This window comes from Ruegeria sp. CH8 (genome assembly GCF_056536985.1).
Genome location: NZ_JBQFQR010000014.1, coordinates 54,628 through 162,154 on the forward strand (window position 1 = coordinate 54,628; position 107,527 = coordinate 162,154).

Sequence of the window (107,527 nt, forward strand, 5' to 3'; positions counted from 1 at the left end):
CGCCGGATTTCCAGCAATGCTTGCAGATCTGTGCCAAGGATTGAAGCCGCCTGAGCAAGGCGATCCTGCACATTTGGGTCCAGTCTGGTCTGCTGGTCTCCGACCAAACTTGGCAGAAGACGAAAGGCTTCGGCACTCACCAGCGTTCCATAGGTTTGGAAGATCTCCGTGACACGAGTGAAACTTTGGATATCAACCCTTTCCAATTCGATGCCACGCTCGGACAAATGCTGCTGGGCCTTTTCGTACATAGCCCTGATTTCCGGGGTAAATCCCACCAGGGCGTCTTCCCTCAGGCACAGAATATGACGGCAGGCGTGCCCGGTTTCGTTGCAATCCGACAAAACGCGATCTACAGCGCAAATCTGACTGACGTTAAGAGCGAGTGTGCCTGGCGTATCCAGAGAAGGCGCCAGTGGTAAAATCCCGGCGCTTTCATAGCGGCCCATAGTTGGGCGAAACCCCACCAGGCCCTGACAGGCGGCCGGAATGCGCACGGAGCCGGAGGTATCTGTGCCCAATGCGATGTCGGCCAAGCCCAAGGCAATGGCTGACGCCGATCCGCTCGAGGACCCTCCAGGCACCATTGTGCTATCCAACGCATTCAGAGGGGTGCCGAAATGCGGATTAACTCCGAGCCCGGAGAAGGCGAACTCCGACATGTTCACATGGCCCAGAATGATCGCGCCCGCAGAACGGAGCCTGGCCACGATCGGGGCGTCATTGTCTGCTGGTTGAGGATCGATGGCCAAAGACCCCGCATGGCTTCGGAGCGCTTGCACGTCGATATTGGCCTTCACCGCAAGAAACTGGCCGTCCAACGGGCCAAGCAGTCTCCCTGCGGCCTGCCGCGCGGCGGCAGATCGGGCATCCTGCAACAGTCTATCTGGCGCAACGCTAAGGAATACCTCGCGCTGCGCGTCGAGGGAAGCCAGGAAGGCGCGCGCCCGTTGAAGGATATTCATGTCGTCAGGACCGGAGCCTTATAATAGGGCAGTTCTTCAACCCGTACGCTTTGCCGGTCTGCCTCATATTGCGCGCGCACGTGTTGCGCGATCTCTCCAAGAGTGGCGAACCAGACGTCACCCCTGTTCAAGATGGTTTCCATCCAATCTTCCACCTGCCGCCACCGCGCCAAACGCCCGGTCAGGAAGGGATGCCAGATGCCGATCCAGAAGCCACCTTCTTCGTATTGGGCTTCGAATTCCTCCCAAAATGGGGTCAGCCCGGCGCGTGGCCCGGCGACGGGCATCATGTAGCCAATCTCCTCAAAATGGGCGAATTGCGGCCAGTCGTCGGTCCCCCAATGCGATGGAAGTTCGACCAAAGTTCGCCCGCCGGATCGCATGAGATATGGCAAATCATCCGCCATCAGCGAACTGTCATAGTCGAATTCATGCTTGTTCAGCAGGTCGATGACGGCTTGCGTCACATTGTAAACCGGTGCGCGATAGCCTTTTGGCACATTGCCCAGAACCCGCTTTTGCGACTCCAGCGCGCGTTCGAACCAATAGGCTTGTTCAGACGCGCTGTGGTGTGTTGGGTCTTCGTGCAAATAGCCGTGATGGCCGATTTCATGACCATCTTTTAGAATGGCTTGCATAGCATCTGGATATTGCTCCACGACCCATCCGGGGGCGAAGAAGGACTGTTTCAGCCCGAAACGTCTGTAGGTTTCCAGAATCCGTGGGATGGCAACTGTCGGCCCGTAGCGCCCCATGGAGATCGGATAGAGGCGATCATGCCCATCGACCGGCCTTGCGATATGGATCAGGCTGTCCGCATCGATATCAAAGGTGATCGCACAGGCGCATCGCGCGCCGTTTGGCCAGATTATCTTCTTCTGCATGGTCTTGCTCCTCTGTCACAATTGCGGGGCATTGTTCGTCAGCCAATCGTCATACCAGCGCTGCAATGCGGATTTGACGGCGGCATAATCACTGGCGCTCAGCCTTTGATCCACGGCGCGCTGCATGCCGTCGGTGATGTTTTGAAGAATTATCTTTTCGTCGCCTTTTTGGGCCTCGCCGTGTGAAACGGCCAGTTGTCCGCCGGTGAAAACGCTCTGGATGTCCGTGGATTTTGCCGAGCTGACCAACAGCTCAACCGGATCAATGCCGGGGTCCAACCAGGGACCTTCAAGACGGTCCAGGCGCAGGATCACAAAGTCAGCGCGTTTGCCTACGGACAGGCTTCCGATGCTGTGATCCATTCCCATCAAACGCGCGCCACCCAAAGTGGCCATGTCGAAAACATCCTTCGCGGTCAGGCTAGGGTTTGCCCGATCACTTGACCAATAAAGGCTTTGCGCCAGACGCATTTCGGCGAACATATCGTCATCGCCTGCCAGACTGGTCCCATCCATCCCCAGTGCGAGGTTGATTCCCATCCGCTTCATCAATGGCGCGGGTGCGATGCCGGAACGCAGCCGCAAATTGGAGCTGGGATTGCAAACGATATGCGCTCGCACCTCGGCCACTCGCGCCAGATCTTTTTCGTCCGCCCAGACCATATGCGCCAAGGACAAGCCGTCAGTGAACAGGCCAGCTTTGCCCAATTCTGCGATGGCACCCTGAAAACTCCAGGCTGTAGCCGACAGGTGTTGCAGCCGAGACTCCTCGGCATGGGTGTGAATGCGCTGGCCGCTTTTGCGAACCTCCCTGGCAATGTCGCGAAGGATCTCTCGGCCCGTCCAATGCGGTGCCGTGGGGCCAAACCACACATCAGCGCATTCCGATGCCGCGTATTCGCCATGCATCCGGGACAGAAGCCGCACAAAGCTTTGCGGTGCAATACGTGTACGCGCAACGTGTTGGCGTTGCAGTTTGCATCGCAGAACCTCGGGCAAGGTGGTCAGAAACGACTGGCTTTGCCCATATGGATGCACAAGCTGGTTGTGCCATCTCTCGCCCGGCGCGATGGCACAGGACAGGCCAAGCCCATTATATACGGCGATTTTGTCCCTTATCGTCGCTTCGGCATTGGCCGCTGTCTGACCCGCGGTGCCAGCATCCACAACAGCCGTTACCCCATTCTTCAGCAAGCGCATTGCCGCGTATTCGGTGGCGAGGCGCGGCGCAATGTCGGCTGCGCCAGCGGAGGCGAAAATCCAAGGCTCTAACAGGTCATCCCGTATCCCTTGGTTGATCAGGTTCACCCCATAACAATGGTGATGAGCATTCACAAACCCGGGCAGGATCGCCGTGTTTTTGTCCGAGTGTACCCTTGCGCTGGGATAACGTGACTTCAATACGGCCAGAGGTGCTAAGCCACCTATTCTACCGTCTAGAACATAAATAGCGAAGTCGTTGTGACTGTGAAAAGCATCTTCGATGATCCAGCGGGCAGAAAATATGTCGCCGCCATCATCCGTCATGAACAACAAATTCCAGCGCGCTCGGCTTGCCTTCGTCCCCGTTGACTGGAGTGATATCTTGCGGGCAGGACGACATCACGGCGTAGACTGGCATCTCAGCTTTGAAGGTTATGCTATCCCCCGGCTTTGACACTGGCGCAGCCCAGGCAAGGCTGCCATCAGGGTGAACTGGTACGTTCATCCAAAGATTGAAGGGCGCTGGCACATGTGGTGCTTTTTTCCCGATAGCAAGCAAGGCCTGCCTCAAGTTGTCGGCGCAATTGTCGTGGTAATCAGTGACGCCCAATTGCTTGTACCGGTTGGCATCGCAAGCGGCGATCGTTGTGTCATGAACACCCGGCGATGTGTCTTGGGTCAGCGTCAGAAGAGGATTGCGCAGATTGCTGACCAACCTGTCACCGATCTTTGGGAAAACAGACAGAAGATCCGTATGCATATGCGGCATAGACAAATATTCATGCAGCTCCGCCGCATTGAACGCCCAGAAATCGCAGACTTGCCAGCCGGTCGGATTGGTGATGGTCAAAGTCTGCCCGGCTGTCAAACGTACTGCGACACCGCAACGTGCTGGCACTGTATACCGTACTGCTATGACCGGGACGCCGTCGGCAGAGACCGTGCTGTCCAGTGTTTGATTGAAACCATCGGGTTGGGAAGGGTCAAAACTTTGCATGCGCAAGAACTCCTGATTAGGGGTTCAGAAACGCATGTTTCTCGGCAATTTAGAAATGACAAAAATTCAAGCGACGGATTAGATCGTTGCGGACGCGCTAATCTTCAAAAAACCTTTGACCGACGGCGCTGTCGCGAAATTCATCTGCTTGGTCCAATAGCCATTCCCGGAACACACGAACGCGTGCACGATTGGCGTAAGTCTCCGGGCAGACGAGAAAATAGCTCTTGTTCTTCAATGCCGTGTCAAAGGGGGCGACCAGCATATTACGTTCCAGAAAACGCGCGGCGGCCAAAAGGCTGACCAGGGCCACACCATGACCATCGCTTGCCGTCAGCAAGCAGATATGTTCCTCGGAATAGGTGACATAGGGCTCGACATCACCAGTCTGCAAGCCAGCCGCGTCCATCCAGCGCCCCCAACTCGGATCCGCATCAGAAAACCCGCTCCATTGGTATTCGATCAGACGAGACTTTAGAAGATCTTCGGCGGAACTCAGTGACTTCGCCTTTTCCACGCTGCAAACAGGGGCCACCCAGTCATTCAAGACCCAAGCCACATTGCTGTCAGGATAATCGCCAAAGCCATACCGAATGGCCACATCCACATCGCTGGACTTGAAATCCACCAGCTGATCGCTTGACAGAACCCTTACCGAAATCTCCGGGTATTTCTCGTAAAAGCCTCGCAGCCGCGGGCTAAGCCAGTTGGCGGCAAAAGACCCGGTGGTTGAGATTGTCAATGTGCCCGCAAGGTCGTCTTCCTCCAGTGCGAGCGAGGCGGCTTCGATGTTCTTGAAGGCCTCAATGATGTGGGGCGCGTAGTTGGCCCCATCCTCCGTCAGTTTCAAGGCGCGGGTCAGCCGGTGAAACAGGGGCACCCCAAGTTGATCCTCCAGCGATTTAATCTGATGGGAAATGGCAGTCGGAGTGACGCATAGTTCATCGGCGGCATCCTTGAAACTCAGATGCCGGCAGGCTGCTTCGAAGGCCTGAATGCTTTTCAACGACGGTATCTTCGCCATGACGCGCGGCTTTGCTCTCCTTATGCGATGCTATTTCGTCGCTCCACTCTAACCCGATTGCCAGTTCACATGTGGGCAAAATTCTCAGCTGTGAGGTGAAAACATCTAATTTGAGAAGATAGGGCATTCTCTCTTGAATTTGCGTGAAAGTTGGGAGGTTGTCTTGGATCCATTTTTGAAAGTCACCGGCATCGACAAGTCGTTTGGCGCCGTTCGTGCATTGCACAACGTCAATCTGCTGGCCTCGAAGGGCGAGTGCATTGCGATTTTGGGCGAGAACGGAGCGGGGAAAACCTCGTTCGCAAGCGTTTTGATCGGTCTGTATCAGCCCGATAACGGCGAAATCAAACTGGGCGGAACACCTGTTTCGGTGACCAGCCCAGCAAAAGCTATTGAGCATGGGATCGGCATGATCCACCAGCATTTCAGCCTGGTCGGCGCAATGACTGCCGAAGAGAACATTCTGATCGGCTTGCCCAGCACAAAGAGGGGTGCCGAAGCGCGGGCGCGCATTCGGCAGCTTTGCAGCGACTTTGACTTTAACGTCGACTTCGACATCCGCGTCACGGAAATGCCTGTGGGCATGAAGCAAAGGGTGGAAATCCTTAAGGCGCTGTTTCGCGATGTATCGATCCTGATCCTAGATGAACCCACCAGCGTTCTTGCCCCGACCGAAGTCGCTCCGTTTCTCAAAGGGGTGCGCAAGCTGGTCGCCAACGGCTGCCTCGTCTTTTTCATCAGTCACAAGCTCGATGAAATCCGCGAAATTGCCGATCGCGTCATGATAATGCGCCATGGGCGTGTCGAGGGAGTTCTTCCGGTTGCAACCACGCCCATGGCCCAGATGTCAGCGCTTATGATGGGAGAAAAGTCGACCTACGAAACGGTCGAGACACCCAAGGCCCAAAAGGCGCGCAACGACACCAGCTCAGCACCGAACGCTCTGGTTGTATCTGATGTCTGCCTGATCGATCCAGGCGGCGCGGAAATCCTGCAGGATGTGTCCCTCTCCGTGAAGGCTGGCGAAATTCTCGGAATCGCTGGGATCGACGGCAATGGCCAGACGGAGTTGAGCGAGGTGATCACCGGCCTCAAAAGACAAACCAGCGGCGCCATCCACCTTAATGACACGGAGATATCAAGCGCCTCCATCGCTTCGCGCATTGCAGATGGGATAGGCTTTGTGCCCGAGGACCGCCATGCCGAAGGCTTGGTCCTGTCGCTCAGTGTCGAAGAAAATATGGCCTTTCGATCCATTGGCGAAGACAGGTTCATGTCTGGCGGTCTGATTTCCCGGCGCGCGATGCACGAGATCACGTGCGACGTGGTCGCGGCCTTTGACATTAGGCCCCCAGACCCGAAATTGAACGCCTCAGCTTTGTCCGGCGGCAATCAGCAAAAAATCGTTCTGGCCCGTGAAGTGGCCCGGGCGCGCAATCTCTTGGTCGTCGTACAGCCGACAAAAGGGCTTGATGTCGGCGCAACGGAATTTGTTCAGAACCAGATCCGTGCTGTCGCCCAAAGCGGCGTGGGCGTTCTCTATATCTCCACTGAACTTGAGCATGTGCTCGACATCTCTGACCGCGTCGCCGTGATGGCTTTTGGTCGGATCACGGGTGTTGTCGATCCAGAAAACACATCTCTTCAAGACATCGGGCTCTTGATGACCGCAGCGCCGGAGGAGGTACAATGAACAGATTCACCATGCAACGCCGTATTGCGATTGGATTACTTTTAGCGCTGAGCGTTGGCGGCGTGCTAATCCTGCTCGACGGGCACAACCCGTTTGAGGCCTATAAGATTCTGTTTCTGGAATCCTTCCTGAATTACTGGGGTTTCTCCAATACTTTGGTCAAAGCCTCGCCGATGCTTCTAGCCGGGCTGGCCGTGATCATTCCGGGTGACGATCATCTTGTATTTCTGGCTGCGCTTCACGCCATCGGGTTTCCAACTGGACCTTGTGGGGCGCAATGCGCGCGCTGCGGCCTATGCCGGTGTGGACCAGAAAAAGACCATCATTCGCGCCATGTTGATTGGCGGCAGCCTTGCCGGTTTGGCCGGCGCAATCGAGGTGATCGGGTTGAAGTACCGCCTGTTCCACCTGTTTAGCGATGGCTACGGCTATGACGGGATTGTCGTCGCCTTCCTTGCGGCTCTTAATCCAATTGTCGCGCCTTTGACCGCGCTGTTCCTTGCCGGGCTTTCTGCCGGCTCGGGAACGATGCAACGTGCCGTCGGGGTCGACAGTTCTGTCATCGAAGTGGTCGAGGGGCTCGTCGTGGTTTTTGTCGCTGCCGCCCTCGTGACACCGCGAACTAGGTCAAAATCCATTCTGAAACTCCTGGCAAAAAACCTGCGGCTGCGCCGCCAAACACAACGCCGAAAGAAAGAGGCATAAGCTATGATTGATCTTGTTTTTCTGGGCGACGTCCTTGCCGGAACCGCCCGATTGGGTACGCCAATTGCTTTTGCTGCCCTTGGCGGGGTGATCGCGGAACGTGGCGGGCTATACAACATCGGCCTCGAAGGTCAGATCCTCGCCGGAGCGCTTGGTGCCGCTGCCGGTTCTTTCGCAACGGGATCTGCCGTGATCGGGCTTGGATGCGGGATCGTTTGCGGCCTGATCTCTGGCCTGCTGCTTGGGTATATGTCGATCCGGCTGCGCATCAACCAGCTTGTTGGCGGTATCGCGCTCAACCTACTGCTGGCCGGACTCACAGCTTTTCTGTCCCGTCAGATATTCGGGGCTCAGGCCGGAGGGGCGCGGGTAGACGGGTTCTCGCAGATCAATATACCCTTCTTGTCAGATCTTCCCGTCGTTGGCCCGTCCCTTTTTTCCCAAGATCCGCTGTTCTACCTATTGATCGGATTGGCAATAGCAGCCTGGTTCTGGCTGGTGAAATCCCACAAGGGTCTGGACCTGCGCGCCGTTGGCGAAAACCCGAAGGCCGCGGACTTGGCCGGGGTTCCTGTCTTTCGCATGCAATATCTCGCAATAGTAGTCAGCGGTGCCCTCGCGGCGCTGGCCGGAGTGCATCTGGTTTTGTCGCAAGTCTATGTGTTTGCGGAAGGCATGAGCGCGGGCAAAGGCTTCATTGCGCTTGCGGCAATCATCTTAGGACGTTGGTCGCCCATCGGCGCGATCTGCGCGGCGCTTTTCTTCGGCTTCTGTGATGTGGTGCAATTCAAACTGCAATTCACCTCGCCAGAGATTCCCTATCAGCTCTTCCTGATCTTGCCTTACCTCGCATCGCTCATCGCACTCGTGGCCCTCAGCGCCAAGGCCAGCGCACCTGCAAGCGTCGGACTGCGCTACGACCGGGAGCATCGATAAACCTCAGCCGTGACGTGAGAAACCATCGTTTTTCACGTCGCGATCCTCCCGTCACCCTGACAACACATATCCAATATGGGAGAACAACAATGCAATTGAAGTCCAAACTATTGGCGGGGCTTGCGGCACTGATGCTGGCCGGGCCTGCGGCAGCTGACGGGATCGAGCGCGCTGCGATCGTTATGCCCGGATCGATTTCTGATAACGGCTGGAACCAAGCCGGGTTCGAAGGTCTCACTAAGGCAGGTGAAGCGCTCGGCTTTGAAGCCGCCTTTTCTGAAAGTGTGCATCAGCCGGAACAAATCGAAGTTCTGAGCGACTACGCACGCAGGGGATATGACCTTGTGATCGGTCACGGCGGAGAGTTCCAGGACGCAGTGGAACGTGTCGCTGCACGCTTCCCGGAAACCATGTTCATGGTGAACAACGGACTGGGCACAGAAGATAACATTGCCAACGCGGATTTCTATTTCAGCCAAATCGCTTATTTGATGGGCTACGTTGCAGGCTCCATGTCAGACACAGGCACCATCGGCATCATCGCGGCGCAGCAGTTCAAGTTCACGACCGACACGGTTGCTGGCTACGAAGCGGGGGCCAAAGCGGCCAATCCGGACGTGAGAGTTCTGGTTACCTGGACCGGCGACTGGGATGACATCGCCAAGGGCAAAGAAGCTGCTTTGAACCAAATTTCCCAAGGCGCCGATGTCGTCTGGCCGACAATGGACAGTGCGACGCTGGGCTCCATGCAGGCCGTTCAGGAAAAAGGTGTCTATGGCATCGGCATTTATCGTGATGCGATCAACGAATGGCCGGAAATCCTACAGTCCGCAATCTTGGATGTCCGAGGCAACATGCGGTCCTACCTGGAACTGGCAGCTACTGGAAAACTGGAAGGTGCACTCTATCGGGCGGATATGGGCAATGAATTGGCCATGCGGATCGGGTCGTTCCATACAGATATCCCGGTGGACGTTGTGGATGAAGTCAACAATCTGATCGACGCCATGAAGTCAGGCACTTTGGTTGTAAATCCACAATAACGCGTCCCCAATAATCGCTACTCCTTTTACTCTCGCCTCCAAGTCTGGGGGCATTTTTTTGTCAGAGAAATCAATGATTGAAGCCTTTCGCTTGTACAACGTGGGACTGTGTTTCCCCCGATTTCGTCGGAGTCGCTGTGCTTTCTATTGATGGTTTTTAGTTCTGCAATGTCCGAAAATAAACAACTCCAGGACTGCCTAAGATCCAACCATGCAAAACGCTCAATCAACATCGTCCTTGCAAAATCTGTGACCAGACATTCCTGCGCATCGCAGCATCGGTCGAACTGGGCTCAGAACGGACATTCGTGAGTTCAAAAAAATAGGCGGCTCCCGGGCGTCCGGTAAATCATCTTCTATGAATAACTTTATTTACGAAATTGGTTCGCCACTAATTTCATGCATCAGCTTCAGGCGAATGGCCCATGCGAAATCCGCATAAGTGTCGACAGAAACAACGAAACTGCCATGCCCACCGATCACAGCGTCTCTGAAATAGGCTTCCAGTTCAAAACTGTCATCAAGGATCGCAAGACCATTAATTGTGATACCCTGCTCCACGATAGCGTCGCGCACGTTCCGGGGATGCCGACCCTGGTTAGAGTGTTCATCCGACGTAATGTCGATCACCTTCCGTTTGCTTCGAAACGCATTGCGACGAAAAAGGATTCCACCATAGTCGATGGCATTGCCCATTGCTGTGCCAAAGCTGACGACCTGACGCGCTTGGCGTTCAATCGCCTCAGCAAATGCTGCTGCACTTTCCGCGTCATGAACTCTCCGCCATGGTACAATATCGAATTGCTGAAAAGTTGCACTCCACTGAACAAACGTGATGGCAATACCATTCCCACCAAGGTCCTCTATCGCCTGCACCACCAGCGGATCGCGAAAGGCCCGTGCATAACCTCCTATCTGGAGGTCAAATTCATCTCCTCGGATGCTAGATGATGCATCGGCCAGCAATACGAGCTCCAGTTCTACATCTGTCTCAGCATTGGCTGAAACAGTCATCACGACTGGCGCGAGAAGGAGAAAAAGCAGCCAAATCAAAATCATACCTCCGGAGGCTCGGTCGGGCATAGCTGTATTATTGGTTATTGAATGGTATCAGACTCGGCTGTCTTCGGCGAAGGTAATTCGTCCTCTTGCCAGCAACGCGCTCAAGCCGTCATCAATACCCAGCTCAGGCGATGCAACCAGATCGGGCCAAATCAAGCGTTGAGCATGCGTCTGTGTTTCGCTGAAGCTCTGGCGGAACATAGAACGTGAGTTGGAGGCTGGACACCTTCCCTATAAGCCAATGATAGATTTGCTGCAGCTCCAGCGCTCCGTCAAAGGTCAGCTTTGGGCCGGTGCAGCCTTTGGCGGCGGCGTATCAGAATGGCAGTTTTTGGGCCGTCCGTGCAAGGGAGAGTGGTGCGGGGGAATGGACTTTTACCACGGATATGGAAGAATTAGCCACGCAAGGAGCGTGCAATCGGATCGAAGACCAATGTTCTGATAGCACGACATGCTTCACGCCTGTCCCAAGCGGCGCTAGTCTCCGGTCATAGCAGCGCTGAAAGGAGCCACCAAATGTCCCTCTTATCTAAACTCTTCGGTGGCGGCGAAAAGTCGGAGCCGGAGCCGGTCTCTTACAGAGGGTTCGAAATCTTTCCGGACCTGATGCCCGAAGGTGGCAAATACCGCCTTTTGGCCCGTATAGAAAAGACCATCGATGGAGATCGCAAGACCCATACAGTGATCCGGGCGGATGTCTTTGAAACCCGGGATCAGGGCGAAAGCTTCAGCATCGCAAAGGCGAAACAGGTGATTGACGAGCAGGGCGAGCGCATTTTCGATTAAGTAAACAGCTATCCCAATGTTAGCGATACAATCGAGGGGTTTCCCGCAAAGTAGATATCCGTCCCGATTTGGCGAACGACCGCAATGCGGACAAATCGGACCTTCCCAACGTATTACTTTCGGACTAATTACGCTCCTTTAGAAAAGCGATAATTGCCCATCGTGTCGTCTGATCCGCAACCTTTAAGTCGTCACCGCTCGCCGCCATAGTATTTCCGGGAATTGCCATTTTCGGGTCGAACAGGAAGGCGTTGAGTGTGGCCGCATCCCAAACCCCATCTACAGATTTCATGGCCTCGGAATAGTTAAACCCTTCGACCCCAGCAATCGACCTTCCAAAGACGTTTGGAAACGGCGGCCCATTGCGAAATTCATTGCTGTCAAGGGAATGACAGACATCACACACATCCACTGCATCGCGCCTAGTCTGCGCGTCTATGGCGGACAGGTCTGCATCACTCGGTGGAGGCGGCGGTGTCCAGTTTGATGCGGCACGCAACAGTTCCGACAACTCTACATGATCGCGCTTTACGGCCAGGTGCAATTCGGGTTCACCAAACTTCGTGCGTGCATCCGGATCAACACCGTTGTCGAGAAGAATGCGTACCACATCTATTGCACCTGCGTGAGCGGCAGCATGCAGTGGTGTCCGTTGATCTCGCCCGCCAACAGCGGTTGGGTCCGCACCATGTGTCAGAAGTAGCTCAACGAAGTCTGTGTACTTGCGACCAGCAGCGACGCTCAGCGGCGTCCCCAGAGCGGAATCAGCATCGACGTTAGCTCCACGTTCGATCAGTATTCTCGCAGCTTCGAACTGTCCGGACATACTAGCAAAATGCAGAGGATGGGCTGCTCCAGCCTCATCAACAGGCGCCCCACCGTCCAACAATTCGACAAGTTTGTCGACGTCGCCGGAGCGTGCTGCATCCGCAACTTCTCCGGCGTCAGCTAGCGTGAATTGAGTACCAAGTGAAAATGTGAGGACCAGCCAAAGACAAAAGAACTTCATCAGCTTCTCCATTGGGCTAAAAATCTTGATCCCCGACATATTAGCATAATTCTGAGTCACATGGTTCATGACACCTATGGGTTCTGAGCGGTCATTTGTCAGATTTGAGATGGCGAGCGCTTTGCGGGACAAAGCCGCCGCTCGATGCTTTCAACCCAAAATTATGTTAACATTGCATGATTGGGAGGAGACGCCTGATGCTCAATTGCCCCATGCGAATAACAATCTTTGCCATGGTGTTCACTTTACCTTCGAACGGCATTGGTCAGGAACTTGATCCGCAAACCGCAGCTGGGAAAGCAATATACGAAGCTGAAACCCATAGAGTTGGCTGCAGACGATGCCACGCAGCTGATGGAACCGCTGTGGAAGAAGGCAAGTCCTTCATGGCGGAAAGGAGCATTCAAGGAAAATCCGCTGAGGAAATCAGGGTTGCGATTATGGCCTCACCAATGATGTGGACGATCAAACTTAAGGAAGAAGAACTAGTGCAGCTTGCAGCATACCTGAAGCATCTCGAAGCTGTGGCTAACCAGTAAGACCCGTCGAAGTAAAGGCTGAATAAACTCCGCAAACGTGGCTGAGAAATGGGAAGTATCCTGTTGTCCGCTTTGGGCTCAAAGCTGCCGTTCGGTGCACCGCTTGCAAGCATCAATTCTCAATTAGCCCGATAAAGGCGAATGGTGGGCGATCTTTGTCTCCATTTAGCGCAATCCAGTGATAGCAGGCTGGATTACGTCCTTTAGCCTCACAAAACGAACTGGCGGGCACCAGGCAGCGGCGGTCCTCGAAACTGCCTTTCCAAAGCCCGCTCGTGCGAACCATGTCATCGCGCGCGTTGTTCCACGCCGCAGGCTGGATGATTGCTCCGGTTTTCCTTGACTTCTTCGTAGTTCGAAATCCCCAACTCAGAGGCACCAGTTCACGCACACCGTCCTCTGCCTTTCTGACAACGGGGGCCATGTGCTTCGGGAGAATTGCGGGCAGGGGCTCCGCATTGCCAAGTTTGTTTCTCTCAGATGCCACGTCAAACAGTTGACGCATTGCATCGGCGGGAATTGTGTTTGAGTACAGGTTGCACATATGGCAAACGGTACGTGTTGGATTTAGTTTGAACAAGTGGGCGGTGTTCGCTAATTGTTCCCGGTAGCGAACTGGCCCAACCAAATCGGCTTCGACCTTCATAAAGAACTTGAAGCCCGCCCGATATCGGATTGGGAGGCGGCCCAGCGTACCTGGGCCAAATTCCAGGTTCTTAAACGCAAAAATCCGGTGGTATCCGCAACTGCAACGGACAATCGCGCACCTGCATTCTCGGTGGTGCATAGCAGCACCTCAGTATCACTGGGCGGCGAGCAAGGAATGGCTCAACAGACATTACATGCTGGCGTCCTAAATATTACCCGGGCGACCAGAGTAGGACTCTGAGATGCACTAAAACTGTTACTCGTGGGCCTCCGATTGCCGTTACTGTGCTTATACGCGATCACTCACACTTTCGCGGAACGTTCTCTATATCTCTGTGTGAGTCAAACCAGCTAAGGCACTGTAATTGCAAAAAGTCGATGGAATTCAAAATCCCCCGATGGCAACATCGTGAGAGTTCGAGTCTCTCCTTGGGCAACACCTCCGAAAATAACGTTCAGACGCGGTATGTTTACCTATTGCGTCGCAGGCTCAGCCAGATCAGAAACCCGATATAGGCAAAGACGCTAAGGTTCAGCAGGGTGTCGATGAAGTCGCCACTCATGTCCGGTCCTCACGCGCAAGGCTTTTGAACAGACAGATCACGAGGATCGGTACGATAAACACGAAGGCCATGGCCGACAGTGCGATGATTGACCGGACTAAGGAAATATCTCCCACCAGTATCATTGCTAAGCCCAACGCGCCTAGAATCACCCCCCAGACCGTCCGAACTCTGGGGGACGGATTATCGTCGCCGCCCGTTCCAATCATTGCCAGAGTGAACCCGGCACTGACGACGCTGGTTACGACAAACAGAAACGCAGCCAGAATTGTTGCAGTTTGTGTCAGGCCCCCAAGTGGGAACTTGGCAAGCAGGGCGAAGGTTGTTGCGTCCAGATTCTCGGCATTGACGGCGGAAAGGGCACCTTCCTGCCGCAGCGCATCAAAGAAACCCAACCCGCCAAAGATTCCGAACCACAGAATCGAGAACAGGGTCGGGGCGACGATGACACCGATCAGGAACTCTCGGATGGTACGCCCGCGCGAGATGCGTGCGATGAAGATGCCCACAAAGGGAGACCAGGCCAGCCACCAGATCATGTAATTCAGTGTCCAACCGTGAAACCAGTCGATGAGGATGTCGTCAAAAAACTCTGCTGTGGAAAATCCAGCTGGCAGAACACCAAACAGATACCGCCCGAAACCCGAGACAATGTCATTCATCAGAAAAGAGGTTGGGCCGAGGATCAGTAGATAAACCATCATCCCGACGGCTATCAGCATGGCGGCATTGGACAAAAGGGACATCCCTTCACCAAGGTCCCGCCGCAGGGGGATGATGAACGCAATGCAGAGTGCAGCAAACACGGGCATCGTCAGAACTCCGGGCGTTTCAACCCCGATCAGACCCGCCAGTCCGGTCTGTATCTGAAACACGCCCATCGCCATCGATCCCGCCAGACCCACGGCAATAGCAACAATAGACAGCAGATCGAACATCCACCCCATGGCCTTGATCCAGCGCGCTTCGCCCAGCGCCTCGGTCAGCGGGGCGCTCAGCAGCAAGGTGCGGTGTCGGCGATAGGCGAAATAGGCGATGACCAGCCCGACGATTGCGTAGATCGCCCAGGCATGGAAGCCCCAGTTCAGATAGGTAACGAACAGGCCGTAGCTGGCAGCCTCAGCGTCTGGGTTAAACTGGCGCAGAACTTCGAAATGGGTCAGAGGTTCGGCCACGCCATAGAAAAGCAACCCAACACCCATCCCGGCGGCGAATAGCATGGCGATCCAGCTGGGTGTAGAGAATTCGGGTTCAGCGTCATTCGGGCCAAGGCGGATGTCGCCAAAGCGTGACAAAGCAAGGTACAGCGCCACAAAAAGCAGGCCGCTGACCTCTAACATGATGAACCAGCCGCGGCTGCTGAACTGTGTTGCCACGGCTTCTGATGCAAGTCGTCCCAACCCCTGCGGGTCGGCGATACCCCAGGCCGCAATCGCTGCGCTTATCGCAAGGGCAATGACAAGCAATGGGCTGGGTGACGGGCGCTTCATCACGGATCCTTTTAGATGGTGTCGGCACAAATCCCTTTGCAGACTGACGGTTACCAGTGGTTGTGAAAGTTTGGTCAAGACTAATGGTCCACGTGCAAACATTCAAAAGAATTGTTGCGTCACCCGTCTACCGGCCTTCAACACAATGCGGATTTCCGGGTGATCTCTTCGAGATTCAGGGGGAAACTTTGAAAATAACCCTCAGATTTGCGACTTGGGGCGCTGTAGCCCGGACCGGGGGTTGACAAGTTGAGTGTCTGAATGAAACGTCGAAGATGTTGGGAGATTTTGGAATTTCAGACGCTTGAGCCTGTTGCATGACGGGCGCGCTTGGCGTACCGGCAGGGTCCCTGGGTGGGGCCGCCGGGCGGTTTCCCATCCACAAGAAGAATTGGGAGTTCTCAAAAATGAAAAACAGCAGCAAGCTCAGCCTCGGCGCGGTGGTTACCGCAGCCCTTATGGCTCCGGCAGCGTATGCAGAGGAATTCATCACCATCGGCACCGGTGGTGTGACCGGTGTGTACTATCCGACCGGTGGCGCGATCTGCCGTCTGGTCAACAAGGGCCGTAAAGAGCACGGTGTTCGCTGCTCGGTCGAGTCGACCGGCGGTTCCGTCTACAACATCAACACCATCCGCGAAGGCGAGCTGGAGTTCGGTGTGGCGCAGTCCGACTGGCAGTACCATGCGTTTAACGGTACCTCGAAATTCGAAGAGGCCGGCCCGTTCGAAAACCTGCGCGCGGTCTTCTCGGTACACCCCGAGCCGTTCACCGTTGTAGCCCGTGCCGATTCCGGCATCAGCAGCTTTGAGGACCTCAAAGGCAAGCGCGTGAACATCGGTAACCCCGGTTCCGGTCAGCGCGGCACCATGGACGTTGTTCTGGAAGCGATGGGCTGGACCATCGACGATTTCGAACTGGCGTCCGAGCTGAAAGCGGCTGAGCAGTCGGCGGCTCTGTGCGACAACCAGATCGATGCGATGATCTACACTGTGGGTCATCCGTCGGGTTCGATCCAGGAAGCTACCACCGCGTGTGATTCCGTTCTGGTCAACGTGACCGGTGACGCGATCAGCGGACTGATCGACGGCAACTCGTACTACCGTACCGCGACCATTCCGGGCGGCATGTATCGTGGGTCTGACGGCGACACCACCACCTTCGGTGTGGGCGCGACCTTTGTGACATCGGCGGACGTGTCGGAAGACGCGGTTTACGCGGTTGTCAGCTCGGTCTTCGAAAACTTCGACGACTTCAAAAAGCTGCACCCTGCGTTTGCGAACCTGAAACCCGAAGAGATGATCGCGGACGGCCTGTCGGCGCCGCTGCATCCGGGTGCCGAGAAGTACTACAAAGAAAAAGGCTGGCTGCAGTAAGCCGAACCTAAAGCAGGGTGCCTTCGGGCGCCCTGCCACCCAAGCCCGGTTTGAACGGGCGGTGAATAAGGCCAAAAAAGGCCGCCTGACGGGGAGACATCTTTATGAGTTCCGACACACATTCCAACCGACCGCTATCCGAAGAAGAGCTACAGGAGCTTGTAGCCTCCTCCGATGCGGGCGGGCGAAACCCGGTCGGTAATGTCGGGATTTTTCTGGCCGTAGTGGCCGCGCTCTGGTCAGTGTTTCAGGTGGTGCTGGCTTCGCCGGTCTCCAACGTTGTGCTGCCGGGCAGCGTCGTTAACAACTCGCGCCAGATCCATCTGGCCTTTGCGATGTTCCTGGCCTTTGCGGCGTATCCCGCGCTGAAATCTAGCCCTCGGAATTACATCCCCGTTCAGGACTGGATCATGGGTGCGCTTGGCGCCTTTGTGGCGCTGTACGGGTACTTCTTCTACGACAAGATCGTGAACGCGGGTGGTCTGGCAGACGATACCGACAAATGGGTCGCGCTGGGTGGTTTGCTGCTGCTGTTTGAGGCCGCGCGCCGGGCGCTTGGACCGGCCATGGCAATCATCGCGACGATTTTCCTTGCTTATGTCTTCTTCGGTGCGTCCGAATGGGTGCCCGAGGTGATCCGCTGGAAAGGCGCAAGCCTGAAAAAGGCCATGAGCCATATGTGGATCACGTCCGAGGGTGTGTTCGGCATCGCCCTGGGTGTTTCGACCAAATTCGTGTTCCTGTTCGTTCTGTTTGGGGCGTTGCTGGATAAGGCCGGGGCGGGGAACTACTTCATCAAGATGGCCTTTGGCGCTTTGGGTCACTTGCGGGGTGGCCCGGCCAAGGCGGCCGTTGTTGGCTCGGCGGCGACTGGTCTGATCTCAGGCTCGTCCATCGCCAACGTGGTGACCACCGGGACTTTCACTATTCCTCTGATGAAACGCGTCGGGTTCAGCAGTGAACAGGCGGGCTCGGTCGAGGTCGCCTCATCCGTGAACGGGCAGATCATGCCGCCGGTGATGGGTGCTGCGGCCTTCCTGATGGTCGAGTATGTGGGCATCTCTTACGTTGAGGTAATTACCCACGCCTTCCTGCCAGCCGCGATTTCCTACATCGCGCTGGTCTATATCGTGCACCTCGAAGCGGTGAAGCGGAATATGCCGACGCTGGGCAACCGCGAGGTTCATCTGGCGCGTACCGTTGTTGGGATGCTGTCTTTCTTCCTCGTGTTCGCAGGTCTGTGCTACGGCTCGCAATTCCCGGTCGAGGCGGTCACCAGCTGGGCGCCATCCTCTGCGGGCCTGATCCTGAGCCTGATCGTCTGTGCGGTTTACGTGGCGCTGCTGTATCTTGCCGCGCAGGTGCCGGATCTGGAACCTGATGACCCGAATGCCAAAGAGGTGGAACTGCCGGTTATCGCAGAGATCTACAAAGCGGGTCTGCATTACCTGCTGCCGATCATCGTTCTGGTCTACTTCCTGATGATCGAGCAGAAGTCGCCGGGTCTGTCGGCCTTCTGGGCAACGGCGCTGTTGTTCGTGATCCTGCTTACGCAAAAGCCGCTCAAGGCGCTGTTCCGTGGGCAGAGCAATCTGAATGACAACTTCATCGATGGTGTTGCCGACCTGTGGCAGGGCCTGATTGATGGTGCGCGCAACATGATCGGGATCGCTTTGGCCACGGCCACGGCGGGCGTGATCGTTGGTACCGTAACTCTGACCGGCGTCGGGCAGGTCATGGCCGATCTGGTCGAGTTCCTGTCGGGCGGAAACCTAATCCTGATGCTGGTCATGGTTGGCCTGCTCAGCCTGATCCTCGGCATGGGCCTGCCGACTACGGCGAACTATATCGTGGTCAGCTCGCTGATGGCCGGTGTGGTCGTCGAACTGGGCGCGCAGAGTGGGTTGATCGTGCCGTTGATCGCCGTGCACCTGTTCGTCTTCTACTTTGGGATCATGGCAGACGTGACGCCACCTGTCGGGCTGGCAAGTTTTGCTGCGGCGGCTGTGTCAGGCGGCGATGCGATCAAGACCGGTTTCACAGCGTTCTTCTACAGCCTGCGAACCGTCGCTCTGCCGTTTGTGTTCATCTTCAACACTGACCTGTTGTTGATCGATGTCACCTGGGTCGAGGGGATAATAGTTGCTATTTTCGCAACAATAGCAATCCTTGTCTTCACAGCAGGAACAATGGGTTATTTCGTAACCCATAGCCGTATCTATGAAAGCATCGCTCTGATCGCCGTTGCTTTCGCCTTGTTCCGACCGGACTACTTCATGGATCGCATCGCGCCGCCATACACGTCTGTTGAACCAGCAGCCTTTGTTGAGACCATTGGGCAAACGCCACCAGGTTCCGAGGTGCGTCTGGTTGTCAGCGGCCCGGATTTTGACACGCTCGAGATGACGGACACGACTGTCGTCGTGACCGTTGGTAATGAAGAGGGTGGCGAAGCGCGGGTTGATGCCATGGGTTTGTTGCTGTTGGAAGAGGACGGTCTGATCAAACTGGAAGAACCGATGTTCGGCACGCCTGTCGCGGATGAGCTGGATATGTTCGACTACTACGGCGACGATGCCGTGCGCTTGTCCTCGGTTAGCCTTCCATCCAGTCAGCCTCCCAAACAGCTGATCTACATCCCGGCAATGATCCTGCTGGGTCTGATCGCCTTCCTGCAACGCGGCCGTGCCGCCAGACAAGAAGAGGTGACCGCATGACAAACTCTGTTCTCTGCGCCGTCGATATCAGCAATGGCGATCTGGATGTGAACGTCCTGAAAACAGCGGCGGCTTTGGCCGATCAGGACAACGCCCAGCTGGATGTGGTAACCGTCCTGCCTGATTTTGGCGAAAGCTGGGTGTCAGGCTTCTTTCAGGCCGACTTTCACGAGAAAGCGTTGGAAGAGGCTCAGGTCAAACTGTCTGAATTGTGTATCTCGGCCCTTGGGGATGAGCGGAACGCCAAGATCCGCCACGTGGTCGCAACCGGGACGGCGTATCAGGAAATTCTGAAGACCGCCGAAAGTGCGGGCAGTGATCTGATCGTGATCGGCGCGCATAAGCCGGACCTCAAGGACTATCTGCTGGGGCCGAACGCGGCGCGGGTTGTGCGCCACTCGACCGTGTCGGTCTACGTCGTACGCTAGGGTCAGTACCCCGTCATCTCAAGGTATCCGCGCCCCTGGTGGCTACCGGAGACGATGACGGGGCCTTCCCAATACTCAAAGCTTGTGCCCATCCACGCGCCGGGGGTGATGGCCGAGACCTCGACGTCCAAATCTCGGTCCGGCAAGGTCACCTGCCATTGGATGGGCACGTCCCGGTCCGCTACGCGCGTAGTGTCCAGTGGTGTGAAGGAAACCGATCCATCCGGCAGGGCCGTCGCGGTTCCGTCCCGCGCGATCCATGTGGCCGCCGTGAAATCGCCGCGTCCGCCGCGCAGGCGGAAGGCCATCAGCTTTTCTCCGTTATCTAAGCTGAGCGAGAACCAATCCCAGCCGCTCTGATCTGACGCCAGTGGTTGCGAGGACCACTCGTGGTCTAGCCAGCCTTGACCGGTGACGGCAACATCGCCCTCGGGCAGGTGCAGCACGCCTTCGACCGTGTAGAAGGGCTGAGAATAATAATAGCTGGCTTGCCCATCCGCTGATTTGACCGAGTACCCGGCGTCTCCGTGAAAAACCAGCGGGCCTTCGGCGATCAGACTTAGGTCATAGCCAAACTCTGCACCGCTGGCCGAAAGAGTCACCGTGCTAGGGTCCGCTCCTCGCATTTGCCATTCGTCGATCCAGGCCTTGAAGGGGGAGGCAGTTACGCCGGCCTGACCGATCCCGCCGCGCGACAGACGTTCTGCGAAATAGTGCGATTCAGGCGTGGTTACGGCGGCGTGACCCATCCATAGTTGCGGGCTTTGCCAGCCTTCGGCCTCAAACGGTTTCAGCGCGGATCGAAATAGGGTCCATTGAATACCGTACTCGCGCCCATCCTCACCGATCAGGTTGGCCGTCAGGTACCACCATTCGATCCGAAAGCCGGGATGCGGGCCGTGGTCGCGGGGGAATTCAAACTGATATTCGGTTTGCGGGATTTCAAACCCGTCAGCCGAGCCACCAAGCCCGGCATAACCCTGCGCGCGCAGGGCGGAGGGGAGCAGCAGAAACAGAACACACAGGCAGGCTTTAACGTTCATTGGCAAAAACCCTCAGCAAATCAGCAGGCGGCAGACGCAACAGGCGCAACGCGGGCAGGGCGGCGGCGACAAAGGCGGCCAGCAGGGTCAGCGCGAAGAGATAGGCCCAATCTGAAGGGAACAGATACATCGGCAGCCGCCAGCCAAAGGCTTGCACGTTGATCACAGCCAGCAGAGCCCAGGCCAGAACTAAACCCAGTGGCAAAGCCAGTACGGCGGTCAGCGCGGCTAGCAGAACACTACGCAAAAGCTCCAGCTGCGCGAGTCGCGCTCGGGTCAGCCCCAGCGCCCAGACCGGCGCAATCTGCGGCAGGCGTTGGGTCCAAAGAGTCAGCAGGCTAGTCAGGATGGCGAACCCGGCGACGCCCAGCGTCAGGATGTTCAGCGCCGATGTTACAACAAAAGTCTTTTCAAAGATTGCCAGAGATTGTGCTTTCATCGCCGCCTGCTGCACGACGGCCTGACGGGGCAGGCCAAATTGGTCACGCAGAGCTTGTGCCAAATTGGTTGCGCGCTCAGGTGCAATACGGATACCAAACCGGCGATTGCCGGCCCCCGGCGCGATCTGGTCCAATTGAGGCATCGACACGATTGCCTGACCGGTTGGGTTTCCGTAATCCGAATAGACGCCCGCAATGGTCAGGGTATAATCCTCTCTGAGGGTCAGCGCGTCTCCGGGCCACAGGTTCGCACGACGAGCGATTTGTTCGTTGATCAGAACGGCCTTACCCGCGTGTAGGCGATCCCATACACCTTCCGACGACGCGATGATCGGCCAGTGATCGCGGTAGGTTTGGTGGTCCACGATCCCGTATAAAAAGAGCGGCCCCGTTTCATGTGCCAGTTCAACGCTGCGGATCGGCAGCACTGCGTCCACTTGCGGGCTCAGCCATCGCGCTATCTGCTGGCCTTGCTGGTTGTCGGCGGCGGTCACGTAAAGCTCAGAGGTCAGGCGCTGATCCAGCCAGCCGGTGAAGGTCAACCGAAAGCTGGACACCATTGTTCCGACGCCGATATTTGCCGCCAAGGCCAGCAGCAACGCCATTAGGGCCAGCGACAGGCCGGGCAGTTGTGCGCGCATGTCGGCCCAGACCCATTGCGCAATCGGCCCGCTTGCGCCGCGCTGGAAAGCTGAAAGGGCCAGCGATAGAAGATAGGGCAGGATCAGAGCGGCTCCGGTCAGGATGCCGCCCACCATAGCAAAGCCCGCAATCAGCCCGTCCACCGCATATCCGACAGCAAAGCCACCTGCGATCAGGATCACCCCGAACAGTGCGCTGGTGCGGTGCCCGGTTGCCGAGCCACGCCATGCCTGCAGGCCAGCCCCCGTCAGAAGAGGCATACGCGACAGGCGAAACAGGGCCTGACCGCTGGCCAGAAAAGTGCCAGCCAAGGCCATGGCCAGCCCAGCCAGAACCCATTGCGGCTGTAGGGTCATCTGCCCGTCGACCGGTGCACCGTACAGCCCGCGCAGGGTGGCGGCGACATCTGGCAGCAAGGCTCCGGCCAGAAAGAAGCCAAGGATCAGCCCCAATGTGCCGCCGATCAAGGCCAGCAAGGTCAGTTCAGCCATGATCATCCAGACCAGCCGCCGCATCGAAACTCCAAGCGCCCGCAAGGTGCGGATCATCGCCCGCCGCTGGGCAAAGGCCAGCCCGACGGTGCCGTGCACGATGAACAACCCAACCGCAAAGGACAGCAGGCCAAAGGCCGTCAGGTTCAGGTGAAAGCTGTCCGTCAACTGGGCCGTGTCCAGTCGGGACGAGGCCTCAATACGTTCCAGTTCTGGCGCGATGTCTGCCAGCCGAGGGATGCCGCGCGGCTGATCGGGGAGCACCAGCAGGCGCGAGATCTGGCCGGGTTTCTCCAGCAGCACCTCAGCCACGCCGATATCGGTAAGGATCAGGTCGGGCGGCACTGCCTCTGACTGCAAGATCGGGGGAAGGCTGTCTTGTGCTCTGAGCACCTCGGCCAGTTCGGGGGATACCAGCAGACGGCCGGGCGCGGTCAGCATGTCGGCCGGATCAGGGGGCGTTTGCGATTGTTCGATCTGCGTCACGGCGGGTAAGGCGGGGTAGGCCACCATATCGACGCCCATCACTTGCACCGTGCGCCCGTTCAGGCGCAGAGGCCCCTCGAGAACTGCCGCAACCTGCCACCCGGCGCGGCGCAGCGCGACGTAGCGCGCAATCGGGATCAGGCCGGAGGGGTTACGCAATTCGTCATGAAGCCCCAACGCAAGCTGATCACTGGCGCGCTGGTAGCTGGCGCGCGCCTCGGCGTTGATCGCCTGCACGGCGGACCACAATCCCGTGGCCAGCGCAATTCCGATCAGCATGGTGGCTAGTTGCAGCTTGTGCCGCCGCCAATGCGACAGCAGAACCTGTATGACCGCGCCGGTCATGCGATTTGACCACCAGCTAGATGCGCGTGCCGGTCCAACCGCCGGGCAATGTCCTGCGAATGAGTGACCAACAGCAGAGCGGCCCCGGTATCGGCCACCAGCGCCAGCATCAGGTCCAGTACATTGGCGCTGGCGGTTTCGTCCAGATTGCCGGTGGGTTCATCCGCCAATAGCAGTTTTGGCCGTGCAGCCATGGCGCGTCCGATGGCGACGCGCTGTTGCTGCCCGCCCGAGAGGCTCTCGGGGAAGCGTGCCAGCAAATCGGTCAGGCCCAACCGATCGGCCAGTTGCCCGGTCCAACCTGCATCCTCACGGCCTGCCAGTCGGGCGTGGAAGGACAGGTTTTGCGCGACCGTCAGCGACGGGATCAGGTTAAATTGTTGAAACACCAGCGAAACGCTTTTACGGCGAAGCTCGGCACGCCCGGCGTCATCCAGCGGTGACAAGGTGGTGCCGTCCAACGTGATCTCGCCACCGTCAAAACTGTCCAATGCCGCCGCCAGATTGAGCAGCGTGCTCTTACCACTGCCGCTTTCTCCGGTCAGGGCCAGCGTCTGCCCCTGTTCAAGGGTCAGCGATACGTCCCGCAAAACCGGGCGTCCACCCGGATAGGATTTCTGGACCCTGTCGATCGAAAGCAACATGCAAAAACCTCGGACTGTGCCCGCAACAATGTGCGCCGCTGACGGGCAGAGTCCAGCGCCGAGCCACATTCGTTTCCATTCGTCGCAGCCTTGTCCTTTGCCGGTTAAGTCGCCATTGTGGTGGAACTTCTTCGGGCCAAAACATGATAAGCGAATTGATGACGTTAACGCAGCAGATCCTTTGGGGCAGCATCTATCTGGGCATCTGTTTTCTGATCGAGATCATCTTTCTGACGTGGTGCACGCAAGTTGTAAGGGTGGCGTCTCTGCGATTGGAAAACAGCAAGAGGTTCGTTTCAATCGCTGCCCCGATCTGTATAGCCCTCGTCTTTATCGTTGCGATCCACACGTTTCAGGTATGGCTTTGGGCGATTGTCTGGGTGCTGGGAGACGTGCTGCCCGACTGGAACTCGGCACTGTATTTCTCATTGGTGACGTTTACGACACTGGGCTACGGCGACATCGTTCTTGGGGAGCCGCTGCGCATATTCGGCGCATTTGCCTCGGTTACAGGCTTGTTGGCCTTCGGGCTATCCACCGCCTTTATGGTCGCGCTTATGACCCAGGTCTTTAAAGAAGAATTGATGTCCTAAAGGATCGGTGCGAACAGCCGGGCAAGGGGGGACCCAAACCGGATATAAGCCGGTTGGTCGGGCAGCTTTTTGGTCAGCTCATAGCTTTTCTCAAAATCGGCCCGCAGCATCTTGTCTACGGCCTGCGCCGCTCTTGGGTCAAAGAACAGGGCCATTGCTTCGAAGTTCAGGCGGAAAGAGCGATTGTCCAGATTGGTCGTTCCCACAGCGGCCAGCGTGTCGTCGACCACAAAGACTTTCTGGTGCATGAAGCCGTCGGTGTATCTAAACACCCGCGCGCCGCAGCCCGTGATTTCATCGAAATAGGCGAAGGCGGCGAGCCAGGGCAGGCGGTGGTCGATCACTTCGGGCACCAGAATGCGCACGTCCACACCGCGCAGGGCGGCGTGTTGCAGTGCGGTCATGATGTCGATGTCTGGCACAAAATAGGGTGAGGCGATCCACAACCTTTCTTTTGCTTCGGTGATGGCGGCAAAGAACATCATCGCGCCTGTCTCGGTGTCATCACCGGGGCCAGTTGCGACGATCAGAGCGTTCATGTCCTGCTCGGATTCCGACCCCGCCCAATCCAGTTGTTCGATCAGGTCTTCCTCATGGGCCCAGTGCCAGTCCTCGGTGAAAATCAGCTGCAACTGCCGAACGACATGACCCGTCATCTTGATATGCGTGTCGCGCCAATGACCGAAATGCGCGTCTTGGCCCAGATACTCCACCCCCACATTATGCCCGCCGATATATCCCGTCTCTCCATCGATGATCACGGTTTTGCGGTGATTTCGGTAGTTGAGTTGAAAGCGGTATTGAGGCCCTCGGCGGTCACGCGGATTGGCGATCTCGATCCCAGCGGCCCGCAATTCGTCCAGATAGGCCGTCGGCAAGCCATAGCTGCCCACCGCGTCAGTCATAAAGCGCACCGAGACACCACGTTTCGTTGCGGCGATCAGCTTGTCTTTGAGTTGTTTCCCTAGCGCGTCATCCCGGACGATGTAGAACTGGATCAGAACATAATTCTGCGCGGCATCGATTGCCTGAAAAATGGAGTCAAACGTCGCTTGGCCGTCAATCAACAACTCAGCCCCGTTTCCACGTGAAACCGGCAGATGCGCCAGCGCCTCGAACGGGCGGGGGTTGACGGGCATTGAGGCCAAATCGGGTTTTGAGAAATCCGCAAAACTCTTGATGCCTTCGACAACCTTTTCGCTGTGCTTGCGGGCAATGCGGTAGCCCCGGAAGCGATGGTGTCCCAGAAACAGGTATAGAGGTACACCGACAAACGGGGCGGAGATCAAAAGAACCACCCATCCGACGGCCCCCTGTGGTGTGCGGGCGGTTTGCGCCGCCCGTATCGAAAACACCGCTGCCGTCACGTACAGAAAGAAGACGAACGCGGAAAAAAGAATTGCCCACATGAGGTTATCGGTCTCTGAGTGTCTTAGTCTGACCCAGTGTAGATGCGATTCCAGTCATTCGCCATATCAACAATGACCCAACCCATATCCGGCCCCTTATCCAGCCCATCGACCAGTCTCCCGATCGGGCTTTCGCGGTCATAGGCCCATTCGCGTTCGGCATCGGTGTGGTGGATCAGAACACCCAAACGCGGACCTTCGCCCGCTGTCGTCCATTCCAGCATGGCGAAATCCCCGTCCGAGTTTCCACCTGCCAGAATAGGACGCCTACCAATCGTGCGTTCGATGTTGATCGGTTTGCCCTCTTTGTCATCGACAAAGGCAATTCCTGGGGCCTTGACGATCGCGGGTGTTCCGTCGCTAGTTTCATAACTCGTGGCTGTGTAGGTGCCCAGAACCTGCTCGGGCGGGATGCCATAGGCGTCTTCGGTAAATACGCGCATGAAATGCAGACCTCCACCGGAAACGATATAGGTGCTGAATCCTTCATCCCTGAGATAGCGCAGCAGTTCCACCATCGGCTGATAGGTCATCTGATCGTAGGGCAGATCGGTATCCGGATGGCGCGCGGTGTCCAGCCAGTCGGCGACGGATGCCTGGAAATCTTCGACACTCAGTCCGGAATGCGAGGCGTTCAGAACTTCGATCAGAGCGTCGTGACCACCCTCGGCAACTGCTTGCAGGTCACCCTTTGCCGCAGCTTCTAACGTCGGAGTGGTCAGGATCGCGGGATCGGCCTCGGCTAGTTCGGCAAGGCGGTCCATGGCGAAAGTCAGTTGAAAATAGACCGGCTGTTCAGCCCAAAGTGTGCCGTCATTGTCAAACACCGCAATCCGTTCGGCCGGAGTGACATAGTCAGAACCACTCGGGTCTGTGACCGCCTCGACGAATTCAACGATCCTGTTTTTGGAGTCGGAGTTGCCCCAGCTAGGCAGAGGGTCGGCGAACGATGCAATCGGAGCTAAAAGTACAACGGCGGAAAGAACTGCGTTCTTCATAAGAAATGTTCCTGTTTCAATTGGTAAAGGGCCGCCGTTTTGCGGCGACCCTTTGTTTTCGAGGGATTAATTGTTGGTTGGTGAGGCCAGTTTCTCCATCACCTGATCCAGATTGAAGCTGGCCGCTTTTTGGCGCGGCGGGAATTCCTGGAAGGTTTCAAGGAAACTGCCGACATATTGCTGAGCGGGCACAAGGAAATAGGCCCGATCCAGCAACCAATCGTAGTAGGTGTTGGACGTCCGGTACGCACGCTCATAGGGATCGCGGCGCAGGTTTACGATCAGCGGAATGCGCAATTCTGTCCAGGGTTCGATCCACGCACGCAGGGTGGCCCATGCCTTCTGCTCGAGGAAGATCAGCTTCCAGTCGTCGAAACGCAGTGCGGTCAGGTCCCCGTCGTCCGAGAAATAGAAAATCTCGCGACGTGGGCTTTCAGTGGCCTCACCGGTCAGCAGAGGCAGGATGTTGTAACCGTCCAGATGCACCTTGTAATCGCGGCCCATACCCGAAGAGCTATAGCCAGCTTTCAGCTTTTCCTTGATGTCCGGGTCACCGGCAACGGCAAGGTATGTCGGCAGCCAGTCCATGTGATGCACGATCTCATTGGTGACCGAGCCGGCCTCGATCTGACCGGGCCAGCGTACCATCGACGGAACGCGCCATCCGCCTTCCCAGTTGGTGTTCTTCTCGCCCCAGAACGGTGTCGCGGCAGCGTCCGGCCACGTGTTCATGTGCGGTCCGTTGTCGGTGGAATAGTGAACGATGGTGTTGTCGGCGATGCCAAGCTCATCCAGCAGGTCCAGCAATTGACCCACATGCATGTCATGTTCGATCATACCAGCCGTGTATTCGTCCGCGCTGCCACCGAAAATTTCGTTGGCCTGCGCGCGCATTTCATCCTTGACGTGGGTGCGGAAGTGCATGCGGGTGCCGTTCCACCAGACATAGAAGGGCTGGCCTTGCTCGTGGGCACGCTTGATGAAGTCGATCGCTGCTGCAACGGTTTCTTCGTCCACCGTTTCCATGCGCTTGCGGGTCAGGGGGCCGGTGTCCTCAATGGTGCCGTCGGCCTTGGACTTGATAACGCCGCGTGGGCCGTAGGCCTCGCGGAAGGTGCGACCATCCGCCAGAATAGCGTCGCCCGGATAGTCTTCGTTTTCAGGCTCTTCCTCGGCATTCAGGTGGTAGAGATTTCCAAAAAACTCATCAAATCCGTGGTTTGTTGGAAGATGTTCATCTTTGTCGCCAAGGTGGTTCTTGCCGAATTGACCGGTGACATAGCCGTGGTCTTTCAACAGGCCCGCAATGGTTGGGTCTTCGACCTGCATCCCCAGATCAGCGCCGGGCAGACCAACCTTGGACAGGCCGGTCCGGAACACTGACTGTCCCATGATGTAGGATGAGCGACCAGCGGTACAGGATTGCTCACCATAATAGTCGGTGAATATCATGCCTTCCTTGGCGACGCGGTCGATGTTCGGTGTCTGATATCCCATCAGGCCCATCGTATAGGCCGAGATATTGGATTGCCCGATATCGTCACCCCAGATGACCAGAATGTTAGGTTTCTGATCCTGTGCCCAAGCGGGAAGTGCCAACGCGACGGCGACGGTAGCCACAGCAATGCGGCGCAACTTGGTGCGCCAACTGTATGCAATCGAACGTGGTGGTGACATGATATGCTCCTGATCTGAAAGGGTCTGTACAACCCGGAGGTGTGTTTTGCTTGGTGGCTGCTCAAATCAGCCAATATGGCTCGTAAAAATGGTCGAAATCTGAACGGCGAAACCTTCACCTTTCCGGGAATCGAACAAGCTCAGACTAGGCGATCAGAGGGATTGAAAACTCATCATATGATGATATTGAAAATTTCTAATGTTTGACAAAGCGAATAATTTGAAGCTCTTGCAGCAGGCCGGGTGGTTCAGCAACCGCTCAGACGCGTTTCGGCGCGATTTGCTCGAATGCGGATCGGCTAAAACTTTTGAACCTTGGGAAACGCTGTATCACCACGGAGACCCGGCAAACGGAATATTCGCCATCCTCAGCGGCGGTGTTCAAATCACCGCGCCTGCAGATGACGGGCAGGAGTTCGTGCTGCACCGCGAGGGTGCCGGTTTCTGGATCGGGGATCTGGCCCTTTTCGCCGACACGCCGCGGCTGATCAGCGTCGTCACCACGCAAGAGACGCAAGCCTTGTTCTTTCCGCACTCACGTATCGCCAAACTGGTTCAGGCCAACCCCAACTATGTTCGCGACTTTTACGCGCTGACACAGGAGAATATGCAAACAGCGTTGCGGATTATGGCCAATCTCGCTGTGACCGGCAGTGAGAAACGGCTTGTGTTGCGACTGCTTCATCTGGATGAGGGCACGTCAAAATCCGATGGCTGGATCGTGGTCTCTCAGGACGAACTGGCCGAGATGATCGCTGTCTCGCAACCCACATTGCACCGCAGCCTGCACCGTTTGGCAGATATGGACCTTATCGAACTCGGCTATGGGCGCGTGCGGTTGAAGGACCGGCAGGCGCTGATCGCCAGTTGTCAGACCTGAGGGTCAGGGGTTCAGTGGCGGCAGCGGCTGGGCGTGCTTGTTTGGCGTTGAAACGAGCGCGTCAAGCGCGGCGACTGCGCCAGACCAGTCTGGATTTTTGCGATTTTTGTCAGTTCCATAGCGCGTTGAGCCAATTCGAGCTAGACATGCTTCAAGCCCGCTATAGCCTTGCGGGTTTTCACAGCGCCGCTTCCAGGTTTCAAGAGCACTGTAGGCGGCCGAAAGATCCTGATCACGCAGCGCACGGCGTAATTGCTTAAGTGCGAAATCCGGCGACGCGCGGTACGCCTTTTCTCGTGCTTCCTGCCAGTTTCGATACCGTGGCATTGACCACCGTAGAATTGCCCAAACGATTACGACAGCCACGACTGCCCAGAACAGGTATCTGATCAAGGTATCCGCAGACGGTGGCCCGGATTTGGGTGCAGCCAGTTTCAGGTTCACGGCATCGGCCTCCACGGTTTCGACCGTGTTCGTGGTCAGGTTGAACCACTGCAGCGAAACCGGCGGCAATTGAGTTTCACCTCCGTCCTGAGCAAGGTAAACCGTTTCATCGGCACGTTGGCCTGACAGGATGCCCCGATCCTCAGTCTCGGTAAAACGCGGTTCCTTGGGGTAAGGTCGCAGCAGAGGGTCATGAATTTCAGGGATTAATTGCGGTATCATGATCGGGCTAGTGCCCGAAATGCGCGCAGTCAGCCGCCGATTGATCGCATCGCCGGCTTGCATTTCGGTTGCGCCTTCAACCTCCTGTGTCAGTTCAAAACCCGTCGCGATAATCAGAGGATTCAGGTCGCGCGCACCATCCGGGACCACGGCGTTGATCCTGATCGGTGGCAGCGGAACGGAAACTTGGGTCGGATTGTTTGTTTCCGGGTCCGCGAACGTGACCATCATTTCCTGCGGGCCAAAGTCTATCGTCCCTGTCACCAGAGGATAGATGCGATAGCTCCGCTGGACGCCGGACCATGTTTCGCCGCTCACGGACTCGCTGACAGGGCCCGAGGCACGCTCGGGCAAACGCACCAGCAGGTTTTCCTGTTCCAGGGTCGGAAAGACCGGAGGGGACGGCATGAAGGTCGGAACCAGAACCTTTATGCGCAGAATTGCGGGTTGTCCGACTATCACGTCTTCGCTTGGTACTTCCACCGTGACTTGGGGTTGGATTGCAGTTGAGGTCTGCGCGAAGGCACTTAGTGGAAGCAAGACAACTATGAGAAGGAGTGCGTACCTCATTGTATCTGCTCCTGACTTTCCAGGAGGAACCGATTGCGCAGGAAATCCTGCATGTCCGTATCAATCGCGCTGATCCACTGGTCTGCTGACAGGGGTTTGGCGTCACCGGTCTGCGCCTGAATGGTTGTGTTCTCGCCGCGACCGGAGTCGTTGTCGAACACAGTGTCATCCGCTCCGATTCCGGCTTCTTCACCGGTGTCGGATTGCTCCCTAGTGGTCTCGACATAGTCAAGTATGGCTTGTGCAACTTCAAGATTATGCTGTGCTTCCGACCAGTTAGGGCGCCGATCTAATGCTTCTTGAAAGGCGGCAATAGCGGGGCGGTATTCCCGGTTGCGAATACGAGCCATACCTTCAGAAAAAGCGGCTTCAGGCGTATTCAGCTCAGCGAAGATGGCTGCGGCTTCCGGATACTGGCCCGCTTTCAACCGCGCGTATCCTTCATGGTAGGGTTCCTCGAAGAATTCAGCTGCGTCCGCATAACGCTTCTGGTTCATTGCGATTTGACCCTGCTGATCTGGCGTCAAGAACCAATCCCGCCAACCTTCTGCACTAGCGGGGCCTGCAGGTTGTATCAGGAACAGCCCCAAAAAGACCCACCGGATAACCCAACCGCGCCGGAACCAGAGCAGCGACAACAGAGCCGCAGGCCACGCCAGCATCCATCCCCGATCCTGCCAGTCCAGTCGATCATCATCATCCAGCGCATCCACATAAGCCGTTTGGATTTGCCGCTGCAGCCGTGCGATATCCCTGTCATCATTGGTAAACGGGACCGCAACGGCGTTTTGGAGATTGTTCAGTTGAACAATCTCACCTCCGTTGGGGAGCATGGTCAAAAAGAACACCTGCGAAGTTGAGTTCTCAAACTCGGTAAGCTGTGATGGATCGAGATCGTCTAAAACAAACAGGACGGCGCCCGGTGTTTCGCTTTCGTCCAGTATGCTTTGCGCCAATGTCAACGCGTCGCCCGCAGCATCTCCTTGTTTGGGCATCACAGCCGGGGTCAGCCCCTCCAGCAACGGGCGCAGGATATTTGCGTCTTCGGTCAGGGGTGCAACGCGGTGCGGTGAACCGGCATAGGCGATCAGCGCCGTTCGTGCGCCTGCGCGGGCGTTGATGATATCTGTGATCTTGAACTTTGCACGCTCCAGTCGGGACGGGGCCAGGTCGGGGTTCTCCATGCTGTCGGTAACTTTCAGAGCGATCACCAGAGGGGCCGTATCCGCCACCAGCGGGTTTTGTGCTCTTGACCACGTTGGCCCCGCAGCGGCTATGGCGACCAAAGCGGTGGCAAACATGGCCACGTCAATGGGATAGATACGCCGTTTTTCCTCTGTTCCCAAAAGCAGAGCTGCCGCAAGGTGCGGAGCTACTCCGGAAGGAAGTTCGGATTGTCTCGAGCGCTTCGGGCGAGCCACCCACCAAAGACCCGCAATTGGTATTAGGAAAAGCAGATAAGCAGCTCTTAAAAAATGGAATTCTGTCAGGGCATCTATCATGAAACACTCCTTCGCCGTTGCGCGATATGCAGACCAGCGGAACTGATCAGCATAAGCAAAAGGGTGACTAACAGTGGATAGTGCGTAAGGCTTTCTCGGGGTCGATAACTCTGGGTTTCAACAATTCTGGGGTTTTGCTCATCAATGCGCTGGTAGGTCTCGGCAAGTGCGGCCTCATCGTTTGCAAAGAAATACTGCCCGCCGGTTCGATCTGCGATGGCCTTCAGGGCGTCCAAATCTACGCGATCCTCGCCAGAGGCATTGGGATCGCCGACGCCGATGGTGTAGATGACAACGCCCTTATCCGCAGCGATGGCAGCAGCGTTGGTGGGTGTCATACGGCTGGAAGTATCGGCGCCGTCGCTGAGAACGATCATCAGGCGTTGATCCACCTCGCTGGAGTCAAAGGTTCGAATTCCCAAACCGATCGCGTCACCCAAAGCGGTATTCGGGCCAGCCATGCCTACTTGAGTTTGATCTAGGAACCCATTCAAACTGTTGAGGTCTTCGGTAAACGGCGCTTGTACAAAAGCTCGGGTTCCAAAGATGATCAGCGCCATCCGGTCGCCCTGACGTTCGGCAATGAACTTGCGTAGCACATCTTTCACCGCCGCAAGCCGCTGTTTGGGTGTGCCATCAGTGGACTGAAAGTCGCGCTGGTCCATTGACCCCGAGATGTCGAGGGCGAGCACCACATCCCGGGCGGACTTTTCGATCACGATCGGGTCCGCCAGTTTTTCTGGACGCGCCAGAGCTGTCACAAGCATCAGCCAGATCAAAACGACCAGAGACGTTTGAAGTACAGGACGTTGTGCAATGACCGATCCAGACTTGGGCTCAACACCTGCCGCTTTGGCGACATGGCGAAAGAAAGGAATACGGATCGAACTCGATTTCTCTCGGTGTGGAGGCGCGAACCAAAAGACCAGCAAAGGCAGTGGTAAAAGCAAAAAGGCCCAAGGTGCCGCGAATGAAATCATTTGATCCCCCTTTGAACCTTGTGGGCCTTGATCCATTTACGCGCGAATTCCGCTACATTTGGATTTGGTGGGGTGGTTCTATAAGGTGCTTCAACAAGAAGGCGAGCCTCGGATTCGGAAATCGAAATATTATCAGAAGTTTGCGCCAGAAAGGTAATCCAATCCGCGCCGTGAAGGCCGGCCACCTGATCGCGCGGAAATGCGGCCAGTGCAGTACGTCTAAGGATTTCCGCAACTTTGGCGACATCATTGTCGACAGCTTGCAAATCAGTGAGTGCGGAACGGCGGTAGGCATTCATTCTACGGTGCCGTCGGTACATGAGGACACCGCAAGCGACTGCCGCGACCAACAGCAAAGCCAAAACCGCCCAACCCAAAGTCTGAGGCGTCATTGATATCGGCGCGGGGGCTGGGGCAGGTTCGAGCATATCCAGCAACTCGACAAGTGATTTGCCTTCGACATCGACGCTCATCTTTGCCCTCCGCGATGGCCGAACTGTTGCAGTAATTGATCCAGGGCCGGTTCAGCGGTGGTCAGCGGAACAATCGGAATACCATAGCGGCGCGACCATTGCCGGAGTTGCGCCAGCCTGTTTTCCAGTTCCGCTCTGATGCGTTCCGACAAGTCCGGTTCGGAACTGTCGAGTTCGATCTGCGCGTCTCCATCCGAGACGGTCAAACGCAGCCCCGGGATCAGTTCGCGCGAACTGGGATCGGATATGTTGAACAAAATTAAGTCGTTCGACTGCGCCAGCCTTCTCAGCAGGCTTTCCGATGCCTCATTCAGGCCATCAAAGTCCGAAAACACGCATATCAGCGCGTTAGTATGCGCGATCCGGGCGGTTTGTTTCAGAACGTCGTTCAGCGCAACGGTCTGCTCAGGGTGCAATGCTGCATTCAAACTGCAATTCAACCCGGCGACCGAGGACAGGAACCGTTTCAAGGCGGCGGGGCGGCGTTGAGGGCGATGCTCGGCCAGATCGGTGTCGCCAAATACGATCCCGCCAACGCGATCTCCTTGCCCCAGAACGCGATGGGCGGCGATAGCGGCGGCTTCGGCGGCAACAACGGATTTCATGTAGACTTCGGTTCCGAAAAACATCGAAACACGCTGATCTACCAGTAAGAGGGCAGGGCGGTCTCGTTCTTCGGTATAGACCCTAACATGGGGTTTTCCGGTTCGGGCGGTCACTTTCCAGTCGATTGTGCGGATGTCATCGCCTGGCAGATAGTTTCGCAGTTCCTCAAAGTTCAGACCGCGCCCGCGCAGGCGCGAGGCGTGACGTCCATTGAGGATCGAGCGCGCCGGTTGTTGCGGTAGCAAGCTGATCGCGCGTGATTTGACACCCAGCCGCAGCAAATGATCCACATCGACATGGATGCGCGGGTCATTGGGATATGTGGCAATCCGGGCCACGGGCTTCTCTTTCCTTAAACTCAGGGCAGCGCGACAAGGCGCAGGATTTCAGCGATCACATCGTCCGCCGTTTTTGCGTTTCCGAGTGCTTCGAAGCTGAGCGTGATGCGGTGGCGAAAGACGTCGTGGGCAATGGCGCGTATGTCGGCGGGGTCCACATAGTCGCGCTCGTTCATCCAGGCGTGCGCTCGCCCGCATTTGTCCAGCGCCAGAGATGCGCGCGGGCTGGCACCAACTTCGATCCAACTGGCAAGCTCTTCGTTGTATTTCTCCGGCGTTCGGGTCGCTTGAACCAAATCGGCCATGTACCTGTCCATAGCGTCGGAGACGTGAATCTGCCCGATCTCTGATCGCGCCTGGAACACGGCGTCCTGCGGGATTGGAGTTGGCATTCCACCCGTTGAACCGGACCCGGCGGCGATCTCTTCTCCGCGAACCAGACGGATCACTTCTACTTCGTCTTCGACCGGAGGATAGGTGATCTGCACATGCATCAGAAACCGGTCCATCTGTGCTTCGGGCAAGGGATAGGTGCCCTCCTGCTCGATCGGGTTCTGCGTCGCCATCACGATGAACAGCGGTTCCATTTTATGAGTGGTGCCAGAGACGGTGACCTGCCGCTCTTCCATTGCTTCCAGCAACGCGGCCTGCACTTTAGCCGGGGCACGGTTGATTTCATCGGCCAGAACGATGTTGGCAAAGATCGGGCCGGGGTCAAACCGGAAGGTGCCACCGTCATCGGTTTGTTGAAACACTTCGGTTCCGGTGACGTCCGAGGGCAACAGGTCGGGCGTGAATTGGATCCGGCTGAAACTGGCGTCGAGATTTCGCGCCATGGCTTTGACCGCTCGGGTCTTCGCCAGACCGGGCAAACCCTCGATCAGAAGATTGCCGTTGGCGAGCAGACCGATAAGCAACCGGTCGATCACTTCGGTCTGCCCTATGATTGCCTGACTCATCCGAGTTTTGAGTTCATTTATTTGATTAAGTGCATTCATGTGGTTGGTCCATTCGTGGCCGAACGTCAGAAGTTGACATGGCAGGGCAGCCGAAGCGCAATGTTCAAGAATGTGTAGTAATGTTCGGAGGCTAGCAGCCTTGTTGCGTTCGATCCACTAGGAAATCCGTTCCGCAATATGGTTCAGATTAGCTCTTACCTCAGCGCGAATTTCGCCATGGTTCGGAACGTCCTGCAGCGTATCGAACCAGTGTACGGGTGGTTGTTTTCCGGCAGCGCGTTTCCAGGTCAGGTCGCTGAGAATGTTCTGTGATTCTGCGTTCAGGTTCTTAGGTATCTCAAGCTTGTTCAGTGTCGCCCAAACCCCGCTCCAAAGCCGAGCAACAGACCATGGATTGTATCCTCCGCCACCCAAAACAAGCAGTCGCGGAGCCAGGTCGCGCAGACTGGAAACCGTGCGCCAGTGGGCGTTATTGGACAGGGTCAGCCGCGACAGAGGGTCCTCGGCCACGGCATCAGCACCGCATTGCAACACGATAGCCTGGGGGGGGGAAGACTTGGTCGCTGGCAGGATTAGTTCGTCAAGGATGGCATAGAACTCATCATCATTGAGGTTTCGTGGGACGGGCATGTTAAACGCAGCCCCTCCGGCATTGTCGTCCAAAGTACCGCTGAAGGGCCATCTGCGGTTTTCGTGGACCGAGATCATCCGAACCTTGGTGGATCCGCGAAAGGCCGCTTCGACTCCGTCGCAGTGATGTGCGTCAATATCGACATAGACGATCCGATCGAGCCCGGCATTCAGCAGGGTCAGGATCGCCAGCACCGGATCGTTCAGATAGCAGAACCCGTTTGCCCTGTTTGCAAGCCCATGATGCGTGCCACCTGCGGGATTGAAGACAATGCCACCATCGCGGATCAACTCGGCACCCAGCATCGACCCTCCGGCCGCTGTGGCTGGGCGGCGGTACATCTCGGAGAACACGGGGTTTGACAGGGTGCCCAGCGCGTATTTCTGCCGGACCTCGTCGGACACTGCTTGATCCTGCTCGGCTTGTTGCAGGGCGGCGATATAGTCCGGCGTGTGAAACGTCATAAGCGCCGAGGGCTTCGCGCAGGGGCTGACGCGATAGTTCGAGGATGACAACCACCCCTGCGCGCGGCACAAATCTATGACGGTGGAGACACGCGGAATGGCCAATGGATGTTTCGAGCCATAGGTCGAGTTGCGATAAATCTCCGATCCGATGAACAGAGGCCGTTTCATCGTCTAGCTTGCGGCGCGCTTGGTGTTTTCCTCGCCCAGTCTGCCGTCTAGCGACATCAGGATCGCAACCGGGCGCAGGGCGGGGATATGGCTGAAGACGATCAGAATACAGACGGTTAGCGGGACGCTCAGGAAGGCGCCAATCAGTCCCCAGATCGTAGTCCAAAACATCAGCGCCAGAATGACCAGAAAGGTGGACATGTTCAGCGACCGGCCCAGCAGGGCGGGGTCCAGGAAATTGCCAATCAGGAATTGAATGGTGCCGCAACCCAGTACGATGACAAGGAAAGGCCCGATGCTTTCGAACTGAACCAATGCAATCATAGACGGGAAAATCACCGCGATGATCGATCCGATGGACGGGATGAAGTTCAGCGCAAAGGTCAACACGGCCCAGGTCTCGGCAAACTCCAGCCCCAGCAGCTTGAACACCGAATAGCTGATGCCTGCGGTGATCAGGCTAATCATTGTTTTAACCCCGACATAGCGTTGCAGGCTGAACGTGATGGCATCCAGAATCGAGGCAAATTCGATACCTGTTTTTGGATCACCAGCTGCCAGTTGGATCTTTTTGCGGAAGGCCAGCCGCTCGGCCATCAGGAAGGCGACGTAAAGGCTGATCAGAAAGAACTGGTTTAGCAGTGAAGTGGCGCTGCCCAGCAGAATGCGCGCGACATAGGACATGTCGATGTTGATCAGATTGTCGCGGATAAACTTGGTCACGTCATTGCCCACCAGACCCGTGACGCGGTTGACCGCATCGTCAAACTGGTTTTCGTAGTCACCGATAGTGCGGGCAAACTGGGTCGCCTGACTGCCCAGAATATACATGATTACGAACAAGCCGGCTAAGACCACAGTGACGCCCGCAACATTGGCCAGCCAGACCGGCATGCGGGTCAGGGCGATGATCCGGTCGCTAAGTGCAATGATCAGAACATTGATCAGCAGAGCCATCGTCAGCGGGATCAGGAACGCAGCGCCGGCGTATAGTCCCAGCACTACAAGCGTCGTCACAATCGACACATCCCGAACAACAGACAGCTTGAGCTTTGTCGGCGTCGCGGTTTTGTCTTTGTCCGGTGTCATCGGGTGGCTCATCCTGAGAATTGCGCTTGTGTTTGATCCTGCACAGCGGGGCTGGATTATGCAATGCGCCCAAATGTTTGTCAGAGATTATTTGCGCAGCAGACGGTTTTGCCGGTTCAGTGGCTGGGGAAGGCGGGTTAGGCTTTGGGGATGAATGCCCGCGTGATTCCCTTTTTTGGTCGACCTGTACAGGCACTTTGGGTGGCCGTGACCCGTTTCGATGCCAAGAACGGCTTTGTCATGAGCAGCCACGTTGCCATGTCGCTGATGCTGGCCTTGTTTCCCTTTGCCCTGTTTACCGTGGCCTTGGCCGGTACACTTTCTCAGGACTATGTAACGAATGAATTGATCGAGCTGATTTTTGGCGCGTGGCCGAAAGATGTGGCGGGTCCGATCGTGGCTGAACTGCGTTCCGTTCTGGCCGAGTCCGGTTCTGGCGTGATCACGTTGGGTGGTTTGCTGGCGGTCTTTTTTGCCTCTAACGGGGTAATGGCGGTGCGTAAGGCGATGAACCAAGCCTATCACGACTATGACAGCTGGCCGTTCTGGAAAACCCGGTTGCTCTGCCTGGGATTGGTGATCGTCGGTGGCGTCACCATCATGATAATCGCCGCAGTCGAGGTCATTCTACCGGTCTACACGAAGCTCGTTTCAGAGAAAACCGATGTAAACGTATCCGAATGGTTGTCAGTCGATCGCTTGCGCTGGACCTTCACTGTAGCCGTTCCGGCGGGTGTTGTGGTGCTGGCGCATCTGATCCTGCCGACCGGGCGTCACAAGCTGCGGCAGATCCTGCCCGGCGTGCTGCTGACGCTGGCCCTTTGGGCGGCAGGAGGATGGGGGTTTTCTGTCTATATCGCTCAGTTCGCCTCGTACAGCGCCACCTATGCCGGGCTTGCAGGCGCGATGGCCGCGCTGATCTTCCTGTATCTTTGCGCGGCGATCCTGATCCTGGGGGCTGAGTATAACGGAGCGCTGATGGACCTGCAGAACGATACCGACGGGCCGGACGCGTGAGGGCGGCGCTTTTCTTCTGGCTGTTTCTGTCGGGTTTCGCATTTGCCCAAACGCCGGACTATGTGGGCTCGGATCAATGCGTGGATTGCCACACCGCCGAGGCGGAGGCATGGGCGACCTCTCATCACGCCTTGGCCTGGACCGGGGCTGAGGACGGGCATGTCGTGGCGGATTTTGACGGAACCCGGTTTAACCATGACGGCATGGCGGTCGAGTTCAGCGTGAACGGCGATGGTCTGCGGGCCAACGTGACCGAAAAGGACGGCGTCACCACTGAATACGGTGTGCATTCGGTTGTGGGGATCGAGCCCCTGCAGCAATACCTGTTCGAAACCGAACCCGGCCGATTGCAGAGTTTCGACGTCGTCTGGGATACCGATAACCGGCGCTGGTTCCACCTTTATCCCGATCAGGATTTGCCTCCGGACGACGGGTTGCACTGGACCGGCCCCTATAAAAACTGGAACGCCCGCTGCGCGGAATGTCACGCCACCGGGTTTGAAAAAAACTATGACGCACAGACCCGCAGCTATGCCTCGACACAGTCTGAGATCGGGGTCGGGTGCGAGGCCTGCCACGGCCCCGGATCGGCTCATATCGACTGGACGCAGGGCCAGACGCTCGCCGCCGATCTGAGCGAATTCGGTTTCACCATGAATTGGGGCAGGGGCCGGACCGAGGCCGAAATCCAACAATGCGCGGGATGCCATTCCCGGCGAGAGGCGCATGGCGACGGCAACCCGGCCCCCGGAACGCCTTATCACGATGCCTATAATCTGGCGGTGCTGCGTCCCGGTCTCTATCACCCGGACGGTCAAATTTTGGATGAGGTCTACGTCTACGGCTCGTTCCTGCAATCCAAAATGTACGCGCAGGGCGTCGGGTGCATGAACTGTCATGACCCACACAGTGCTGAACTGAAGGCCGATGGAAACGGTGTGTGTACGCAATGCCACTCACCGGCGGGCAATCCTGACTTTCCGACCTTGTCGGCGAAGGAATACGACACACCCGAGCATCATCACCATCCGGAAGACACTGCGGGCGCACAATGCAAATCCTGCCACATGATCGAGCGCGTCTATATGGGTGTCGACGGTCGGCGCGATCACAGCTTTCGGGTTCCACGCCCCGATCTTGGGTTGGGTCAAGATGCCTGCACCGATTGCCACCAGACCGAGGACCAGGCTTGGGCCGCGCAACAGATCGAGGGTTGGTTTCCCGCCTCACCCCACCGCATGCCGCACTATGGGACAACGTTTCAGGCGGCCCTGGACGGGCGAGTTGATGGGCCGGACGCGTTGCTTGGGATTGCGACTGACTCTGCCCAACCGGGCATCGTCCGCGCCACTGCAGCTTATCTGCTACAACCTTTCGGTTCGGCAGATTTGGCGGAGCAAACGGCCCCCTTGTTGTCTGACTCTGACCCGCTGGTGCGCGCGAATGCGGTGGTTTTACAACGCCAGTCCGCCTTGCCGGATCAAGTTCAGCGGCTCGAACCTCTGCTGTCCGACCCATTGCGCAATGTGCGCATCTCAGCCGCCAAAGAGTTCCTCAACATCCCCGGCCAGGCCCTGACCCCGGAACAGCAGGCGCAGGTGGCACAGAGCATGGAGGAATGGCAGGGCGCGATCGCGAACCGTCTGGATTTCCCCGAAACCCACCTTGTTCTGGGGGGTATGGCTCTGACCTTCCGCAACGCCCCGGCGGCCGAACGGGCCTTTCGAGAGGTCGTCTCGCTGGATCCGCAACGGGCTGAGGCCTGGCCCATGCTGGTGCAACTGGCGCAGATCAACCGCGGCCCGGATGCCGCGCGGGACGTGCTGAAAGAGGGGTTGGAGGTTCTGCCGGACGACCCGGGACTGCTGCAAATCAAGGCGCAACTGGCCCCGTGAACTGGCACCGCGTGGCCCGGTTTAGGCCACGATCCCGGCAAATTTATGCGTTAACTATGGGCAAGGCAGATTTCCCGCCGCGCCCATAGGTGACCCATGACGGATAAACCGGTCCACACATCGCAGTTGCAAAACCCCCTTTCGGTAGGGCAGAGAATTGCGGATTTGCAGGCCAGAAAGCCAGAATACGTCAATCACGGCGAGGCGCTTTTGCTACAACGCACCGCCGCCGCGTCATTGCGTGAACAGTTTCTGACTGGAGACCGGAACTGTTTGGACGACTAAGTCAGCCGCGAAAGCCAGTGGCGACCACGAATTTCTCGGAACTGTCGGAACGGGATGCAGGCGGCTTTACGTTGGCCACCTTTTCGAACTTTTGCTTCAACAGCTTCTGCAGATCGCCCTCGGCGCCCCCGGCCAGAACCTTGGCGACAAACGTGCCGCCTTCTTCCAGCACATCAAAGGCAAAATAGGCCGCCGTTTCGCACAGGGCCATGATGCGCAGGTGATCGGTCTGTTTATGCCCCGATGAGGCGGCCGCCATGTCAGACATCACCACATCAGCTTTTCCGCCCAGCCAGTCTTTGACCTTCTGATCGGCGTCGTCTTCCATGAAATCCAAAACGTGCGTTTCCGCACCGGCAACAGGTTCGACCTCTTGGAGATCGACACCCAGAACTGTGCCGATCCGTTTGCCGGACTTTTCGCCCAGCGCATTGACGCGTTTGACCGCAACCTGACACCAGCCTCCGGGCGCGCAGCCCAGATCGACCACGCGCGCGCCGGGAACGAGGAAGCGAAACTTATCGTCCAGTTCCAAGATTTTATACGCCGCGCGTCCGCGATACCCTTCGGCCTGCGCGCGTTTCACATAGGGGTCGTTCAATTGCCGCTCGAGCCAGCGGGTCGAGCTGAGCTTGCGCCCGCGGGCCGTCTTGACCTTGACCTTCAGGTCGCGCTGTCCACGGCCTGAGTTGTTTTTGCCACTTGGTGTCTTCGCCATCAGAACGGTCCGTCTTCCAATACACCATCCGCGCTCATCTGCGCATAAAGCAGACCTTCGCGCAGGCCCCGGTCCGCCACTGAAAGGCGGTCGGTGGGCCAGCAGCGGAGCAATGCCTGCAATATGGCTGAGCCGGACATAATCAGGGCCTGCCGGTCATCACCAATCCGCGGATCGCGCCGTCGCCCCAGTGGGCCGAGTTCTAAATATCCTCGTATGACTTTGTCAATCTGATCACTGGTCATGCGCAGACCGTCCACTTTGGTCCGGTCGTATCGTTTCAGCCCCAGATGCGAGGCCGCCACCGTCGTCACAGTGCCGCTGGTTCCGACGATCTGAAACCCTTCGCGGGCCTGTTCGTCTTTGTAAGGGGCGAAATCGGCGAGATTTTCTTCGAAAAACCAGCTCATCAACGCAAAGCGGGCCGAGTCGTCCTCGACATCGTGGAACTGATCGCGAAGGGTCGCCACGCCCAGCGGCACACTGATCCAGTCCACCACCTTGGCGGCTGGAAAAGGACTGTCGGTGGTGTGAAATCCGTTGTGCAGGCGCATGATCGCAGCAGGACGGTCGCGGCGTGGTACGGACGAGATGTCGATCCAGACCAATTCGGTTGAGCCGCCGCCGATATCAACAACCAGCAACTGTTCCGTTTTGGTCGAGACAAGCGGCGCGCAGGAGATCACGGCCAGACGCGCCTCTTCCTCGGGTTGGATGATCTCAAGCGTCAGGCCGGTTTCCCGTTTCACTTGCCGGATGAAATCGCGTGAGTTTTTCGCGCGACGACAGGCTTCGGTAGCGACCAGCCGCATCCGTCTGACCCTGTTGCGTTTCAACTTTTGCTGGCAGATGCGCAATGCTTGGATGGTACGCGCCATCGAGGACCGGGACAGCCGTCCGGTCCGTTCCAGACCCGCGCCCAATTGCACGGATTTGGAGAAGCTATCAACCACATGGAACCCGCTGCCCTTGGGCTGGGCTATCAACATGCGACAGCTATTTGTTCCCAGATCCAGCGCCGCATACAACGCATCTGGATCGGGTCTTGCCGGCGCGGGGCTTTCGACCGCCTTGGGGAACGCGCCCGCACCTTTGGGACGCTTGGGCGCCATCGTAACGCCCTCCGATTTTCGAGTTACCCTGACCATAGGTCGGGCAATTGTTTCGTGCAAGACGCTCATTAAAGTGATGAGTATTTTGATGTGCGCGTTTGCGTTAGAATTAAGTACAAGCCCAGTATCCCATCGTAGGTAAAAAGGTCGCTTGAAATACGCCGTGTGTCGAAAATCGACCGACCTGAGCCCTTATAGAAGTTTAGAAACTGCCCATCTGGTTAGGAGGAATCAAAGGCAATGCCTGACGTCACCATCGTATACTGGCGCGACATTCCCGCCCAAGTCATCGTCGGGAAAGGTCGCCGAGGCGCAAAGCGGCAATTGGAGGAACGGTTCGAGCAAGCGATCGACCGAGCTGCCATGAAGGTGAACGCCAAAGACAGTGATGCCTATCTGGCCGAATGGCGCAAAGCAGAACCTTTCGCGGTTGAGGGCGACCCGTCCGAGATCGCCGAGGCAGAAGCCTTGCGTCTAGAAACAGAATACGATCAGGATCGCATCAAGGCACTGATCGCCAATGACGGTTGGGCTTAAGCCCCAGATTTTAATGGGAGGCCGCTATGGCTTTGCTGAACTTCAAGAAACGTGATGCGGCCGAAAAGGCCCCGGTGAACCCGACCGTCGAAGCCTTTTTGCAGGGGTATTCGATCGAGGTGATGCCGCGTACCGCCGAGAAAGTCGAAGACTTCCGCGCGCTGCTGCCCGAAGGCACCCGTGTCTACATCGCCCATATCGAGGGCACCCCGATTGAGGACATGGTCAAGACCGCCAAGCGGATCGCGGCCGAGGGCTATCCGGTCATGCCGCACTTCCCGTCGCGGATCATTAAGGATGCGGCGACGCTGGAGAACTGGATCTCCATGTATCAGGGCGAAGCAGGTGTAGATCAGGCACTGCTGCTGGCCGGTGGTGTCGCCAAGCCACACGGTGAATTCGACAGCTCGATGCAACTGCTGGAGACCGGTCTGTTCGACAAGGCAGGCTTCAAGCGTCTGCACGTTGCAGGTCACCCTGAGGGCAACAAGGATATTGATCCCGACGGTTCGACCAAGAACGTCGATGACGCGCTGCGCTGGAAACAAAAGTTCTCTGAAACCACCGATGCGGAAATGGCTCTGGCGACCCAGTTCGCGTTTGACGCCAAACCGATCATCGCATGGGCGGACAGCCTAAAAGAAGCGGGCATCGATCTGCCGATCCACATCGGTATCGCAGGTCCGGCCAAGCTGCAGACCCTGATCAAATTCGCTATCGCCTGTGGCGTTGGCCCGTCGCTGAAGGTTCTGCAGAAGCGCGCCATGGACGTGTCCAAGCTGCTGCTGCCCTATGAGCCGACCGATGTTCTGACCGAACTGGCCAACCACAAGGCGGCCAACCCGGATTTCAACATCACCAACGTGCATTTCTTCCCACTCGGCGGCATCAAGACCAACGCCAACTGGGCAATCAACAACGGCGGCGCTTCGGCAAAGCCAGTAAACTCCTAAGGATCGGACATGACCCGTACAGTCGTAGAATCAAAAACAAAAACTGCCGTCCTGGGCTTTGACGAACCGTTCTGCGTGATCGGTGAGCGGATTAACCCAACCGGTCGTAAGAAACTGGCCGCTGAACTGGAAGCGGGCGATTTCTCGACCGTCGAGAAAGACGCCGTCGCTCAGGTCGCAGCAGGCGCAACCGTTCTGGATATCAACGCGGGTGTCGTCTACAACTCGAACCCCAACCCGAACGAGACCGAGCCGCCGCTGATGACCAAGATCGTCGAGCTGGTGCAAGGTCTGGTCGACGTGCCGCTGTGCATTGACTCGTCGGTTCCGGGTGCTTTGGAAGCCGGTCTGGCAGCCGCAGAGGGCCGTCCGCTGCTGAACTCGGTTACCGGTGAAGAAGAGCGTCTGGAACTGGTTCTGCCGTTGGTCAAGAAATACAACGTACCAGTTGTTGCGATCTCGAACGACGACACCGGTATCTCGGAAGACCCCGATGTCCGTTTCGACGTGGCCAAGAAGATCGTTGAGCGTGCCGCCGATTTCGGTATCCCTGCGCATGACATCGTGGTTGACCCGCTTGTTATGCCGATCGGTGCCATGGCAACCGCCGGCCAGCAGGTTTTCGCTCTGGTCCGTCGTCTGCGTGAAGAGTTGGGCGTGAACACCACGTGCGGTGCGTCCAACATCTCGTTCGGCCTGCCGAACCGCCACGGCATCAACAACGCCTTCCTGCCGATGGCAATGGGCGCTGGCATGACCTCGGCGATCATGAATCCGGTGGCTCTGCCGGTGACGCAGAAGAAGATTGCCGAGAAAAAAGAAGCGGTGGCTGCCGCTGGCATCATCCTGCCCGAGGGCATGGACGCCGAAGCATTCGTTCAGATGTTCGGCCTGGGTTCGACCCTGCCGCGCGCCGGCAAGGAAATGGAGGCCATCCGTGCCGCCAACCTGCTGACCAACAACGACCCGCATGGTGGTGCGTGGATCAAGTTCAACAAATCGCCTGAAGAGGCCGCTGCCGCCGGTGGTGCGGGTGGTCGTCGCGGCGGTGGCCGTCGCCGTCGCGCTTGATCTCTGCCACAGTATGACCAAAGGCCGGGCCATGTGCCCGGCCTTTTTCGTTTTGACCCTGATCAATGCTGGATAAAGTTGTGCTTGCGACAATAGCATGACCCTCGCAACAAAAATCAGGTGTTTTTATGAGCAAACATTATCCCCCGAAGTTGGCGGATGCCAACCTGAGCAAGCGTCTGAGTAAGAGGGATTATTTCGAAAAGCTTGTCGATCTCCAGGCGCAACTGGCGCTAATCCAGCAGGCCTTTCTGTTTCACGGCGTCAAAGGCGTGCTGGTCTTTGAAGGTTGGGACGCGGCAGGCAAGGGTGGCACGATCCGCCGGATCAGTCAGGCACTGGACCCGCGCAGTTTCAAGGTTTGGCCAATTGGCGCGCCGCGCAACTACTACCTGAACCGTCACTACCTGCTTCGGTTCTGGGAGAGGTTGCCTCCCGAAGGTGCCATCTCGGCCTTTGACCGCAGCTGGTACGGTCGCGTTCTGGTCGAGCGGCTTGAAAAGTTCACACCGGAAGAACGCTGGCGGGCCGGGTATCGCGAAATCAACGATTTCGAACGAATGCTGGTTGATGACGGCACCCGGATCGTGAAGATGTTCTTCCACATCTCTCCGGAAGAGCAGATGGCGCGCTTTACCGAGCGTCTGCGCAATCCGATGAAACGGTGGAAGCTTACCTATGAGGATTTTCGCAACCGTGAGCGGTGGGCAGAGGCTGAAGTGGCTGTGGACGAAATGTTGGCGCGGACTTCAACCGAAATCGCGCCTTGGCACGTCATTCCGGCGAACAATAAAAAATACGCCAGAATCAGCGCAATGCAGGCGATCGTTGATGCGTTTTCCAAGGATATCGACCTCAGCCCGCAACATCTGGACAGGCGGACGCTGGACGCGGCCTGCGAAGCCTTGGATGTGGATCAGTCTCTGATCGAAAGCTTGCGGGCCCGGACCGAGTAATTGCCCTGCACCTCGGAAAGGCGCTTGAAGTCGTTCGGCGGGCGGTGTTATCCAGCGCTACGCGGCGGGTATGATGTAATGGTAGCCTGTCAGCTTCCCAAGCTGAACGCGCGGGTTCGATTCCCGCTACCCGCTCCAAATGGTTGATTTACATCAAAATTGATCTGTCTCGGCGCGCTAGGATGTTGTGGAAAAAGGTGGTCCGGTAGGCGCATTGGCGCGGCTGCCTGCGGTCGCAGATCACTCGGGTGTTGTTTTTGATATCGGCGTCAACCGGGGAATGAATGCGCGTCACTTGATCCGAAGTTTTCCGAATTGTTAGTGATACCTGCTTGAGCCACTTCCTCAACAGCCAGCCTTTGTCACTGACCGGTTTCAATCCTTCAAAAACATAATCGTTGTCGGGCAGGCTCTGTGCAATCAGACTGGCAGATCCGAATTTTCCGTAGCGGCAAGACTTGGCACGTCCACTCTGCTTTCGATGAACGCTTCTGCACTGGAGCAACATCCAGAGGCCGTAGTGGATACCTCGATTGAGGTAGAGCTGAACACAATAGACTGGTTCTGCGAGGAAATCGGAATCGACCAGATTTCTTGCATGAAGATCGATGCGCATGGGTCTGAGCTGAATATCTTCAAGGGCGCAGAGCGGATGCTGTCCGAACAGCGGATCGGCGTGATCATGTTGGAATGGCCCGCTACGCCGCATTATGAGGCCTGCCCGCTGATACTGGACCTATGGAAAGAATTGGATCGGCAGAACTATAAGATGTGCAATAATTTCTTCTTCCGTTCGTTCCGAAACGAGCAGAGACGGTTCGGGAATGCGGTGTTCATTTCCGACAAGTTTCGCGAAAACAACCTTCCTGAACTTTAGGGTTAAGCTATCAGAAAAAAATTTTTTGCTTCAGATGTGCGGTCCGTAGCTCTGCTGGGCTATTTTGACCGACGCGCCTGATACAGGTTGATGACCGCGGGAATGTGAAAACCCGTGTCGGACAGAAAGTGCTGGAACTCTTTGGCGACAGCGCTCTGAATGGCCTCAAAGTCGTCTTCATCACCCTCAAAATGTGCGATCACACGCGCCGCAGGTCCGACGCGTGCACACAGGGCCGCAGAGCCTTCGACGCCACCGTATCCCGGTAGTTTCAGCGACACTGCTTTGGCCGTTACGTCCGTCAGCCCGGCTTGTGCCATCATACCGGCCACGTGATCCAAATCGTGAAACGCCAGAGGGCCGGGCGCATATCGGTCCACGCGCGGGGGATGCCCCAGACGCTTGACGGCGGCGATATGGGGCAATTTGAACCAAGGGTTGACGTCCAGAGGTCCCCAAGCGGCGAAGGTCATCTGCCCTCCGGGTTTCAGCGCCTTGGCGATATTGGCAAAAGCTGCAACTGAATCTTCAAAGAACATGACGCCGAAGCGCGAGATTGCGGCATCCATCTGATTAGGTTTGAAATCAAAGGTCTGCGCATCGGCGAACTGGAAATCAACGTTGCCAAGGCTCTGATCAGCGGCGCGGGCGGCGGCCCTATCCAGAAAGGGTTGCGAGATGTCAGCCGCCAGAACGCGACCGTTTGGCCCGACCTTGCGGGCGGCGGCAAGCGTGCTCACACCGGTACCGCAGCCGATGTCCAGAACGGCCATGCCCGGCGCAAGCCGGGCACGATCCAGAACCAGATCAAGAACAGGGCCAAAGGCATGGTCCAGCTGATCTTCATAGGTCAGCCATTTGGCGCCGTTCTCAGATTGGCCCCAGTATTCAGCCTGTTCTTCGTTTGCTGACATCATTTTTGCCCCCGTGGTTGGGGAGACTATGACCTCCTGCGGCGGCGACGGCCAGATTTTTCGTCATCTCCACCGGTGTTGAACGACGGCGCGGGCAGGGTGACCACCTGCGCCAATTCCGGGAATGGATCGGTTTTGTGCGGGATCGCGTTGGCAGCAACGAAATGATCCTGAAACTTGGGCTCAATGGCGGTTTCGACCTTGGTGATCTCGCGTACAACGCGTTCAATCTCGGTCCGGGCGCCGTTGTTGCACAGCGCGATCCGGGCGCCGGTGCCGGCCGCGTTGCCCGCGCTGGAGACCTTGTCCAGCGGCGCGTCCGGGATCATACCCAGTACCATCGCGTGCTTGGTCGAGATATGGGCGCCGAACGCCCCGGCCAGAACAACGCGGTCGACCTTGTCGACCTCCATGACGTCCATCAGCAGACGCGCACCGGCATAGAGCGCGGATTTGGCCAGCTGGATTGCACGGATGTCGCCTTGGGTCACGGTGATGCGCGGGCCGCCTTCGGCGCTTGCATCGTGGATCAGGTAGGCGTGGGTACGACCTTCGGGCACGCAGCGATCAGTGCCAGTTTGTGCGGCCGATCCGATCAGGCCGCTTTCGTCCAGCAGGCCAGCGATACGCATTTCGGCCACGGCCTCAATTATGCCGGAACCACAAATGCCGGTGATGCCGGTGGTGGCGACGTCCTGATCGAACCCTTCTTCATCCGACCATTTCTCAGACCCGATCACACGGAAACGGGGTTCCTTTGTGACTGGGTCAATCTCGATCCGTTCGATAGCACCGGGCGCGGCGCGCTGGCCGGAAGAGATCTGAGCACCTTCGAACGCCGGGCCGGTGGGCGAGGAACAGGCCAGAACGCGCTGCGTGTTGCCCAGCAGGATTTCCGCGTTGGTGCCCACGTCCACGATCAGGACGAGGTCTTCGGATTTGCCCGGCTCTTCCGACAGAGCAACGGCAGCGCAGTCCGCCCCAACGTGACCCGCGATACAGGGCAGAATATAGATCTGCGCGCGCGGGTTCATCTTGGTCAGGCCCATCTCGCGCGCGGGCAGGGACATGCTTTCCGAGGTCGCCAGTGCAAACGGAGCCTGACCCAGCTCAACGGGGTCCAAGCCCAGCAGCAGGTGGTGCATGACCGGGTTGCAGACAAACACTGTCTCGACGATTAGTTCGGAATCGATCCCAGCCTCTTCGGCGATGGAAACGGTCAGATCATTGATCGCCTCGCGCACCGCCTTGGTCATCTCCTGATCACCGCCGGGGTTCATCATCGCGTAAGAGACACGGCTCATCAGGTCTTCGCCGAACCGAATTTGCGGGTTCATCAGGCCCGAGGACGCCTTGACCTCACCTGTTTCCAGATCGGTCAGGTGCGCCGCGATAGTGGTTGAGCCCAGGTCAATGGCAAGACCGTACAGTCCGCGTTCATGCAGGCCGGGCCAGATTTCCACGATGCGGCCAACGGTGTCCTTGTGACCCTTGTGGACAGCTACGGTGACCTCCCATTTACCTTTGCGCAGAACGGGCTGCAGCTTTGCCATCAGTGACAGGTCTGCGGTGACGGCTTCAATCTCCCATTGCGCGCGCAGGGCGCGCTCAAGCCTTTCCAGATCGCCGGTGGGCGAGTGCATGTCGGGTTCTTCGACCACCACGAAATACAGACGGGTCGCCGGGTCCATGATGATGGCGCGTGCAGCCGCGGCCTTGCGAACGACCTGACGGTGCACTTGGCTTTCGGGCGGTACGTCGATCACGATGTCGCCTTGAACAGTGGCCTGACATCCCAGACGGCGGCCCGGTTTCAATCCACGCTTGTCGTCATAGCGTTGTTCGACCGCGTTCCATTCGCTCAGCGCACCCTCGGATACGCTCACGCCGTGCTTGGGAAACTCACCATAGCTTGGGGTGATCTGACATTTCGAACAGATGCCGCGCCCGCCGCAAACCGAATCCAGATCGACGCCCAGTTGTCGGGCGGCGGTCAGAACCGGGGTGCCGACGGGGAAATGCCCGCGTTTGCCCGAGGGAGTAAAGACAACAAGGGGTTCGGTGGTCATATCTGGCCTGCCTTTTGTATTCGCGCGTATGCCGGGCAAGATATGGGTTTGCGCGCAAAGGGAAAGGGCATTCAGCGGCACGTTTTGTACGGGTTGCGTCGTTTTTTATTGCAGTAACGGCCCGCAGGAGAAAACTAGTTGAGCTCTGGGGCTTTTCCTTGCCTTAAATCCATGTAATAGGGTCACCGCCAAACGGGCTTTTGCATGGGGTTAGCAGATGCAGATTCGTGAGGCACTTACCTTTGACGATGTTCTCTTGGTTCCGGCGTCCTCGTCGGTACTGCCGGCGACGGCGGATACAAGCACGCGCGTGACGCGGGCAATCAGCATGAACATCCCACTGCTGAGCTCAGCCATGGATACGGTGACCGAGGCGCGCATGGCAATTGCGATGGCTCAGGCCGGAGGCATTGGCGTCATTCACAAGAACCTGACTGTCGAAGAGCAGTCGCGCGAAGTGCGGCGGGTAAAACGCTTTGAATCGGGTATCGTCTACAACCCAGTTACGCTACGCGCGGATCAGACGCTGGCGGACGCCAAGGCTCTGGTTGAACGCTACAACTTCACCGGCTTCCCCGTGATTGATGAAGAGGGCCGCGTGGTTGGTATCGTGACCAACCGGGACATGCGCTTTGCAACCTCAGATGACCAGCCGATCCGGGCGATGATGACCACTGACAATCTGGCGATGTTGCAGGAACCGGCCGATCTGGAAGAGGCCAAAAGCCTGATGAAAGCGCGCCGGATCGAAAAGCTTCTGGTGGTTGACGGCGCGGGCAAGCTGACCGGTCTGCTGACGCTGAAAGATACGGAACAGGCTGTGCTAAACCCGACCGCTTGCAAGGACACGCTGGGCCGTCTGCGCGTAGCGGCGGCGACCTCGGTCGGGGATGCGGGCTTTGAACGGTCCGAGCAATTGGTCGATTCCGGTGTCGATATCATCGTTGTTGATACCGCGCACGGCCACTCTCAAGGCGTTTTGGATGCGGTAAAGCGGGTTAAATCGCTGTCGAATGAGGTTCAGATCATCGCGGGCAACGTCGCAACTGGCGATGCCACCAAGGCACTGATTGATGCCGGTGCTGATGCCATCAAGGTCGGCATCGGGCCGGGCTCGATCTGCACCACGCGTATGGTTGCCGGTGTCGGCGTGCCGCAGCTGACTGCCATCATGGACTGTGCCTCGGCGGCCGGGGATGTGCCGGTGATCGCAGACGGTGGCATCAAATTCTCGGGCGATTTCGCCAAGGCGATCGCGGCAGGTGCGTCCTGTGCGATGGTCGGTTCGATGATTGCGGGTACCGATGAAAGCCCAGGCGAGGTGATCCTTTATCAGGGTCGTTCCTTCAAATCTTATCGCGGTATGGGCAGCCTCGGCGCCATGGCGCGCGGCTCGGCGGATCGCTACTTCCAAAAGGACGCGGCAAACGACAAGCTGGTGCCCGAAGGGATCGAGGGGCAGGTGCCCTACAAGGGCTCGGCCAGCGCGGTGGTGCACCAGTTGGTCGGCGGTCTACGCGCGGCGATGGGCTACACCGGGTGCGCAACGGTTGAGGAAATGCGCAAGAACTGCAGCTTTGTCAAAATCACCGGTGCGGGTCTGAAGGAAAGCCACGTGCATGACGTGCAGATTACCCGCGAAAGTCCGAACTACCGGGTCATGTAACCTCGGGTTTCAAGGTTTGCGGCGCCCGGATCAGGGCGCCGTTTTGCGTTTCTGGCTTTGGCAATAGTCACACTATAAGCATCGGAAGAGATCATGACCCCGGCCGCACGTATTCAGGCTTCGATAGAAATCCTTGATGAGATTCTTGCGGGCGCGCCTGTTGAAAAATCCCTGACCAATTGGGCGCGCCGCAGCCGGTTTGCCGGGTCCAAGGATCGGGCAGCTGTCCGCGATCATGTGTTTGCCGCGATGCGGTGCAAACGATCTTATGCGGCGCTCGGAGGAGCCGAGACCGGGCGTGGCCTGATGATCGGTGCCGTGCGTGCATCTGGTGAGTCGTTGGAGGAATTGTTCTCGGGTACCCGCCACGCGCCCGAGGTTTTGAATGATAATGAGGTCGGGTGCGATTTCGCCTCCAAGGCCGAACAGTATGATATCCCCGATTGGCTCTGGCCCCGGTTTGAAACTTCGCTGGGGGATCAGGCGGTTTCGGTTGCACAGGCCCTGCAATGCCGCGCGCCAGTGCATTTGCGGGTCAATCTGATCAAGGTGGACGTCCCCACGGCAATCGCTGCACTGGCCGCCGAGGGGATCATCGCCGCAGCGCATCCGGCTTGTGACACGGCGTTGGAGGTCACCGAGGGCGCGCGCAAAATTGCGCAAAGCCAGGCCTATGCGAACGGGTTGGTCGAGCTTCAGGATGCGGCCAGTCAGGATGTTGTTGCAGCCTTGGATTTGCGTCCGGGGATGCGCGTGTTGGACTATTGCGCGGGCGGCGGCGGTAAGTCTCTGGCCCTGGCCGCGCGAAAAGGGGTCTCGGTATTTGCCCATGACGTGAACGCTGCACGGATGCGAGATCTTCCGGCGAGGGCCGAGAGGGCCGGTGCACAAGTCGAGATTCTGACAACGGAAGGTATCGCGCAACAGGCCCCGTTCGATATCATCCTCGCGGACGCTCCGTGTTCCGGCAGCGGATCATGGCGGCGGGCTCCGGCCGGGAAATGGGCGTTGACCGAAAGCCGCCTGCAGGAATTGTCGGGTATTCAGGCCGCCATTCTGGAGCAGCTGTCACCGATGATCGCTCCAGGTGGTGTTTTGGCCTATGCGACTTGTTCGATGTTGGACGACGAAAACGGTAATGTTGTTGATGCTTTCCTGCGTAAGGAACCGGATTGGAGCGAGGTTTTTCGGAAATCGTGGCTTGTCTCCCACGGCACGGACGGATTCTTCACATCACACTTGACGCGATAGCGCGACAGGTCATAGCAACTTAAAGGAGAGTGTCTGCTTTTTTTAAACCGGCATTAACCATATTTGGGCTGACTGCGTGAAAGCCCACTGACCTGAGTTGTTTATGACTGACACCACAGAAGTTTTTTCTGATCCGTCCTATCAAAATGTCCCGACCGGTTTGCGACTTGCTCCTCTGGTCTTGATCGGCGCGCTGTTGAGCCTTTCGCCCGTTATGGGGCTTGTACCCCGGCTGTGGCACACCGGATTTGTCGTGGCGGGTGTATCGCTGCTGGCAGCGAGTTTCCTTGTGGTGCTGCGGGGAAAGATCGTGGACTATCTGGCGCAGCAGGCAGTGAAAACTATGACGGTTTTTGCGGAACAGGATCTGTTTCCTTGTGTGATCGCAAACACTCAGGGTGAAATTCTGGCCGCAAACACTGAGGCGCGAAACAAGTTTCATGCCACCCCGGGCGCGCGGTTGGAGTATTGCCTGAAGTCCACGTTCGCAAATCCAGCGGCGATTCTGTTACGGCTACAATCGAAGGCAGAGATTTACGGCAAAGCGCGCGAAGACATTGTTACCGTTGGATCAACAGTACCGGTTTCTGTGTTCGATGTCGGCAATGGTCAGTACTGCTGGCGGTTTCATCTGGATACCCCAGGGCAATGGGACGAGGTTGCCGTTCCCGTTTTAACCGAAGGTCGCAACGGTACATTGCTGCGGGTCAACGTTGCGGCGGCCCATTTGCTGGGGCAAAGGCCAGATACGCTGCAAGACGTCCTTTCCAACTCCCCTGGCCCAAAAGGCGACATCGTGCAAATCCAGACGGCAAATGGCGCCGTCTCTGCCGCCGTGTGCGAACTCAACCGGTCCGGCACCGTGCGTGATCTGCTCGTGCTGCCGACAGAGGCAGTGGGGCATGTCAGCAGTGGCGCGTCCTTTGCCGAGTTGCCGGTGCCCATTGTGCGCCTTGCGCCTGACGGAAGGATTCTCGAGGCCAACCGTCTGGCGGTGAAACTGATCGGGGATATCGATCCAGGTGAAACCAATGCCGACCAGATCATGCACGGGCTCGGTTATCCGATTTTGGATTGGCTGTCGCGTACGGCGGCTCAGGAACCGGCGCTGCGGTCAGAGTTCCTGCGTCTGACCCGGCAGGACAAAGAAGTGTTTGTTCAGGTCACGCTGAACCGAGTTGTGAATGACGGGCTGGTTCAGCTGATTGCGGTGTTGAACGACGCCACCGAACTCAAGACGCTCGAGGCGCAGTTCGTGCAGGGGCAAAAGATGCAGGCGGTCGGGCAACTGGCTGGTGGCGTCGCCCATGACTTCAACAACCTGTTAACCGCAATATCGGGGCATTGCGATCTGCTGTTGCTGCGGCATGACCAGAATGACCCGAACTATGGGGACCTTGTGCAGATCAACCAGAACGCCAACCGGGCGGCTGCCCTGGTTAGTCAGTTGCTGGCGTTTTCGCGGAAACAGACACTGCAGCCTGAGGTGCTGGATCTCCGCGATACGATCTCGGATTTGATCCACTTGCTGAATCGGCTGGTGGGAGAGAAAGTCCGCCTGATCCTTAGCCACGACCCGGTGTTGAAGCCCGTGCGGGCGGATAAACGGCAACTGGAACAGGTGCTGATGAACCTCGTGGTCAATGCCCGTGATGCTATGCCCCATGGCGGCGAGGTGCGGATCGAGACCGAGGTTGTGGTGCTGAACGACCCTCTCACGCGTGACCGCGCTATGGTTCAGCCCGGCGAGTACGTCACCGTTAAGGTGATCGATAGCGGCGTCGGTATACCCTTGGAAAAGCAGCAAAAGGTGTTCGAACCGTTCTATACGACCAAACGCACCGGGGAAGGCACCGGTCTGGGGTTGTCGACGGTTTACGGAATCGTCAAGCAAACGGGTGGTTTCATTTTTGTCGACAGCGTTCAGGGGCACGGGACGGAATTCATCGTTTATCTGCCGGTGTCAGTCGCCTCACCAGAAGCGCAACCCGCCGCAATTCCCGCCGCCGACACGCAAACTTCCCGACAGGGCGAAGGCGTTGTTTTGCTGGTCGAAGACGAGGCTCCGGTACGCGCTTTTGCGACACGTGCGCTGCGGTTGAAGGGCTATACCGTGCTTGAGGCTGAGTCGGCGGAAGAGGCGCTGCGCCTGCTGGAAGACGGCGCGCTGAATGTCGACGTTTTTGTCACCGATGTGGTCATGCCAGGCATGGACGGGCCGACCTGGGTGCGTAAGGCGATGGAGGCGCGTCCGGATACAAGGGTGATCTTCATGTCCGGCTACGCCGAGGGAGCTTTCGGCGATTCAGGCCCGGAGATCCTGAATTCCACCTTCCTGCCCAAGCCCTTCTCGCTGAACCAACTGACTGAGGCGGTGTTTCAGCAGATCAACTAAAGTGCCGTATCATGGCAGGTGAACTCGGCCGCGTGCCGTTTGCGAAATTTGCTTTCCGTCTCGGGTGTTAGAAGCAGTTCGCGATGGGGTGAGACGTTTTCCCGTTTCAGGTCGATCTGCATGTTCAGCCGGTCTTGCAGGAAATCCAGAATCTTGTCCTGGTTTTCATACTTAAAGACATGGCTGGCGCCAATGCCGTTGCTCCGGGTGCGGAAGAACTGACTCTGGCTGCCTATATCGGCATATTCGGGGCGGGGGCTTTGCATATAGGCTTGCACAAAGTCATCAAAGCTCAGGTCACGGGTGGAATGTGGATGCCCGATCCGGTCATCCCGGTTGCGGAACTTGTACCAGCTGCCCAGCCAATCGATCGGTTCGCGCACGACCGCCATGATTTCCATTTCGGTGTCGTACATTTTCCGAAAGATGTTCTGAAAAAAACGGTCATAGCGCCGCACTGGGGCGTGTTTCAGATCCGGCGGACCGGTCACGACAAAGTCGGCGCGGTCGCGTAGGGCGGTGTGATATGCTGTGCTGCCTGTTTTGGGAACGGCCAGAAACGCAAGGCGTTCCTTATAAAAAACAAGCATTTAGTTGCCCTTTGCCAATCTTTGTTACTGTCGCAGATTGGCGTAAACGACTCTTTAATACAATTGCTGAACAGTAAGTACTGTAAGTTTTGGTTGAAATGTTCTCTTTTTGGTCTCATAAGGAACAAGAGGCGAACAAAGCAGCGATTGCCGCCCGTTCAAGGGTGTGACAAAAGGGAAGGCGACAGGACAATGGCGGATCTTCTGACGATGAGCGACAAGAAAAACGCAGACAAGCAAAAGGCGCTCGACAGCGCGTTGGCGCAGATTGAACGGCAGTTCGGCAAGGGCTCGATCATGAAGCTGGGCGAGGATGCCAAGCAGGATATCGATGCAAGCTCGACCGGGTCACTGGGTTTGGACATTGCGCTAGGGATCGGTGGTCTGCCGATGGGCCGGATTGTCGAGATTTACGGGCCTGAAAGCTCGGGTAAGACGACGCTAACGCTGCATTGCATTGCAGAACAGCAGAAGCGCGGTGGCGTCTGTGCGTTTGTTGACGCGGAACATGCGCTGGACCCGCAATATGCCCGCAAACTGGGTGTTGATTTGGACGAGCTGTTGATTTCGCAGCCCGATACCGGCGAGCAAGCTTTGGAGATCACTGACACGCTGGTGAGGTCTGGCGCGGTGAACATGGTCGTGGTCGACTCGGTGGCTGCGCTGACGCCGAAATCCGAGCTTGAGGGCGACATGGGCGACAGCAACGTCGGTGTTCAGGCCCGCCTGATGAGCCAGGCGATGCGTAAGCTGACCGGTTCGATCAGCCGTTCGAACTGCATGGTGATCTTCATCAACCAGATTCGGATGAAGATCGGTGTGATGTTCGGCAGCCCGGAAACCACGACCGGTGGTAACGCGCTGAAATTCTACAGCTCGGTCCGTCTGGACATCCGCCGGATCGGTGCGATCAAGGACCGGGACGAGGTGGTCGGCAACCAGACCCGCGTCAAGGTCGTCAAGAACAAGGTGGCGCCGCCGTTCAAGCAGGTGGAATTCGACATTATGTATGGCGAAGGCATCAGCAAAATGGGTGAGCTTCTGGATCTGGGCGTCAAGGCCGGTGTGGTTGAGAAATCCGGCTCGTGGTTCAGCTATGGTGACGAACGTATCGGGCAGGGGCGCGAGAATGCCAAGCAGTACCTACGCGACAACAGCCGTGCCGCGCTTGAGATCGAAGACAAGATTCGTGCTGCACACGGGCTTGAGTTTGACATGCCGCCGGGCGCTGCCGAAGATGACGATATTCTCGAAGCCTAAGGCTATAGAAGAATTCTATAGGCAAGGCGGTCCAATGGGCCGCCTTGTTTCGTTCGGCACCCCCAATGCTGTGGACTATCCGCGGGGACAGGGATAAACCCGTTTCAACACAATATGATTGCGCGCTGAGAGAAGCTTATGCCCACGCTGAACGATATCCGATCGACCTTTCTGAACTACTTTGCCAAGCAGGGGCATGAGGTGGTGGCGTCCAGCCCTCTGGTCCCGCGCAATGACCCGACGCTAATGTTCGTGAACTCGGGCATGGTGCAGTTCAAGAACCTGTTTACCGGCGTGGAAACCCGCGACTATCAGCGTGCGACCACGGCCCAGAAATGCGTTCGTGCCGGTGGCAAACACAACGACCTGGACAACGTCGGCTACACCGCACGGCATCACACATTCTTTGAGATGCTGGGGAACTTCTCGTTCGGTGATTATTTCAAGAAAGACGCGATCCCGTTTGCGTGGGAGTTGATCACCAAGGAATTCGGCATCGATAAAAGCCGCCTGCTGACCACGGTCTATCACACCGATGACGAGGCATTTGAGATCTGGAAAAAGGTTGGCGTTCCCGAAGACCGGATCATTCGCATCGCAACCAATGACAACTTCTGGCAGATGGGTCCGACCGGTCCTTGCGGCCCGTGCACGGAAATTTTCTATGACCATGGCGACCACATCTGGGGTGGCCCTCCGGGTTCGGCCGAGGAAGATGGCGACCGGTTTATCGAAATCTGGAACATCGTTTTCATGCAGAACGAACAGTTCGAGGACGGCTCGATGGTCGAACTCGACATGCAGTCGATCGACACCGGCATGGGTCTGGAGCGGATCGGCGCGCTGCTGCAGGGCAGCCATGACAACTATGATACCGATTTGTTCAAGACGCTGATCGAGGCGTCGGCGGACGCAACTGGCGTTGATCCCTATGGAGACCAGAACGTCCACCATCGGGTTATCGCGGATCACTTGCGCTCGACTTCGTTCCTGATTGCGGACGGGGTGATGCCCAGCAACGATGGGCGCGGCTATGTTCTGCGCCGGATCATGCGTCGGGCCATGCGCCACGCACACCTGTTGGGCGCGAAAGATCCGGTGATGCACCGTCTGGTGCCAACGCTAGTACAACTGATGGGCGCGCAGTATTCGGAACTGGGTCAGGCGCAGGCGTTGATCGAAGAAACCCTTCTGTTGGAAGAGACACGCTTCAAGCAGACTTTGGATCGAGGTCTGAAGCTTCTGGATGACGAAGTCACGGGCCTGTCCGAAGGTGCGGCCTTGTCTGGTGATGCAGCATTCAAACTGTACGACACATACGGGTTCCCGCTGGACCTGACGCAGGATGCGCTGCGCGAAAAGGGCCTGACGGTGGACACGGATGGTTTCGATGCCGCCATGGCCGAACAAAAAGCCAAGGCGCGCGCCGCATGGGCCGGATCGGGCGAATCTGCGGATCAGGCTGTTTGGTTCGATGTTCTGGATGAGGCCGGGGCCACGGATTTCCTCGGCTACGATACCGAAAAAGCCGAAGGGCAAGTGGCCGCGCTGGTGATTGACGGTGCACTGGTCGACAAGATCGAACAGGGTGGCACCGGCTGGGTTGTCGTCAACCAGACACCTTTCTACGGCGAAGCCGGTGGTCAGGTCGGCGATACCGGTGAAATCCGGCGCCTCGAGAACATGCAGGACGTGGCGCAGGTTGAAGACACGCGCAAATTTGCCGAAGGCAAGGTCTATGCGCATCGGGTGACGGTCAGCCAAGGCACGTTGTCCAAAGGCGACTCGGTTGAGCTTGCGGTCGATCACGCGCGCCGTACCGCGATCCGGGCCAACCACTCGGCCACGCATCTGCTGCACGAGGCGCTGCGTGAAACGCTGGGTGATCACGTTGCACAGCGGGGGTCGCTGAACGCGTCAGACCGGCTGCGGTTCGACTTCAGCCATTCCAAGGCGCTGAGCCCCGAAGAAATCCGGAAGGTCGAACGCGAGGTGAACGAGTTCATCCGCCAGAACTCGACCGTTGAAACCCGGATCATGACGCCGGACGATGCGCGGGAACTGGGTGCTCAGGCCCTGTTCGGTGAGAAATACGGCGACGAGGTTCGCGTTGTCTCGATGGGCAAGGCCCCGACCGGTAAAGGGCACGACGGCGACACATGGTCGATCGAGCTGTGTGGCGGGACGCATGTGCGTCAGACCGGGGATATCGGCACTTTTGTCGTGCTGGGTGACAGCGCCAGCAGTGCCGGTGTGCGGCGGATCGAAGCGCTGACCGGTGACGAGGCATTCCGTCATCTTTCGGCGCAAGATCAACGGCTTGGTCAGATTGCGTCGGAACTGAAAGCACAGCCGGATGACGTGGTTAGCCGGGTCAAGTCTTTGCTGGATGAACGCAAGGCCTTGCAAAACGAAGTTGCGCAACTGCGCCGCGATCTGGCGATGGCGGGCGGCTCGGGACAGGGCGGCGCCGAGGCCCGTGATGTGAACGGAGTACTCTTCCTGGCCCAGGCGCTGAGCGGCGTTTCCGGTAAAGACCTGCCCGCGTTGATCGACGAACACAAAAGCCGGTTGGGCTCGGGCGCGGTGCTGTTGATTGCCGATGCCGGTGGCAAGGCCGCCGTTGCGGCCGGTGTGACGTCGGACCTGACGGACAAGGTCTCGGCCATTGATCTGGTTCGGGCCGCAGTGGTCGAACTGGGTGGTAAAGGCGGTGGCGGACGCCCCGACATGGCGCAGGGCGGTGGTCGTGATGCCTCGAATTCCGATGCGGCGATCAAAGCCGCTGAACAAGTATTGGGAGGATAACATGCCCGCACTCTGGATCGCCCACGTCACCGTGACCGACAACGAGGCCTATGGAAAGTACGCTGAACTAGCTGGTCCGGCGATTGCCAAGCACGGGGGTGAATTCATCGCCCGCGCCGCGCGTTATGTGCAGCTTGAAGGCAAAGAGCGGCCGCGCAATGTCGTGGCCCGGTTCCCCTCGGTTGAGGCTGCGGTGGAGTGCTACGAATCCCCCGAATATCAGCAAGCGTTGGATCACGCGCGTGGCGCCAGCGAACGAGAATTGGTTGTGGTGGAGATCACGGAATAAAGCCGAATTGGCAAACTTGCGCCAATCTCTGTTTATCTGGGCGGGTTTCAGCCAATAGTAAGGTCAGACGCCATAATAGGCTTTTTGGCCTTAAATTCTTGCAAACAAGTAAAATTTATCAAATACTTATGGTGGGAATTGGGTGTAAGGACTGCATTACGTTTTTCCTTTTTTTGGCCAAATACCCTATATTTCTGCCAGAAATGGTCCAAATGACGGACGAATTTCTGCCTTTTTTTGCTTGCAACGTCACTGCTGATTGCGCAAACGGCACCATCCGCTGATAGTGATGCAAAGCACTCTACGGTCCCGTTTTACCGCCATCGCGGGAAATAGTTGGAATAGAGGAACAGGCATGAAACCGTTGAGCACTGACTTCAGAGACGTTTATGCGCGGTTGGCCACGTCCGTGGGACGACTATTCGTTGTAACTGCGTTGGCGACCAGCGCCTTTGCTGCGGGCACTGCGGCCGGTGCGAGCGAGGGCAGCTTTATCCAGGCAGCGGCAGCGTCAGCGCCGCCTACCGGAGCGCGCGGGCTTTGCCATGAATACAACTGGGCTTGTTCGTCCAAGGCCTCGGCGTCTATGTCAAGCCAACAGGAAATGCGGGTCGTCCAGCGGATCAACCGCCAGGTTAACGCAACAACACGCACGGTTACGGACATGTCGCAGTACCGTACTGCGGAGAGATGGGCACTGCCGACATCCCAAGGCGGGGATTGTGAAGATTTCGCTCTCTTGAAAAAGCGCGATTTGATTCGTGCAGGCGTGGATCCCAGCAAGTTGTTGATCGCGACCGTGTTGGACAGGCAGCGTAACGCGCATGCTGTACTTGTCTACCGGTCAACTGCCGGTGATTTGGTATTGGATAACCTGACAAATCAAATCAAACCATGGTCCGCAACTCGATACCTTTTCCTCCGGATGCAAAATCCTCGAAAACCCAGCGGTTGGGTTGGGGTTTACAGCCGTAGTTAAAACTATCTTGCCGAAACTCGGCCAAGGATCCGATCATTTGACAATAGCAAGGGCGACAAACCAGTCGCCCTATTGATTCTGAATCAGATGGTCAGATTATGCCGATCAATTTTTAGCAGCATTGATCTGCAGATTCTCAATTAGAATACGCCACCACTGCCAGCACCTCCGGCATTGCCGCCACCGGTACCGCCGCCACTACCGGCACCGCCCGAGTTTCCACCGTCACCGCCGCTGTTGCTTCCGCCACTGCCACTACCGGAGCTGCCACCGCCGCCATTGTTGCCGCCGTTGCCGCTGCCGGAATTGCCGCCGCCGCCATTGCTTCCGCCGTTGCCGCTGCCGGAATTGCCGTCGCCGCCATTGTTGCCGCCGTTTCCGCTGCCGGAATTGCCGCCGCCGCCGTTGTTGCCGCCGTTGCCGCTGCCAGAATTGCCGCCGCCGCCATTGTTGCCGCCGTTGCCGCTGCCGGAATTGCCGCCGCCACCGTTGCTGCCGCCGCCACCACTGCTGCGGCCTTCACCGCTGCTGCGGCCGCCGCCGTTGTCGCCGCTGTCACTGCTACTGTTTCCACCATCGTTGCCGTTGTCGTCGCTTCCGCTACTGGCGAAGAAAACGCCAGAGTTTTCACCTTGACCATTTCCGTCAGAATCCCGATCAGAGGAATTTGTTGTTGCCGTTGGAATGTCTGTCAGAACAGATGCGAATCCAGGACAGCTTTCAAGAGTCCTTGCCAAAATATCCTCAAAGTCAGCCCGCCGCTGTATGTAGCGCAGCATTCGGGTATCAACGACTGTGCAACCACACAGGGTATCAGTTGATACCGACTGACGAGCTGTTTTAGTGTTACATCTTTCCGCAAGCACCGCACTGGCCGTAATCAGTGGGAATGTTGCCGAAACAAATACAATAGACAATAAACGGGATTTCACGCGCATAGCGCCACTCCTTCAATACTCGTTACAAACTTCTTCACAACAACTGTGGAGATACATGGCTTACAAAAAAAACGCGCCATCTTTATACCCTAATTACATCCAGTTTTTGGCGCAATTGCAAGGGGAGCTTAAGGAGAGCGACTTATATAATGCGCAACTATAAGGGGAAAGTGACTTGAAACCAAAAAGAAAGCCCGCCATATCGGCGGGCTGTTCTGGTGTTCAATGCTTGGAAAGGCGGGTAAAAATACCTCTGTTGAAGTATTGTTTCACAAAAGTGAACAATTTCACAGTCAACTCTAGGCAGATTTTGCCATGCGCTTGCGTTCGTGCGGATCGAGAAACCGTTTGCGCAGGCGTACTGCGTTAGGTGTTACTTCGACCAGTTCGTCATCGTCGATATACGCGATGGCTTCTTCCAGCGAAAACTGAACATGGGGGGTCAGCCGGACCGCGTCGTCGGAACCGCTGGCGCGTACGTTGGTCAGCTTTTTGCCCTTGAGCGGGTTAACCTCAAGGTCGTTATCCCGCGAATGCTCACCGATCACCATACCCTGATAGACATCAGCCTGAGGGCCAACAAACATGCGGCCACGCTCTTCCAGGTTCCACAGAGCGTAGGCGACGGCCTGACCATTCTCCATCGAGATCAGAACGCCTGCACGGCGGCCCGGGATCGGGCCTTTGTGGGCCGCCCAGCCGTGGAACACGCGGTTCAGCACACCGGTACCGCGAGTGTCGGTCAGGAATTCGCCATGATATCCGATCAAACCACGTGAGGGTACATGTGCGATGATACGGGTTTTGCCAGCGCCTGCGGGGCGCATCTCGGCCAGTTCGCCTTTGCGCGCACCTGTAATTTTTTCGATCACTGCGCCCGAGAATTCATCGTCAACGTCGATGGTAACCTCTTCGATGGGCTCCATGCGCTGACCGTCCTCGTCACGGAACAGAACCTGCGGGCGCGAGATGCTAAGTTCGAACCCTTCGCGGCGCATGTTCTCGATCAGAACGCCCATCTGCAATTCGCCGCGACCGGCCACCTCAAAAGCTTCACCGCCGGGGGTGTCGGTGATGCGGATGGCAACGTTGGATTCGGCCTCTTTCATCAGGCGGTCGCGGATCACACGCGACTGCACTTTTTTGCCGTCACGTCCGGCCAAGGGCGAATCGTTAATGCCGAAGGTCACGGTGATGGTCGGCGGATCGATCGGCTGCGCGGGCAGGGCCTCTTCAACCTGCGGCGACACCAGCGAGTCTGCCACGGTAGCCTTGCTCATGCCCGCGATGGTGACGATGTCACCGGCTTCGGCCACATCAATGGGCTGCTGGGCCAGACCGCGGAAGGCCAGGATTTTCGAGGCGCGGAAGCTTTCGATCAGCGTACCGTCGCGCGACAACGCTTTGAGGCTGTCACCGGCCTTCAGCGTACCGCTTTCCACGCGACCGGTCAGGATGCGTCCGATGAAGGGGTCGCTGCCCAGCGTAGTGGCCAGCATTCGGAAGGGCTCGTCCTTCTTTTCGGCTTGTTTGGGGGCGGGGACGTGATCGACGATCAGGTCGAACAGGGCGGTCAGGTCTTTGCGCGGCCCGTCCAACTCCATATCGGCCCAGCCCGAACGGCCCGAGGCATACATGGCCGGGAAATCCAGCTGGTCGTCGTCAGCGCCAAGGTTGGCGAACAGGTCGAAACACTCGTCCAGCGCGCGGTCGGGTTCGGCGTCGGGTTTGTCAACCTTGTTCAGCACCACGATCGGGCGCAGACCCAGAGCCAGCGCTTTGGAGGTCACAAACTTGGTCTGTGGCATCGGGCCTTCGGCGGCATCGACCAGCAGGACAACGCCGTCAACCATGCTGAGGATACGCTCGACTTCGCCACCGAAATCGGCGTGGCCGGGGGTATCGACGATGTTGATGCGCGTGCCTTTCCATTCGACCGAAGTAGCTTTGGCAAGGATGGTGATCCCGCGCTCGCGCTCGAGGTCATTGCTGTCCATGGCGCGTTCGGCGACAGCCTGGTTTTCCCGGAACGCGCCGGATTGTTTGAGCAGCTCATCCACCAGGGTCGTCTTGCCGTGGTCCACGTGAGCGATGATTGCGATGTTGCGCAGGTCCATGAGAGGTCAGCCTTTGAACGGGAAGTTGCCGCGCGAATAGCGCGGTTTGACCAAATAGGCCAGCCCTAACCGATGATCAGTGGCCAGCGGTCTTGGAAAACAGGTGAATGATCAGAATTCCGGCCAGAATCATCGTCAGTCCTAGGACCGCCGGCCAGTCCAGTCTTTGCCCGAAGACGATAAAGCCGATGATCGCGATGAACACGATGCCAAGGCCGGACCAGATCGCGTAGACGATGCCGACCGGCATGAATTTCAGCGTCAGACCCAGAAGATAAAAAGCAATGCCATAGCTGACAATGACCAGAACAGACGGCCAGAGGCGGCTGAACTGCTGGCTGGCCTGCAGGGCAGTGGTACCGATGGTCTCGGCGATGACCGCCAGAAACAGGATCAGATAAGCATGGGGCACGGTGAGGTTCTCGACAGAAGTTTTGCGAGGTTGAGCACGAAATCAGCCGCGCGGGCAAGAGAAATCTCGATGCCACCGGCCTTGTGAAAACGAAAGAGCCGAAACTGACAGCTGTCGTAAGGTCAGGATAACCTGACTGTCATTTTGCAAACCTCCGTGATAAAAAGCGTTTGTTTTTAAAGGTTTTTGTTTTGTGAGTGTTTTTCATGACGAAGTTTGCCAAGTATATCGTTTTTGTTTCGGCATTGATCGTAGCGCTCGGGTGGCTTGCAGGCGGGGGGTCCGTCGACAAAAATGCGGCCAAGTTTGTTGAACGGTTAGATAGTGATCAGGTTTGAGCGTCTGCTGAAACACGGGGGGAAAGAGGCCTTTGGGCCTCTTTTTCTTTTGCCTACGAATTGGTTGTAGCAGCAAAAAAGGTGTCAAGCTGCGGCTGAAGCCACGCCCACAGCCCCGGCGCTCCGCGCCCCACCGGGGTGCCGACACGCTGTTCGATCTGGGCGTAGGTGACGTTGTAATCTGTCCATGATCCACCACCAGTGGCAAGATTGCCGACTGGGGCCTGAAAGCGATCTATGGCCTTGGCAAAGCGGGCGTCCGGGCTGTCGGCAGCTTCGAATTCGTACCACAAGGACATAAAATCTGATTTTTGATCATCCGGCAGTAACCCGAACAGGCGTTCGGCTGCGGCCTGTTCCTTGGCCTCTTGCGCGGCGTGGTCGACTTGACCGTGGATCGGATGGTCTCCGGCGTCGATCTCGACGATATCGTGCAGCAACAGCATTTTAAGCGCGCGGTCGATCGAAACGCCTGGTGCTGCGTGTTCCGCCAGTGTCCAAGCGTACAGCATGATATGCCACGAATGCTCGGCCGAATTTTCGAACCGTTCACCGCTGAGCAGGCGCGAGGCGCGATAAACCGACTTCAACTGGTCGGTCTCTGCCAGAAAGGTAAGGCGGGTCGAGAATGTAGTTTCCGCGGGCTGGCCGCCGTCCAGCAGGCTCTGGGCGGCGGCATGGGCTTCGGGAAACTCGGTCTTCAGATAGGCCGCACGCCCGCCATTCAGGTTGTCCTGCACGATTGCCCGGTGTTCTGGCATTGGATTGGGCGCGCATAGGACCTGGAACATCGGCTGGCAACGATCCAGATATTTGGCGAATTTCGCGTCCGGGCTTTGGTCGGCCTCGAACTCCTGCCACAAGGCAAGACAGGTCGCAGCTTGATCCGTGGGCAACAGGCCAAACAACTCGGCTGCGGCGGCGTTTTCAAGCCGCTCGACCGCCTGCCAGTCTGTTTTCAGGTGGATCGGGTGGTCACCAACTATGATCTCGACCAGATCATGCAGCAACAGCATCCGGATGACCCGGTCGATGCTGACATCTGTATCGGCCAAGGGTTGCATCACCAGCGCCCAAAGCGCCAGTTGCCAGCTATGCTCGGCCGCGTTTTCAGGGCGGGACTGATCCAGCAGGAAGTTGGCGCGATCAACCGATTTCAGGCTGTCCGCGCGTTTCAGGAATTCGATTTGCGCGGACAACCTGTTGTTCATTTCTTTTCAATTGCCTTTGTTTTCGCGCGGTGTTCGGTAAGTCGTTTGATTACAAACTGGCGGGCCTTGCGCTCGGACAAACGAACGCGGATTTCGGTTAGAAACGCTTCTTCCAAAGTCTGAGAGGACGCCCCCAAAAGATCGCCCACTTCAACATAGAAGCGGTCTTCTCCGGTTTCGTCCATCACTTTCATAGTGTCCTCGGCCAGCTTCGCGGCGAGGGTGGTGATGGTGTCGGACATTAACGCGTGTTCTCGGTCAGGCGGCGTTTTACATAGTCGCTGACATCAGTGATCAGTGTGTCCATGTGACGGTCCTGGAAGAAGTGGTCGGCGCCTTCCACTTCGTTATGAGTGATGGTGATACCTTTTTGTTCGTGAAGTTTGTTGACCAGCGAGGTCGTGTCTGTCGGTGGCGCTACACGGTCAGCCGAGCCATTGATGATCAGGCCAGAGGACGGGCAGGGTGCCAAGAACGAGAAATCGTACATGTTGGCCGGCGGCGACACGCTGATAAAGCCGGTGATTTCCGGGCGGCGCATCAGCAGTTGCATCCCGATCCACGCCCCAAACGAGAAACCGGCGACCCAGCAGTGTTTTGAGTTGCTGTTCATTGACTGCAGGTAATCCAGCGCCGAAGCGGCATCGCTTAATTCACCCACGCCTTGATCGTATTCGCCTTGGCTGCGACCGACACCACGGAAGTTAAAGCGCAACACGGTGAAACCCATGTTGTAGAACGCATAATGTAGGTTGTAGACCACCTTGTTGTTCATGGTCCCGCCAAACTGTGGATGCGGGTGAAGCACGATGGCGATCGGTGCGTCTTTTTCCTTTTGCGGGTGGTAACGGCCTTCCAGGCGGCCTTCGGGTCCGGGAAAAATCACCTCGGGCATGTGTGCTTTGGTCCTGTCTTTTTCTTCTTGGCGCCGGGATATACTTGACGGTTATCGTCAGGCACCTTAGAACGGTTCTAATTAAGTTGCTTTGCGCAAGTTGCTGCCTGTCGGAGATACGCACTGGCGGCGGCGGCGTCAATGTTTTCGCGCGGTATCTGCCAAGAGGAGTAGACAATGAAGCTTTCGACCAAAGGTCGTTATGCAATGGTTGCATTGGCTGATATCGCTACTCAACCTCAGGATACCCTTGTGACATTGGGGGAAATCTCGGAGCGGCAAGATATTTCGCTGCCGTATCTGGAGCAACTTTTTGTCAAACTCCGCCGCGCTGATCTGGTGTCTTCAGTTCGTGGGCCGGGAGGGGGATACCGTTTGGCGCGTCCGGCATCGGAAATTCGCGTGGTCGAGGTTTTGGCGGCCGTGGATGAAACGGTTGATGCCTTGCAAAAAGGCGCAGGGGCGTCTGGTGCGTCTTCTGGAAGCCGGGCTCAATCGCTGACCAACCGTTTGTGGGAAAGCCTCAGTGCGCATGTCTATGTTTTCCTGCACCAGACGCGGCTGTCGGATGTGATCAAAAACGATCTTGCTCCGTGCCCTGCCGTGCCGAGCCTGTTTGCCATTGTGGATGAGTGATGTGATGCAGCATGTATCCGGCAATTCAGGGTTTCGCGTTTTGAAAAAGGTGTATCCATGACTCGCATTTACCTGGATCATAACGCGACAACGCCTCTGCGCCCCGAGGCGCGCGACGCGATGATTGCGGCGATGGATTTGTGCGGAAACCCGTCCTCGGTCCATGCCGAGGGGCGCGCCGCCAAGGCGGTGGTTGAACGCGCGCGGGCGCAAATTGCATCCGCTTTTGGTGCCGATGGGGCAGATATCGTGTTTACCTCGGGCTCGACCGAAGGGGCGGCGCTGGCGCTGGGTGGTCGAAACCTGCACGGCTCGGCGATTGAGCATGATGCGGTAAGGGCTTGGGTTATCGAAGATTTACCTGTTGCGAATACCGGTCAGGTACAAGTGTCAGAACCCGAAGCATCGACCCTGCAATTGGCCAACTCGGAAACCGGACTTGTTCAGAAGCTTCCAAAGGGGCTGGCCGTAACCGATGCGACTCAGGCGTTTGGTAAGTTGCCGGTCGCGTTCAACTGGCTGGATACCCAGATGGCGTTGATCTCGGCCCACAAACTGGGTGGCCCAAAAGGTATCGGTGCTGTGGTGATGAAACGCGGCACGGATTTGCCTGCCCAGATCAAGGGCGGCGGTCAGGAAGTGGGTCGTCGTTCGGGCACGGAAAATGTCATTGGAATTGCAGGGTTCGGAGCCGCAGCTGAGGCAGCAGCTCGGGATCTGGCCAATGGCGTGTGGGAGCAGGTCCGGGAATTTAGAAATATTCTAGAAAAGGCCCTTGAGGCTGGGTCTAAATCTACTATTTTTGTCGGGAAAGATCAGGATCGCCTGCCCAATACACTGTGTTTCTCCACCCCAGGCTGGAAGGGCGAAACGCAGGTGATGCAGATGGACTTGGCTGGGTTTGCGGTCAGCGCGGGCTCGGCCTGTTCCAGCGGCAAGGTCCGCGCCAGCGCGGTTCTAACGGCAATGGGATATGACGAGGTCACGGCTGCCAGCGCCATACGCGTGTCGCTTGGGCCGCTGACGACCGAAGAAGATGTGCTGCGCTTCGCCGAAGCGTGGCTTGAAAAAGAGAAAAAGCATCGCGCGCGCGCCGCGTGATCTGACGGAGTGAAGGATATGGCCGCTTTGGACCAGACCCAGGTAAAAGAAGGTGTCGATCAGGAAACCGTGGATGCGGTACGAGAGGTTGGCACCTACAAATACGGCTGGGATACCGATATCGAGATGGAATATGCGCCCAAGGGCGTAAACCCGGATATTGTCCGCCTGATCTCTGAGAAAAACGAAGAGCCCGAGTGGATGACCGAATGGCGCCTGTCGGCCTTTGAACGCTGGACCAAGATGGAAGAGCCGACGTGGGCGATGGTGCATTACCCGCCAATCGACTTTCAGGACCAGTATTACTATGCCCGCCCGAAATCGATGGAGGAAAAACCGAAATCGCTGGATGAGGTCGACCCCAAACTGCTGGCCACATACGAAAAGCTGGGTATCCCGCTGAGAGAACAGATGATTCTGGCCGGGGTCGAAGGGGCCGAAAACATGCCCGCAGAAGGTCGCAAGGTCGCTGTGGACGCGGTTTTCGACTCGGTTTCCGTGGGCACGACCTTCAAGGACGAACTGGCCAAACACGGCGTTATCTTCTGTTCGATCTCCGAGGCGATCAAAGATCACCCTGAACTGGTGAAGAAATACCTAGGTACCGTGGTTCCGGTCTCGGACAACTTCTACGCTACGCTGAACTCGGCCGTGTTCTCGGACGGGTCGTTTGTGTACATCCCTCCGGGAGTTCGCTGCCCGATGGAGCTGAGCACCTATTTCCGTATCAATGCGGAAAACACCGGCCAGTTCGAACGCACGCTGATCATCGCCGACAAGGGATCCTACGTGTCCTATCTAGAGGGCTGTACTGCGCCTCAGCGTGACACGGCGCAACTGCACGCTGCTGTGGTTGAGATCATCGTCGAGGAAGACGCCGAGGTGAAATACTCGACCGTTCAGAACTGGTTCCCCGGAGACGAGGAAGGCAAGGGCGGCATCTACAACTTTGTGACCAAACGCGCCGATTGTCGGGGGGACCGGTCCAAGGTGATGTGGACGCAGGTGGAAACCGGCTCGGCTGTGACGTGGAAATACCCGTCCTGCATCCTGCGCGGCAATGAAAGCCAGGGCGAGTTCTACTCGATCGCGATCACAAACAACATGCAGCAGGCTGACACCGGCACCAAGATGGTCCATCTGGGCAAGAACACCAAGTCGCGCATCGTGTCCAAGGGCATCAGCGCTGGCAAGGCGCAGAATACCTATCGTGGTTTGGTCTCGATGCACCCGAAGGCCAAGGACAGCCGTAACTACACCCAGTGCGACAGCTTGTTGATCGGCGACAAATGCGGGGCGCACACGGTTCCGTATATCGAGGTCAAAAACAACTCATCGCGCGTCGAGCATGAGGCGACGACGTCCAAGGTGGACGACGATCAGCTGTTCTACTGCCGTCAGCGCGGCATGGACGAGGAAGAGGCCGTGGCACTGGTGGTCAATGGGTTCTGCAAGGACGTGCTGCAGGCGCTGCCGATGGAGTTCGCCATGGAAGCGCAGCAACTAGTGGCAATCTCGCTGGAAGGCTCTGTCGGTTGATGGCGAAGACACCCCGGAATCGCATCCAGAAGGATGATGTGCTGACCTGGCTTGGGTATGCACTGCCGGTTTTGGGCGGCCTGCTTGGCATGGCCTATGTCAACATCTTCTACATGGACTTCATCAACCCGGTCTGGGCGGTGGGCATCGGGGCAATCCTGGGATGGGTTGCCGCGCGTCTGATCCGCAAAGTGCTGGGATAGGAATTTATCGGGGCCGGGGCGCCCCTTGCGATACGCAAAAGGACAAAACATGCTGGAAATCAAGAACCTGCACGTGCAACTTGAAGAAGAAGACAAGCAGATCCTGAAAGGTGTGGATCTGACGGTTGAGGCCGGCAAGGTGCACGCGATCATGGGGCCGAACGGCTCGGGCAAATCGACGCTTAGCTATGTGCTGTCAGGTCGGGATGGCTATGAGGTCACCGAAGGTTCGGCCACTCTGGACGGCCAAGACCTGTTGGAGATGGAACCGGAAGAGCGTGCCGCGGCTGGCGTCTTTCTGGCGTTCCAATATCCGGTCGAAATTCCGGGCGTCGGCAACATGACCTTCCTGCGCACCGCCGTGAATGCACAGCGCAAGGCCCGCGGGCAAGAGGAACTGTCTGCCGCCGAATTCCTGAAAGTGGTCCGCGAAAAGGCCAAATCGCTGAAGATCGATGCGGACATGCTCAAGCGTCCGGTTAATGTCGGTTTCTCGGGCGGTGAGAAAAAGCGCAACGAAATCCTGCAGATGGCGATGCTGGAACCCAAGATGTGCATTCTGGACGAGACCGACTCGGGCCTCGACGTGGATGCGATGAAGCTGGTCTCCGAAGGCGTCAACGCGCTGCGGGACGAGGGCCGGGGTTTTCTGGTCATCACCCACTATCAGCGTCTGTTGGACCACATCAAACCTGACGTCGTCCACATCATGGCGAATGGTCGTATCGTGAAAACCGGCGGCCCCGAACTGGCGCTGGAAGTTGAACATAACGGTTACGCCGACATTCTGGCCGAGGTGAACTGATGGCTTTGCCGCAAGCAAAACAGACCGCAACCGAGGAACGGCTGGCCGCGCTGACCATGCCCGATGCCGGATGCACGCGTGCCGCGCGTGAAGATGCGCTGGCGCGAGTGTTGGAGATGGGTCTGCCCGGACGGCGCGACGAGTATTGGAAATACACGCGCCCCGACACTTTGATTTCGCCGGAAGCACCACGTGCCGCGCTGTTCCACTCGGATGAGGCGATATTGTTCGGCGAGATCGACCGGTTGAAAATCGTCTTTATCGACGGCGTGTTCAGCGCCGAAGAATCCGACGAGCTGGAGCTGGAAGGCGTTAACATTGAACGGATCGAGGATATCTGTTGCAAGGATATCCACTGGGCCAAGGAATTGTACGGCGTTCTTGAGGCGGGTGGGCAGTCCCCGGTGCAACGGCCTCTGGCTGCGCTGAACACGGCCTTTGCCGGGGATGGCGTGGCGATTCACGTCACCGGCAAGCCATCCAAGCCGATCAGCCTGATCTATCGCCACGCGTCGGAGACGTCGGATGCTATGCTGCATCACATTGTCCGTGTCGAAAGCGGGGCCGAGGTGACGATTCTGGAAAACGGTCCGGCGGCATCGCGTTTCAACAAGTGCATGGAGATTGACATCGCCGACAACGGCACGCTGCATCACGTGCGCGCGCAGGGTCGCGATCACGAGCGTCGGGCGATGACCCATATGTTTACCCGTCTGGGTCAGGAATCGACCTACAAGTCGTTCACCCTGACCGCAAATGGTGTTCTGACCCGTAACGAGCAGGTGGTCGAGCTGACCGGTGACGATGCGGTGGCCCATGTGGCTGGTGCCTGTGTTGGCGATGGTGATTTTCTCCATGACGATACCGTCTTCATCACCCATGACGCGGTGAATTGCGAAAGCCGTCAGGTGTTCAAGAAGGTTCTGCGCAACGGAGCAACCGGCGTATTTCAGGGCAAAATCCTTGTGAAGGAAGGCGCCCAGAAAACTGACGGCTATCAGATCAGTCAGTCGCTGCTGCTGGATGATGACAGCCAGTTCCTCGCCAAGCCCGAGCTTGAGATCTATGCCGATGACGTTGCGTGCTCGCACGGGTCGACCTCGGGTGCGATTGACGAGACGGCCCTGTTCTACCTGCGCTCGCGCGGGGTTCCGGTCAAGGATGCCACCAACATGCTGACGCTGGCCTTTCTGGCCGAGGCGGTGGACGAGATCGAAGACAGCGAACTGGCCGATGCGATCGTGACCCGTCTGGAAGGCTGGCTGGCGCGGCGCAGCTGATGCCTGTCACATCGGATATCGTGGCCACGTACCGGGGGCCGGGGCGCGTAGTGCGTCGGCTTCTGGATCTGGGTGAACGCGAGGACAGGGCGTTGATCTTTGTCATGGGGTTCTGCGTGGTGGCCTTTATCGCGCAGCTCCCCAGCCTTGCCCGGCGGGCGCATCTGGAGGGGCTTGAGCTGAACATGCTGATGGGGGGCGCCTTGTTGGGCACCGTCATCATCCTGCCGCTGTGTTTCTACGCGCTGGCATTTGTTTCCTATGGCGCAGCCCGCATGGTCGGAGGGCGCGGAACTGCTTATGGCGCCCGACTTGCTCTGTTTTGGGCTCTCTTGGCGTCAACGCCATTGGTTTTACTGAATGGGCTTATCGCCGGTTTCATCGGACCAGGTCCGGCATTGACCTTAGTCGGAATGATCTGGTTTGCAGTCTTTATTTGGTTCTGGCTTTCCGGTCTCAGACAAACTCAAAGGCGGGCGGAATGAGCACAACGTCGCTTGGCAATCTCGCGGTCTTGACCGTCACTAACCCTGCCCAAACCGCACGCTTGTTGCTGGCTCTACGACCGGGGCGTGAAGTTTTGTGGCTGGGGTTTTCTCTGGCCGTGGTTCTAAACTGTCTGCTTCAAGTGGGGATGGCGCAAGCGCTGCCAGTTCCACCCGGCCAGCCCGTTCCCGCTGCCGAGCCGGTTTTGCTGATCCTTGCCCGCTCGGCCGGGGCCATGATGCTGAGCGTTTTGGCGTTTTTGATGTTTGGCCGCTTGCTGGGCGGGGGCGGGTCCTTTGATGATATCTTCCTGTTGACGGTCTGGCTCCAATACCTGCAGATCGCCGGGTTGCTGTTGTCGCTGATATCGCTACTGGTGCTGCCGTTGCTGATCGTTGTGATTACCCTCGCAACGGCGGTGTTGAGCCTTTACGTCACGCTCCATTTCCTGAATGAAGCGCATAAATTCGGATCGCTCTGGAAATCCTTCGGGGTCATTTTGCTGTCTGCTCTTGTAGCGGTACCTTTTGTCCTCGCGTTAACACCCAGCGGCCCGGTATAGGGATAAGAAGACCATGTATGACGTAGAAAAAATCCGTGCAGACTTTCCGATCCTTTCGCGCGAGGTGAATGGCAAGCCTTTGACTTACTTGGATAATGGGGCTTCTGCGCAAAAGCCTCAGATTGTCATCGATGCGGTGACACGGTCTTATGCCGAGGAATACTCGAACGTTCACCGTGGTCTGCATTTTCTGTCCAATCTGGCGACCGAGAAATACGAAGCTGTCCGCGGAACCATCGCCCGTTTTCTGGGCGCGGCGGATGAGGATGAGATCGTACTAAACTCTGGCACGACCGAGGGGATCAATCTCGTTGCTTATGGCTGGGCGATGCCGCGGTTGCAGGCGGGGGACGAGATCGTCCTCAGCGTTATGGAGCATCATGCCAACATCGTGCCTTGGCACTTCCTGCGCGAACGTCAGGGGGTTGTCCTGAAATGGGTCGACGTGGATGCCGAAGGCGGTCTGGACCCGCAGGCCGTGATCGACGCAATTGGCCCCAAGACCAAGCTGGTTGCCGTGACACAGTGCTCGAACGTTCTGGGCACTGTGGTTGATGTCAAAGCCATCACCCAAGACGCCCACGCCAAGGGGGTTCCCGTGCTGGTCGATGGCAGCCAAGGCGCCGTGCATATGCCGGTCAATGTTCAGGATATCGGCTGCGATTTCTACGCGATCACCGGGCACAAATTGTACGGCCCGTCCGGCTCGGGTGCGATCTACATCAAATCGGAACGCATGGCCGAGATGCGCCCCTTTATCGGTGGCGGCGACATGATCAAAGAGGTCAGCAAGGATCAGGTGATCTACAACGATCCGCCGATGAAATTCGAGGCCGGAACGCCCGGTATCGTCCAGACCATCGGGCTGGGCGTGGCGTTGGACTACATGATGGAACTAGGGATGGAGAACATCGCCGCGCACGAGGCCGGAATTCGCGACTATGCGATGCAGCGCCTGACCGGCCTGAATTGGGTGCAGGTGCAAGGCACCCGTGCCGACAAGGCGGCCATCTTCAGCTTTACGCTGGACGGGGCAGGGCACGCGCATGATGTCTCAACTATTCTGGACAAGAAAGGTGTCGCCGTGCGCGCCGGCCACCATTGTGCCGGACCGCTGATGGATTTCTACGGTGTGACCGCAACCTGCCGTGCCAGCTTTGGCCTGTACAACACCAAGGATGAGGTCGACACGCTGATCGACGCGCTGGAATTGGCGCATGAACTGTTTGCTTAAAAGCTAGCCGGTTCGGGTGGATTTGCAGTTGCACCCGGATCGGAACAACGTTAGCTAACGGCCAAGGCACCTGTAGCTCAGCTGGATAGAGCGCTGCCCTCCGAAGGCAGAGGCCAGAGGTTCGAATCCTCTCAGGTGCGCCATACCATCCAAAAAAATTATTTACTTACATTGATTTAAGTGGGTATTGCGCTCTGTTGGGTGACACATGGCAAGAAACTGGTACGCGCACGGCTCAATAGTGGTGCAGATTAAATATGTGGAATGGCGTAAAGGTACGGCGTAGAACCGCCAGATTTCAGTTGCCGACCGAACCGGAAATCACTTGGCCAGTAGATCATTGAGTATTTATTGCCTCTTTCAAGGCTGTGTCAAAACCTGACGACATCACCCAGTTGCTGGCATTATGTTCATAGTATTCAATCTCGGGCTTAATATCGCGATTAATTCTCGTTAGTAATTCAGCGCAAAGGGCCGCCATATCCAACCGATAGATAACTTCTGATTCCACATCATAGCCCATTGGATGTTCTGCCCACCCCTTGATCACTCCGACTTCATGGGAGTCGAGAAACTTTCGGCACTCCGATCCAGCAGAAATGAAACCGGTTATTCGATCCAGTCGCCTGGCTTCTGACTCCGTGTACCATTGCCATAGCGGAAAAACGGCAATGGCTGCTGCCGCGATAACAACCAACCGTTCAGTTGCTAGCAGAATATTCCCAACGTTCACAGACATGACAAATCTTTCCTTCAAAAGTCTTCATTGAGGACGCCATGAGTTTACCCCGGAGCAAAAAAATGCACTATTTTGAATGATGCGAAGTCACTATCCCTGTTGGTGCAGGTAAACGTGAAAAACCCAGCTATCGGTCATATGTGAGATGGAAAACCTTAGCTTAGCCGGATCTATAAGGGGCAAGGAAGGCTCTGGTAGCGGTTAGATGAGCGTCTGCCTACTTTCCAGATATTGACAATTTCACACTTGCCCAAAAGGGTTCAAAAAGTTTGCTGATCTACGGAGTCTTGCAGACGAAGCTGGAACAAACGGAAAGAGAACAGATTGACGAGCTATATTAGTTAATAGTTCGGGGCAAGTTATGAATCTCGTAGGATAGACGGTTGATTTAGGAGTTAATCCGGTAGGTCGCTAACTTTGCGGACGGCGACACAAAGAGCGACACATGTGATTTTAAGGTTGACGTAACTAACTGTAAATAAATTGAAACGCAGTAGCAAAGATGAACTATGATCCTCTCAGGAGCGAATGTTCCCTTCGTCTTAAGGTTACGTACAGCGCTCGCAACGAAGATTTTTCAGTACACCTGAAACGCCTTTTCCTGTGGCCTAAAAAAACAAAGAGCGCCTAAGGGCGCTCGTCGTTTCAAAACTGTGCCGGGTGTTTAGCCGCCCCAGCTGCGAACTTGACCGCAATCCATATGGACAAAGTTTGACCGAGAGTATTTGCCCACACCACCGGCACGACAGGAAATGGCAGCCCTGGCCATTTGCGAAACCGACCGCGACGACAGACGCAAGTCGGCGGCCTGGCCTTTCATATGCAGCGAGTTCTTGGCTACCCGGCGCGATCGCGAGCGCAGCATCGCGTTGGTCTGCGGCGAACGATAGCCCGAAAGCAGCATGTACGGTTCGTTCACGTCCAATAGATTGTGCGAGGCCGCCATGATGTCGATAGTGCGAAGATCCATGTCTTTGACCTGGTCGGTCCGCCAGTCACGCATGAAATGATTAACCTCTTTCACGGCATCCTTGATGTATTTTCCATCGACCCAATAGATCATGTCGATGCGTTCGCCGGTGCGTCCGGAATACATGCGAATACGCCGGATGTCGCCACCACCCCGAAGAAATCCTGCCGCATTGGAATAGGTCGGTGCCGACACAACTGCCGTAGCTGCGAATGCGCCCAAAAGGGCACGCCGGGTCAAGCCCGAGGTACTGCTCATCGTCATTTCAGTTTCGTCCCGTACTGTTCCTGCCTGCACACGATGTTACGCGCGCGTTCTTAATTTTTTCCCATCCCAGATGCGGGTTTTATGACACAGTCGCGAAAATCAGCCAAGAAGTCTTTCAAAGACACCTTTTCAAGGGGGAATTTTCGGCAGTTTTTTGCGCAGGTGATGCGTTTGTGTATAATTCAGAGGCATTTGGCGGCGCAATTCCGCCGGGCGATGCAAACACGCATCACGCACCGACAGATGAGCCGCGATGATACACTTGTGAATAGACAAGCTGCACGTGGCGCAATCATAGTTGATCGGCACGCATCCCAGCGGCTCAATACAAAGAATAATCAAGGCCACCCCATGTTCTCAGGTTTTCGAACGCGTACTAGTTTTGTTTTAACGGCATGTTTTCTGGCTTCAGCATCGATCGCAGGCGCAGAAACTCGGCCTACAAGTGCTTTTCAGATGGCAGTGGCGGAATATGCTCCTTCGGGGTCAGGGATTACGGAATTTTACCGGGAAAACGGATTTGCGCCGGTTTGGGTGGGAGATTCGCCGGAACATAGGGCGCGGCGGGCGCGGTTGATCAAGGCTTTGTCGGGCATTGAGATGCACGGTCTGCCGCAGGGGTCATACAGCGCTCAGGCGTTGTTGGATCAGATGCAGAACGCTCGCACAACGCGTGACCTGGGTGCTGTCGAGATCCAGTTGAGCCGCGCTTTTGTAGAATATGCTAGAAACCTGCAATCGGGCGCGTTGCGACCTTCCGCGATTGACGACGGGTTGGTGCGCAAAGTCGAGCGGACCTCGGCCAAGGACCATCTTAAGGGTCTGATCGCGGCGGAAAATGGCGGCTATTTCGATCAGTTGGCCCCGCAATCGACGCAATACCTTGCATTGATGAAGCAGAGGCTGGTTCTGGAAAACCTCGTCAACCAAGGGGGCTGGGGACCCACGGTTCCGGTGTCCAAGTTGGAGTACGGGGACACGGGATCTGATGTAATTAGGTTGCGTAACCGGCTGGTTTCCATGGGTTATCTACGTCCCACGGCCAACCCGGACTTCGACACAACCCTGTTGGGCGCCGTACAGGCGTTTCAAACAGACCATGGCCTTGAGGCTGACGGCGTTGCCGGACAAGGCACGATCACTGAACTCAACCGCAGCGCCTCGGATCGGCTTAAATCCGTTTACGTTGCGCTTGAGCGTGAACGCTGGTTGCCGCGCGAGCGTGGTGAGCGTCACATTCTGGTCAACCAGACAGATTTCTCAGCCAAGATCGTGGATGATGGTTTGATCACGTTCGAAACGCGCGCCGTGATCGGAAAGAACACGCATGACCGCCGAAGCCCCGAATTCTCGGACGAGATGGAGCATATGGTCATAAACCCGAGCTGGTATGTTCCGCGCTCAATTATCACCAAGGAATACCTGCCCAAGCTGAAATCAAACCCACACGCTGTCGGTCATATTCAGATCACCGATAGCAGCGGTCGTCAGGTCAACCGCGGTGCTGTGGATTTCACCCGTTTCAACAAGCGAAACTTCCCGTTTTCAATGCGCCAGCCACCCGGCACCAGCAACGCTCTGGGGTTGGTGAAGTTCATGTTCCCGAACCAGTACAACATCTATCTACATGATACGCCTCAGAAAAGCCTGTTTGCACGCGAGGTTAGGGCGTTTTCGCACGGTTGTATCCGTTTGGCTCAACCATTTGAGTTTGCGTATGCGCTGTTAGCCAAGCAGGAAGAAAACCCCAAGGCGTTTTTCCATCGCGTACTGAACACCGGTAAAGAAACCACGGTGCATTTGGAAAAACACGTTCCGGTTCACATCATCTATCGAACGGCCTTTATCGGGCCAAAGGGCAAGGTTCAGTATCGCCGGGATGTATATGAGCGGGATCAGAAAATCTGGGAGGCTCTGCAAAAAGCAGGGGTGGCCCTGCCGGACGTTCAGGGGTAATCAGCAGGGCAGGTCCTTAAACCGGGAAGCCCGATATGCAATACACCATCCAGCAGATTGCCGACGCCCTTGGGGCGGAAAGTCAGGGTGATACCAGCCTGATCATCGAACGCGCTGCCGAACCAGCGGAAGCTAAAACCTCTGATCTGGCAATGGCGATGTCTCCGAAATATGCCGAGGCACTGAGTGGCGGGTCTGCGCGCGCCGCCGTTGTTTGGGAAGGTGCCGATTGGCAGGAGATGGGGTTAGAGGCCGCGATTTTCGTACCTCGACCTCGTATGGCGATGGCGGGGGTTACCGCGATGCTGGATCGCGGGCAGGGCGTTGAGCCGGGAGTTCACCCATCCGCCGTGATCGACCAGACGGCAGAAATCGGAGAGGGTGCCTCAATCGGTCCGCTGGCCGTCATCGGTGCACGTGTTCGGATTGGCAAAGGTGCGGTAATTGGCCCGCATTGCGTGATCGGGATGGACGCCGTTCTGGGCGATCACACGATGTTGCGTGAAATGGTCAGCATCGGTGCCAGAGCGCAAATCGGAGACCGCTTCATCGCCCAACCCGGTGCACGGATCGGCGGCGACGGGTTCAGCTTTGTCACCCCCGAAGTGTCTGGCGCGGAAAACGCGCGCAAAACGATGGGGGATCAGGGCGACGCGCGGGCGCAAAGTTGGCTGCGCATTCACTCTCTGGGTGCCGTTGAGATCGGAGACGACGTCGAGGTCGGCGCCAACTGCACGGTTGATAATGGTACCATCCGCAATACCCGCATCGGCAACGGCTCGAAGCTGGATAACCTTGTGCATGTCGGCCACAACACCCGTGTCGGGCAGGATTGCCTATTGTGCGGTCAAACAGGCGTTTCCGGATCGGTTGAAATCGGAAATAATGTGGTTCTTGGCGGCCAGACCGGTGTGGTCGATAACATCTTCATCGGCGACGGTGTAATCGCGGGGGGCGGCACCAAAATTCTGTCTAACGTCCCCGCGGGCCGTGTGATCATGGGTTATCCAGGCATCAAGATGGATACCCATACCAATATCTACAAAGCGCAACGTCGTCTGCCGCGAATTGCCCGTGACGTCGAAGCGTTGAAAAAGGCTGTTTTCAAACAGCCCCCGAGCGATTAAATCATCCTCAACGGGATAATCAGAGGACCGACATGAGCATCACCGACCGCGTCATCGCAATCATTGCTGAGCAGGCCGTGCTTGAGCCCTCGGATGTCACACCCGAAAGCACGCTTGAAGATCTTGGAATCGACAGCCTCGGCCTAGTCGAGAGCATCTTCGCCATTGAGGAAGAGTTCGACATCTCGGTCCCGTTCAATGCCAACGAACCCGAGGCCAGCGACTTTGATATCTCGAACGTGGCAGCCATCATTGCCGGTATCGAAAAGCTCGTGTCGGAAAAGGTCTGACCAGAGTTGATGAAACGCGTTGTTATTACCGGCGCCGGGACGATCAACTCGCTGGGCCATTCCGTTCCCGATACGCTGGAAGCCATGCGCGAAGGGCGTTGCGGTATTTCGGAGCTTGAATTCCGGGATGTGGATCGGCTTTCGATCAAAATCGGTGGTCAGGTTCGGGGGTTTGAAGCGGAAGGTCGTTTCAACCGCCAACAGATGAGCCTTTATGACCGGTTCACCCAATTCACCCTAACGGCAGCCAAAGAAGCGATTGATCAGTCAGGGATCGAATTCCATGGCGATCTGGCCGCACGTTCCGGGGTTGTTCTGGGAACAGCCGGGGGCGGTGTTTCGACTTGGGACGACAACTACCGATCTGTCTACGAGGACGGCAAGAACCGCGTTCATCCGTTTGTTGTACCAAAGCTGATGAACAATGCGGCGGCCAGCCATGTGTCGATGGAGCATAACCTCAAGGGCCCAAGCTTTACTGTTTCAACGGCCTGTGCTTCGTCGAACCACGCAATGGCACAGGCGTTCCAGATGGTGCGAAGCGGTGCGGCGCCCGCGATGATCACCGGTGGGTCAGAGTCCATGCTGTGCTTTGGCGGCGTGAAGGCTTGGGAAGGATTGCGCGTCATGTCCAAGGACGCCTGCCGCCCGTTTAGCGCCAACCGCAACGGTATGGTCCAAGGAGAAGGCGCTGGTGTGTTTGTCTTTGAAGAATACGAACACGCCCGGGCACGTGGTGCCGAGATTCTGTGTGAAGTAGTTGGCTTCGCCATGTCCTCTGACGCGTCGGACATCGTCATGCCCAGCAAACAGGGTGCAGCGCGGGCCATGGCGGGTGCCCTTTCGGATGCGCGTTTAGATGCGGATCAGGTTGGCTATATCAACGCCCATGGCACTGGCACGGCTGCGAATGACAAGACCGAATGTGCAGCCGTTGCGGACGTGTTCGGGCCGCATGCGGATGACCTGATGATTTCATCCACCAAATCCATGCACGGTCACCTGATCGGCGGAACCGGTGCGGTTGAATTGTTGGCCTGTATCATGGCGCTGCGGGATGGCGTGATTGCTCCAACAATTGGCTATGAAGAGCCGGATCCGGAATGCGCGTTGGACGTTGTACCCAACGAAGCGCGGGAAGCGAAGGTTGAAGTGGCTTTGAGCAATGCTTTCGCTTTTGGTGGGCTGAATGCCGTTCTGGCACTGAAACGAATTTAAAAAAGCAGACGACAGAAATCAAAAGGCCGCCGGAATAACCCGGCGGCGTTTTTATTTGTATATGGTTCAGTTTTGGTTGGTGCCCAGCCCTTCGAAACCAGCTGTGAAACCGGCCAGCGACATATCCATTTGGATTACCTGATCGGGGAAGCGGGCAGGAACTAGTGAAAGAACCGCTTTGGTGCCAGCCTTCATTGCATCGATGTCGCCCTGGCTAAAACCCAGTTGCGCGACACAGCCGACAGGGAGGCAATGGTGATAGTTGTACAGCTTGCGTGGAGCACCGTCGATGGAAAGTGCCAGTTGTGCCTGCAGAAGGGTCTCCAGCGGTACGATCACATTGGCCCAAGCAACTGCTGCGCCACCTTCCGGAAGTTTCCCAATTGAGACTTCGGCCAATGGTTCGCCTTGTTGGCCGTTCAGGATCTGTACCAACGCGCATGGGTCCTCGCCGGTTTCAGCCTTGATGCAAGAAATTTCCCAATCTCCGGATTTTTCTTTTACGAACTGCTCTCCGACGCGCGGTCCGGAAGTACCTAAATCCAAGCCGTTGTCAGCAGGAGCAGGTTGGGTTTCTTCGGTTTGCGTTTCTTGCGCGATTGCCGCGCCGGACAACACCATGGCGGTCGTTGCGGTAAGAACGAGAAGTTTCTTGATCATGAATGCCTCGACGTGTGATTGAGCGTTTTTTGTGGGTATTAACACCCTTCTGACATGGTGTCAGGCGTTAAGCTGCACAATTGGCTGGATGTGATCGTTTTTTTTGCCAATGTCGTTCCATACCTATCAATGAAAAAGGGAGCCGGTGGAGCGGCTCCCTTCTAAAATGTTCTCCCCGTCGGACTGGCCGACTTAGTTATGGGCAGACGTTACGAAAGGCGGGCTCAGTGGTCAACTGCAAACCTGAACTTTTAATATCGTAACAAGCATTCCTTTAAAAAAACCGCGCCCGAAGGCGCGGTCAGTCGACAGGGAGGAAGTTTGCCACCCTTCACTTGTCGCAACGAAGGCGGCGAAATTGACTATCGCAGTTAAAGGTTAACTTTGTATGCTGGGGGCAGATCGGTGGAAATTAAGGCCTTATATTCATGGATAAAAACATCATTCTGGGCGGCGCGGGTGACGACTACAGCCTGCCTCAATCATTGACGCTGAAATATGCCAACCGGCATGGATTGATTGCTGGCGCGACGGGCACGGGCAAAACCGTAACGTTGCAAATTCTAGCCGAAGGGTTTTCGGAGGCGGGTGTTCCAGTGTTCCTTTCCGATGTCAAAGGCGACTTGTCCGGTTTAGCCAAGGCAGGCAGCGACACCCACAAGTTGCATCAGGCGTTTCAGGATCGTGCAGTTCGCATTGGGCTGCAGGATTATGCTTATGCTGCTTGTCCGGTGACATTTTGGGATCTGTTCGGCCAGCAAGGTCACCCGGTTCGAACAACCGTGACCGAGATGGGCCCGCTGCTGCTTTCGCGCCTTATGGACCTGAGTGAGGCTCAGGAGGGTATTCTGAATATCGCTTTCCGAGTGGCCGATGAAGAAGGAATGCCGTTGCTGGACCTCAAAGACCTTCAAGCGCTGTTGGTCTGGATAGGTGAGAACCGGGCACAATTGTCTCTTCGTTATGGCAACGTTTCGACCGCTTCGATCGGAGCGATTCAGCGGCGGTTACTGGTTCTGGAAAACCAGGGTGGGACGAACCTGTTCGGCGAACCCGCGCTGGAACTCACCGATCTGATGCGGACCGACGAAAATGGGCGAGGCATGGTGAACATTCTGGCCTCGGACAAGTTGATGGGCGCTCCGCGTCTCTATGCAACGTTTCTGTTGTGGCTGTTAAGTGAGCTTTTCGAGGAACTGCCCGAAGTCGGCGACCCTGACAAACCCAAACTGGTCTTCTTCTTTGATGAGGCGCATCTGCTGTTCGAGGATGCCCCTAAGGTTCTGGTCGACAAGGTCGAGCAGGTCGCGCGCCTGATCCGGTCCAAGGGGGTTGGTGTTTATTTCATCTCACAAAACCCGGCGGACATCCCCGAGGATATACTGGGACAACTCGGAAACCGGGTGCAGCATGCGTTGCGTGCGTTCACAGCTCGGGACCGCAAGAACCTGCGTCTGGCGGCGGAAACCTATCGTGAGAACCCGGCGTTCGATACCGAAGCTGCGATCCGTGAGGTTGGTGTGGGTGAGGCCGTGACCTCGATGTTGCAGAAAAAAGGGGTACCGGGGATTGTCGAACGCACCCTGATCCGTCCGCCCGGTTCGCAGTTGGGTCCAATCACCGAGGATGAGCGTCAGGCGATACTGTCATCCTCTCCGATGCAGTCCAAGTACGGAACGCTGAAAGACCGCAAGTCAGCGTTCGAAATCCTCCAGGCCCGCGCGGAAAAGGCGGCCCAGGACGCCGCCAAAGCGGAAGAACAGGAAGAGACGAAGACAGTGGCAGAACGCGAATTTGCCACGGCGCGCCGCTATTCCGGCGGTCGGGTTGGGCGGTCTTCGTCCCGGGTGTTGCGAAAGAAAGATACCTTTGCCACGGCCATGAGCGAAGCTGTCATCAAAGAACTCAAAGGAACGACCGGCCGCCGTATCGTCCGCGGTATATTGGGCGGGCTGTTTCGGGGCCGGTAGGTGCATGGGTGCCGCGCGGCGCCTATTTTTACTTCAGGCGGCGCTGGCCTTCTTGAATGCAATAGGCATCCGCCTCAGGAACCGACATCTTGGTGGCCGGAAAGTCAATTGCGCGATCCCATTCAACCCGGTTTTGGCGGTACAATTGGCAGGTGACCACACCTTTTGGAGTTTGAACCTTCACCGGCTCAGTTTCCAGATCCTTGGGGGACGGGATGCAGGCAGCCAAACTGGCGACTACCGGCAACATGAGGATTTTGGGAATAAACGAAGTTTTCATGTGTCGTCTTCTCACTCTCGAAATTTGGCCTGTGGTTTGAGCCAAGATGTACTATTTTAACTGAAGGCGAACTGGCGCAGGTCCAGAGCGCAGCCGACGGTAACTTGGTCTATTCGGCTTCGGTTGTTGAATCAAGAAACCGTGCCGGATATGCGGCGCGGTTTCGAATTTTCCCCGTAAAGTGGTCTATTTCTCTGGAATTAAGCCCCTTGGGCTGAATCTGAGAACAATCAGAAGTATCAGCCCCATGGTCAGCAGGCGCATATGCGCGGCGCTTTCGATCAGATGCGCTTTGAGTGCACTGCCATCGGGCATACCCGCTGTAATCAGGTTCATCAGCCATAGGCCGATGGGTTCGACCTGAACCCAGAGGAACCAGATCACGAACGCACCTAACACCGCGCCGAAGTTGTTGCCCGAGCCGCCAACGATCACCATCACCCAGACAAGGAAGGTGAAGCGCAGCGGTTGATAAGCACTCGGCGTCAACTGACCGTCCAACGTGGTCATCATCGCACCCGCGATGCCACAGATGGCTGAGCCCAGTACGAAGATTTGCAGGTGGCGGCGGGTGACGTCTTTGCCCATAGCTTCGGCCGCAACCTCGTTATCGCGAATGGCGCGCATCATGCGGCCCCAGGGGCTGTGCAACGCCTTCTGGGCCATCCACAGCAGTACCAGAAGAACGATCATGAACAGCAGCGAATAGCCCAGTTTGACCGATAGGGTCGAGGCTGTGACCGGGTCCAGCCCCAGCCATTCCGCGCGCGCGACAAAGCCGGGGTCGTTCTGCAGGTCGACCTCGTAGCCGACGACTGGGGCAGGGCGCGGGATGCCGTAGACGTTCTTGACGCCACGAGCCAGCCAATCCTCGTTCTTCAGGATCGCGATGATGATCTCGGCAATGCCTAGTGTCGCAATTGCCAGATAATCCGAGCGTAGTCCCAGAGCGGTTTTACCGATCAGCCAGGCCGCACCGGCCGCCAACAGACCTCCGGCAGGCCAGGCCAGCAGCACCGGCAGGTTCAGGCCTCCAAGGTTGCCGGCGACCGCAGGTTCAATCGCCTCGACGGCTGCCGTGTTGGGATCCAGCACGGCGCGGTAGATAAAGAACCCCGCAATCAGGATAGCGATGATCGACAGGGTCCGTACCCGGCCCTTCGGCATCTTCTGCGCAACCAGCACGGTGGCCACAACGGTCGCGGCACCCAACAGCAAGGCCAAAACGATGCCATACCCTCCGGCAGACCATGCTCCGGGCGTGGTTGGGGTCGATACCAACACAACTGCCAACCCGCCCAGCGCGACAAAGCCCATGACACCGACGTTGAACAGTCCGGCAAAGCCCCATTGAAGGTTCACACCCAGCGCCATGATGGCCGAGATCAGCCCCATGTTCAGGATCAGGATCGCGGCGTTCCAGCTTTGGGTGAATCCGGTCAGCAGGATCAACCCGCCGACCACAGCGAAAAGCAGCGTGTTTTTGACAGACTCAGTCATACTGCTTTCCCCTTAAATAGACCGGTAGGTTTGAACAGCAGTACGATCAGCAGGATCACAAAGCTGACGGCGAATTTGTAGTCGGTGGACAGGAATTGCACCAATCCCGACGGCTCCAGGTTTTCCGGCGCCAGATAAGTCAGCACCTTTTTCCAGGCATAGGTGATCGTCACCTCGGAAAAGGCGATGATAAAGCCGCCTGCGATGGCACCCAAAGGGCTGCCGAGGCCACCCACGATGGCCGAGGCAAAGATCGGCAGCAGCAGTTGGAAATAGACAAAGGGTTTGAAGCTTTTGTCGAGGCCATACAGAACGCCCGCTGTGGTCGCCAGCGCGGCAACAATGATCCATGTGATCATCACCACGCGTTCGGGGTTGATACCGGACAGCAGCGCCAGATCCTCGTTGTCGGAATAGGCGCGCATCGACTTGCCGGTGCGGGTTTTGTTGAGAAACCAGAACAGCAGCGCCACGGCGACAACGGCCACGACTACGGTAATGCCCTGAGAGGTCTTGATCGCTAGCCCCTCGCGTAGCCCGGTCATCTCCTTGAAATCACGAGCGGACACAATGAATCGCGCTCCGTCCGAGAACCTTTGGTCATCCGGCCCGATGATAAAGCGTACCAGACCGTTCATAATGAACATCACGCCCATTGAAACGATCACCAGAATGACCGGTTTGGCCTTTTGTTCTCGGTAAAAGCGATAGACTAAACGGTCGGTGATCAGCACCAGAACGATACAGCCCAGAATTGCAAAGGGCAGGGCGAGCAGAGCGGTTGGCAATGGCCCGAAACTGACCCCGACGGCTTGCAGACCCCATGTGAACAGCACGGCAATCATTGCGCCAAAGGCCATCGTGTCGCCATGAGCAAAGTTCGAAAACCGAAGGATGCCGTAGATCAGCGTGACCCCAAGCGCCCCTAATGCCAGCTGGCTGCCATAGGCAATCGCAGGCACCAGCACAAAGTTCGCAAGCGCCACAAGCGCGTTTAGTATGTCCATCTCACCTTCCCATTCCGACGGGTGCGGCCTTATGGCATAGCAGAGAGCAAAGACACAATGTTTCTGCCCTCAGAGAACGGCGGTTTCTCCTGAAAAATTCTTTAAATGCGCCACGTTTCATTGACCAAAGACGTGCGAGCGGGACCCGTCGATGTATTTCCCGAATGGAGCGGGTCGAAAACCGTATTCTCGACCCGTGTTTAGATCACATTAATTGGCAGACGTACAGGCACCGCGTTCGTTTCGTTGCTGCCCGCCAGTCGCTCGGACCTCAAGACTTCCTGTGTCGGATTTCACTGTGTAGCCGACAGTTCCACCTGCCTGAATTTGCAGAAACTCTTGCGCGCCCAAGCTGGGGATCACCATAACTTCGTGGTCTGTGCCATCTGCGTGAACCACGCCTTTGGAGCTGCCTTCAGTTTTTTTCAGAGTTACCTGACGCGCAGGGTCGAGTGGTTTGCATCCACCGGGATTGCAAATTTCGGTAATCTGGCATTCGTAAACAACATCACCTTCCGCCGGGTTTTGCGATACGGCCTGCGCGGTAGCGGGCAGAACAATAGCGGCAAGCGCTGCCAGATATTTCATAGTATGTCTCCTGAAAGGGGCGTTTGCCCGAAAGGGTTGAGAATCGCTTTTTCGATTCCCGCTGTTCGCGCGCCGTGAGTACGTGCGGAACATGGCGAAATTTTAGCCGATGACGGAGTTTCCAATTAGCTGCGGCGCAGGTTTTAGGGTGTTGTAAATGAACGATTTTAGTTTTTCTGAGCTCTGGTTATCACCAAACGCGATCACAGTTTGGCCTTAATCCTGTGGAGCAATCGGCTAGAGGTGATGAGGGACTAAGGGGAACTTGGAGAGCGCCACACGGGCGTTGAGGAAGTTAATTAGTTTTCGTCTCCGCAGAAGCCGTAAACAACCTCAATTAAGTGAGAACTCGGAAGATACTGGGTTGTCAAAGCAATTCCAATTGGTTCACCATCGGTCCGCAATTCAACGGTCGCATTCGTCAGTGTGTTCTCAACTATGCTATTCGCCACAATTGAGCGTTCATTGGATAGTCTTTTATCAACCAAAAAGTCACCGAAATGGACTCTAGAGTCTCTTGTCGATGGCACCGCGTAAGCTTGCACTTCACCGCCGTCCATTGAGATTTCCAACCAAAAGCTTCCTTCTGGACAGTCTGTGGCAGGGCAGTCTGCTCCCATGCAAATCGCTCTAACTTAACACATTCTCATTTCACAGTAGGTCCTAGGAAACGAGTCTGCTTGCGCAGGGCTCTGCAACATTAGATTCAACGAAAGAACGAGCGTGAGGACTATTTTCAGAAAGGTGGTTTTCAGCTTATCCCCCCAAGAAGCTCTTACGAACTTCGGGATCAGCCAGCAGTTCCTTGCCCGTGCCGCTATACGCATTCCGCCCCTGAACCAGCACATATCCCTTATCCGCAATCTCCAGCGCCTGCCGAGCGTTCTGTTCGACCATCAGGATCGGCAGGCCGGTGCGCGAGACCTCGATGATCCGGTCGAACAGCTCATCCATCACGATGGGCGAGACACCGGCGGTCGGTTCGTCCAGCATCAGAACCTTGGGCTGAGTCATCAACGCGCGCCCGACGGCAACCTGCTGGCGTTGACCGCCCGACAGCTCTCCGGCCGGTTGGTTGCGTTTGTCGCGCAGGATGGGGAAGAGGTCATAGACCTGCTCCATCGTCTGGCTGATATCGTCGCGGCGGATGAAGGCACCCATTTCGAGGTTTTCCTCGACTGTCATCGACGTGAAGATGTTCGAGGTTTGCGGTACGAATCCCATGCCTTTGATCACGCGGTCCTGCGGTGAGAGTTTGGTGATGTCCTCTCCGTCCAGTCGAACCGACCCGGCTCGGACGTCCAGCATTCCAAACACGGCCTTCATCGCGGTGGATTTACCGGCACCGTTGGGGCCAACGATCACGGCGATCTCGCCCTTGTCGACAGCAATGGTGCAGTCGTGCAGGATATCCGGCCCCTTGCCATAGCCGCCGGTCATGGTGTCACCGATCAGGAACGGGCCGCCCCCGACATAGTGCGTCTCACCGCTGGTCTGATGGGCGGGGGTCATCGTGCCGACGCCCTTGGGATTGGTGATCGTGGCGTCCTTGTTGCCGTGATCGTCCTGGTAGGGGTTGTCGCTCACGCTCCGGCCTCCAGCTTGTCTTTGTTTTTCAGGCCGGTGCCCAGATAGGCCTCGATCACGTGCTCGTTGGCCTTGATCTCGTCCAGAGTACCTTCGGCCAGAACCTTGCCCTCGGCCATGCAGATGACCGGATCGCAGATCTTGCCGATGAAATCCATGTCGTGCTCGATGACCACGAAGGTATAGCCGCGCTCCTTGTTCAGGCGCAGGATCGTGTCGGCGATGGTCATAAGAAGGGTGCGGTTCACGCCCGCGCCGACCTCATCCAGAAACACGATCTTGGCGTCAACCATCATGGTGCGGCCAAGCTCCAGCAGCTTTTTCTGACCGCCCGAGACCTGACCGGCTTTGTGATCGACCAGATGTTCGATGGTCAGAAACTCAAGCACCTCGTCGGCCTTGGCGCGCAATGCGCGTTCTTCATCAGCGATGCGCTTGCGGCCGAACCATGTGTTCCACAGCGTCTCACCCGATTGTGCGCCGGGCACCATCATCAGGTTCTCTCGGCAGGACATCGAGGAAAACTCATGCGCGATTTGGAACGTGCGCAACAGGCCCTTGTGAAACAACTCATGCGGGGGCAGGCCGGTGATATCCTCACCATCCATAATGACGCGACCAGAGGTCGGCGGCAGCACACCTGCGATCACGTTGAACAGGGTGGTCTTGCCGGCGCCGTTTGGTCCGATCAGGCCGGTGATCGAACCTTTTTCGATCTCCAGCGAAGCGCCATCCACCGCGTGGAAGCCGCTAAAATGCTTGTGCACGTCTTCAACGACGATCATGGTTTTCCCTTGTCTTTTCCCCGAAAACAGAGGTGCAGCCTTTTGTCACTGAAACAGCCCGGACACAAGGCCCGGGCTGTCCCGTTTGGTCTGAAATGACGCTGGATTAACGGTAATTAACCGTCTTCATCTCACCGTCGATAACTTCGATCTCACGATACGCCCCGGCGCTTTCACCGGGGCCGATCAGCTCAACGCCCGAGGCGCCGACATAGTCGATCTCCTGACCGGAGGCGAGCAGCTCCAGACCTTTGGCTAGTTCGCCCGGATAGATTTTCTCACCCGGTTCGTTGGCGACGTCCATGATCTTGCTGCCGTAATCGGCTGGGTTGCTGGAACCCGCGGCCTGCATGGCCAGCAGGAACAGCGCTGCGGCGTCATAGGATTCAGGCACAAAGATCGACGAGCCGTCAAAGCCCTCGCCCTCGGCCATGGCAAAGAACGAATCCGCGGCCTCGCTTTTCGAACCCGGTGCCTGACCGTAGGAACCATTCAGATCCGGACCGACGTTTTCGGGCAGCGAGTCACCGATCATGCCGCCCGGCAGGCCGAACGTGTCGAACGCGCCGCTGTCCAGCGACGATTGGATGATGCCCAGACCGCCTTGATCCAGATAGCCTGCCACGACCAGAATATCGCCGCCTGCCGATGCCAGCGCGCCAACTTCGGCCGAGTAGTCGGCTTTGCCGTCTTCGTGCGCCGCTACGATGGTCACTTCACCGCCCAGCGCCTCGAACGAGGATTTGATCGCCTCGGACAGACCCTTGCCGTAGTCGTTGTTGGTGTAAGTCAGAGCGATCGAGTTGACGCCACGCTCTTTCAGGATGTCGGCCATGATTTCGCCTTCGCGTGCGTCAGACGGCGAGGTGCGGAAGAACAGGTCATTGTCCTCCATCACCGACAGGCCGGGAGAGGTGGCCGATGGCGAGATCATCACCATGCCGTTCGGTACGGCGACGTTTTGCAGAATCGCGCCGGTGACGCCCGAGCAGTCACCGCCGACCAGGCCGTTGATGCCTTCGGCAACCAGACGTTCGGCGTTGGCGGTGGCCAGCGCGTTGTCGGCGCAGCCTGTGTCCGCACGTACCGGGGTCACGGTCGATCCGTCCAGCAGCTTGCCGGAGTCGGAGACTTCTTTCATCGCCAGTTCAGCACCGGCGGCCATAGCAGGCGACAGCGATTCAATCGGGCCGGTGAAACCGAACATAATGCCCAGTTTGACGTCTTCGGCCATGGCGGTGCCGGCCAGCAGAGCGGTTGCTGCAGTTGCAGTAAGCAGCTTTTTCATGAGGTTACTCCCTGAAGTGGTCTTCTTTCTGGGCACGACCCTAGGCAAGCTGTCCGGAAAAGAAAAGTCCTAACGAAAAAGTGTTTTTGAGGCCGGGAGCCCTATTTGTTTTGATGGCTGTTGGGGCGCTATTGTCGCAGAAAAGGACGGAGGACAGCGATGTTCAGGGCATTTGTGATTGTGGTTCTGGCCTGGACCAGCGCCGTTTGGGCGGACAGGTTGCAGACCTCGCAAGGGCCGGTGGAGGTCACTGAGATGGTCGGTGGGTTGGATACGCCCTGGGCCATCGGCATTTTGCCCGATGGCAGTTTTCTGGTGACCGAGCGCGACGGTAAACTGCTGTATGTCAAGGATGGCAAAACACAGCGTGTATCGGGTGTGCCCAAAGTCGCGGCAAGAGGGCAGGGAGGTTTGCTGGACGTGACCGTCGCCCGTGATTTCAACCGCAGTCGAGAAGTTTTCCTGACGTTCTCGAAACCGCAAAATGGCGGCGCCGGAACAGCTTTGGCGGTGGCGCGCTTGTCTGAGAACGGCAAGAGGCTGACAAATCTACGTGTGATCTTCGAAGCTGCTCCGGGCGAATCAGGGGGTCGCCACTTCGGTTCGCGCGTGGTTGAGTCGAATGACGGAACATTATTCGTCACGATCGGCGATCGCGGCGACCGGCCCAGCGCACAGGATCGGTCAAACCAAATGGGGACGGTCATCCGGGTAAACCGCGATGGATCGGTGCCTGCGGACAATCCTTTTGTTCAAGAAACCGGCGTACGGCCCGAGATCTGGTCTTATGGCCACCGCAACCCACAAGGGGCCGGGCTGGATGCGCGGGGTCAGCTTTGGGTCTCTGAGCATGGCGCCAGAGGCGGGGATGAGGTCAATCTGGTTCTGCCCGGTCGGAACTACGGCTGGCCGGTGATTTCGTACGGTGTGCATTATTCTGGCGAGAAAATAGGTGAGGGCACAGCGAAGCCGGGCATGGAGCAGCCAAAGCACTATTGGGACCCGTCAATGGCTCCGTCCGGGTTGATGGTGTATTCCGGCAAGCTGTGGTCGAACTGGAAAGGGGACATCTTTGTCGGCTCTTTGAAATTTGACTACATCGCGCGGTTGGCGGGATCACCGTTGCGCGAAGTTGAGCAGATCAAAGGCCCCGAGACGGAACGCGTGCGCGACATCGTCGAGGCTCCGGACGGATCGATTTGGTTCATTTCAGTAGGCCAAGGGGCGGTCTATCGCATGACGCCGGGCACTTAATGTGGTTAACCGGACAGCCTGTCCCCTTGCGCACCTCGTTCCCTGTAAGGAGTGGTGTTGTAATGCGCCCTGTAGCATTTTGAAAAATGCGACGGGCTAGCAAAACCACAGGCCAGCGCCACGTTGATCACACTCATATCCGTCTGCATCAGCAAGTTGCGCGCCTTGTGCAGCCGCAATTCCATATAGTAGCGCTTGGGCGAGCGGCTGAGGTAGCGGCGGAACAGCCGTTCCAGTTGTCGCGTGGACATGCCCACGTCTTTTGCAAGAATCGAAGGCGAAATCGGCTCTTCGATGTTTTTTTCCATCATCAGGATGACTTGACTCAGCTTGGGGTGACGCACGCCAATGCGGGTCGGGGTCGACAGGCGTTGGGTGTCCTGATCGGTCCGGATCGAGGAATAGATCATCTGATCCGCCACCGCGTTGGCAAGGTCTTCGCCATAATCGTCGGCGATGATCTTCAGCATCAGGTCAATGGATGATGTACCACCCGCTGTCGTCATCCGGTTTGCATCGATGATAAACACGGACTTGGTCAGTTCAACCTCATCGAATTCCTCAACGAAACTGTCCGCGTTTTCCCAGTGGATCGTGGCGCGCTTGCCGTCCAGCAGCCCGGCTTTGGCGAGCGTATAGGCTGCAGTGCACAGGCCGCCGATGCGCAGGCCCCGCCGCGCCTCGCGCCGTACCCAGTTAAGCACCTTCTTGGTGGTGGCGGCCTGCACGTCGACGCCGCCACAGATCAACACAACATCGTCGCGTTGAAGCTCGACCAGATCGGAGTCCAATTCGAACGTGGTCCCGGCCGAACAATTGACCGTTTCGCCACCTTCGCCCATCAGGGTCCAAGTATACAGCGTCTTGTCCGCCATACGGTTGGCAATCCGCAGGCTGTCCAACGCCGAAGCGAATGACAGCAGCGAGAATTTGTCCAATAGGACAAATACGAAATTTCGCGGGTTGGCCGCAGTGTCTTCCACCGTGACAACTTGGCGTTGCTCTTGCATGGCGAGGTGTCCTTGATTCGGCGCTTCGAGACATTACGTCCGGCGACAGATTTGGCAGCCACCATGATCAAAGCTTGTTTCCCGCGTCAAGAGGCCCAAATCGGATATGGTCAGTCTTCAATGCATTTTGTATAGAGACGACCTGACTACTTCAGCGGAGATCAAAGCTATGACCGAATGGCAAAAAACGAACTGGCGCAACAAGCCCCGGGTTCAGATGCCAGACTATACCGACGAGGCCGCTTTGGCCAAGGTCGAGGCTCAGCTTTCACAGTATCCCCCGCTGGTCTTTGCCGGTGAGGCGCGGCGTCTCAAGCAACATCTGGGTGCCGCCGGTCGCGGCGAGGCCTTCCTGCTGCAGGGTGGGGATTGTGCTGAAAGCTTCGAACAATTCAGCGCGGACGCGATCCGTGACACCTTTAAGGTGATGCTGCAAATGGCAATGGTGCTGACCTATGGCGCCAAGGTGCCGGTGGTGAAAGTGGGCCGTATGGCCGGCCAATTTGCCAAGCCACGCAGCGCCCCGACCGAGGTTGTGGATGGTGTGGAACTGCCCAGCTACCGTGGTGACATCATCAACGAATTGGCCTTCACGCCCGAAGCACGTATCCCGAATCCCGGTAAGATGCTGCAGGCCTACACCCAGGCCGCCGCAACACTGAACCTGCTGCGCGCATTTTCGACCGGTGGTTTTGCGGATATGAGCATGGTGCATTCCTGGACGTTGGGTTTCACCGACGATCAGGATGTCAGCAAATACTCGGAAATTGCCGACCGCATTCAGGACACGATCGACTTCATGCACGCCGCCGGGATCACGGCGGACACCACGCATGAGTTCTCGACCGTCGAGTTCTACACCAGCCATGAAAGCTTGCTGCTGGAATACGAAGAGGCGCTGACCCGTCTTGATTCGACCTCTGGCAACTGGCTGGCCGGTTCCGGCCACATGATCTGGATCGGCGACCGCACCCGTCAGCCTGACGGCGCGCATGTGGAGTTCTGTCGCGGCGTGCTGAACCCGATTGGTTTGAAATGTGGTCCCACGACCACCGCCGAAGATCTCAAGGTTCTGATGTCCAAACTGAACCCCGAGAACGAAGAAGGTCGTCTGACTCTGATCGCACGTTTCGGCGCGGGCAAAGCAGGTGAGCACCTGCCGCGTCTGGTTCAGGCTGTTAAAGAAGAGGGCGCCAAGGTGACTTGGGTTTGCGACCCGATGCACGGCAACACGATCAAATCAGCGACCGGCTACAAAACCCGTCCGTTCGATTCCGTGCTGCGCGAGGTGCGTGACTTCTTTGGCGTGCATCAGGCCGAGGGCACCATCCCTGGTGGCGTACATTTTGAGATGACCGGTCTGGACGTCACCGAATGCACTGGCGGCGTGCGGGCTGTGACCGAAGAGGATCTCTCGGATCGTTACCACACCGCTTGCGATCCGCGTCTTAACGCGTCGCAATCGTTGGAACTGGCATTCCTTGTTGCTGAGGAGCTGACCAATCTGCGCCGCAAAGGCAACAAACGCGCGGTCAGCTGAGTTTAGGGTTAGGGCAAATTGCAAAAGAAAGGCGGGCCGTTTGGTCCGCCTTTTTCGTTGGGATCAGTCGTCACGGGACGAAACCAGTCGCAGATGTGATCCGGGGCGTTTGAACGCATCCTGTTCCTCGGCAAAACCGGTAAGTTCGCGTTCCACCTGTTGCCGCGGCGCCTGAACGTCTGATACTGCCCGAACGCGGTTGTCGGGAATGGTGAATCGACGCGGCGTTGCGCCGATTGCGCCGTCACAGACCATCACGCCCAGCACGCGGCTCACATCGCCAAGGTCGCTTTTCAACGGCAACAGGATCATGCGGGCCTGAAATTGGGTGCGACCCAGTCTGCCAGCCGACATCAGGCCAAGCTCGGCAATTGCGGGCAGGGCAAAAACCTGTTCGAGCACATCCGATATCTGCCCACGGGCTTTGGGTTCGAAAAACGCGGTCAGGGGCATTCCGCGAACCTCCATGCCAGCCAGTTTGGTCAAATGGCTTCCGGCCAGACGAAACCGGGCCAGCCCCGGCGCGATACGCTCCAGAATGAAGGTGTATTCCAGAACGTTCTCAAGTCCGCGCGGGTCGATCTGCGATCGCTTGGGCACGCCGTCACCTGTCAGAAGCGCAGTCCAGTACGCTTCGACCTGTCGGATGGGCGAGAGGCTGCGCCCGCTGTCAAAACGATCCATTGCGACGATCTTTCCAAAACTTGAACCGGAGCCATTTCCGAAAAAGGTTTTCATTTTCATCACCCTAGCATCGATTGACCGTCATTTTCCTAAAATGCCAGATACCGGGACCATTTTCGCCCGACCAGCTACTGGCTTTGGTCAGATTGACACGGGTTAAGTCAATTTTGGAGGAATTCTTTAACGAATGGTTAACTTCTGGAGATCGGCTCAAAGTGAGCAAACTCTTGCCCTGCGCCTGCCGATAGCATTAGGTGCACCAAGCGAGCAGACAGGGGCAGCTAAGATGATCAGATCCATGACCGGTTTCGCCTCGGGCAAGGGGGCATTTGGGCCCCATAGCTGGACGTGGGAGCTGCGCAGTGTGAACGGCAAGGGGCTGGATATGCGCCTACGCGTGCCCGACTGGCTGACCGGGCTCGAAGCTGCCTTGCGCGCGCAAATCTCAAAAGCGTTGAGCCGGGGTAATGTCACCCTGTCGTTGAAGCTGAGCCGCGATGAAACTGCGCCTGATCTCGCCCTGAACGAAACCGCCATGGCTGCCGCGCTAACCGCGCTGGCGCGCACACAGGAAATGGCTGCGGCCAGCGGTGTCACGCTGGCCCCGTCATCGGCGGCTGACCTGATTGGCATCAAGGGGATGCTGGAGGCCGGCAGCGATGTCGATGACCCCGCGCCGTTGGTCGAGCAGTTGACGAAAGAACTTGCCCCGCTTTTGGCGGCCTTTGTCGACATGCGCCAAACCGAGGGCAAGGCGCTGGCCGACATTCTGGACGGGCAACTGACGCAGGTGGCTCAACTGACCGAACAGGCGGCGGAGCTGGTCGAGCAACGCAAGGACAAAACCGCCGAGGCGTTGCGGGAAAATCTGGCGCGTGTGCTGGACAATGCGCAGGGAGCCGATCCGGACCGGGTGGCGCAGGAACTGGCGCTGCTTGCCGTGAAAGCGGATATCACCGAGGAAATCGACCGCCTGAAAGCGCATGTCGTGGCCGCGCGGGATTTGCTGTCACAGGACACAGCCGTCGGACGCAAGCTGGACTTTCTGATGCAGGAGTTCAACCGCGAGGCCAACACGTTGTGTTCGAAAGCGCAAAGCGCCGATCTGACCTCGGTGGGGCTTGAGTTGAAGGCGGTAATAGACCAGATGCGCGAACAAGTGCAAAATGTTGAATGATTATGGGAACGACTGACATGGCAGATCGCCGCGGCCTACTTATCATCCTGTCTTCGCCTTCGGGCGCGGGGAAATCTACTCTGGCCCGTCGGCTGATGGCGTGGGACGAAGGGCTGGAGTTTTCGGTCTCGGCCACAACCCGTGCGGCCCGTCCGGGTGAAGAGCATGGGCGTGAATATTACTTCCTGTCCGAGGATGAGTTCAAACAGCAGGTCGCTGACGGGCAGATGCTGGAACATGCCCACGTGTTCGGCAACTTCTACGGATCGCCAGTCGCACCGGTGCGCGAGTCGATCAACAGCGGTCGGGATGTCTTGTTCGATGTGGACTGGCAGGGCGATCTGCAGATACGCAATTCTGATCTGGGTAAGCACGCACTCTCGATCTTCATTTTGCCGCCTTCGATCCCCGAACTGCGCCGCCGCCTGGAATCGCGCGGGCAGGACAGTGAGGACGTGATAGGGAAACGGATGCAAAAAAGCTGGGATGAGATCAGCCACTGGGGCTACTACGACTATGTGCTGGTCAACGACGATCTGGACGCGACCGAGGAAAAGCTGAAAACCATCGTCAGTGCCGAACGGATGCGCCGTATCCAGCAGCCAAACCTGCAAAACCACGTGCGCAATCTGCAAAACGAATTCGAGGGGCTGTCATGACCATCTACGCCTTGGGGGAACACGCGCCGCAAATCCACGAGGATACATGGGTCGCGCCCGACGCCAATCTGGTCGGGAAGGTGGTGTTAGAGCAGGGGTCCTCGGTCTGGTTCGGTTGCACAATCCGCGCTGACCATGAAGAGATTCGAGTGGGCGAGGGCAGCAACGTTCAGGAAGACTGCATCATGCATATCGATGCCGGATTCCCGCTGACCATCGGTAAGAACTGCACCATCGGGCATAAGGTGATGCTGCATGGCTGCACGATCGGGGAAAACACGCTGATCGGGATGGGAGCCATTGTTCTGAACGGGGCGAAGATCGGCAAAAATTGCCTGATCGGGGCAGGGGCATTGATCACCGAGGGTAAGGAAATTCCCGACAATTCGCTTGTCATGGGGGCGCCCGGCAAGGTCGCGCGGCAACTGGATGAGGCGGCGGCGCAGAAAATCACCCTCAGCGCGCTGCACTATCAGCAGAACATGCGCCGGTTTCGTAATGAGATGAAGCCCGTGGTCTAGTCTGGAAAGATTGAGATAATGTCAGACGACCTGCTCGCCGAATTTGTCGCGGCCATTCCGATGCCCGCTCTGATGGTCGATCAGACAGAGCGAATCATTGCCGCCAATACGGACGCGAAGACCCTGTTGGCGCAGAATATCGTCGGTCGGCATTTCGCGACGATCCTGCGGCAGCCACAGGTGATTGAGGCGATTGAACAGGCTCTGCGCACCAAAGGTCCGGCCAAGACACGGCACTTGTCCAATGACGGCGCGCAAGACACCACGTTCGAGGTCGAATGCCGCTATCTTAACGGTGTCGGCGCGGTGTCCGGCGGGGCGATGCTGGCGATCTTTCAGGACGTCACGCATGTTGAGCAGGCCAGCCAGATGCGCCGCGATTTCGTTGCCAATGTTAGCCACGAATTACGCACGCCTCTGACCGCTTTGATGGGGTTTATCGAAACGCTGCGCGGTCCGGCCCGCGAAGATGCAGCAGCCCGCGACCGTTTCCTGCAAATCATGACCGATGAGGCCAACCGGATGAACCGGCTGGTGGGGGATTTGCTGTCCCTGAACCGCGTCGAAAGCGAAGAGCGTGTGCGGCCGAAAGAACAGCTTGAGCTGACCGGCCTGCTACAGTCGACGCTGAACTCTCTGCGCCCTCTGGCCGAGGATGCTGAGGTACAGTTGACGCTGATGGCTCCGGACGATCCTGTATCGCTGATAGGGGACAATGATCAGCTACGCCAAGTCTTCACCAACCTGATTGAGAACGGCATCAAATACGGTGGCAGCGGTGGCAGCGTCGAGATTCGCGTGCTGCCATCGGACCGTGATTCTGCAATGCGGGGTCCGGCGGTTCGGGTTCAGGTGATCGACAAGGGGCCGGGCATTGATGCGGTCCATCTGCCGCGCCTGACCGAACGATTCTATCGCGCTGACAGCCACAGGTCCCGGCAACTGGGCGGGACGGGGCTGGGCCTTGCCATCGTGAAACACATCATCAATCGCCATCGCGGGCGGTTACGGGTCGAAAGCGATCTGGGTAAAGGCGCGACATTCACCGTTATTCTGCCGCGGTGACCCCTTAAATTCACAGTGATCAAAGCGGTTTCGTTTACCTATGTGAACGCTGCATGTCTGCTTTGCGTCAGGTCAGTAAGAAATTATGTCGACTGTCATAAACCTGTTACAAACCTGTCACAAAAGGCTTACGCACGCTCCTTAGAGGTGCCTGCAAGATCATCATGGGGGTGATCACCAACTACATTCTCAAGGAGACTGAAATGTCCTTTGTAAAACTGTCGGCTTCGGCTCTTGCCATCGCTGCTGTCTCGGCCACTGCGGCCGCCGCTCGTGATCAGGTTCAGGTTGCCGGTTCCTCGACCGTTCTGCCTTACGCTTCGATCGTTGCAGAAGCCTTCGGTGAAAATTTTGACTTCCCGACACCGGTTGTTGAGTCGGGCGGTTCCTCGGCGGGCCTGAAGCGTTTCTGTGAAGGTGTTGGTGAAAACACCATCGACGTTGCAAACGCATCGCGCGCCATCCGCGAAAAAGAAATCAAAGCATGTGCCGAAAACGGCGTCACCGACATCATCGAAGTCCAGATCGGTTATGACGGCATCGTTTTTGCATCCGACATCAACGGCAACTCGTTCGAGTTCACGCCGGAAGACTGGTACAAAGCCCTGTCCGCTCAGATCGTTGTTGACGGCCAGCTGGTCGATAACCCGAACAAGACCTGGGCCGACGTGAACCCCGCGTTCCCGGCGCAGCCGATCGCAGCCTTCATCCCCGGCACCAAGCACGGCACCCGTGAAGTGTTCGAAGACAAGGTGATCCTGGCTGGTTGTGAGCACCTGGGCGACTTCGACGTCTACAAAGCTGCCAACGGCGACGACAAGAAAGCTGCTGAAAAAGCCTGTATCGCTCTGCGTACCGACGGCGTTTCGGTCGACATCGACGGCGACTACACCGAGACCCTGGCCCGCATCGACAGCAACAAAGATGGCATCGGCGTCTTTGGTCTGGCGTTCTATGAGAACAACACCGACAAGCTGCAGGTCGCGACCATGTCCGGCATCGTGCCTTCGACCGAGTCGATCGCTTCGGGTGAATACCCCGTGTCGCGCCCGCTGTTCTTCTACGTGAAGAAAGCCCATATCGGCGTGATCCCCGGCCTGAAAGAATATGCTGAGTTCTTCGTCGCTGACGAGATCGCAGGCCCCGACGGCCCGCTGGCCGAATACGGTCTGGTGTCCGATCCGGAACTGGCAAAGGTTCAGGAAGCTGTTTCCAGCGAAACCGTTCTGGGCGGCGGCTCCTAATCAACCTTGTGAACGGAACCGGGGCGTTTTATGCGCGCCCCGGTTCTTTTTGACTCCATCTCTGCCATCCCCACGGAGTACTCATGGCGTTATCCTGGCTATTGCTTATCCTGCTTGCGCTGGCAGTGATCGGATATTTCACGGGTCGGTCCCGTGCCTTGGCAAGCGCGGGAGGTGACGCCCGCGAATTGCACTCTTTGCCCTCTTACTACGGCTACAACGTTGCCATGACGGCGCTTGTTCCGGCTTTGGGCGTTCTGATTGTCTGGCTTCTGGTGCAACCGATGATCGTCAATAGCACCGTATCCGGTCTCATCCCCGATCAGGCGATTCCTGTAGGGTCGGATCGTGGCTTGATCATGAGCGAAGTGCGCCGCGTGGCCGATGGCCTGAGCGGTGCAGTTGCAACAGGTGCTGTGACTGAAACACAGGCACAGGACGCGAATGCGGATATTGATGAACTGACCAAGGCTCTGAAAGACGCCGGGCAGGTCCTGACGCAGGATATCACCCAGCCCATTCTGGTCGCGGCTCAGAAATACCGCAGCATGACCGGGACTGGGTCGGTGGCGATGCAGGTTATCGTTCTGGCGCTGGCTCTGCTGGGTGCAGCCTTTGCATATGTGCGGACGCACAAGGAATTCCGCGCCCGTAACGTGGTCGAGCAGGGCGTTCTGGCTCTGCTGTTGTTGGCTGCGTCGATTGCGATCCTGACAACGGTCGGCATCGTGTTGTCGATGCTGTTCGAAACCATGAACTTCTTCCAGCTGCATTCGTGGAAAGACTTCTTCTTCGGCAGCACCTGGGCCCCGAACTTCCGCGGAGGCAGTGAGCTGTCGATCCTACCGTTGCTGTGGGGCACGCTTTACATCTCGCTGATCGCGCTGCTGGTGGCCGTGCCCATTGGCCTGTTCGCCGCGATCTACCTGTCAGAATATGCCTCGGGTGCAACCCGAGCGCTTGCCAAGCCGCTGCTTGAGATACTCGCCGGTATTCCGACAATCGTTTACGGTCTGTTTGCCTTGCTGACAGTAGGCCCGGCGCTGGTGGCTCTGTTCGGAGAGGGCGGGGCGCTTGGGGTGGGCTGGATGGCCAGTTCCAACGCGGTTCTGACGGCGGGTCTGGTCATGGGCATCATGCTTATCCCGTTTGTCTCGTCGCTGTCGGACGACATCATCAACGCGGTGCCGCAGTCGATGCGCGATGGCTCTCTGGGGCTGGGTGCGACCAAATCCGAAACCGTACGTCAGGTGGTTCTGCCCGCCGCGCTGCCGGGCATCGTGGGTGCTATCCTGCTGGCAGCCAGTCGCGCCATTGGTGAGACCATGATCGTGGTGATGGCCGCCGGTGCGATCGCCAAATTCTCGGGCAACCCGTTCGAAGCGATGACCACCATCACCACCCGGATCGTCAGCCAGTTGACCGGTGATACCGACTTTGCCAGCCCCGAAACGTTGGTGGCCTTTGCGCTGGGTCTGACCCTGTTCATCATCACGCTGGGGCTGAACATCTTCGCCCTCTACATCGTACGCAAGTACCGGGAGCAGTACGAATGACCGATATTTCCCAAAACCCAGACGCTGCTCCTACGGCGAAGCCGAAAGGCGGGTCGCTGTTTGAAAAGGACGCGCGCACCAAACGCCGTAACGCTGCCGAAGGTCGGTTCAAACTATATGGCATCGCGGCCATCGGTATCGGCCTGCTGATGCTGGTCGTTCTGGTGACCAACATCGTTACCGCCGGTACGGGCGCATTCCAGCAGAGCTTTCTTGAGCTTGATGTCGAACTGAAAGAAGACAAGCTGGATAAGAAGGGCAATCGAAATATCGAGGACATCAAGAAGGTTTCGACCTTTGGCTATGCGCCTCTGATCGCTTCGGCGTTGGAAGCCGAAGTACAAAAGCTGGGCATCCAGACGGACCTGTCGCCCAAGGACATGGGCAAGATCTTGTCCAAGGCCGCACAGGCCGAATTGCGGGACTATGTTATCTCGAACCCTGATGAGATTGGCAAAACCGTCAGCTTCCGTTTTCTGGTCAACAGCCGCGTCGACGGCTATATGAAAGGTCGCGTAACGCGCGAGTCCATCGCCAACGACAAGAGCATCACCACCGCTCAACTGGATTTCGTAGACCAACTGCGGGACGCGGGTGTGCTGTACAAGGCCTTTAACCCGGACTTCATCTTTGGCGCAGACGCATCCGACCAACGGCCCGAGGCTGCGGGGATCGGTGTATCCATGCTGGGCTCGCTGTTCATGATGTTCGTGGTGTTGGCGTTGGCGTTGCCCATTGGCGTTGCGGCCTCGATCTATCTTGAGGAATTCGCGCCGCAGAACCGCCTGACGGATATTATCGAGGTCAACATCTCGAACCTGGCCGCTGTTCCGTCGATCGTGTTCGGTATCCTTGGTCTGGCCGTGTTCATCAACTACATGCACCTGCCGACCTCGGCACCGCTGGTGGGTGGTCTGGTGCTGACGCTGATGACTTTGCCGACGATCATCATCTCGACCCGCGCGTCGCTGAAAGCGGTTCCGCCGTCGATCCGGGATGCGGCGCTCGGGGTAGGGGCCTCGAAAATGCAGGCGGTGTTCCACCATGTGCTGCCGCTGGCCGCGCCCGGCATTCTGACCGGCACCATCATCGGTTTGGCGCAAGCGCTGGGGGAAACCGCGCCGCTGCTGCTGATCGGGATGGTGGGCTTTATCGCCTCGAACCCTCCGGACGGGCTTGTTGCTGGCTTCCTGTCGCCAAACTCGGCCATGCCCGCGCAGATCTACGAGTGGTCCAAACGTGCCGACCCGGCCTTTTACGAACGCGCATGGGGAGGGATCATCATCCTGTTGATCTTCCTCGTGACAATGAACACCATCGCGGTCATCTTGCGCCGCCGCTTTGAACGCCGCTGGTAAGGGGTGCTTAAGATGAATGACATGACACGAGTGGAGAGAGCTGTGGACTCCAAAGCAATTAAGATCGCCGCGAACAAGGTTCAGGTCTACTACGGCGAAACCCACGCCATCAAAGACGTGGATGTGCGGATCGAAGATAAGACCGTAACGGCCTTTATCGGCCCGTCGGGCTGCGGCAAGTCCACGTTTCTGCGCTGCCTGAACCGGATGAACGACACCATCGACATCTGCCGGGTCGAGGGCGACATTCTGCTGGACGGTGAAGACATCTATGACAAGCGCGTCGACCCGGTGCAGCTGCGCGCTAAGGTGGGCATGGTGTTCCAGAAACCGAACCCGTTCCCCAAGTCGATCTATGACAACGTCGCCTACGGTCCGCGCATCCATGGCCTTGCTAAGAACAAGGCAGAACTGGATGAGATCGTTGAGAAATCCCTGCGTCGCGGAGCGATTTGGGATGAGGTCAAGGACCGTCTAGATGCCCCCGGCACTGGCCTGTCCGGCGGTCAGCAGCAGCGTCTGTGCATTGCACGCGCTGTCGCGACCGAACCCGAAGTTCTGCTGATGGACGAACCGTGCTCGGCGCTGGACCCGATTGCAACCGCGCAGGTCGAGGAACTGATCGACGAACTGCGCTCGCGTTATTCGGTGGTGATCGTGACCCACTCGATGCAACAGGCCGCGCGGGTCAGCCAGAAAACCGCCTTCTTCCACCTTGGGAACCTCGTCGAGTTTGGCGAGACAGGTCAGATCTTCACCAACCCCGAAGACCCCCGCACGGAAAGCTACATCACCGGCCGGATCGGCTGAGCACAGGTATTCAGATATGACCGAACAACATATTGCATCTGCTTTCGACCGCGACCTTGAGGCGATTCAGGCCCACATCATGAAGATGGGCGGCCTTGTCGAAGCCGCCATCATGAGCGCGGCGCGTTCGTTGGAAACCCGGGATGAAGAACTCGCCCAGCAGGTCCGTCAGGGCGACAAGGCCATTGATGCTCTGGAAGAATTGATCGACGAAGAAACCGCTCGTCTGATTGCATTGCGGGCTCCCACCGCCAGCGATTTGCGTTTGGTTCTGTCGGTTCTCAAAGTGTCCGGCAACCTTGAACGTATTGGTGATTATTCGAAAAACATCGCCAAGCGGACAACGGTTTTGGTCAATGCCGGCGAAATCAATGGCAGCGCCGCCGCCCTGCGCCGCATGGCGCGCGAGGTTGAACGGATGCTGCGCGATGCGCTGGACGCCTATATCCAACGAGACGCCGAGCTGGCCACCGATGTCATAAACCGCGACGAAGAAGTGGACCAGATGTACAACGGCCTGTTCCGCGAGTTCCTGACCTTCATGGCCGAGGACCCGCGCAACATCTCTTCCTGTATGCACCTGCATTTTATTGCCAAGAATATCGAGCGTATGGGCGACCATGTAACCGCAATTGCCGAGCAGGTTGTCTATCTCGTGACCGGTGAACGCCCGACCGAGGCGCGCCCGAAAGCCGATATAACCTCGCAATCCGCCTAGGAGTTTGACGAATGTCCGCTGATCAACCGACCGTACTGGTTGTCGAGGATGAACCGGCACAGCGCGAAGTGCTGGCCTATAACCTCGAAGCTGAAGGGTTCCGCGTGTCCAAGGCCGCCAGCGGCGACGAAGCCATGCTGTTGGTCGACGAAGAACACCCGGATATCATCGTGCTGGATTGGATGATGCCAAACCTCAGCGGCATCGAGGTTTGTCGCCGTCTGAAATCCCGCCCGGATACGCGTTCGATCCCGATAATCATGCTGTCCGCTCGCACCGAAGAAGTTGATAAAGTGCGCGGACTGGAAACCGGCGCCGATGACTATGTGGTCAAGCCGTATTCGGTGGTCGAGCTGATGGCGCGCGTGCGGACGCAATTGCGTCGTGTTCGTCCCGCGACTGTTGGCCTGCGACTGGAGTTTGACGATATCATCTTAGATTCGGAAACGCACAAAGTCAGCCGCGACAGCAAGCCTTTGAAACTGGGTCCGACCGAGTTCCGTCTGCTGAGCACCTTCATGGAAAAACCGGGCCGGGTCTGGAGCCGCGAGCAACTGCTCGACCGGGTCTGGGGTCGCGATATTTATGTCGATACGCGCACCGTTGACGTCCATATCGGCCGTCTGCGCAAAGCACTGACGCAACATGGCGGCGAAGACCCGGTGCGCACGGTTCGTGGGGCCGGATACGCGCTGGGGTAAAAGCCGGGGCAGGGGTATGAGTTTTGCTCATGGTCGGATGCGAAACTCTTACTGTCTTTTAGTCCGGGGCCGGGTTAGGTTGCGTAGAAGCTGACTAAGCGGAGATGCATCATGAACGCCCCTAACACCAAGCCAACTCTCCGAGCCAAAGACGCGCCTGACATGGGCAAGTTCGCATGGGATGATCCGTTTCGTCTGTCGGACCAGTTGAACGAAGACGAACGCATGATTGCGGCCAGCGCGCAGGCTTATGCGCAGGAAAAACTGCAACCGCGCGTGACAGAAGCGTTTCAAAACGAAGAAACGGACCCCGAAATTTTCCGTGAAATGGGCGACATGGGCTTATTGGGCACCACGATCCCCGAGGAATATGGTGGGCTTGGGGCAGGGTACGTCTCTTACGGTTTAGTCGCTCGTGAAGTCGATCGTGTAGATTCCGGCTATCGCTCGATGATGTCGGTGCAAAGCTCTTTGGTTATGTATCCGATCTATGCCTATGGCAGCGAGGAACAGCGCCGGAAATACCTGCCGAAACTGGCCAGTGGCGAATGGATCGGTTGTTTTGGCCTGACCGAGGCTGACGCAGGCTCTGACCCGGCCGGAATGAAAACAAAGGCCGAGAAGATTGACGACGGCTATCGTCTGACCGGTAGCAAGATGTGGATCTCGAACGCACCGATTGCGGATGTGTTTGTGGTGTGGGCCAAGTCCGATGCCCATGATGGCAAAATTCGCGGTTTTGTGCTGGATAAGGGCCTCAAAGGTCTGAGTGCGCCTAAAATTCAGAACAAACTAAGCCTGCGCGCCTCGATCACCGGCGAGATTGTTCTGGACGGTGTTGAGGTCGATGAATGCGCGCTGCTGCCGCATGTTCAGGGCCTCAAGGGTCCGTTTGGCTGTTTGAACCGCGCGCGATATGGCATCAGTTGGGGGGTTATGGGGGCCGCCGAATCCTGTTGGCACGCCGCGCGTCAATACGGACTGGATCGGAAACAGTTCAATCGACCGCTGGCACAGACACAGCTGTATCAACGAAAGCTGGCGGACATGCAGACCGAAATCGCCTTGGCGCTGCAAGCGAGCCTACGCGTTGGCCGTCTGATGGATCAGGCCGAAGCCGCGCCCGAAATGATCTCGATCGTCAAACGTAACAACTGCGGCAAAGCGCTGGATATCGCGCGGATGGCGCGAGACATGCACGGGGGCAACGGGATCTCTCTGGAGTTCCAGGTTATTCGACACATGGTCAACCTAGAGACGGTGAACACCTATGAAGGCACGCATGACGTGCACGCGCTGATCCTTGGCCGGGCGCAAACCGGGCTGCAAGCGTTCTATTGATTTGTTGCAACCAAGTAGAAATGTCCCTGGGTCTGCAAAGTAGAAATGTCCCGGTTGCCGGGAAACGGTAGTGCAGCCTGGCAGGGTGGAGAC

The 107,527-nt window shown here is 57.2% G+C and carries 98 protein-coding genes and 2 tRNA genes (1 of these 100 cut by a window edge); 54 read left to right on the forward strand and 46 right to left on the reverse strand.

Going from position 1 to position 107,527, the window contains the following annotated elements; translation table 11 throughout:
• The 5 genes from ACR0ER_RS16295 to gcvA all read right to left on the reverse strand — a co-directional run.
• Nucleotides 1-965, reverse strand: the 5' portion of a protein-coding gene (locus ACR0ER_RS16295; RefSeq protein WP_480769845.1) for an amidase family protein. Its footprint begins 307 nt before the window's first position; 965 of the gene's 1,272 nt are visible here — the first part of the coding sequence; its start codon is at nucleotides 963-965; its stop codon lies off the left edge, out of view.
• Nucleotides 962-1,849: a polysaccharide deacetylase family protein gene (locus ACR0ER_RS16300; protein WP_480769846.1), complete on the reverse strand. Its 888-nt coding sequence runs from the start codon at nucleotides 1,847-1,849 to the stop codon at nucleotides 962-964. The genes ACR0ER_RS16295 and ACR0ER_RS16300 overlap by 4 nt, the downstream gene beginning before the upstream one ends.
• Nucleotides 1,850-1,864: 15 nt before the next feature.
• Entirely contained in the window at nucleotides 1,865-3,376 is a 1,512-nt protein-coding gene (locus ACR0ER_RS16305) for an amidohydrolase family protein (RefSeq protein WP_480769847.1), read from the reverse strand.
• The gene (locus ACR0ER_RS16310) at nucleotides 3,366-4,049 is read right to left on the reverse strand and encodes a DUF1989 domain-containing protein (protein WP_480769848.1); all 684 of its coding nucleotides are present in this window, start codon (nucleotides 4,047-4,049) and stop codon (nucleotides 3,366-3,368) included. Before ACR0ER_RS16310 ends, ACR0ER_RS16305 begins: the two co-directional genes overlap by 11 nt.
• Before the next feature lie 97 nt (nucleotides 4,050-4,146).
• A complete protein-coding gene (gcvA, locus tag ACR0ER_RS16315; protein ID WP_480769849.1) occupies nucleotides 4,147-5,073 on the reverse strand; it encodes a transcriptional regulator GcvA in 927 nt (308 codons plus the stop codon).
• A gap of 163 nt (nucleotides 5,074-5,236) precedes the next feature.
• Here gcvA and ACR0ER_RS16320 point away from each other — a divergent pair, with 163 nt between their 5' ends.
• From ACR0ER_RS16320 to ACR0ER_RS16335, 4 genes are all read left to right on the forward strand, one after another.
• On the forward strand, nucleotides 5,237-6,766 hold the full coding sequence (locus tag ACR0ER_RS16320; RefSeq protein WP_480769850.1) for an ABC transporter ATP-binding protein: 1,530 nt from the start codon (nucleotides 5,237-5,239) through the stop codon (nucleotides 6,764-6,766).
• A 207-nt stretch (nucleotides 6,767-6,973) separates the two neighbouring features.
• Nucleotides 6,974-7,471 (forward strand): ABC transporter permease subunit, encoded by a 498-nt coding sequence (locus ACR0ER_RS16325; RefSeq protein WP_480769851.1) that lies wholly within the window; start codon nucleotides 6,974-6,976, stop codon nucleotides 7,469-7,471.
• Nucleotides 7,472-7,474: 3 nt separating this feature from the next.
• Nucleotides 7,475-8,407 (forward strand): ABC transporter permease, encoded by a 933-nt coding sequence (locus ACR0ER_RS16330; RefSeq protein ID WP_480769852.1) that lies wholly within the window; start codon nucleotides 7,475-7,477, stop codon nucleotides 8,405-8,407.
• Between the two features lie 89 nt (nucleotides 8,408-8,496).
• On the forward strand, nucleotides 8,497-9,450 hold the full coding sequence (locus tag ACR0ER_RS16335; RefSeq protein ID WP_480769853.1) for a BMP family protein: 954 nt from the start codon (nucleotides 8,497-8,499) through the stop codon (nucleotides 9,448-9,450).
• Nucleotides 9,451-9,822: 372 nt separating this feature from the next.
• Here the strand turns inward: ACR0ER_RS16335 and ACR0ER_RS16340 are convergent, their stop codons facing one another.
• A complete protein-coding gene (locus tag ACR0ER_RS16340) occupies nucleotides 9,823-10,509 on the reverse strand; it encodes a DUF1194 domain-containing protein (protein ID WP_480769854.1) in 687 nt (228 codons plus the stop codon).
• Between the two features lie 519 nt (nucleotides 10,510-11,028).
• On the opposite strand from ACR0ER_RS16340, the gene ACR0ER_RS16345 reads away from it, so the two are divergent.
• Nucleotides 11,029-11,298, forward strand: a complete 270-nt coding sequence (locus ACR0ER_RS16345) for an HlyU family transcriptional regulator (RefSeq protein ID WP_480747144.1) — start codon at nucleotides 11,029-11,031, stop codon at nucleotides 11,296-11,298.
• Between the two features lie 124 nt (nucleotides 11,299-11,422).
• On the opposite strand, the gene ACR0ER_RS16350 is transcribed toward ACR0ER_RS16345, so the two are convergent.
• Nucleotides 11,423-12,376: an ankyrin repeat domain-containing protein gene (locus tag ACR0ER_RS16350; protein ID WP_480769855.1), complete on the reverse strand. Its 954-nt coding sequence runs from the start codon at nucleotides 12,374-12,376 to the stop codon at nucleotides 11,423-11,425.
• A 128-nt stretch (nucleotides 12,377-12,504) separates the two neighbouring features.
• On the opposite strand from ACR0ER_RS16350, the gene ACR0ER_RS16355 reads away from it, so the two are divergent.
• Complete coding sequence (locus ACR0ER_RS16355) at nucleotides 12,505-12,846, forward strand: c-type cytochrome (protein WP_480769856.1); 342 nt, start codon at nucleotides 12,505-12,507, stop codon at nucleotides 12,844-12,846.
• A 112-nt stretch (nucleotides 12,847-12,958) separates the two neighbouring features.
• Here the strand turns inward: ACR0ER_RS16355 and ACR0ER_RS16360 are convergent, their stop codons facing one another.
• Both ACR0ER_RS16360 and ACR0ER_RS16365 read right to left on the reverse strand, forming a co-directional pair.
• Complete coding sequence (locus tag ACR0ER_RS16360) at nucleotides 12,959-13,492, reverse strand: SOS response-associated peptidase family protein (RefSeq protein WP_480769857.1); 534 nt, start codon at nucleotides 13,490-13,492, stop codon at nucleotides 12,959-12,961.
• Between the two features lie 561 nt (nucleotides 13,493-14,053).
• A complete protein-coding gene (locus tag ACR0ER_RS16365) occupies nucleotides 14,054-15,547 on the reverse strand; it encodes a BCCT family transporter (protein WP_480769858.1) in 1,494 nt (497 codons plus the stop codon).
• Between the two features lie 407 nt (nucleotides 15,548-15,954).
• Here ACR0ER_RS16365 and ACR0ER_RS16370 point away from each other — a divergent pair, with 407 nt between their 5' ends.
• The 3 genes from ACR0ER_RS16370 to ACR0ER_RS16380 all read left to right on the forward strand — a co-directional run bounded on the left by ACR0ER_RS16370 (nucleotide 15,955) and on the right by ACR0ER_RS16380 (nucleotide 20,068).
• Entirely contained in the window at nucleotides 15,955-16,923 is a 969-nt protein-coding gene (locus ACR0ER_RS16370; protein WP_170330199.1) for a TAXI family TRAP transporter solute-binding subunit, read from the forward strand.
• Nucleotides 16,924-17,027: 104 nt separating this feature from the next.
• Nucleotides 17,028-19,640 (forward strand): TRAP transporter permease, encoded by a 2,613-nt coding sequence (locus ACR0ER_RS16375; protein ID WP_480769859.1) that lies wholly within the window; start codon nucleotides 17,028-17,030, stop codon nucleotides 19,638-19,640.
• A complete protein-coding gene (locus tag ACR0ER_RS16380; RefSeq protein WP_170330197.1) occupies nucleotides 19,637-20,068 on the forward strand; it encodes a universal stress protein in 432 nt (143 codons plus the stop codon). Before ACR0ER_RS16375 ends, ACR0ER_RS16380 begins: the two co-directional genes overlap by 4 nt.
• A gap of 2 nt (nucleotides 20,069-20,070) precedes the next feature.
• Here ACR0ER_RS16380 and ACR0ER_RS16385 read toward each other — a convergent pair whose 3' ends face one another.
• The 3 genes from ACR0ER_RS16385 to ACR0ER_RS16395 are packed head-to-tail and all read right to left on the reverse strand — an operon-like array spanning nucleotide 20,071 to nucleotide 24,159.
• Nucleotides 20,071-21,111, reverse strand: coding sequence for a lipocalin-like domain-containing protein (locus ACR0ER_RS16385; protein ID WP_480769860.1), 1,041 nt, complete (start codon nucleotides 21,109-21,111; stop codon nucleotides 20,071-20,073).
• Nucleotides 21,101-23,515, reverse strand: a complete 2,415-nt coding sequence (locus tag ACR0ER_RS16390; protein ID WP_480769861.1) for an ABC transporter permease — start codon at nucleotides 23,513-23,515, stop codon at nucleotides 21,101-21,103. Before ACR0ER_RS16390 ends, ACR0ER_RS16385 begins: the two co-directional genes overlap by 11 nt.
• Nucleotides 23,512-24,159, reverse strand: a complete 648-nt coding sequence (locus ACR0ER_RS16395; protein WP_480769862.1) for an ABC transporter ATP-binding protein — start codon at nucleotides 24,157-24,159, stop codon at nucleotides 23,512-23,514. The genes ACR0ER_RS16390 and ACR0ER_RS16395 overlap by 4 nt, the downstream gene beginning before the upstream one ends.
• Nucleotides 24,160-24,317: 158 nt before the next feature.
• On the opposite strand from ACR0ER_RS16395, the gene ACR0ER_RS16400 reads away from it, so the two are divergent.
• Nucleotides 24,318-24,752: a two pore domain potassium channel family protein gene (locus ACR0ER_RS16400; RefSeq protein ID WP_170330193.1), complete on the forward strand. Its 435-nt coding sequence runs from the start codon at nucleotides 24,318-24,320 to the stop codon at nucleotides 24,750-24,752.
• Here the strand turns inward: ACR0ER_RS16400 and cls are convergent.
• The 3 genes from cls to ACR0ER_RS16415 all read right to left on the reverse strand — a co-directional run bounded on the left by cls (nucleotide 24,749) and on the right by ACR0ER_RS16415 (nucleotide 28,836).
• Nucleotides 24,749-26,161 (reverse strand): cardiolipin synthase, encoded by a 1,413-nt coding sequence (gene cls, locus ACR0ER_RS16405; RefSeq protein ID WP_480769863.1) that lies wholly within the window; start codon nucleotides 26,159-26,161, stop codon nucleotides 24,749-24,751. The genes ACR0ER_RS16400 and cls overlap by 4 nt on opposite strands.
• Nucleotides 26,162-26,184: 23 nt before the next feature.
• Nucleotides 26,185-27,159: an HAD family hydrolase gene (locus tag ACR0ER_RS16410; RefSeq protein WP_480769864.1), complete on the reverse strand. Its 975-nt coding sequence runs from the start codon at nucleotides 27,157-27,159 to the stop codon at nucleotides 26,185-26,187.
• A 66-nt stretch (nucleotides 27,160-27,225) separates the two neighbouring features.
• Nucleotides 27,226-28,836, reverse strand: a complete 1,611-nt coding sequence (locus tag ACR0ER_RS16415) for an arylsulfatase (protein ID WP_217359387.1) — start codon at nucleotides 28,834-28,836, stop codon at nucleotides 27,226-27,228.
• A gap of 199 nt (nucleotides 28,837-29,035) precedes the next feature.
• Between ACR0ER_RS16415 and ACR0ER_RS16420 the strand changes: the two genes are divergently transcribed.
• Complete coding sequence (locus ACR0ER_RS16420) at nucleotides 29,036-29,716, forward strand: Crp/Fnr family transcriptional regulator (protein WP_480769865.1); 681 nt, start codon at nucleotides 29,036-29,038, stop codon at nucleotides 29,714-29,716.
• A 3-nt stretch (nucleotides 29,717-29,719) separates the two neighbouring features.
• Here ACR0ER_RS16420 and ACR0ER_RS16425 read toward each other — a convergent pair whose 3' ends face one another.
• The 8 genes from ACR0ER_RS16425 to ACR0ER_RS16460 form a co-directional block, all read right to left on the reverse strand.
• On the reverse strand, nucleotides 29,720-30,952 hold the full coding sequence (locus tag ACR0ER_RS16425; RefSeq protein WP_480769866.1) for a hypothetical protein: 1,233 nt from the start codon (nucleotides 30,950-30,952) through the stop codon (nucleotides 29,720-29,722).
• Nucleotides 30,949-32,454 carry a VWA domain-containing protein gene (locus tag ACR0ER_RS16430; protein ID WP_480769867.1) on the reverse strand — a complete coding sequence of 502 codons (1,506 nt, stop codon included), beginning with the start codon at nucleotides 32,452-32,454 and terminating at the stop codon, nucleotides 30,949-30,951. The genes ACR0ER_RS16425 and ACR0ER_RS16430 overlap by 4 nt, the downstream gene beginning before the upstream one ends.
• Complete coding sequence (locus ACR0ER_RS16435) at nucleotides 32,451-33,434, reverse strand: VWA domain-containing protein (RefSeq protein WP_480769868.1); 984 nt, start codon at nucleotides 33,432-33,434, stop codon at nucleotides 32,451-32,453. Before ACR0ER_RS16435 ends, ACR0ER_RS16430 begins: the two co-directional genes overlap by 4 nt.
• A complete protein-coding gene (locus tag ACR0ER_RS16440) occupies nucleotides 33,431-33,907 on the reverse strand; it encodes a DUF4381 domain-containing protein (RefSeq protein ID WP_480769869.1) in 477 nt (158 codons plus the stop codon). The genes ACR0ER_RS16435 and ACR0ER_RS16440 overlap by 4 nt, the downstream gene beginning before the upstream one ends.
• Nucleotides 33,904-34,851 (reverse strand): DUF58 domain-containing protein, encoded by a 948-nt coding sequence (locus ACR0ER_RS16445; RefSeq protein ID WP_480769870.1) that lies wholly within the window; start codon nucleotides 34,849-34,851, stop codon nucleotides 33,904-33,906. The genes ACR0ER_RS16440 and ACR0ER_RS16445 overlap by 4 nt, the downstream gene beginning before the upstream one ends.
• 20 nt (nucleotides 34,852-34,871) lie before the next feature.
• Nucleotides 34,872-35,849: an AAA family ATPase gene (locus ACR0ER_RS16450; protein WP_480769871.1), complete on the reverse strand. Its 978-nt coding sequence runs from the start codon at nucleotides 35,847-35,849 to the stop codon at nucleotides 34,872-34,874.
• A 117-nt stretch (nucleotides 35,850-35,966) separates the two neighbouring features.
• Nucleotides 35,967-37,076 (reverse strand): acetoin utilization protein AcuC, encoded by a 1,110-nt coding sequence (locus tag ACR0ER_RS16455; protein ID WP_480769872.1) that lies wholly within the window; start codon nucleotides 37,074-37,076, stop codon nucleotides 35,967-35,969.
• A 3-nt stretch (nucleotides 37,077-37,079) separates the two neighbouring features.
• Nucleotides 37,080-38,165: an AI-2E family transporter gene (locus ACR0ER_RS16460; protein ID WP_480769873.1), complete on the reverse strand. Its 1,086-nt coding sequence runs from the start codon at nucleotides 38,163-38,165 to the stop codon at nucleotides 37,080-37,082.
• 150 nt (nucleotides 38,166-38,315) lie between these two features.
• On the opposite strand from ACR0ER_RS16460, the gene ACR0ER_RS16465 reads away from it, so the two are divergent.
• On the forward strand, nucleotides 38,316-39,182 hold the full coding sequence (locus ACR0ER_RS16465) for a YihY/virulence factor BrkB family protein (RefSeq protein ID WP_480769874.1): 867 nt from the start codon (nucleotides 38,316-38,318) through the stop codon (nucleotides 39,180-39,182).
• Nucleotides 39,179-41,077 (forward strand): multiheme c-type cytochrome, encoded by a 1,899-nt coding sequence (locus tag ACR0ER_RS16470; protein ID WP_480769875.1) that lies wholly within the window; start codon nucleotides 39,179-39,181, stop codon nucleotides 41,075-41,077. The genes ACR0ER_RS16465 and ACR0ER_RS16470 overlap by 4 nt, the downstream gene beginning before the upstream one ends.
• 286 nt (nucleotides 41,078-41,363) lie before the next feature.
• Here the strand turns inward: ACR0ER_RS16470 and ACR0ER_RS16475 are convergent, their stop codons facing one another.
• Both ACR0ER_RS16475 and ACR0ER_RS16480 read right to left on the reverse strand, forming a co-directional pair.
• Nucleotides 41,364-42,080, reverse strand: a complete 717-nt coding sequence (locus ACR0ER_RS16475) for an RlmE family RNA methyltransferase (RefSeq protein WP_480769876.1) — start codon at nucleotides 42,078-42,080, stop codon at nucleotides 41,364-41,366.
• On the reverse strand, nucleotides 42,080-43,192 hold the full coding sequence (locus ACR0ER_RS16480) for a Ppx/GppA phosphatase family protein (protein WP_170330177.1): 1,113 nt from the start codon (nucleotides 43,190-43,192) through the stop codon (nucleotides 42,080-42,082). Before ACR0ER_RS16480 ends, ACR0ER_RS16475 begins: the two co-directional genes overlap by 1 nt.
• 240 nt (nucleotides 43,193-43,432) lie before the next feature.
• On the opposite strand from ACR0ER_RS16480, the gene ACR0ER_RS16485 reads away from it, so the two are divergent.
• From ACR0ER_RS16485 to ACR0ER_RS16510, 6 genes are all read left to right on the forward strand, one after another.
• Entirely contained in the window at nucleotides 43,433-43,729 is a 297-nt protein-coding gene (locus tag ACR0ER_RS16485) for a virulence factor (protein WP_480769877.1), read from the forward strand.
• Between the two features lie 26 nt (nucleotides 43,730-43,755).
• Complete coding sequence (locus tag ACR0ER_RS16490) at nucleotides 43,756-44,682, forward strand: methylenetetrahydrofolate reductase (RefSeq protein ID WP_480769878.1); 927 nt, start codon at nucleotides 43,756-43,758, stop codon at nucleotides 44,680-44,682.
• Between the two features lie 9 nt (nucleotides 44,683-44,691).
• Nucleotides 44,692-45,753, forward strand: a complete 1,062-nt coding sequence (locus ACR0ER_RS16495) for a methyltetrahydrofolate cobalamin methyltransferase (RefSeq protein ID WP_480769879.1) — start codon at nucleotides 44,692-44,694, stop codon at nucleotides 45,751-45,753.
• Between the two features lie 128 nt (nucleotides 45,754-45,881).
• Nucleotides 45,882-46,709 carry a polyphosphate kinase 2 family protein gene (locus ACR0ER_RS16500; protein ID WP_480769880.1) on the forward strand — a complete coding sequence of 276 codons (828 nt, stop codon included), beginning with the start codon at nucleotides 45,882-45,884 and terminating at the stop codon, nucleotides 46,707-46,709.
• Nucleotides 46,710-46,773: 64 nt separating this feature from the next.
• Nucleotides 46,774-46,847, forward strand: a tRNA-Gly gene (locus ACR0ER_RS16505).
• 190 nt (nucleotides 46,848-47,037) lie between these two features.
• A complete protein-coding gene (locus ACR0ER_RS16510; RefSeq protein WP_480769927.1) occupies nucleotides 47,038-47,586 on the forward strand; it encodes an FkbM family methyltransferase in 549 nt (182 codons plus the stop codon).
• 59 nt (nucleotides 47,587-47,645) lie between these two features.
• Here ACR0ER_RS16510 and ACR0ER_RS16515 read toward each other — a convergent pair whose 3' ends face one another.
• Together ACR0ER_RS16515 and ACR0ER_RS16520 are read right to left on the reverse strand one after the other, a co-directional pair.
• Nucleotides 47,646-48,503 (reverse strand): class I SAM-dependent methyltransferase, encoded by an 858-nt coding sequence (locus tag ACR0ER_RS16515; protein WP_480769881.1) that lies wholly within the window; start codon nucleotides 48,501-48,503, stop codon nucleotides 47,646-47,648.
• Nucleotides 48,504-48,526: 23 nt separating this feature from the next.
• Nucleotides 48,527-50,569 (reverse strand): ASKHA domain-containing protein, encoded by a 2,043-nt coding sequence (locus ACR0ER_RS16520; protein WP_480769882.1) that lies wholly within the window; start codon nucleotides 50,567-50,569, stop codon nucleotides 48,527-48,529.
• Between the two features lie 217 nt (nucleotides 50,570-50,786).
• Between ACR0ER_RS16520 and guaB the strand changes: the two genes are divergently transcribed.
• The 3 genes from guaB to ACR0ER_RS16535 all read left to right on the forward strand — a co-directional run bounded on the left by guaB (nucleotide 50,787) and on the right by ACR0ER_RS16535 (nucleotide 55,881).
• Complete coding sequence (guaB, locus tag ACR0ER_RS16525; RefSeq protein ID WP_480769883.1) at nucleotides 50,787-52,235, forward strand: IMP dehydrogenase; 1,449 nt, start codon at nucleotides 50,787-50,789, stop codon at nucleotides 52,233-52,235.
• A 93-nt stretch (nucleotides 52,236-52,328) separates the two neighbouring features.
• Nucleotides 52,329-53,486 carry an RsmB/NOP family class I SAM-dependent RNA methyltransferase gene (locus tag ACR0ER_RS16530; RefSeq protein ID WP_480769884.1) on the forward strand — a complete coding sequence of 386 codons (1,158 nt, stop codon included), beginning with the start codon at nucleotides 52,329-52,331 and terminating at the stop codon, nucleotides 53,484-53,486.
• 103 nt (nucleotides 53,487-53,589) lie between these two features.
• On the forward strand, nucleotides 53,590-55,881 hold the full coding sequence (locus ACR0ER_RS16535) for a hybrid sensor histidine kinase/response regulator (RefSeq protein ID WP_480769885.1): 2,292 nt from the start codon (nucleotides 53,590-53,592) through the stop codon (nucleotides 55,879-55,881).
• On the opposite strand, the gene ACR0ER_RS16540 is transcribed toward ACR0ER_RS16535, so the two are convergent.
• Complete coding sequence (locus tag ACR0ER_RS16540) at nucleotides 55,878-56,471, reverse strand: sulfotransferase family 2 domain-containing protein (protein ID WP_480769886.1); 594 nt, start codon at nucleotides 56,469-56,471, stop codon at nucleotides 55,878-55,880. The genes ACR0ER_RS16535 and ACR0ER_RS16540 overlap by 4 nt on opposite strands.
• 192 nt (nucleotides 56,472-56,663) lie before the next feature.
• Between ACR0ER_RS16540 and recA the strand changes: the two genes are divergently transcribed.
• The 4 genes from recA to ACR0ER_RS16560 all read left to right on the forward strand — a co-directional run bounded on the left by recA (nucleotide 56,664) and on the right by ACR0ER_RS16560 (nucleotide 61,807).
• On the forward strand, nucleotides 56,664-57,731 hold the full coding sequence (recA, locus tag ACR0ER_RS16545) for a recombinase RecA (protein ID WP_170324960.1): 1,068 nt from the start codon (nucleotides 56,664-56,666) through the stop codon (nucleotides 57,729-57,731).
• Nucleotides 57,732-57,869: 138 nt separating this feature from the next.
• Nucleotides 57,870-60,539 (forward strand): alanine--tRNA ligase, encoded by a 2,670-nt coding sequence (gene alaS / locus ACR0ER_RS16550; RefSeq protein WP_480769887.1) that lies wholly within the window; start codon nucleotides 57,870-57,872, stop codon nucleotides 60,537-60,539.
• 1 nt (nucleotide 60,540) lies between these two features.
• Nucleotides 60,541-60,828 (forward strand): DUF1330 domain-containing protein, encoded by a 288-nt coding sequence (locus tag ACR0ER_RS16555; protein ID WP_170330164.1) that lies wholly within the window; start codon nucleotides 60,541-60,543, stop codon nucleotides 60,826-60,828.
• 355 nt (nucleotides 60,829-61,183) lie between these two features.
• Nucleotides 61,184-61,807: a transglutaminase-like cysteine peptidase gene (locus ACR0ER_RS16560; protein WP_170330163.1), complete on the forward strand. Its 624-nt coding sequence runs from the start codon at nucleotides 61,184-61,186 to the stop codon at nucleotides 61,805-61,807.
• A gap of 140 nt (nucleotides 61,808-61,947) precedes the next feature.
• On the opposite strand, the gene ACR0ER_RS16565 is transcribed toward ACR0ER_RS16560, so the two are convergent.
• The 6 genes from ACR0ER_RS16565 to ACR0ER_RS16590 form a co-directional block, all read right to left on the reverse strand.
• Nucleotides 61,948-62,745 (reverse strand): hypothetical protein, encoded by a 798-nt coding sequence (locus ACR0ER_RS16565; RefSeq protein WP_480769888.1) that lies wholly within the window; start codon nucleotides 62,743-62,745, stop codon nucleotides 61,948-61,950.
• A gap of 299 nt (nucleotides 62,746-63,044) precedes the next feature.
• Entirely contained in the window at nucleotides 63,045-64,862 is a 1,818-nt protein-coding gene (gene typA / locus ACR0ER_RS16570) for a translational GTPase TypA (RefSeq protein WP_480769889.1), read from the reverse strand.
• Between the two features lie 76 nt (nucleotides 64,863-64,938).
• Nucleotides 64,939-65,274: a DMT family transporter gene (locus ACR0ER_RS16575; RefSeq protein ID WP_480769890.1), complete on the reverse strand. Its 336-nt coding sequence runs from the start codon at nucleotides 65,272-65,274 to the stop codon at nucleotides 64,939-64,941.
• 391 nt (nucleotides 65,275-65,665) lie between these two features.
• Nucleotides 65,666-66,823, reverse strand: coding sequence for an HD domain-containing protein (locus tag ACR0ER_RS16580; RefSeq protein WP_480769891.1), 1,158 nt, complete (start codon nucleotides 66,821-66,823; stop codon nucleotides 65,666-65,668).
• Nucleotides 66,820-67,065, reverse strand: coding sequence for a hypothetical protein (locus ACR0ER_RS16585; RefSeq protein ID WP_170330159.1), 246 nt, complete (start codon nucleotides 67,063-67,065; stop codon nucleotides 66,820-66,822). Before ACR0ER_RS16585 ends, ACR0ER_RS16580 begins: the two co-directional genes overlap by 4 nt.
• The gene (locus ACR0ER_RS16590; RefSeq protein ID WP_170330158.1) at nucleotides 67,065-67,718 is read right to left on the reverse strand and encodes an alpha/beta hydrolase; all 654 of its coding nucleotides are present in this window, start codon (nucleotides 67,716-67,718) and stop codon (nucleotides 67,065-67,067) included. The genes ACR0ER_RS16585 and ACR0ER_RS16590 overlap by 1 nt, the downstream gene beginning before the upstream one ends.
• A gap of 177 nt (nucleotides 67,719-67,895) precedes the next feature.
• On the opposite strand from ACR0ER_RS16590, the gene iscR reads away from it, so the two are divergent.
• The 10 genes from iscR (at nucleotide 67,896) to ACR0ER_RS16640 (ending at nucleotide 75,707) form a co-directional block, all read left to right on the forward strand.
• Nucleotides 67,896-68,354 (forward strand): Fe-S cluster assembly transcriptional regulator IscR, encoded by a 459-nt coding sequence (gene iscR / locus ACR0ER_RS16595; RefSeq protein WP_170330157.1) that lies wholly within the window; start codon nucleotides 67,896-67,898, stop codon nucleotides 68,352-68,354.
• A gap of 57 nt (nucleotides 68,355-68,411) precedes the next feature.
• Nucleotides 68,412-69,455 carry a cysteine desulfurase family protein gene (locus ACR0ER_RS16600; RefSeq protein WP_480769892.1) on the forward strand — a complete coding sequence of 348 codons (1,044 nt, stop codon included), beginning with the start codon at nucleotides 68,412-68,414 and terminating at the stop codon, nucleotides 69,453-69,455.
• Nucleotides 69,456-69,473: 18 nt separating this feature from the next.
• Nucleotides 69,474-70,994 (forward strand): Fe-S cluster assembly protein SufB, encoded by a 1,521-nt coding sequence (gene sufB, locus ACR0ER_RS16605; RefSeq protein WP_480769893.1) that lies wholly within the window; start codon nucleotides 69,474-69,476, stop codon nucleotides 70,992-70,994.
• On the forward strand, nucleotides 70,994-71,197 hold the full coding sequence (locus ACR0ER_RS16610; protein ID WP_170330154.1) for a hypothetical protein: 204 nt from the start codon (nucleotides 70,994-70,996) through the stop codon (nucleotides 71,195-71,197). Before sufB ends, ACR0ER_RS16610 begins: the two co-directional genes overlap by 1 nt.
• Nucleotides 71,198-71,246: 49 nt before the next feature.
• A complete protein-coding gene (gene sufC, locus ACR0ER_RS16615) occupies nucleotides 71,247-72,002 on the forward strand; it encodes a Fe-S cluster assembly ATPase SufC (protein WP_480769894.1) in 756 nt (251 codons plus the stop codon).
• Entirely contained in the window at nucleotides 72,002-73,282 is a 1,281-nt protein-coding gene (sufD, locus tag ACR0ER_RS16620) for a Fe-S cluster assembly protein SufD (protein WP_480769895.1), read from the forward strand. Before sufC ends, sufD begins: the two co-directional genes overlap by 1 nt.
• Entirely contained in the window at nucleotides 73,282-73,767 is a 486-nt protein-coding gene (locus ACR0ER_RS16625; RefSeq protein ID WP_480769896.1) for a YIP1 family protein, read from the forward strand. Before sufD ends, ACR0ER_RS16625 begins: the two co-directional genes overlap by 1 nt.
• Complete coding sequence (locus ACR0ER_RS16630; protein ID WP_480769897.1) at nucleotides 73,764-74,330, forward strand: YIP1 family protein; 567 nt, start codon at nucleotides 73,764-73,766, stop codon at nucleotides 74,328-74,330. Before ACR0ER_RS16625 ends, ACR0ER_RS16630 begins: the two co-directional genes overlap by 4 nt.
• A gap of 13 nt (nucleotides 74,331-74,343) precedes the next feature.
• Complete coding sequence (locus ACR0ER_RS16635; RefSeq protein ID WP_480769898.1) at nucleotides 74,344-75,564, forward strand: cysteine desulfurase; 1,221 nt, start codon at nucleotides 74,344-74,346, stop codon at nucleotides 75,562-75,564.
• A gap of 66 nt (nucleotides 75,565-75,630) precedes the next feature.
• Nucleotides 75,631-75,707: transfer RNA gene (locus tag ACR0ER_RS16640), tRNA-Arg, on the forward strand.
• A 194-nt stretch (nucleotides 75,708-75,901) separates the two neighbouring features.
• On the opposite strand, the gene ACR0ER_RS16645 is transcribed toward ACR0ER_RS16640, so the two are convergent.
• Both ACR0ER_RS16645 and mepK read right to left on the reverse strand, forming a co-directional pair.
• Entirely contained in the window at nucleotides 75,902-76,303 is a 402-nt protein-coding gene (locus ACR0ER_RS16645) for a hypothetical protein (RefSeq protein WP_480769899.1), read from the reverse strand.
• 664 nt (nucleotides 76,304-76,967) lie between these two features.
• Complete coding sequence (gene mepK / locus ACR0ER_RS16650) at nucleotides 76,968-77,537, reverse strand: peptidoglycan L,D-endopeptidase MepK (protein WP_480769900.1); 570 nt, start codon at nucleotides 77,535-77,537, stop codon at nucleotides 76,968-76,970.
• 354 nt (nucleotides 77,538-77,891) lie between these two features.
• On the opposite strand from mepK, the gene ACR0ER_RS16655 reads away from it, so the two are divergent.
• Genes ACR0ER_RS16655 through ACR0ER_RS16670 form a run of 4 tightly spaced genes read left to right on the forward strand, consistent with a single transcriptional unit; the run spans nucleotide 77,892 to nucleotide 82,131 of the window.
• Nucleotides 77,892-79,496, forward strand: a complete 1,605-nt coding sequence (locus tag ACR0ER_RS16655) for a L,D-transpeptidase family protein (RefSeq protein WP_480769901.1) — start codon at nucleotides 77,892-77,894, stop codon at nucleotides 79,494-79,496.
• Nucleotides 79,497-79,531: 35 nt separating this feature from the next.
• On the forward strand, nucleotides 79,532-80,623 hold the full coding sequence (lpxD, locus tag ACR0ER_RS16660) for a UDP-3-O-(3-hydroxymyristoyl)glucosamine N-acyltransferase (protein ID WP_480769902.1): 1,092 nt from the start codon (nucleotides 79,532-79,534) through the stop codon (nucleotides 80,621-80,623).
• A gap of 32 nt (nucleotides 80,624-80,655) precedes the next feature.
• A complete protein-coding gene (locus ACR0ER_RS16665) occupies nucleotides 80,656-80,913 on the forward strand; it encodes an acyl carrier protein (RefSeq protein WP_170324939.1) in 258 nt (85 codons plus the stop codon).
• Nucleotides 80,914-80,922: 9 nt separating this feature from the next.
• Complete coding sequence (locus ACR0ER_RS16670) at nucleotides 80,923-82,131, forward strand: beta-ketoacyl-[acyl-carrier-protein] synthase family protein (protein WP_480769903.1); 1,209 nt, start codon at nucleotides 80,923-80,925, stop codon at nucleotides 82,129-82,131.
• Nucleotides 82,132-82,197: 66 nt separating this feature from the next.
• Here the strand turns inward: ACR0ER_RS16670 and ACR0ER_RS16675 are convergent, their stop codons facing one another.
• Nucleotides 82,198-82,791, reverse strand: a complete 594-nt coding sequence (locus ACR0ER_RS16675) for an invasion associated locus B family protein (protein WP_480769904.1) — start codon at nucleotides 82,789-82,791, stop codon at nucleotides 82,198-82,200.
• Between the two features lie 428 nt (nucleotides 82,792-83,219).
• Here ACR0ER_RS16675 and ACR0ER_RS16680 point away from each other — a divergent pair, with 428 nt between their 5' ends.
• Nucleotides 83,220-84,761, forward strand: coding sequence for a helicase HerA-like domain-containing protein (locus ACR0ER_RS16680; RefSeq protein ID WP_480769905.1), 1,542 nt, complete (start codon nucleotides 83,220-83,222; stop codon nucleotides 84,759-84,761).
• Between the two features lie 28 nt (nucleotides 84,762-84,789).
• Here the strand turns inward: ACR0ER_RS16680 and ACR0ER_RS16685 are convergent, their stop codons facing one another.
• From ACR0ER_RS16685 to ACR0ER_RS16715, 7 genes are all read right to left on the reverse strand, one after another.
• Complete coding sequence (locus ACR0ER_RS16685) at nucleotides 84,790-85,041, reverse strand: hypothetical protein (protein WP_480769906.1); 252 nt, start codon at nucleotides 85,039-85,041, stop codon at nucleotides 84,790-84,792.
• A gap of 186 nt (nucleotides 85,042-85,227) precedes the next feature.
• Entirely contained in the window at nucleotides 85,228-86,541 is a 1,314-nt protein-coding gene (locus ACR0ER_RS16690; RefSeq protein ID WP_480769907.1) for a branched-chain amino acid ABC transporter permease, read from the reverse strand.
• A complete protein-coding gene (locus tag ACR0ER_RS16695; protein ID WP_480769908.1) occupies nucleotides 86,538-87,548 on the reverse strand; it encodes a branched-chain amino acid ABC transporter permease in 1,011 nt (336 codons plus the stop codon). Before ACR0ER_RS16695 ends, ACR0ER_RS16690 begins: the two co-directional genes overlap by 4 nt.
• 210 nt (nucleotides 87,549-87,758) lie before the next feature.
• Nucleotides 87,759-88,136: a hypothetical protein gene (locus tag ACR0ER_RS16700; RefSeq protein WP_480769909.1), complete on the reverse strand. Its 378-nt coding sequence runs from the start codon at nucleotides 88,134-88,136 to the stop codon at nucleotides 87,759-87,761.
• 756 nt (nucleotides 88,137-88,892) lie between these two features.
• The gene (locus ACR0ER_RS16705; RefSeq protein WP_480769910.1) at nucleotides 88,893-89,723 is read right to left on the reverse strand and encodes an ABC transporter ATP-binding protein; all 831 of its coding nucleotides are present in this window, start codon (nucleotides 89,721-89,723) and stop codon (nucleotides 88,893-88,895) included.
• Nucleotides 89,720-90,508, reverse strand: a complete 789-nt coding sequence (locus ACR0ER_RS16710) for an ABC transporter ATP-binding protein (RefSeq protein ID WP_480769911.1) — start codon at nucleotides 90,506-90,508, stop codon at nucleotides 89,720-89,722. Before ACR0ER_RS16710 ends, ACR0ER_RS16705 begins: the two co-directional genes overlap by 4 nt.
• A 106-nt stretch (nucleotides 90,509-90,614) precedes the next feature.
• Complete coding sequence (locus tag ACR0ER_RS16715) at nucleotides 90,615-91,796, reverse strand: ABC transporter substrate-binding protein (RefSeq protein WP_480769912.1); 1,182 nt, start codon at nucleotides 91,794-91,796, stop codon at nucleotides 90,615-90,617.
• A gap of 159 nt (nucleotides 91,797-91,955) precedes the next feature.
• Between ACR0ER_RS16715 and ACR0ER_RS16720 the strand changes: the two genes are divergently transcribed.
• Nucleotides 91,956-93,050, forward strand: coding sequence for a PQQ-dependent sugar dehydrogenase (locus ACR0ER_RS16720; protein ID WP_480769913.1), 1,095 nt, complete (start codon nucleotides 91,956-91,958; stop codon nucleotides 93,048-93,050).
• 5 nt (nucleotides 93,051-93,055) lie between these two features.
• Here the strand turns inward: ACR0ER_RS16720 and ACR0ER_RS16725 are convergent, their stop codons facing one another.
• Nucleotides 93,056-94,060: a GlxA family transcriptional regulator gene (locus tag ACR0ER_RS16725; protein WP_480769914.1), complete on the reverse strand. Its 1,005-nt coding sequence runs from the start codon at nucleotides 94,058-94,060 to the stop codon at nucleotides 93,056-93,058.
• Nucleotides 94,061-94,229: 169 nt separating this feature from the next.
• Here ACR0ER_RS16725 and ACR0ER_RS16730 point away from each other — a divergent pair, with 169 nt between their 5' ends.
• Nucleotides 94,230-95,600 (forward strand): class II 3-deoxy-7-phosphoheptulonate synthase, encoded by a 1,371-nt coding sequence (locus tag ACR0ER_RS16730; protein WP_480769915.1) that lies wholly within the window; start codon nucleotides 94,230-94,232, stop codon nucleotides 95,598-95,600.
• Nucleotides 95,601-95,663: 63 nt separating this feature from the next.
• Here ACR0ER_RS16730 and ACR0ER_RS16735 read toward each other — a convergent pair whose 3' ends face one another.
• Nucleotides 95,664-96,338 carry a PAS domain-containing protein gene (locus ACR0ER_RS16735; protein ID WP_480769916.1) on the reverse strand — a complete coding sequence of 225 codons (675 nt, stop codon included), beginning with the start codon at nucleotides 96,336-96,338 and terminating at the stop codon, nucleotides 95,664-95,666.
• Nucleotides 96,339-96,570: 232 nt separating this feature from the next.
• On the opposite strand from ACR0ER_RS16735, the gene ACR0ER_RS16740 reads away from it, so the two are divergent.
• The 11 genes from ACR0ER_RS16740 to ACR0ER_RS16790 all read left to right on the forward strand — a co-directional run bounded on the left by ACR0ER_RS16740 (nucleotide 96,571) and on the right by ACR0ER_RS16790 (nucleotide 107,434).
• Nucleotides 96,571-97,461: a YicC/YloC family endoribonuclease gene (locus tag ACR0ER_RS16740; RefSeq protein ID WP_480769917.1), complete on the forward strand. Its 891-nt coding sequence runs from the start codon at nucleotides 96,571-96,573 to the stop codon at nucleotides 97,459-97,461.
• 17 nt (nucleotides 97,462-97,478) lie between these two features.
• A complete protein-coding gene (gmk, locus tag ACR0ER_RS16745; protein WP_480769918.1) occupies nucleotides 97,479-98,120 on the forward strand; it encodes a guanylate kinase in 642 nt (213 codons plus the stop codon).
• Entirely contained in the window at nucleotides 98,117-98,641 is a 525-nt protein-coding gene (locus ACR0ER_RS16750; protein ID WP_480769919.1) for a gamma carbonic anhydrase family protein, read from the forward strand. Before gmk ends, ACR0ER_RS16750 begins: the two co-directional genes overlap by 4 nt.
• Before the next feature lie 18 nt (nucleotides 98,642-98,659).
• Nucleotides 98,660-99,706 (forward strand): sensor histidine kinase, encoded by a 1,047-nt coding sequence (locus ACR0ER_RS16755; protein WP_480769920.1) that lies wholly within the window; start codon nucleotides 98,660-98,662, stop codon nucleotides 99,704-99,706.
• A 203-nt stretch (nucleotides 99,707-99,909) separates the two neighbouring features.
• Entirely contained in the window at nucleotides 99,910-100,950 is a 1,041-nt protein-coding gene (locus ACR0ER_RS16760; protein WP_480769921.1) for a substrate-binding domain-containing protein, read from the forward strand.
• Nucleotides 100,951-101,033: 83 nt separating this feature from the next.
• Nucleotides 101,034-102,506, forward strand: a complete 1,473-nt coding sequence (pstC, locus tag ACR0ER_RS16765; protein WP_480769922.1) for a phosphate ABC transporter permease subunit PstC — start codon at nucleotides 101,034-101,036, stop codon at nucleotides 102,504-102,506.
• Nucleotides 102,503-103,864: a phosphate ABC transporter permease PstA gene (gene pstA, locus ACR0ER_RS16770; RefSeq protein ID WP_480769923.1), complete on the forward strand. Its 1,362-nt coding sequence runs from the start codon at nucleotides 102,503-102,505 to the stop codon at nucleotides 103,862-103,864. The genes pstC and pstA overlap by 4 nt, the downstream gene beginning before the upstream one ends.
• A 12-nt stretch (nucleotides 103,865-103,876) precedes the next feature.
• Nucleotides 103,877-104,674, forward strand: a complete 798-nt coding sequence (gene pstB, locus ACR0ER_RS16775) for a phosphate ABC transporter ATP-binding protein PstB (protein WP_480769924.1) — start codon at nucleotides 103,877-103,879, stop codon at nucleotides 104,672-104,674.
• 16 nt (nucleotides 104,675-104,690) lie between these two features.
• Nucleotides 104,691-105,392: a phosphate signaling complex protein PhoU gene (gene phoU, locus ACR0ER_RS16780; protein WP_170330122.1), complete on the forward strand. Its 702-nt coding sequence runs from the start codon at nucleotides 104,691-104,693 to the stop codon at nucleotides 105,390-105,392.
• 11 nt (nucleotides 105,393-105,403) lie between these two features.
• Nucleotides 105,404-106,093, forward strand: a complete 690-nt coding sequence (phoB, locus tag ACR0ER_RS16785; RefSeq protein ID WP_480769925.1) for a phosphate regulon transcriptional regulator PhoB — start codon at nucleotides 105,404-105,406, stop codon at nucleotides 106,091-106,093.
• A 111-nt stretch (nucleotides 106,094-106,204) separates the two neighbouring features.
• The gene (locus ACR0ER_RS16790; RefSeq protein ID WP_480769926.1) at nucleotides 106,205-107,434 is read left to right on the forward strand and encodes an acyl-CoA dehydrogenase; all 1,230 of its coding nucleotides are present in this window, start codon (nucleotides 106,205-106,207) and stop codon (nucleotides 107,432-107,434) included.
• Nucleotides 107,435-107,527 lie beyond the last annotated feature (93 nt).

Excerpts from the sequence above, each read along its gene's own strand:
- ACR0ER_RS16300 (WP_480769846.1), bottom strand. The coding sequence starts at position 1,849 with ATGCAGAAGAAGATAATCTGGCCAAACGGCGCGCGATGCGCCTGTGCG.
- ACR0ER_RS16305 (WP_480769847.1), bottom strand. The coding sequence starts at position 3,376 with ATGACGGATGATGGCGGCGACATATTTTCTGCCCGCTGGATCATCGAA.
- ACR0ER_RS16310 (WP_480769848.1), bottom strand. The coding sequence starts at position 4,049 with ATGCAAAGTTTTGACCCTTCCCAACCCGATGGTTTCAATCAAACACTG.
- gcvA (WP_480769849.1), bottom strand. The coding sequence starts at position 5,073 with ATGGCGAAGATACCGTCGTTGAAAAGCATTCAGGCCTTCGAAGCAGCC.
- ACR0ER_RS16330 (WP_480769852.1), top strand. The coding sequence starts at position 7,475 with ATGATTGATCTTGTTTTTCTGGGCGACGTCCTTGCCGGAACCGCCCGA.
- ACR0ER_RS16335 (WP_480769853.1), top strand. The coding sequence starts at position 8,497 with ATGCAATTGAAGTCCAAACTATTGGCGGGGCTTGCGGCACTGATGCTG.
- ACR0ER_RS16340 (WP_480769854.1), bottom strand. The coding sequence starts at position 10,509 with ATGATTTTGATTTGGCTGCTTTTTCTCCTTCTCGCGCCAGTCGTGATG.
- ACR0ER_RS16345 (WP_480747144.1), top strand. The coding sequence starts at position 11,029 with ATGTCCCTCTTATCTAAACTCTTCGGTGGCGGCGAAAAGTCGGAGCCG.
- ACR0ER_RS16350 (WP_480769855.1), bottom strand. The coding sequence starts at position 12,376 with ATGAACCATGTGACTCAGAATTATGCTAATATGTCGGGGATCAAGATT.
- ACR0ER_RS16355 (WP_480769856.1), top strand. The coding sequence starts at position 12,505 with ATGCTCAATTGCCCCATGCGAATAACAATCTTTGCCATGGTGTTCACT.
- ACR0ER_RS16360 (WP_480769857.1), bottom strand. The coding sequence starts at position 13,492 with ATGAAGGTCGAAGCCGATTTGGTTGGGCCAGTTCGCTACCGGGAACAA.
- ACR0ER_RS16365 (WP_480769858.1), bottom strand. The coding sequence starts at position 15,547 with ATGAAGCGCCCGTCACCCAGCCCATTGCTTGTCATTGCCCTTGCGATA.
- ACR0ER_RS16370 (WP_170330199.1), top strand. The coding sequence starts at position 15,955 with ATGAAAAACAGCAGCAAGCTCAGCCTCGGCGCGGTGGTTACCGCAGCC.
- ACR0ER_RS16375 (WP_480769859.1), top strand. The coding sequence starts at position 17,028 with ATGAGTTCCGACACACATTCCAACCGACCGCTATCCGAAGAAGAGCTA.
- ACR0ER_RS16380 (WP_170330197.1), top strand. The coding sequence starts at position 19,637 with ATGACAAACTCTGTTCTCTGCGCCGTCGATATCAGCAATGGCGATCTG.
- ACR0ER_RS16385 (WP_480769860.1), bottom strand. The coding sequence starts at position 21,111 with ATGAACGTTAAAGCCTGCCTGTGTGTTCTGTTTCTGCTGCTCCCCTCC.
- ACR0ER_RS16390 (WP_480769861.1), bottom strand. The coding sequence starts at position 23,515 with ATGACCGGCGCGGTCATACAGGTTCTGCTGTCGCATTGGCGGCGGCAC.
- ACR0ER_RS16395 (WP_480769862.1), bottom strand. The coding sequence starts at position 24,159 with ATGTTGCTTTCGATCGACAGGGTCCAGAAATCCTATCCGGGTGGACGC.
- ACR0ER_RS16400 (WP_170330193.1), top strand. The coding sequence starts at position 24,318 with ATGACGTTAACGCAGCAGATCCTTTGGGGCAGCATCTATCTGGGCATC.
- cls (WP_480769863.1), bottom strand. The coding sequence starts at position 26,161 with ATGTGGGCAATTCTTTTTTCCGCGTTCGTCTTCTTTCTGTACGTGACG.
- ACR0ER_RS16410 (WP_480769864.1), bottom strand. The coding sequence starts at position 27,159 with ATGAAGAACGCAGTTCTTTCCGCCGTTGTACTTTTAGCTCCGATTGCA.
- ACR0ER_RS16415 (WP_217359387.1), bottom strand. The coding sequence starts at position 28,836 with ATGTCACCACCACGTTCGATTGCATACAGTTGGCGCACCAAGTTGCGC.
- ACR0ER_RS16420 (WP_480769865.1), top strand. The coding sequence starts at position 29,036 with ATGTTTGACAAAGCGAATAATTTGAAGCTCTTGCAGCAGGCCGGGTGG.
- ACR0ER_RS16425 (WP_480769866.1), bottom strand. The coding sequence starts at position 30,952 with ATGAGGTACGCACTCCTTCTCATAGTTGTCTTGCTTCCACTAAGTGCC.
- ACR0ER_RS16430 (WP_480769867.1), bottom strand. The coding sequence starts at position 32,454 with ATGATAGATGCCCTGACAGAATTCCATTTTTTAAGAGCTGCTTATCTG.
- ACR0ER_RS16435 (WP_480769868.1), bottom strand. The coding sequence starts at position 33,434 with ATGATTTCATTCGCGGCACCTTGGGCCTTTTTGCTTTTACCACTGCCT.
- ACR0ER_RS16440 (WP_480769869.1), bottom strand. The coding sequence starts at position 33,907 with ATGAGCGTCGATGTCGAAGGCAAATCACTTGTCGAGTTGCTGGATATG.
- ACR0ER_RS16450 (WP_480769871.1), bottom strand. The coding sequence starts at position 35,849 with ATGAATGCACTTAATCAAATAAATGAACTCAAAACTCGGATGAGTCAG.
- ACR0ER_RS16455 (WP_480769872.1), bottom strand. The coding sequence starts at position 37,076 with ATGAAACGGCCTCTGTTCATCGGATCGGAGATTTATCGCAACTCGACC.
- ACR0ER_RS16460 (WP_480769873.1), bottom strand. The coding sequence starts at position 38,165 with ATGACACCGGACAAAGACAAAACCGCGACGCCGACAAAGCTCAAGCTG.
- ACR0ER_RS16465 (WP_480769874.1), top strand. The coding sequence starts at position 38,316 with ATGAATGCCCGCGTGATTCCCTTTTTTGGTCGACCTGTACAGGCACTT.
- ACR0ER_RS16475 (WP_480769876.1), bottom strand. The coding sequence starts at position 42,080 with ATGGCGAAGACACCAAGTGGCAAAAACAACTCAGGCCGTGGACAGCGC.
- ACR0ER_RS16480 (WP_170330177.1), bottom strand. The coding sequence starts at position 43,192 with ATGGCGCCCAAGCGTCCCAAAGGTGCGGGCGCGTTCCCCAAGGCGGTC.
- ACR0ER_RS16485 (WP_480769877.1), top strand. The coding sequence starts at position 43,433 with ATGCCTGACGTCACCATCGTATACTGGCGCGACATTCCCGCCCAAGTC.
- ACR0ER_RS16490 (WP_480769878.1), top strand. The coding sequence starts at position 43,756 with ATGGCTTTGCTGAACTTCAAGAAACGTGATGCGGCCGAAAAGGCCCCG.
- ACR0ER_RS16495 (WP_480769879.1), top strand. The coding sequence starts at position 44,692 with ATGACCCGTACAGTCGTAGAATCAAAAACAAAAACTGCCGTCCTGGGC.
- ACR0ER_RS16500 (WP_480769880.1), top strand. The coding sequence starts at position 45,882 with ATGAGCAAACATTATCCCCCGAAGTTGGCGGATGCCAACCTGAGCAAG.
- ACR0ER_RS16515 (WP_480769881.1), bottom strand. The coding sequence starts at position 48,503 with ATGATGTCAGCAAACGAAGAACAGGCTGAATACTGGGGCCAATCTGAG.
- ACR0ER_RS16520 (WP_480769882.1), bottom strand. The coding sequence starts at position 50,569 with ATGACCACCGAACCCCTTGTTGTCTTTACTCCCTCGGGCAAACGCGGG.
- guaB (WP_480769883.1), top strand. The coding sequence starts at position 50,787 with ATGCAGATTCGTGAGGCACTTACCTTTGACGATGTTCTCTTGGTTCCG.
- ACR0ER_RS16530 (WP_480769884.1), top strand. The coding sequence starts at position 52,329 with ATGACCCCGGCCGCACGTATTCAGGCTTCGATAGAAATCCTTGATGAG.
- ACR0ER_RS16535 (WP_480769885.1), top strand. The coding sequence starts at position 53,590 with ATGACTGACACCACAGAAGTTTTTTCTGATCCGTCCTATCAAAATGTC.
- ACR0ER_RS16540 (WP_480769886.1), bottom strand. The coding sequence starts at position 56,471 with ATGCTTGTTTTTTATAAGGAACGCCTTGCGTTTCTGGCCGTTCCCAAA.
- recA (WP_170324960.1), top strand. The coding sequence starts at position 56,664 with ATGGCGGATCTTCTGACGATGAGCGACAAGAAAAACGCAGACAAGCAA.
- alaS (WP_480769887.1), top strand. The coding sequence starts at position 57,870 with ATGCCCACGCTGAACGATATCCGATCGACCTTTCTGAACTACTTTGCC.
- ACR0ER_RS16555 (WP_170330164.1), top strand. The coding sequence starts at position 60,541 with ATGCCCGCACTCTGGATCGCCCACGTCACCGTGACCGACAACGAGGCC.
- ACR0ER_RS16560 (WP_170330163.1), top strand. The coding sequence starts at position 61,184 with ATGAAACCGTTGAGCACTGACTTCAGAGACGTTTATGCGCGGTTGGCC.
- ACR0ER_RS16565 (WP_480769888.1), bottom strand. The coding sequence starts at position 62,745 with ATGCGCGTGAAATCCCGTTTATTGTCTATTGTATTTGTTTCGGCAACA.
- typA (WP_480769889.1), bottom strand. The coding sequence starts at position 64,862 with ATGGACCTGCGCAACATCGCAATCATCGCTCACGTGGACCACGGCAAG.
- ACR0ER_RS16580 (WP_480769891.1), bottom strand. The coding sequence starts at position 66,823 with ATGAACAACAGGTTGTCCGCGCAAATCGAATTCCTGAAACGCGCGGAC.
- ACR0ER_RS16585 (WP_170330159.1), bottom strand. The coding sequence starts at position 67,065 with ATGTCCGACACCATCACCACCCTCGCCGCGAAGCTGGCCGAGGACACT.
- ACR0ER_RS16590 (WP_170330158.1), bottom strand. The coding sequence starts at position 67,718 with ATGCCCGAGGTGATTTTTCCCGGACCCGAAGGCCGCCTGGAAGGCCGT.
- iscR (WP_170330157.1), top strand. The coding sequence starts at position 67,896 with ATGAAGCTTTCGACCAAAGGTCGTTATGCAATGGTTGCATTGGCTGAT.
- ACR0ER_RS16600 (WP_480769892.1), top strand. The coding sequence starts at position 68,412 with ATGACTCGCATTTACCTGGATCATAACGCGACAACGCCTCTGCGCCCC.
- sufB (WP_480769893.1), top strand. The coding sequence starts at position 69,474 with ATGGCCGCTTTGGACCAGACCCAGGTAAAAGAAGGTGTCGATCAGGAA.
- ACR0ER_RS16610 (WP_170330154.1), top strand. The coding sequence starts at position 70,994 with ATGGCGAAGACACCCCGGAATCGCATCCAGAAGGATGATGTGCTGACC.
- sufC (WP_480769894.1), top strand. The coding sequence starts at position 71,247 with ATGCTGGAAATCAAGAACCTGCACGTGCAACTTGAAGAAGAAGACAAG.
- sufD (WP_480769895.1), top strand. The coding sequence starts at position 72,002 with ATGGCTTTGCCGCAAGCAAAACAGACCGCAACCGAGGAACGGCTGGCC.
- ACR0ER_RS16625 (WP_480769896.1), top strand. The coding sequence starts at position 73,282 with ATGCCTGTCACATCGGATATCGTGGCCACGTACCGGGGGCCGGGGCGC.
- ACR0ER_RS16630 (WP_480769897.1), top strand. The coding sequence starts at position 73,764 with ATGAGCACAACGTCGCTTGGCAATCTCGCGGTCTTGACCGTCACTAAC.
- ACR0ER_RS16635 (WP_480769898.1), top strand. The coding sequence starts at position 74,344 with ATGTATGACGTAGAAAAAATCCGTGCAGACTTTCCGATCCTTTCGCGC.
- ACR0ER_RS16645 (WP_480769899.1), bottom strand. The coding sequence starts at position 76,303 with ATGTCTGTGAACGTTGGGAATATTCTGCTAGCAACTGAACGGTTGGTT.
- mepK (WP_480769900.1), bottom strand. The coding sequence starts at position 77,537 with ATGACGATGAGCAGTACCTCGGGCTTGACCCGGCGTGCCCTTTTGGGC.
- ACR0ER_RS16655 (WP_480769901.1), top strand. The coding sequence starts at position 77,892 with ATGTTCTCAGGTTTTCGAACGCGTACTAGTTTTGTTTTAACGGCATGT.
- lpxD (WP_480769902.1), top strand. The coding sequence starts at position 79,532 with ATGCAATACACCATCCAGCAGATTGCCGACGCCCTTGGGGCGGAAAGT.
- ACR0ER_RS16665 (WP_170324939.1), top strand. The coding sequence starts at position 80,656 with ATGAGCATCACCGACCGCGTCATCGCAATCATTGCTGAGCAGGCCGTG.
- ACR0ER_RS16670 (WP_480769903.1), top strand. The coding sequence starts at position 80,923 with ATGAAACGCGTTGTTATTACCGGCGCCGGGACGATCAACTCGCTGGGC.
- ACR0ER_RS16675 (WP_480769904.1), bottom strand. The coding sequence starts at position 82,791 with ATGATCAAGAAACTTCTCGTTCTTACCGCAACGACCGCCATGGTGTTG.
- ACR0ER_RS16680 (WP_480769905.1), top strand. The coding sequence starts at position 83,220 with ATGGATAAAAACATCATTCTGGGCGGCGCGGGTGACGACTACAGCCTG.
- ACR0ER_RS16685 (WP_480769906.1), bottom strand. The coding sequence starts at position 85,041 with ATGAAAACTTCGTTTATTCCCAAAATCCTCATGTTGCCGGTAGTCGCC.
- ACR0ER_RS16690 (WP_480769907.1), bottom strand. The coding sequence starts at position 86,541 with ATGACTGAGTCTGTCAAAAACACGCTGCTTTTCGCTGTGGTCGGCGGG.
- ACR0ER_RS16695 (WP_480769908.1), bottom strand. The coding sequence starts at position 87,548 with ATGGACATACTAAACGCGCTTGTGGCGCTTGCGAACTTTGTGCTGGTG.
- ACR0ER_RS16700 (WP_480769909.1), bottom strand. The coding sequence starts at position 88,136 with ATGAAATATCTGGCAGCGCTTGCCGCTATTGTTCTGCCCGCTACCGCG.
- ACR0ER_RS16710 (WP_480769911.1), bottom strand. The coding sequence starts at position 90,508 with ATGATCGTCGTTGAAGACGTGCACAAGCATTTTAGCGGCTTCCACGCG.
- ACR0ER_RS16715 (WP_480769912.1), bottom strand. The coding sequence starts at position 91,796 with ATGAAAAAGCTGCTTACTGCAACTGCAGCAACCGCTCTGCTGGCCGGC.
- ACR0ER_RS16720 (WP_480769913.1), top strand. The coding sequence starts at position 91,956 with ATGTTCAGGGCATTTGTGATTGTGGTTCTGGCCTGGACCAGCGCCGTT.
- ACR0ER_RS16725 (WP_480769914.1), bottom strand. The coding sequence starts at position 94,060 with ATGCAAGAGCAACGCCAAGTTGTCACGGTGGAAGACACTGCGGCCAAC.
- ACR0ER_RS16730 (WP_480769915.1), top strand. The coding sequence starts at position 94,230 with ATGACCGAATGGCAAAAAACGAACTGGCGCAACAAGCCCCGGGTTCAG.
- ACR0ER_RS16735 (WP_480769916.1), bottom strand. The coding sequence starts at position 96,338 with ATGAAAACCTTTTTCGGAAATGGCTCCGGTTCAAGTTTTGGAAAGATC.
- ACR0ER_RS16740 (WP_480769917.1), top strand. The coding sequence starts at position 96,571 with ATGATCAGATCCATGACCGGTTTCGCCTCGGGCAAGGGGGCATTTGGG.
- gmk (WP_480769918.1), top strand. The coding sequence starts at position 97,479 with ATGGCAGATCGCCGCGGCCTACTTATCATCCTGTCTTCGCCTTCGGGC.
- ACR0ER_RS16750 (WP_480769919.1), top strand. The coding sequence starts at position 98,117 with ATGACCATCTACGCCTTGGGGGAACACGCGCCGCAAATCCACGAGGAT.
- ACR0ER_RS16755 (WP_480769920.1), top strand. The coding sequence starts at position 98,660 with ATGTCAGACGACCTGCTCGCCGAATTTGTCGCGGCCATTCCGATGCCC.
- ACR0ER_RS16760 (WP_480769921.1), top strand. The coding sequence starts at position 99,910 with ATGTCCTTTGTAAAACTGTCGGCTTCGGCTCTTGCCATCGCTGCTGTC.
- pstC (WP_480769922.1), top strand. The coding sequence starts at position 101,034 with ATGGCGTTATCCTGGCTATTGCTTATCCTGCTTGCGCTGGCAGTGATC.
- pstA (WP_480769923.1), top strand. The coding sequence starts at position 102,503 with ATGACCGATATTTCCCAAAACCCAGACGCTGCTCCTACGGCGAAGCCG.
- pstB (WP_480769924.1), top strand. The coding sequence starts at position 103,877 with ATGAATGACATGACACGAGTGGAGAGAGCTGTGGACTCCAAAGCAATT.
- phoU (WP_170330122.1), top strand. The coding sequence starts at position 104,691 with ATGACCGAACAACATATTGCATCTGCTTTCGACCGCGACCTTGAGGCG.
- phoB (WP_480769925.1), top strand. The coding sequence starts at position 105,404 with ATGTCCGCTGATCAACCGACCGTACTGGTTGTCGAGGATGAACCGGCA.
- ACR0ER_RS16790 (WP_480769926.1), top strand. The coding sequence starts at position 106,205 with ATGAACGCCCCTAACACCAAGCCAACTCTCCGAGCCAAAGACGCGCCT.